General features: G+C 58.8%; 99 protein-coding genes and 1 riboswitch (2 of these 100 cut by a window edge). Of the genes, 42 read left to right on the forward strand and 57 right to left on the reverse strand.

Annotated elements, in window-relative coordinates; translation table 11 throughout:
- The 9 genes from DI396_RS07115 to trpS form a co-directional block, all read right to left on the reverse strand.
- Nucleotides 1-893, reverse strand: the 5' portion of a protein-coding gene (locus tag DI396_RS07115) for a BMP family lipoprotein (RefSeq protein WP_110795505.1). 97 nt of this gene lie to the left of the window's left edge; the window shows 893 of its 990 coding nt (coding positions 1-893); its start codon is at nt 891-893; its stop codon lies off the left edge, out of view.
- A 184-nt stretch (nt 894-1077) separates the two neighbouring features.
- The gene (rimI, locus tag DI396_RS07120) at nt 1078-1527 is read right to left on the reverse strand and encodes a ribosomal protein S18-alanine N-acetyltransferase (RefSeq protein WP_110795506.1); all 450 of its coding nucleotides are present in this window, start codon (nt 1525-1527) and stop codon (nt 1078-1080) included.
- Nucleotides 1524-2123: a tRNA (adenosine(37)-N6)-threonylcarbamoyltransferase complex dimerization subunit type 1 TsaB gene (gene tsaB / locus DI396_RS07125; RefSeq protein ID WP_110795507.1), complete on the reverse strand. Its 600-nt coding sequence runs from the start codon at nt 2121-2123 to the stop codon at nt 1524-1526. Before tsaB ends, rimI begins: the two co-directional genes overlap by 4 nt.
- Before the next feature lie 12 nt (nt 2124-2135).
- Nucleotides 2136-2699 (reverse strand): NifU family protein, encoded by a 564-nt coding sequence (locus DI396_RS07130; RefSeq protein ID WP_110795508.1) that lies wholly within the window; start codon nt 2697-2699, stop codon nt 2136-2138.
- Between the two features lie 254 nt (nt 2700-2953).
- Entirely contained in the window at nt 2954-3409 is a 456-nt protein-coding gene (locus DI396_RS07135; RefSeq protein WP_110795509.1) for a universal stress protein, read from the reverse strand.
- A gap of 163 nt (nt 3410-3572) precedes the next feature.
- On the reverse strand, nt 3573-4439 hold the full coding sequence (locus DI396_RS07140; protein WP_110795510.1) for a branched-chain amino acid aminotransferase: 867 nt from the start codon (nt 4437-4439) through the stop codon (nt 3573-3575).
- Nucleotides 4440-4502: 63 nt separating this feature from the next.
- Entirely contained in the window at nt 4503-5003 is a 501-nt protein-coding gene (locus DI396_RS07145; protein ID WP_110795511.1) for a VOC family protein, read from the reverse strand.
- Between the two features lie 159 nt (nt 5004-5162).
- A complete protein-coding gene (locus tag DI396_RS07150) occupies nt 5163-5813 on the reverse strand; it encodes a hypothetical protein (RefSeq protein WP_110795512.1) in 651 nt (216 codons plus the stop codon).
- 319 nt (nt 5814-6132) lie between these two features.
- Complete coding sequence (trpS, locus tag DI396_RS07155; RefSeq protein ID WP_110795513.1) at nt 6133-7185, reverse strand: tryptophan--tRNA ligase; 1053 nt, start codon at nt 7183-7185, stop codon at nt 6133-6135.
- Between the two features lie 96 nt (nt 7186-7281).
- On the opposite strand from trpS, the gene DI396_RS07160 reads away from it, so the two are divergent.
- Nucleotides 7282-7977 carry a rhomboid family intramembrane serine protease gene (locus tag DI396_RS07160; RefSeq protein ID WP_110795514.1) on the forward strand — a complete coding sequence of 232 codons (696 nt, stop codon included), beginning with the start codon at nt 7282-7284 and terminating at the stop codon, nt 7975-7977.
- Nucleotides 7978-8029: 52 nt separating this feature from the next.
- Here the strand turns inward: DI396_RS07160 and murJ are convergent, their stop codons facing one another.
- From murJ to DI396_RS07175, 3 genes are all read right to left on the reverse strand, one after another.
- Entirely contained in the window at nt 8030-9577 is a 1548-nt protein-coding gene (murJ, locus tag DI396_RS07165; protein ID WP_110795515.1) for a murein biosynthesis integral membrane protein MurJ, read from the reverse strand.
- A 304-nt stretch (nt 9578-9881) separates the two neighbouring features.
- Entirely contained in the window at nt 9882-12644 is a 2763-nt protein-coding gene (locus tag DI396_RS07170) for a [protein-PII] uridylyltransferase (RefSeq protein WP_110795516.1), read from the reverse strand.
- A gap of 327 nt (nt 12645-12971) precedes the next feature.
- Nucleotides 12972-14180, reverse strand: coding sequence for a penicillin-binding protein activator (locus DI396_RS07175; protein ID WP_110795517.1), 1209 nt, complete (start codon nt 14178-14180; stop codon nt 12972-12974).
- 89 nt (nt 14181-14269) lie between these two features.
- Between DI396_RS07175 and rsmI the strand changes: the two genes are divergently transcribed.
- The 3 genes from rsmI to gshB are packed head-to-tail and all read left to right on the forward strand — an operon-like array spanning nt 14270 to nt 16589.
- A complete protein-coding gene (gene rsmI, locus DI396_RS07180; protein WP_110795518.1) occupies nt 14270-15154 on the forward strand; it encodes a 16S rRNA (cytidine(1402)-2'-O)-methyltransferase in 885 nt (294 codons plus the stop codon).
- A 9-nt stretch (nt 15155-15163) separates the two neighbouring features.
- Entirely contained in the window at nt 15164-15595 is a 432-nt protein-coding gene (locus tag DI396_RS07185; RefSeq protein WP_110795519.1) for a YraN family protein, read from the forward strand.
- A gap of 58 nt (nt 15596-15653) precedes the next feature.
- Nucleotides 15654-16589 carry a glutathione synthase gene (gshB, locus tag DI396_RS07190; protein WP_110795520.1) on the forward strand — a complete coding sequence of 312 codons (936 nt, stop codon included), beginning with the start codon at nt 15654-15656 and terminating at the stop codon, nt 16587-16589.
- A gap of 27 nt (nt 16590-16616) precedes the next feature.
- Here the strand turns inward: gshB and DI396_RS07195 are convergent, their stop codons facing one another.
- The 4 genes from DI396_RS07195 to cobU all read right to left on the reverse strand — a co-directional run bounded on the left by DI396_RS07195 (nt 16617) and on the right by cobU (nt 20084).
- Nucleotides 16617-18134 carry a YifB family Mg chelatase-like AAA ATPase gene (locus tag DI396_RS07195; protein WP_110795777.1) on the reverse strand — a complete coding sequence of 506 codons (1518 nt, stop codon included), beginning with the start codon at nt 18132-18134 and terminating at the stop codon, nt 16617-16619.
- Nucleotides 18135-18218: 84 nt separating this feature from the next.
- Complete coding sequence (locus DI396_RS07200) at nt 18219-18902, reverse strand: glutathione S-transferase (protein ID WP_110795521.1); 684 nt, start codon at nt 18900-18902, stop codon at nt 18219-18221.
- A gap of 85 nt (nt 18903-18987) precedes the next feature.
- A complete protein-coding gene (locus DI396_RS07205; protein ID WP_110795522.1) occupies nt 18988-19569 on the reverse strand; it encodes a histidine phosphatase family protein in 582 nt (193 codons plus the stop codon).
- On the reverse strand, nt 19566-20084 hold the full coding sequence (cobU, locus tag DI396_RS07210) for a bifunctional adenosylcobinamide kinase/adenosylcobinamide-phosphate guanylyltransferase (RefSeq protein WP_110795523.1): 519 nt from the start codon (nt 20082-20084) through the stop codon (nt 19566-19568). Before cobU ends, DI396_RS07205 begins: the two co-directional genes overlap by 4 nt.
- A gap of 138 nt (nt 20085-20222) precedes the next feature.
- On the opposite strand from cobU, the gene DI396_RS07215 reads away from it, so the two are divergent.
- The 5 genes from DI396_RS07215 to DI396_RS07235 all read left to right on the forward strand — a co-directional run bounded on the left by DI396_RS07215 (nt 20223) and on the right by DI396_RS07235 (nt 26036).
- Nucleotides 20223-21101: an RNA polymerase factor sigma-32 gene (locus tag DI396_RS07215; protein WP_110795524.1), complete on the forward strand. Its 879-nt coding sequence runs from the start codon at nt 20223-20225 to the stop codon at nt 21099-21101.
- A gap of 128 nt (nt 21102-21229) precedes the next feature.
- Nucleotides 21230-22426 (forward strand): bifunctional phosphopantothenoylcysteine decarboxylase/phosphopantothenate--cysteine ligase CoaBC, encoded by a 1197-nt coding sequence (coaBC, locus tag DI396_RS07220; RefSeq protein WP_110795525.1) that lies wholly within the window; start codon nt 21230-21232, stop codon nt 22424-22426.
- Nucleotides 22427-22491: 65 nt separating this feature from the next.
- Nucleotides 22492-22947, forward strand: coding sequence for a dUTP diphosphatase (dut, locus tag DI396_RS07225; protein WP_110795526.1), 456 nt, complete (start codon nt 22492-22494; stop codon nt 22945-22947).
- Between the two features lie 3 nt (nt 22948-22950).
- Nucleotides 22951-24003, forward strand: coding sequence for a HesA/MoeB/ThiF family protein (locus tag DI396_RS07230; RefSeq protein ID WP_110795527.1), 1053 nt, complete (start codon nt 22951-22953; stop codon nt 24001-24003).
- Nucleotides 24004-24038: 35 nt separating this feature from the next.
- On the forward strand, nt 24039-26036 hold the full coding sequence (locus DI396_RS07235) for a M3 family metallopeptidase (protein ID WP_110795528.1): 1998 nt from the start codon (nt 24039-24041) through the stop codon (nt 26034-26036).
- Between the two features lie 49 nt (nt 26037-26085).
- Here the strand turns inward: DI396_RS07235 and DI396_RS07240 are convergent, their stop codons facing one another.
- The 5 genes from DI396_RS07240 to DI396_RS07260 all read right to left on the reverse strand — a co-directional run bounded on the left by DI396_RS07240 (nt 26086) and on the right by DI396_RS07260 (nt 32554).
- On the reverse strand, nt 26086-27582 hold the full coding sequence (locus tag DI396_RS07240) for a phosphomannomutase/phosphoglucomutase (RefSeq protein ID WP_110795529.1): 1497 nt from the start codon (nt 27580-27582) through the stop codon (nt 26086-26088).
- A 58-nt stretch (nt 27583-27640) separates the two neighbouring features.
- Entirely contained in the window at nt 27641-28474 is an 834-nt protein-coding gene (gene kdsA / locus DI396_RS07245; RefSeq protein ID WP_110795530.1) for a 3-deoxy-8-phosphooctulonate synthase, read from the reverse strand.
- 1 nt (nt 28475) lies between these two features.
- Nucleotides 28476-30410 (reverse strand): KpsE/RkpR family capsule polysaccharide export protein, encoded by a 1935-nt coding sequence (locus DI396_RS07250; RefSeq protein WP_110795531.1) that lies wholly within the window; start codon nt 30408-30410, stop codon nt 28476-28478.
- Nucleotides 30388-31047, reverse strand: coding sequence for an ABC transporter ATP-binding protein (locus tag DI396_RS07255; protein WP_110795532.1), 660 nt, complete (start codon nt 31045-31047; stop codon nt 30388-30390). The genes DI396_RS07250 and DI396_RS07255 overlap by 23 nt, the downstream gene beginning before the upstream one ends.
- Before the next feature lie 259 nt (nt 31048-31306).
- Nucleotides 31307-32554, reverse strand: a complete 1248-nt coding sequence (locus tag DI396_RS07260; protein WP_110795533.1) for a Na+/H+ antiporter NhaA — start codon at nt 32552-32554, stop codon at nt 31307-31309.
- Nucleotides 32555-32808: 254 nt separating this feature from the next.
- Here DI396_RS07260 and DI396_RS07265 point away from each other — a divergent pair, with 254 nt between their 5' ends.
- Together DI396_RS07265 and DI396_RS07270 are read left to right on the forward strand one after the other, a co-directional pair.
- Entirely contained in the window at nt 32809-33450 is a 642-nt protein-coding gene (locus DI396_RS07265) for a uracil-DNA glycosylase family protein (RefSeq protein WP_110795534.1), read from the forward strand.
- Nucleotides 33443-34246 (forward strand): SseB family protein, encoded by an 804-nt coding sequence (locus DI396_RS07270; protein WP_110795535.1) that lies wholly within the window; start codon nt 33443-33445, stop codon nt 34244-34246. Before DI396_RS07265 ends, DI396_RS07270 begins: the two co-directional genes overlap by 8 nt.
- Here DI396_RS07270 and DI396_RS07275 read toward each other — a convergent pair.
- Genes DI396_RS07275 through DI396_RS07300 form a run of 6 tightly spaced genes read right to left on the reverse strand, consistent with a single transcriptional unit; the run spans nt 34243 to nt 40808 of the window.
- Nucleotides 34243-35175, reverse strand: coding sequence for a 2-hydroxyacid dehydrogenase (locus tag DI396_RS07275; RefSeq protein ID WP_110795536.1), 933 nt, complete (start codon nt 35173-35175; stop codon nt 34243-34245). The genes DI396_RS07270 and DI396_RS07275 overlap by 4 nt on opposite strands.
- A 21-nt stretch (nt 35176-35196) precedes the next feature.
- Complete coding sequence (gene rodA, locus DI396_RS07280; RefSeq protein ID WP_110795537.1) at nt 35197-36336, reverse strand: rod shape-determining protein RodA; 1140 nt, start codon at nt 36334-36336, stop codon at nt 35197-35199.
- Nucleotides 36333-38276, reverse strand: coding sequence for a penicillin-binding protein 2 (gene mrdA, locus DI396_RS07285; RefSeq protein WP_110795538.1), 1944 nt, complete (start codon nt 38274-38276; stop codon nt 36333-36335). The genes rodA and mrdA overlap by 4 nt, the downstream gene beginning before the upstream one ends.
- Nucleotides 38273-38812 (reverse strand): rod shape-determining protein MreD, encoded by a 540-nt coding sequence (locus tag DI396_RS07290; RefSeq protein WP_204362812.1) that lies wholly within the window; start codon nt 38810-38812, stop codon nt 38273-38275. Before DI396_RS07290 ends, mrdA begins: the two co-directional genes overlap by 4 nt.
- The gene (gene mreC, locus DI396_RS07295) at nt 38805-39704 is read right to left on the reverse strand and encodes a rod shape-determining protein MreC (RefSeq protein WP_110795540.1); all 900 of its coding nucleotides are present in this window, start codon (nt 39702-39704) and stop codon (nt 38805-38807) included. The genes DI396_RS07290 and mreC overlap by 8 nt, the downstream gene beginning before the upstream one ends.
- Nucleotides 39705-39761: 57 nt before the next feature.
- Complete coding sequence (locus DI396_RS07300) at nt 39762-40808, reverse strand: rod shape-determining protein (protein ID WP_110795541.1); 1047 nt, start codon at nt 40806-40808, stop codon at nt 39762-39764.
- 216 nt (nt 40809-41024) lie between these two features.
- Here DI396_RS07300 and DI396_RS07305 point away from each other — a divergent pair, with 216 nt between their 5' ends.
- Nucleotides 41025-41813 carry a 23S rRNA (adenine(2030)-N(6))-methyltransferase RlmJ gene (locus DI396_RS07305; protein WP_110795542.1) on the forward strand — a complete coding sequence of 263 codons (789 nt, stop codon included), beginning with the start codon at nt 41025-41027 and terminating at the stop codon, nt 41811-41813.
- A 155-nt stretch (nt 41814-41968) separates the two neighbouring features.
- Here the strand turns inward: DI396_RS07305 and DI396_RS07310 are convergent, their stop codons facing one another.
- Nucleotides 41969-43543 (reverse strand): 2-isopropylmalate synthase, encoded by a 1575-nt coding sequence (locus DI396_RS07310; protein WP_110795543.1) that lies wholly within the window; start codon nt 43541-43543, stop codon nt 41969-41971.
- A gap of 381 nt (nt 43544-43924) precedes the next feature.
- On the reverse strand, nt 43925-45436 hold the full coding sequence (locus tag DI396_RS07320; RefSeq protein ID WP_110795545.1) for an MORN repeat-containing protein: 1512 nt from the start codon (nt 45434-45436) through the stop codon (nt 43925-43927).
- A gap of 225 nt (nt 45437-45661) precedes the next feature.
- Here DI396_RS07320 and DI396_RS07330 point away from each other — a divergent pair, with 225 nt between their 5' ends.
- On the forward strand, nt 45662-47323 hold the full coding sequence (locus DI396_RS07330) for an NAD+ synthase (protein ID WP_110795547.1): 1662 nt from the start codon (nt 45662-45664) through the stop codon (nt 47321-47323).
- Nucleotides 47324-47411: 88 nt separating this feature from the next.
- Here the strand turns inward: DI396_RS07330 and DI396_RS07335 are convergent, their stop codons facing one another.
- Entirely contained in the window at nt 47412-48335 is a 924-nt protein-coding gene (locus tag DI396_RS07335; RefSeq protein ID WP_110795778.1) for an MBL fold metallo-hydrolase, read from the reverse strand.
- Between the two features lie 256 nt (nt 48336-48591).
- Here DI396_RS07335 and gltX point away from each other — a divergent pair, with 256 nt between their 5' ends.
- Nucleotides 48592-49917 (forward strand): glutamate--tRNA ligase, encoded by a 1326-nt coding sequence (gene gltX, locus DI396_RS07340; protein WP_110795548.1) that lies wholly within the window; start codon nt 48592-48594, stop codon nt 49915-49917.
- Nucleotides 49918-49962: 45 nt separating this feature from the next.
- On the opposite strand, the gene DI396_RS07345 is transcribed toward gltX, so the two are convergent.
- Nucleotides 49963-51282 carry a DUF2254 domain-containing protein gene (locus tag DI396_RS07345; RefSeq protein ID WP_110795549.1) on the reverse strand — a complete coding sequence of 440 codons (1320 nt, stop codon included), beginning with the start codon at nt 51280-51282 and terminating at the stop codon, nt 49963-49965.
- Between the two features lie 277 nt (nt 51283-51559).
- On the opposite strand from DI396_RS07345, the gene DI396_RS07350 reads away from it, so the two are divergent.
- The 4 genes from DI396_RS07350 to gcvP all read left to right on the forward strand — a co-directional run bounded on the left by DI396_RS07350 (nt 51560) and on the right by gcvP (nt 57044).
- The gene (locus DI396_RS07350) at nt 51560-52021 is read left to right on the forward strand and encodes an RrF2 family transcriptional regulator (RefSeq protein WP_110795550.1); all 462 of its coding nucleotides are present in this window, start codon (nt 51560-51562) and stop codon (nt 52019-52021) included.
- A gap of 178 nt (nt 52022-52199) precedes the next feature.
- Nucleotides 52200-52284: riboswitch (glycine riboswitch) on the forward strand.
- A gap of 170 nt (nt 52285-52454) precedes the next feature.
- On the forward strand, nt 52455-53582 hold the full coding sequence (gcvT, locus tag DI396_RS07355) for a glycine cleavage system aminomethyltransferase GcvT (RefSeq protein ID WP_110795779.1): 1128 nt from the start codon (nt 52455-52457) through the stop codon (nt 53580-53582).
- Nucleotides 53583-53634: 52 nt separating this feature from the next.
- Nucleotides 53635-53994 carry a glycine cleavage system protein GcvH gene (gcvH, locus tag DI396_RS07360; protein ID WP_110795551.1) on the forward strand — a complete coding sequence of 120 codons (360 nt, stop codon included), beginning with the start codon at nt 53635-53637 and terminating at the stop codon, nt 53992-53994.
- A gap of 197 nt (nt 53995-54191) precedes the next feature.
- Nucleotides 54192-57044, forward strand: a complete 2853-nt coding sequence (gene gcvP, locus DI396_RS07365; RefSeq protein WP_110795552.1) for an aminomethyl-transferring glycine dehydrogenase — start codon at nt 54192-54194, stop codon at nt 57042-57044.
- Nucleotides 57045-57064: 20 nt separating this feature from the next.
- On the opposite strand, the gene DI396_RS07370 is transcribed toward gcvP, so the two are convergent.
- Nucleotides 57065-59617: an ABC transporter permease gene (locus tag DI396_RS07370; protein WP_110795553.1), complete on the reverse strand. Its 2553-nt coding sequence runs from the start codon at nt 59615-59617 to the stop codon at nt 57065-57067.
- Nucleotides 59614-60354, reverse strand: coding sequence for an ABC transporter ATP-binding protein (locus DI396_RS07375; protein WP_110795554.1), 741 nt, complete (start codon nt 60352-60354; stop codon nt 59614-59616). The genes DI396_RS07370 and DI396_RS07375 overlap by 4 nt, the downstream gene beginning before the upstream one ends.
- Before the next feature lie 40 nt (nt 60355-60394).
- Between DI396_RS07375 and DI396_RS07380 the strand changes: the two genes are divergently transcribed.
- A complete protein-coding gene (locus tag DI396_RS07380) occupies nt 60395-61075 on the forward strand; it encodes an arylesterase (RefSeq protein ID WP_110795780.1) in 681 nt (226 codons plus the stop codon).
- Between the two features lie 55 nt (nt 61076-61130).
- Here the strand turns inward: DI396_RS07380 and DI396_RS07385 are convergent, their stop codons facing one another.
- Nucleotides 61131-61337 carry a cold-shock protein gene (locus DI396_RS07385; RefSeq protein WP_110795555.1) on the reverse strand — a complete coding sequence of 69 codons (207 nt, stop codon included), beginning with the start codon at nt 61335-61337 and terminating at the stop codon, nt 61131-61133.
- 272 nt (nt 61338-61609) lie between these two features.
- Here DI396_RS07385 and trxC point away from each other — a divergent pair, with 272 nt between their 5' ends.
- On the forward strand, nt 61610-62041 hold the full coding sequence (gene trxC / locus DI396_RS07390; RefSeq protein ID WP_110795781.1) for a thioredoxin TrxC: 432 nt from the start codon (nt 61610-61612) through the stop codon (nt 62039-62041).
- 10 nt (nt 62042-62051) lie between these two features.
- Here the strand turns inward: trxC and DI396_RS07395 are convergent, their stop codons facing one another.
- The 4 genes from DI396_RS07395 to DI396_RS07410 form a co-directional block, all read right to left on the reverse strand.
- Nucleotides 62052-62273 carry a hypothetical protein gene (locus DI396_RS07395; protein ID WP_110795556.1) on the reverse strand — a complete coding sequence of 74 codons (222 nt, stop codon included), beginning with the start codon at nt 62271-62273 and terminating at the stop codon, nt 62052-62054.
- A 176-nt stretch (nt 62274-62449) separates the two neighbouring features.
- A complete protein-coding gene (locus DI396_RS07400) occupies nt 62450-62647 on the reverse strand; it encodes a hypothetical protein (RefSeq protein ID WP_110795557.1) in 198 nt (65 codons plus the stop codon).
- 304 nt (nt 62648-62951) lie between these two features.
- Nucleotides 62952-64607 (reverse strand): energy-dependent translational throttle protein EttA, encoded by a 1656-nt coding sequence (gene ettA, locus DI396_RS07405; protein WP_110795558.1) that lies wholly within the window; start codon nt 64605-64607, stop codon nt 62952-62954.
- A 284-nt stretch (nt 64608-64891) separates the two neighbouring features.
- Nucleotides 64892-66673, reverse strand: a complete 1782-nt coding sequence (locus tag DI396_RS07410; protein WP_110795559.1) for a putative bifunctional diguanylate cyclase/phosphodiesterase — start codon at nt 66671-66673, stop codon at nt 64892-64894.
- Nucleotides 66674-66883: 210 nt separating this feature from the next.
- Between DI396_RS07410 and DI396_RS07415 the strand changes: the two genes are divergently transcribed.
- Nucleotides 66884-67558, forward strand: a complete 675-nt coding sequence (locus DI396_RS07415; protein ID WP_110795560.1) for a nicotinate-nucleotide adenylyltransferase — start codon at nt 66884-66886, stop codon at nt 67556-67558.
- On the opposite strand, the gene DI396_RS07420 is transcribed toward DI396_RS07415, so the two are convergent.
- Nucleotides 67555-68397: a DMT family transporter gene (locus DI396_RS07420; RefSeq protein ID WP_110795561.1), complete on the reverse strand. Its 843-nt coding sequence runs from the start codon at nt 68395-68397 to the stop codon at nt 67555-67557. The two genes, DI396_RS07415 and DI396_RS07420, sit on opposite strands and share 4 nt — an antisense overlap.
- 184 nt (nt 68398-68581) lie before the next feature.
- On the opposite strand from DI396_RS07420, the gene dacB reads away from it, so the two are divergent.
- A complete protein-coding gene (gene dacB / locus DI396_RS07425) occupies nt 68582-70114 on the forward strand; it encodes a D-alanyl-D-alanine carboxypeptidase/D-alanyl-D-alanine endopeptidase (RefSeq protein ID WP_110795562.1) in 1533 nt (510 codons plus the stop codon).
- A gap of 94 nt (nt 70115-70208) precedes the next feature.
- Here dacB and DI396_RS07430 read toward each other — a convergent pair whose 3' ends face one another.
- Both DI396_RS07430 and DI396_RS07435 read right to left on the reverse strand, forming a co-directional pair.
- Nucleotides 70209-70394, reverse strand: a complete 186-nt coding sequence (locus DI396_RS07430; protein ID WP_110795563.1) for a PLDc N-terminal domain-containing protein — start codon at nt 70392-70394, stop codon at nt 70209-70211.
- Nucleotides 70395-70518: 124 nt separating this feature from the next.
- Nucleotides 70519-70944, reverse strand: coding sequence for a tellurite resistance TerB family protein (locus tag DI396_RS07435; protein WP_110795564.1), 426 nt, complete (start codon nt 70942-70944; stop codon nt 70519-70521).
- 121 nt (nt 70945-71065) lie between these two features.
- On the opposite strand from DI396_RS07435, the gene DI396_RS07440 reads away from it, so the two are divergent.
- Together DI396_RS07440 and DI396_RS07445 are read left to right on the forward strand one after the other, a co-directional pair.
- Nucleotides 71066-72709 carry a lysine--tRNA ligase gene (locus DI396_RS07440; RefSeq protein WP_110795782.1) on the forward strand — a complete coding sequence of 548 codons (1644 nt, stop codon included), beginning with the start codon at nt 71066-71068 and terminating at the stop codon, nt 72707-72709.
- Nucleotides 72710-73386: 677 nt separating this feature from the next.
- On the forward strand, nt 73387-75684 hold the full coding sequence (locus DI396_RS07445; RefSeq protein WP_110795783.1) for a glycosyl hydrolase family 28-related protein: 2298 nt from the start codon (nt 73387-73389) through the stop codon (nt 75682-75684).
- Nucleotides 75685-75740: 56 nt separating this feature from the next.
- On the opposite strand, the gene DI396_RS07450 is transcribed toward DI396_RS07445, so the two are convergent.
- Both DI396_RS07450 and DI396_RS07455 read right to left on the reverse strand, forming a co-directional pair.
- On the reverse strand, nt 75741-76391 hold the full coding sequence (locus tag DI396_RS07450) for a hypothetical protein (RefSeq protein WP_110795565.1): 651 nt from the start codon (nt 76389-76391) through the stop codon (nt 75741-75743).
- A gap of 48 nt (nt 76392-76439) precedes the next feature.
- Nucleotides 76440-77237, reverse strand: coding sequence for a response regulator transcription factor (locus DI396_RS07455; protein ID WP_110795566.1), 798 nt, complete (start codon nt 77235-77237; stop codon nt 76440-76442).
- Nucleotides 77238-77650: 413 nt separating this feature from the next.
- Between DI396_RS07455 and DI396_RS07460 the strand changes: the two genes are divergently transcribed.
- Complete coding sequence (locus DI396_RS07460; protein WP_162617176.1) at nt 77651-78496, forward strand: DUF3800 domain-containing protein; 846 nt, start codon at nt 77651-77653, stop codon at nt 78494-78496.
- Here DI396_RS07460 and uvrB read toward each other — a convergent pair.
- Nucleotides 78493-80691, reverse strand: a complete 2199-nt coding sequence (gene uvrB, locus DI396_RS07465) for an excinuclease ABC subunit UvrB (protein ID WP_110795568.1) — start codon at nt 80689-80691, stop codon at nt 78493-78495. The genes DI396_RS07460 and uvrB overlap by 4 nt on opposite strands.
- A 191-nt stretch (nt 80692-80882) precedes the next feature.
- Here uvrB and DI396_RS07470 point away from each other — a divergent pair, with 191 nt between their 5' ends.
- Both DI396_RS07470 and DI396_RS07475 read left to right on the forward strand, forming a co-directional pair.
- On the forward strand, nt 80883-81194 hold the full coding sequence (locus DI396_RS07470; protein ID WP_110795569.1) for an ETC complex I subunit: 312 nt from the start codon (nt 80883-80885) through the stop codon (nt 81192-81194).
- 208 nt (nt 81195-81402) lie between these two features.
- Nucleotides 81403-82329: an MYG1 family protein gene (locus DI396_RS07475; RefSeq protein WP_110795570.1), complete on the forward strand. Its 927-nt coding sequence runs from the start codon at nt 81403-81405 to the stop codon at nt 82327-82329.
- A gap of 391 nt (nt 82330-82720) precedes the next feature.
- Here DI396_RS07475 and DI396_RS07480 read toward each other — a convergent pair whose 3' ends face one another.
- The 5 genes from DI396_RS07480 to DI396_RS07500 all read right to left on the reverse strand — a co-directional run bounded on the left by DI396_RS07480 (nt 82721) and on the right by DI396_RS07500 (nt 87987).
- On the reverse strand, nt 82721-82999 hold the full coding sequence (locus DI396_RS07480; protein WP_110795571.1) for a GNAT family N-acetyltransferase: 279 nt from the start codon (nt 82997-82999) through the stop codon (nt 82721-82723).
- A gap of 30 nt (nt 83000-83029) precedes the next feature.
- Complete coding sequence (locus tag DI396_RS07485; protein ID WP_110795572.1) at nt 83030-84640, reverse strand: FAD-dependent oxidoreductase; 1611 nt, start codon at nt 84638-84640, stop codon at nt 83030-83032.
- 189 nt (nt 84641-84829) lie between these two features.
- On the reverse strand, nt 84830-85741 hold the full coding sequence (locus DI396_RS07490) for a 2OG-Fe(II) oxygenase family protein (protein ID WP_110795573.1): 912 nt from the start codon (nt 85739-85741) through the stop codon (nt 84830-84832).
- 220 nt (nt 85742-85961) lie between these two features.
- Nucleotides 85962-86948 carry a zinc-dependent alcohol dehydrogenase family protein gene (locus DI396_RS07495; RefSeq protein ID WP_110795574.1) on the reverse strand — a complete coding sequence of 329 codons (987 nt, stop codon included), beginning with the start codon at nt 86946-86948 and terminating at the stop codon, nt 85962-85964.
- A 193-nt stretch (nt 86949-87141) separates the two neighbouring features.
- Entirely contained in the window at nt 87142-87987 is an 846-nt protein-coding gene (locus DI396_RS07500) for an enoyl-CoA hydratase/isomerase family protein (RefSeq protein WP_110795575.1), read from the reverse strand.
- A gap of 395 nt (nt 87988-88382) precedes the next feature.
- Between DI396_RS07500 and DI396_RS07505 the strand changes: the two genes are divergently transcribed.
- The 6 genes from DI396_RS07505 to DI396_RS07530 all read left to right on the forward strand — a co-directional run bounded on the left by DI396_RS07505 (nt 88383) and on the right by DI396_RS07530 (nt 92438).
- Nucleotides 88383-89372, forward strand: a complete 990-nt coding sequence (locus DI396_RS07505; protein ID WP_235851779.1) for a thiamine pyrophosphate-dependent dehydrogenase E1 component subunit alpha — start codon at nt 88383-88385, stop codon at nt 89370-89372.
- 15 nt (nt 89373-89387) lie between these two features.
- Nucleotides 89388-90407 carry an alpha-ketoacid dehydrogenase subunit beta gene (locus DI396_RS07510; RefSeq protein ID WP_110795577.1) on the forward strand — a complete coding sequence of 340 codons (1020 nt, stop codon included), beginning with the start codon at nt 89388-89390 and terminating at the stop codon, nt 90405-90407.
- A 75-nt stretch (nt 90408-90482) separates the two neighbouring features.
- Nucleotides 90483-90716 carry a biotin/lipoyl-containing protein gene (locus tag DI396_RS07515; protein ID WP_110795578.1) on the forward strand — a complete coding sequence of 78 codons (234 nt, stop codon included), beginning with the start codon at nt 90483-90485 and terminating at the stop codon, nt 90714-90716.
- Nucleotides 90713-91384 carry a 2-oxo acid dehydrogenase subunit E2 gene (locus DI396_RS07520; RefSeq protein WP_110795579.1) on the forward strand — a complete coding sequence of 224 codons (672 nt, stop codon included), beginning with the start codon at nt 90713-90715 and terminating at the stop codon, nt 91382-91384. The genes DI396_RS07515 and DI396_RS07520 overlap by 4 nt, the downstream gene beginning before the upstream one ends.
- On the forward strand, nt 91381-92079 hold the full coding sequence (locus DI396_RS07525) for a lipoyl protein ligase domain-containing protein (RefSeq protein ID WP_110795580.1): 699 nt from the start codon (nt 91381-91383) through the stop codon (nt 92077-92079). Before DI396_RS07520 ends, DI396_RS07525 begins: the two co-directional genes overlap by 4 nt.
- A gap of 56 nt (nt 92080-92135) precedes the next feature.
- The gene (locus tag DI396_RS07530) at nt 92136-92438 is read left to right on the forward strand and encodes a DUF1330 domain-containing protein (protein WP_110795581.1); all 303 of its coding nucleotides are present in this window, start codon (nt 92136-92138) and stop codon (nt 92436-92438) included.
- Between the two features lie 211 nt (nt 92439-92649).
- Here the strand turns inward: DI396_RS07530 and DI396_RS07535 are convergent, their stop codons facing one another.
- The 3 genes from DI396_RS07535 to DI396_RS07545 all read right to left on the reverse strand — a co-directional run bounded on the left by DI396_RS07535 (nt 92650) and on the right by DI396_RS07545 (nt 96185).
- The gene (locus tag DI396_RS07535; protein WP_162617178.1) at nt 92650-94416 is read right to left on the reverse strand and encodes a sigma-54-dependent Fis family transcriptional regulator; all 1767 of its coding nucleotides are present in this window, start codon (nt 94414-94416) and stop codon (nt 92650-92652) included.
- Nucleotides 94417-94583: 167 nt separating this feature from the next.
- A complete protein-coding gene (locus tag DI396_RS07540; protein WP_110795583.1) occupies nt 94584-95366 on the reverse strand; it encodes an SDR family NAD(P)-dependent oxidoreductase in 783 nt (260 codons plus the stop codon).
- A gap of 42 nt (nt 95367-95408) precedes the next feature.
- Complete coding sequence (locus tag DI396_RS07545) at nt 95409-96185, reverse strand: CmcJ/NvfI family oxidoreductase (protein ID WP_110795584.1); 777 nt, start codon at nt 96183-96185, stop codon at nt 95409-95411.
- Nucleotides 96186-96342: 157 nt separating this feature from the next.
- Here DI396_RS07545 and DI396_RS07550 point away from each other — a divergent pair, with 157 nt between their 5' ends.
- The gene (locus DI396_RS07550) at nt 96343-97248 is read left to right on the forward strand and encodes a LysR family transcriptional regulator (protein WP_110795585.1); all 906 of its coding nucleotides are present in this window, start codon (nt 96343-96345) and stop codon (nt 97246-97248) included.
- Between the two features lie 717 nt (nt 97249-97965).
- Here the strand turns inward: DI396_RS07550 and DI396_RS07555 are convergent.
- The 3 genes from DI396_RS07555 to DI396_RS07565 form a co-directional block, all read right to left on the reverse strand.
- Complete coding sequence (locus DI396_RS07555) at nt 97966-98283, reverse strand: RcnB family protein (RefSeq protein ID WP_110795586.1); 318 nt, start codon at nt 98281-98283, stop codon at nt 97966-97968.
- Between the two features lie 526 nt (nt 98284-98809).
- Entirely contained in the window at nt 98810-101899 is a 3090-nt protein-coding gene (locus DI396_RS07560; RefSeq protein ID WP_110795587.1) for an efflux RND transporter permease subunit, read from the reverse strand.
- Nucleotides 101896-103020, reverse strand: coding sequence for an efflux RND transporter periplasmic adaptor subunit (locus DI396_RS07565; protein ID WP_110795588.1), 1125 nt, complete (start codon nt 103018-103020; stop codon nt 101896-101898). Before DI396_RS07565 ends, DI396_RS07560 begins: the two co-directional genes overlap by 4 nt.
- Before the next feature lie 318 nt (nt 103021-103338).
- Between DI396_RS07565 and DI396_RS07570 the strand changes: the two genes are divergently transcribed.
- Nucleotides 103339-104409 carry an IS1595 family transposase gene (locus DI396_RS07570; RefSeq protein WP_162617179.1) on the forward strand — a complete coding sequence of 357 codons (1071 nt, stop codon included), beginning with the start codon at nt 103339-103341 and terminating at the stop codon, nt 104407-104409.
- Between the two features lie 26 nt (nt 104410-104435).
- On the opposite strand, the gene DI396_RS16920 is transcribed toward DI396_RS07570, so the two are convergent.
- Both DI396_RS16920 and DI396_RS07580 read right to left on the reverse strand, forming a co-directional pair.
- Nucleotides 104436-104804, reverse strand: coding sequence for a nuclear transport factor 2 family protein (locus DI396_RS16920; protein ID WP_110795590.1), 369 nt, complete (start codon nt 104802-104804; stop codon nt 104436-104438).
- A gap of 589 nt (nt 104805-105393) precedes the next feature.
- On the reverse strand, nt 105394-106500 hold the full coding sequence (locus DI396_RS07580; RefSeq protein ID WP_110795591.1) for a CobW family GTP-binding protein: 1107 nt from the start codon (nt 106498-106500) through the stop codon (nt 105394-105396).
- Between the two features lie 76 nt (nt 106501-106576).
- Between DI396_RS07580 and hisI the strand changes: the two genes are divergently transcribed.
- The 7 genes from hisI to phnE (DI396_RS07620) all read left to right on the forward strand — a co-directional run.
- On the forward strand, nt 106577-107050 hold the full coding sequence (hisI, locus tag DI396_RS07585) for a phosphoribosyl-AMP cyclohydrolase (RefSeq protein WP_110795592.1): 474 nt from the start codon (nt 106577-106579) through the stop codon (nt 107048-107050).
- A 659-nt stretch (nt 107051-107709) separates the two neighbouring features.
- Nucleotides 107710-110235, forward strand: coding sequence for a cation:proton antiporter (locus tag DI396_RS07595; protein ID WP_110795594.1), 2526 nt, complete (start codon nt 107710-107712; stop codon nt 110233-110235).
- Between the two features lie 380 nt (nt 110236-110615).
- Entirely contained in the window at nt 110616-111956 is a 1341-nt protein-coding gene (locus DI396_RS07600; RefSeq protein WP_110795595.1) for a dicarboxylate/amino acid:cation symporter, read from the forward strand.
- A gap of 330 nt (nt 111957-112286) precedes the next feature.
- Nucleotides 112287-113096 (forward strand): phosphonate ABC transporter ATP-binding protein, encoded by an 810-nt coding sequence (phnC, locus tag DI396_RS07605; protein WP_110795784.1) that lies wholly within the window; start codon nt 112287-112289, stop codon nt 113094-113096.
- A gap of 69 nt (nt 113097-113165) precedes the next feature.
- Complete coding sequence (phnD, locus tag DI396_RS07610) at nt 113166-114068, forward strand: phosphonate ABC transporter substrate-binding protein (RefSeq protein ID WP_110795596.1); 903 nt, start codon at nt 113166-113168, stop codon at nt 114066-114068.
- Between the two features lie 79 nt (nt 114069-114147).
- On the forward strand, nt 114148-115023 hold the full coding sequence (gene phnE, locus DI396_RS07615) for a phosphonate ABC transporter, permease protein PhnE (RefSeq protein WP_110795597.1): 876 nt from the start codon (nt 114148-114150) through the stop codon (nt 115021-115023).
- Nucleotides 115020-115343, forward strand: partial view of a phosphonate ABC transporter, permease protein PhnE gene (gene phnE, locus DI396_RS07620; RefSeq protein ID WP_110795598.1) — the beginning only. It continues 1014 nt past the right edge of the window; 324 of the gene's 1338 nt are visible here — the first part of the coding sequence; the start codon lies at nt 115020-115022; its stop codon lies beyond the right edge, outside the window. Before phnE (DI396_RS07615) ends, phnE (DI396_RS07620) begins: the two co-directional genes overlap by 4 nt.

Genomic DNA, 115343 nt, shown 5'->3' on the forward strand with positions numbered 1-115343 from the left:
TCGTCGTCGACCAGAGGGGCATTGAATTCATCCAATGCGTAATCGATGCCGCCATTGGCCACGCCCATCACGTAGATGCCGGTTTCGATATCGGTGCCTGCGGTCATCGCATCATAGACGGCGTTGTCCACGCGCTTGAGCATCGAGGTCAGAACCTTACCGGGGTGCATATAGTTTTGGTTGCTGTCGACGCCGATCGACAGAATGCCCTCATCCGCTGCGGTTTGCAGAACACCGACACCGGTGCCACCTGCGGCTGCGTAGACCACATCCGCGCCTTGGCTGATTTGTGCTTTGGTCAATTCCGACCCTTTGACCGGATCATTCCATGCGGCGGGGGTGGTACCGGTCATGTTTTGGATCACGGTGGCATCGGGGTTCACGGCTTTGACGCCCTGCACATAGCCACAGGCGAATTTGCGGATCAAAGGAATGTCCATGCCGCCGATGAACCCTACGGTGCCGGATTTCGACGCTTTGGCCGCCATCATGCCGACAAGATACGATCCTTCGTGTTCATTAAACACCACCGAGCGCACGTTCGGGGCATCGACGACCATATCGATCAGGGTGAATTTCGTGTCGGGATAATCGGGGGCGACTTCGCTCAGCACGTTGCCAAAAGCGAAACCGGTCATGACGATCGGATTGTTGCCATTTTCGGCAAAGCGGCGCAGGGCCTGTTCACGCTGCGCTTCGGATTTCAATTCGATCTCGCGAAAGCTGCCCCCGGTTTCCTCGACCCAACGTTCGGCGCCGGTAAAGGCGGCTTCGTTAAAGGATTTGTCGAATTTGCCACCCAGATCAAAGATCAACGCAGGCTCTGCCAAGGCAGCACCAGCGCAAAGCGCGGTCGCCGCAGCGGCGCTCAGTAAGGATTTCATAAAGGTCATGGAGTCTCTCCCAGTCATAACAGGCCCTCTAAGGGGAAAACGGTTGGCAGGGGAGGGGCGGCCCGGTCGCCATGGCCCATCTTCCCGGCACACGCACAGATTGATGCGATCCTGCGATGATTAGGCCGCAGGCGCGAAAGGGCGTCAACTGGATTCTGGCAGGTTGCCCGTAAGGCAGCGGTATTTAACCCCTGTGTTGGGGGGTCAATTGCCTGCGCATGAGGCAGGCATCGGCAGCCGGCGCGCCTTGCCGGTGGTAATAGGCGCGGCGGCGGGCGGCTTCGGCATACCCGGAGCGCGTGTAAAGCTTTAGAGCGGGGGTGTTGTCCTCGGCCACTTCGAGAAAGGCGTCGGTGGCGGCGCGGGCGCGCGCTTCGGCCTCAAAGGCGGCGAGCGCGGCGCGGCCATACCCATGGCCTTGGTGCTGCGGGGCGCAGGCCAGGGTGAGCAGCTCTGCCTCGCCCGCCACGGCGCGGCCAAGGGCAAAAGCAATCGGGGCCGTTGTGTCGCCAATGATGGCTACAAATACATGTGGCGAGGCAAGCAGCGATGCGAATTCTTCGGCACGCCAGGGACGTTCGTTGACAAAAGCGGCCTTATGCAGCGCCGCGAGGGCAGAGACATCGGTGCTCACGGTAAGATATGGGGCGCCGGATCGCGTGGCGGGGCGGCATCGGCAGCGCGGATATAGAGCGGTGCTGGTGCCGGCCAAGCGCCGCCCGTTGCATGTTTGACCGCCGCCGCACGGGCAATGTTTTCGGCCAATTGTGCCGCAACAGCCGGGAGCGCCAATGGGCCAAGGCCTTCGGCTTCGCTGCGTGGCAGCAGAACTGGCGTGCGGCCGGATTGCGCCACATAAAGTTGATCGCGGGGGGCGGGCACAGCGGGAATTTTGCCTGATGTGTCAGAGGGGTTGGTATCGACGGCGATGGCTTCGAAGGTGCTGATACCGATGGCCGGCGCGTGGGGCAAAGCTAAGGCCAGTCCGCGCGCGGCAGAGACGGAAATGCGGATGCCGGTGAAGTTGCCCGGCCCGATGCCGACGCCGATCGCATCGAGGTCAGCCCAAGTTTTTGCGTGGCGGGCGAGAAGCTCTTCGAGCAGACCCATCAGACGCTCGGCTTGGCCACGGCTCATCTCTTCGGCGCAAGATTCGAGTAGTGTGTCGCCGTCAAGCAAAGCGGCCGCGCAATGCGCGGCCGAGGTGTCAAATCCGAGAATCAAAGTCATATGCCGCGCCGATCAAACAGCGACAGGGCGCACTTCGGTAACCTCGGGGATGTAATGGCGCAGCAGGTTCTCGATGCCCATTTTCAAGGTCAGCGTCGAAGAGGGGCAGCCGGCGCAGGCACCTTGCATATGCAGGTAGACCACGCCGCGTTCAAAACCGTGAAAGGTGATGTCGCCGCCATCTTGCGCCACCGCAGGGCGCACGCGGGTGTCGAGCAGTTCCTTGATCTGGCCAACAATTTCGCCATCTTCTCCGGTGTGTTCGGCATGGCCGGAGGAGGCTTTGGCGTCCGATGCCATGACCGGTTGGCCGGATTGGAAATGCTCCATGATCGCGCCCAAAAGCGCCGGTTTGATATGATCCCAATCGATTGCATCGGCCTTGGTCACAGTAATGAAATCGGTGCCAAAGAACACGCCCGAAACGCCGTCTACGGCAAAAAGCCGTTGCGCCAAAGGCGAGATGCCCGCACCGGAGGCATCGGGGAAATCGGCGGTGCCCATTTCCAAAACGCTCTGTCCGGGCAGGAATTTCAACGTGGCCGGATTTGGCGTGGATTCGGTTTGGATGAACATGGCATGCCCTTTCTGGTTGGCTATAGATATGCGCTCCATGGCCGATACTGTCAAGGTTTAGAATGATTCTAAGTGAGGTGCTTCAGTGCTGTCATCCCGCCATCGCGCCGGTGCAGATTGTAGCGTGGGAAGCGTTGGTGCATGCAAGCATGATTAAGGCATGGACGTAAATTGCGCGTGCCAATCGCATTGACGAAATACGTGGGGTTGTTGGGTTCCGGGCGCTGCCGAGGCCGGGGTGGTATTCAGCGGCGTCAGGTCACCGCTTCAAGTCGTTCCTTGGACATATCGCCGGGCACGATGGTGATCGGGATCGGCAGGGAGCCGGCGCTTTTGGTCATTTGCGTGACCAAGGGGCCGGGCCCTTTGCGCCCCGTGCCGGCACCAAGCACCAGAACACCGATGTCAGGGTCGTCTTGCACTTGGGCGATGATCTGGCCGACCGGTTCGCCTTCGCGGATCACCAATTCGGGATCGATGCCTTGCTTGTCGCGCATCCACTTCGCGAAGACCTCGAAATGCACTTCGATGCGTTCGCGGGCCTCTTCGCGCATCAAATCGGACACGCCGATCCAATGATTGAACTCATCGGGGGCAATCACCGAAAGAATTTCGACCCCGCCGCCGGTCTTGGCGGCGCGCATGGCGGCAAAGCGCATGGCGTTGAGGCATTCGCGGCTGTCGTCGAGTACGACGAGGAATTTACGCATGGGTGGTCTCCTTCGCAGCGGATCATGCCGCAGGCACGCGGGCGGGGCAATGGAGATGATGGATGGTCTGCGCAGGACGGCAAGTTTCGCCGCGCGGGAGCAGTGGCGGCGATACATGCGGGGGGGCAAGGATAAGGGGTTTTTAAGTGCGCTGGCGCGTGGGTCAGCGTGGCTCGCTGGCGGCCCAATCCCAATAGAGCGCGCGGGCGCGGTTGGTGATCGGGCCAATGCGGTAGTGCTTGTCATCAAAGGCAGAGACGGGAGTGACCTTATGCATATTGCCCGACAGGAAGACTTCGTCGGCGGCGCTGAAATCATCAAAGCTCAGGACGGTTTCATGCACGGTGATTCCATCGGCGCGCAGGTTTTTGATATGGCGGGCGCGGGTGATGCCCGCGAGAAAGGTGCCGTTGGCGATCGGGGTGAAGACCTCGCCATCCCGGACCATAAAGACATTGGCGCTGGCGGTTTCGGCAACGTTGCCCATGGCGTCCGCGACCAAGGCATTTCCGAAACCTTTGCGGCGCGCCTCGGCGAGCATGCGGGCGTTGTTCGGATAGAGGCATCCGGCCTTGGCATTGACCACGGCATTTTCCATCACGGGGCGGCGGAAACGGGTGCGGGTCAGGGTCGTGGAGGCGTCTGGCGCGGCCAGCGGGATTTCTTCAAGAGATATGGCAAAGCCTGTGGCATTGGGGCGCGGCACGATGCCCAAATCGTCGCCATCCAACGCCCAATACATCGGGCGGATATAGACCGGCGTGCCAGAGGCGTAGGCGGCGAGGCCTTCGCGGGTGATGTCCAGCATTTCTTCGGTGGTCACGCTGGGCGTGATCATCAGCGCCTCGGCCGAACGGTTCACACGGGCAAGGTGAGCCTCGAGATCGGGAGTAAGCCCGTCCACCATCCGCGCACCATCAAACACCGTGGTGCCCAGCCATGCGCCATGATCGGCGGCATTCATCACCGGTAGGTCGCCTTGGTGCCATTGGCCGTTGAAATAGGTGCGGATGTTGCTGCCAGTGGCCATAGGTCTCTCCTGCTGTCTGCGCGGAGAGTAGGGCGCAGGGCGGGCGGGGTAAAGCCGTGAGGGTTACGGTGTTTCGGGGCGCGCCGCATCGTTCAAAAGCGCCTGCAGGTCCAGCGGCGCGTTCTGCATTTGCAACATGCCGTTGGCTTCGCGGGGCCATGCGGCCTCCTCGCGGTCCCAGTATAACTCAACACCATTGCCGTCCGGGTCGGAGAGGTAAATCGCTTCGGAAACGCCGTGATCTGCAGCGCCGTCCAAGGTGAGCCCCGCATCGAGAATGCGGCGTAAGGCATCGCCCAGCTGCGCGCGGTCGGGATAGAGGAACGCAGTGTGATACAGGCCGGGATAACCGCGCGGGACCGGTCCCGCGCCGGCGCTCTCCCACGTGTTGAGGCCGATGTGGTGGTGATACCCCCCCGCAGACAAAAATGCCGCCTGTGTGCCATAGCGTTGCTGCAACTCGAAGCCGAGAACGCCGGAATAAAAATCGATGGCCCGCTCCAAGTCAGAGACTTTGAGGTGGATATGGCCGATGCGGGCTTGGGGATGGATGGGGGCGGTCATGGTCTGGCTCGTCAGTTGTGGATGTGACAATAGATATGGCGGCTTGAGCGATGGCGCACAATTGGCGATAACGGCAGGGTTTTGGTGCAAAATCACACATGAAGGTGCAGGTTTGTCGAGGGCCCATAAGGCCCCCGACAAGATCTGATCCGCCGGCGGTTAGGCCATTTTGCGGCGGCGGCGCAGGCCGAGAAGCGCGGCCAGACCGGAGATCAAACCCCATGCGGCGGCGGGCAAGGGCACCGCAGGCGCGGCGGTCGCGTAATAGCTGTCCGAACGGATTTCGTCGCCAGCGAAGTATTCCCAGACGAGGAATTGCGATCCGATGGTGGTGGATGTGCGCGCGCCAAAGAACATGTCGGCGGTGCCGCCATCATGTTCGCCGAAAATGCGGAAGGACAGAAGCGTCGGGTCGCCCGAGGTGATGTCTGTATCGGTCCAAAGCATTGCTGAAGAACTGCCCGGACCGTCCAGACTGACGGGGGTGACGGTGTCGCTCCAAACTGCGCTTCCGAGCGTTACAATGTCTAGGACTTCGACGCTTTGGTACCCGAACCAATCATGGGTAACGCCCAGATCGCCAGTGGCAAAGGTTTCGACCCCCGTCGTGTCAACGCGCAAGGATACGGTGAGCGATCCGTCATAGGGCGAGAGGCCAAAAACATCGTCATTGCCATCATCAATGCCGTCGACGGGATTGGTGCCGAAATCGGCAGCGGTCCATGTGCCCGTGATGTCAAGATCGATGATCGCAGCGTTGGCCGAAAGCGGGAGTGTCGCAAGCGCGACTGCACAGAGAAAATGTTTCATTTCTTATTCCTTAAATAAAGTTTTCAAAAATGGTCGGCGGTCGAAAAAGGCCGTTTAAAAATATTGTTTACCGGCCCAAAATACGACCGTGGTGAAAAATTAGCGAAAATTGTAGCCTGTGACAACTGCCGCGCGGCAGGCGGTGGCGCAAGGGCGCCCGCAATGATGGGCGCCGCAGCCGGCCGCCACAGGAGTGGCCCCGAACCGGCGAGAACGGAGGAGGCAACACAGCCGGTAGAGCAAGTTGGCCGATATGGCAGGCGGAGCGGGGAACAGCCCCGCGCTGGCGGGGCTGTTCGGATGTGATGCGCGGCGCGTGTCAGGCTTTGGGGCCGACCATGCCAACGATCTCATAGGTTTGGGCAAGGATCGGCGCGGCGATCTGGCGGGCGCGGGTGGCACCTTTGGTCAGGATGCGGTCGATCTCGTCGGGATGTTGCATCAAGCGGTCCATCTCGGTGCTGATCGGTGCGAGTTTGGAGACAGCCAAGTCGATCAAGGCGGGCTTGAAGTCCGAGAATTGCTTGCCACCGAAATCAGCCAGAACATGGTCGACCTTCATATCGGCGAGACCTGCAAAAATATTCACAAGATTGCGGGCCTCGGGACGATCTTCCAAACCCTGGGCTTCGGACGGCAGGGCATCAGGATCGGTTTTCGCTTTGCGGATTTTTTTGGCGATGGCGTCCGCATCATCGGTCATATTGATGCGACTGGCGGGCGAGGGATCGGATTTCGACATTTTCTTTGATCCGTCACGCAGGCTCATTACCCGCGTTGCCGCGCCCTCGATCACGGGTTCGGTCATCGGAAAGAAATCGACGCCGTAATCGTGATTGAATTTGGCCGCCACGTCGCGGGTCAATTCGATATGTTGCTTTTGATCCTCGCCCACGGGCACATGTGTCGCGTGATAGACAAGAATATCCGCCGCCATCAGGGCAGGATAGGCAAAGAGACCCAAAGAGGCATTCTCGCGGTTTTTGCCGGCCTTGTCCTTGAACTGCGTCATGCGGCTCATCCAGCCCATGCGCGCCACGCAATTGAAAATCCAACCCAATTGCGCGTGTTCGGGCACTTGGCTTTGGTTGAACAGCAGGGATTTGGCCGGATCGAGGCCCGCCGCGATATAACCGGCGGCCAATTCGCGGGTCTGACGGCGCAGGGCGGCAGGGTCTTGCCAGACGGTGATCGCGTGCAGATCGACCATGCAATAAAGCGTCTCGATGCCGGTATCTTGCATATCGACAAAGCGTTTGATCGCGCCGAGATAATTGCCAAGGGTCAAACCGCCGGAGGGCTGAATGCCCGAGAACACGCGGGGGGTGAAGGCTTGTGGGCCGGAGGACTGCGTTTGGACCGCATCCGTCATGATGTTTCTCCATCTGGATTTATAAGGACCCTTGGCTTACCTAGACCCCAACGGCCCGTCAAGCGACGCAAAAAGGCCCCTAGAGGAGAGCAGACCATGCAGCCCAACCGTAGCGGCCCCGATGCCAGCCCCGTGAACCCGTTGCCGCCCTATGTTTGGGCGCTGTTCTTGATCGTTGCGGGGATCGAAGTTGCCTTTTCTGCTGGTGCGGCGGGCCTCGCCGGTGGCCCGGGGGCCGTTGGATGGCGCTTGGAGGCGTTGCAATCTTATGCGTTTTCCGGCGATGTCTTCGACTGGATGCTGGCAAACAACCAATATCCAGCAGAGCATATGATCCGTTTCGTCACCTATGCTTTCGTGCATGGGTCGTTCACACAGGCGGCTTTTGCCAGCGTGATGCTTTTGGCGCTGGGCAAGATGGTGGGCGAAGTATTCGGGGCTTTGCCGACCCTCGCGGTGTTTTTTGGATCGTCCATCGCTGGCGCCGTGGCCTTTGGGCTGTTGACCAATGACCCGGTGTTGATCGGGGCGTTTCCGGCGGTCTATGGCCTGATCGGTGCGTTCACCTATCTGTTGTGGGTCAAATTGGCGGCCACCGGCCAAAACCGAAGCGGTGCCTTTTCCCTGATCGGGATGCTGATGGGGATTCAGCTGGTTTTTAGCGTAATCTTCCCCGGTGGTGGCAAGGATTGGGTTGCCGATTTGGCGGGCTTTGTCGCGGGGTTTGCGATCTCGCTCTTGGTCAACCCGGGAAGCTGGCACCGCATCCGCGCCAAACTGCGCCGCGACTAGGCCTTCCGGCGCAAGGCGACGGGGCCGGTGCGGGCAGGAAAACGCGGCATGCCTATCCTTTGCGCCTGCGCATCGCGCCTTTGACGTCCGACAGGCGCAACGCGCCGATCATATGTGCAACGGCGAAATATCCGGCGATGCCCACCGCGATCAAGGCGATCAAGGCAATGTAGCGCATGCCGCTCATGCTGAGCGCGGGCGCCAGGATATGTTGCGCCCCATAGAGCAAGCCACCCATGATCAGCGCCGCCGCAATGATCCGCCAGATCCGTTTGTGATAGCGCGCATCGAACCGCGCCACCGCGCCAAAATCGCGGCTGCCGAGGATCAGCAATCCGACCATGCCCCACCCGGCGATGGTTGTGGCCCAAGCGCAAGCGATCCATCCAATAAAGGGGCTAAGCCCAAAGGCCACGCCGGCGTTGACGATCACAGAGAGCATCGCATAGCGGAACGGCGATTTGGTATCGCCGCGCGCAAAGAACAACGGTTGCAGCACCTTTTGCATGACAAATGCGGGCAGGCCGAGACCATAAACCGCGACGGCCGTGGCCATGGCGGCGGCGTCGCTGGCCCCGGTTGCGCCACGCTCAAACAGCACCGACACCAAAGGCAGCGGGATCACCACAAGCGCCACGGCGGCAGGGATGGTCAGCGCCAGCGAGATTTCAGCGGCGCGGCTCAAGGCCTCGCGCCCGCCTGCATCATCTCCGGCCTGCAAGCGGCGGGACAGGTCAGGCAGCAACACAATGCCGACCGCAATGCCGACCACGCCGAGCGGCAGTTGATACAAACGGTCCGCCGCATAAAGCCAGCCCACAGCTTTGTCGAAATGCGAGGCAACCTGTTGGCCAACCAAAAGGTTGATTTGCATCACGCCGCCAGCCAATGCGGCGGGCACGGCAACGATGACCAGGTTTTTCATTTGCGGGGTCCAACGGGGCCGTTGCGGGCGCACACGTAGACCTGCCTTGTCGGCGGCGCGCCAGACCAGCCAAAGCTGCGCCGCGCCGGTGAAGGGCACGGCCCAAACCAGCGCGGTGGCGATCGGGCCGTCCAGAAATGCCGCTCCCATCATCGCTGCAATCACCCCGATGTTCAGCAGCACCGGCGCAGCAGCAGCGGCGGCGAAATGCCCCGCCGCATTCAGCACACCGGACAGCAGCGCGGCCAAAGAGATAAAGAAAATATAGGGAAATACCACGCGTCCGAATTCAACGGTCAGATCGAAGCGCTCCGATCCGGCAAACCCCGACGCCGTGGCCCAGACCAGCGCAGGCATGAAAACCAAGGCCAATGCGCAGAGGATCAGCAGGATAAAGGCCAAGCCGCTGAGCGCTTCGCGGCAAAACCCCATGGGGTCGTCATCGGCTTCCAGGCGTTTGGAGAACATCGGAACAAAGGCGGAGTTGAACGCGCCTTCGGCAAAAAAACGGCGGAACATATTGGGCAGACGGAAGGCGGCCACAAAGGCGTCCATCACAGGGCCCGGGCCGATGTAATTGAGCAAGATGATTTCGCGCACGACGCCCAGAATGCGACTGGCAAGGGTCCAGAACCCTACGGTCAGGAAGCCCGACATCAATCGGATGGGTTTCATCGCGGTGCGTCCTTATACCCTTGCCCTGCCATATCGGCTTGGGGCTGCTGCTCTTGGCGCCTCTTACGTTGGACGCTCTCATATGGGGTGGGTATATCAAGCGTCGCACCCGCCGCCTATGACGAATATCTGCTGCGCGGTGCCATGGGCCATGTTCTCGGGGCAAAGGCAGGGGGGCGGGCGCCGAAGGCCGTGGCCGGGGTGCCGCAGACATCGGCAAAGGCAAGGCCGTCGTGCCGGGCGCGGTGGCCCGACATGCCGTGGGGGCGGGGACATCCGGCAGGCCGCATCGGCCGTATAGGGATCAGGCGATCGCCAGTTTCGCGCCCTGTTCGATCGCCTCGCGCAGCTTTTTCTCAAGGAAGGCCCGTTTGCCTTCGGAGTGGTATTTCAATCCGAACATGTCTTTGACGTAGAAGGTATCGACCACCTGCTCGCCGTAGGTCGCAATGCCGGCATTGGCGATATAGACGTTGTTATTGGCCAAGGTGCGGGTCAGGTCATGCAGCAATCCGGGGCGGTCGCGGGTATCGACTTCGATGATCGTGTAAATTTCCGATCCCTCGTTGTCGAAGGTGATCGAGGTCGGCACGTTGAAAGCGCGTTCGCGCTTCTTGATCTTGTCGCGCGATTTCATCGCATCCTTGGCCACCACTTCGCCCAATAGGGTTTTGTGGATCATCTGGCGCAGGCGCGGCAAGCGGTCGCGCTCAAAGGGGTGCCCATCGGCGTCCTGAATCCAGAAAGCCGCCGTGGCATAGCCGTCTTTCGAGGTGTAAGTCCGCGCATCGACGACATTGGCCCCGACCAAGGCCAAAGCGCCGGCGAGGCGGCTGAAGATGCCGGGATGATCGACCAATGCAAACAGGGCGCGGGTGGCGTCGCGGTCTTCGTCAGGGTGCAAATCAATGCGGATTTCGTCATCGCCCATCTGGTCAAGAAGTTCGGCGAAAATCACATGGGCGGTAACATGCAGACCCTGCCAATAGGGCGGATAATGGCGGTTGATCTCGACGCGCATTTTCTTCTCCGGCCAATCGGGCAAACGTGCGCGCAGGTTTCTTTTGGCATCGGCGCCGCGTTGTTCGCGGTTGAGCGCCTCAAGCCCATGCTCGAGCGCAACGCGGGTTTGGTGATAGAGGCCGCGCAAAAGCGACGCCTTCCAATTGTTCCACACGCCGGGTCCGACGCCGCGAATATCGCAGGCGGTCAATACGGTCAGCAGATCCAGCCGTTTGACCGATTGCACCGCCTTGGCAAAATCCCGCACGGTGCGCGGGTCGGCGATGTCGCGTTTTTGCGCCATATCGGACATCAGCAAGTGATAGCGGACCAACCATTCGACCGTCTCGCTGTCTTGTTTGCCAAGACCAAGCCGCGGCGCAACCTTGCGGGCGATTTTCGCGCCCAGAACCGAATGATCTTGTTCGCGCCCCTTGCCGATGTCGTGCAGCAGCATCGCCACATAAAGCACCCTGCGGTTCACGCCCTGTTTCAGGATCGAAGAGGCGACAGGCAGTTCTTCGATCAGCTCGCCGCGCTCGATCTGTGCCAGATTGCGGATCACTTGAATGGTGTGCTCGTCCACGGTGTAGCTGTGATACATGTTAAATTGCATCATGGCGACGATGGGTTCGAATTCGGGTATGAATGCCGCGAGCACGCCCAATTCGTTCATCCGGCGCAAGGAGCGCTCAGGATTGCCGTGTTTGATCATCAGATCGAGGAAAATCCGTTGCGCTTCTTTGTCGTTGCGCATGGCATCGTCGATTAACCCAAGGTTCGCGGTGATCAGACGCATCGCGTCGGGGTGGATCAACATGCCGGTGCGCAGCGCCTCTTCGAAGAGGCGCAGGATGTTGAGTTTATCGGCCAAAAACACATCTGCATCGGCAATGGCAAGCCGGTTATGGATCACCTGATATAGTGCTTTGACCTTGGGGCCACGGCGGAAAATCCGTTCCAGAAGCGGGCCGGATTTGACATGCGCCGCTTCGAGTTTGGTCAGGAAAATGCGGGTCAAATCGCCCACGGCGGTGGCGTGGCGGAAATAATCCTGCATGAAATGTTCCACGGCGCGGCGACCGGTTTTATCGGTATAACCAAGGCGTGCGGCGACTTCGACCTGCGCATCAAAGGTCAATTGGTCGGCGGGGCGATCCGCGATCAAATGCAGATGGCAGCGCACCGCCCAAAGAAATTCCTGCGCGGCGGCAAACTTGGCATATTCGTCTTTACGAAACATGCCCAGATCGATCAATTCTTGTGTGGTTTGAACCTTGTAGAGGTATTTTGCGATCCAGTAGAGAGATTGCAAATCGCGCAGCCCGCCTTTGCCTTCCTTGACGTTCGGTTCCACCACATAGCGTTGCCCGCCCTGTTTTTCGTGGCGGCTGTCGCGTTCTTCTAATTTCGCCTCAATGAACTCGCGTTCGGTGCCGTTGAACAGATCACTCCAGAGCCGTTTGTCCAAGGCCTCGGACAAGGCACGGTCGCCGCCGAGAAACCGGTGTTCGAGCAATGCCGTGCGGATGGTGAAATCCTCGCCGCCCAGTTTGATACAGTCGCGGATCGTGCGACTGGCATGGCCGACCTTAAGGCGCAGATCCCACAGGATATAAAGCATCGACTCGATCACCTGCTCGGCCCATGGGGTGATCTTGGACGGTGTCAAAAACAACAAATCGACATCGGAATGCGGGGCCATTTCGCCGCGTCCGTACCCGCCGACCGCAAGCACAGCGAGGCGGTCGTCGCTTCCGTCGGGTGTCGGATGGAGGCGTGTGATCACCACATCCTGCGCGGTGAGCACCAGACAATCAGTCAGATAGGCATAGGCGCGGGTCACCGGATTGGCATCAAAGGGGCGCTTGGAAAAGGCCAACTCGATCGCCGCATTGCCGCGCTCGCGGGCGGCGACCAGAACGTCTACTGCAATTTTGCGCACCGACTCGGGATTTGCATCGGCGGCAAAGGCGGTCTTTAGCTCTGCCTGCACGGCCGGCCCGTCGAATATCTCGTCTGCGGGGCAGATCAGTGTGTTCGTCGGGGTCGGGATATTTGTCATCGGTCACATTCTTTTTGTTTTGCGCGCCGACTGGGGCATCATAGGACGGCGGCGCGGTGCCTGTGCTGTTGCGCAATCGGTCTTTGTGATGTGTTACCATGCGCGTGCAGGAGGGAAAAGCGCGGCTTTGCCAAAGAGGATGTCGCGGCGGCGTTGTTGCGCCGCATGTGCACAAACGGCGGGCACAGACGAGGAGGCCAGTTCACCGTGGGCGGCGGTGTCTGGTCACCATAGAGAGCCGCGATAGAGGGCGGTGCGCCGAAATGAAAACGCGCGCCCCAAGATATCGGGACGCGCGTCAATCGGTTCGAGATGGCGATGGTCTCCTTAGAAACCGCCGCCTGAAAAGCCGCGCGGGGCCGGGTCAAGGATCACCACTTTTTTGTCGCGGATCGTTGCCACGGCCAAACCGCGTTCGTTGGTGCCATTGGGACGCAGGCGGAACACGCCGCTGACTCCCTGGAAGCCCGCGCTTTGGGTCAATGCGGCGCCGGTTAAGGCGTTGCTTTGACCGGCTTCCACCAAGGCGCCAATGGCGGCAATGCCATCATAGGCCAGCCCGCCGATCGGATGCGGTGCAGACCCGAAGGCCGCAGTGTAGCGCGATTGGAATTGCCGCGCGAGCGCCGGATCGGGCAGGGCAAACCATCCGCCCTGTACGCCGGGAAGATCGGTGGTTTGTGCTGGCACGTCCCAACGGGTCAATCCGATGTATTGAAGCGCAGTGGGCGAGAGCCCCGCTTCGGGCAACATCTGTGACAACAACGGCAGGTCGGCGTTTGAGTTGGCGGTCATGAAAATTGCATCTGCCGCGCCATTGGTGGCGGCGGCTTTGATTTGCGGAATCGCCGCAATCAGACCTTGTTGCGAAAACTCATAATCCACCGAACCGGCGATGGAGCCGCCTGCACGGCTGACCGCTGACGAAATCGCCCGCGCGCCCAATTGCCCGCCGATGTTGTCGGCATGGGTGATAAGGATGCGGCGTTTGCCTTGGCGCACCGCATAATTCGCCAAGCGATCCGCCGTGTTGCTAAAGGTCGGGCCGAGAACAAAGACGTTGCCGCCCGCGATGGTCACATTGTTCGAAAACGACAGGACGTTCACGCCTGCGGGGGCTACGGCAACCCCTGCGGCATTGGCGGCTTCGGCAAACACCGGGCCGAGAATGATTTTTGCGCCATCTGCCACGGCTTGTTTCGCGGCGCTTTGGGCTTGGCCCGCATTTCCAGCCGTGCCATAGACCCGCAGATCAATTTTTACGCCGTTCAGATCGCTGATCGCCAAACGGGCGGCATTCTCAAGGCTTTGCGCCAAAAGATCGTCACTGGTGTTGCCGGATCCGCGCGGCACCAATAGCGCAACAGGCACCGGCGCATCACTGGAAATTGTCGGCCCGCCGGATTGCATCGGAGTCAGCGCGAGCGGCTCGCAGGCCGCAAGGCCAAATGCGGCCACGGCGGAGGCGAGCCACGGAACGACGGGGCGCATCACGCGGCGCAGGCCCTTGCGGGCAGGGGTCAAAACGGCAAACATAGGTAATCTCACTCCCTCGAGATCGGCGGCTCTCCATGAGCCATTATTTCGAGATGATATAATAGAGACACAGAGGGGCGGGTCCAGAGATGAATCAAAATAGCGCAGTTTACGGTGCGAAAAACGGGCCGCTCGCAGGGGGGCTATACCTTGTGGCAACCCCGATCGGGACGGCCCGCGATATTACCTTGCGGGCGCTCGATATCCTTGCCAGCGCGGATGTTCTGGCGGCAGAAGATACACGCAGTATGCGCAAGCTCATGGATATCCATGGGATTGCCGTCGGAGATCGCCCGATGGTGTCCTATCATGACCACAACGGCGGCAAGATCCGCCCGCGATTGCTGCAGTATCTGGCGGAAGGTAAGTCGGTGGCCTATGGCTCCGAGGCGGGCACGCCCTTGGTCGCGGACCCCGGATTTGATCTTGCCCGTGCGGCGCGTGAGGCGGGTCATCTGGTGACCTCTGCGCCGGGCCCCTCGGCGGTGATCACCGCGCTGACGGTCGCGGGATTGCCCACCGACCGGTTTATGTTTGCCGGTTTTTTACCCAATGCCAAAGGGCAGCGAAAATCCGCCCTCGCAGCGCTCAAAGACGTGCCCGCGACATTGGCATTCTACGAATCGCCCAAGCGGATCGCGGCGATGTTGCGCGATGCTGCCGAGGTCATGGGTGCGGATCGCCAAGCGGCCGTGTGCCGCGAGTTGACCAAAAAATTCGAAGAGGTGCTGCGGGGTACGCTGCTCGAATTGGCACAGATCTGCGCCGACAGATCACTCAAAGGCGAGATCGTGGTGTTGATTGATCGTGGCCATTTACCTTCTGTTAACCAGCTTCAAATAGAACAAGAGGTGAACAAAGCGCTCGCGGATATGTCGGTGCGCGATGCCGCCGATATGGTCTCGACCCGCTTTGACCTGCCAAGGCGGCAAGTTTATCAAATCGCGCTGGAGTTGGACAAAAACAAAACGTGAGGAAACTGCATGCGCCGACAGGTCGAGTTTGATTTTTCTGCTGCCGTGCCGGCGTCCTGTGATCCTCTTGCGCAACAGCGCAGCGGCAAGGGAAAAATCGCCTATCTCACCGGGCAGGCGGCAGAAGCGGCGGTTGCACGCCATTACGTCAGGCGGGGATACCGTGTGCTGGAACAACGCTGGCGCTGCGGCAGCGGTGAAGTGGATTTGATTGTCGCGCTGGGCGAGGTTGTTGTTTTCGCCGAAGTCAAAGCTAGCAACACCCATGACCGCGCCGCCGCGCATTTGTCGCGGCGACAATTGCGGCGAATCTTTTGTGCGGCAAGCGAATATGCCGGTCAGTGCCCCAAAGGACAGTTGACCGAGATGCGGATCGACCTTGCCACGGTGAATGGTTTTGGTGAGATCGACACCCGCGAGGGGCTGTTCGCGGATTTCTGATTTGCCCTCCGGATGCAGTTGCGCCATGTAAGTGGCAACACAGCTTGAGAGGCGCGCGATGAAAATAGCATTTCAAATGGACCCGATCGGCCCAATCAACATCAATGCCGATAGCACCTTTCGGATTGCCGAAGAGGCGCAGGCGCGCGGGCATGAATTATTTTATTACACGCCTGATTGCCTCGCCTACGAGGAGGGCCGGATAACCGCGCGCGGTTGGCCGTTGACGGTCCAGCGGGTCGAGGGCGACCATTTTTCCCTCGGCGCCGAGCAGGTTGTTGATCTGGCGGATTTCGATGTGGTCTGGCTGCGTCAGGATCCACCATTCGATATGTTTTATATCACCACAACCCATCTTCTGGACCGGCTGAAGGCCACGACTTTGGTGGTCAATGATCCGTTTTGGGTGCGCAACTATCCCGAAAAATTGTTGGTTCTGGATTTTCCGCAGCTGACGCCGCCGACGACAATTGCGCGCGATCTACAGACCATCCGTGCCTTTAAGGAAAAACACGGGGATATCATTCTCAAGCCTCTGTATGGCAATGGGGGCGCGGGGGTGTTCCGGCTCACTGAAAGCGATCGCAATCTGGCCTCCCTGCATGAGTTGTTCACCGGATTTTCGCGCGAACCGCTGATTGTGCAGAAATTTTTGCCGGCGGTGTCGAAAGGCGACAAGCGGGTGATTTTGGTTGATGGAGAACCGGTTGGCGCGATCAACCGTGTGCCCGCACAAGGCGAGACCCGATCGAATATGCATGTGGGCGGGCGTCCTGAAAAGGTCGGGTTGACCGAACGTGACCTTGAGATTTGCGCGTCGATTGGACCGCTGTTGCGCGAAAAGGGGCAGATCTTTGTCGGTATCGATGTGATCGGCGACTACCTGACCGAGATCAACGTCACCTCGCCTACCGGTATTCAGGAGCTTGAACGGTTTGATGGCACCAATATTGCCGAAAAAATCTGGGTGGCAATCGAGGCCAGACGCGGGTGATCTTTTTCGGGTTTTTGCCCGCGCCGGTCAGAGTTCTTTCATAGAGGCCAGGCGGAAGCTGATCGCTTCGGCGATATGAGGTTTTTGAACCGTCTCGCACTCGGCCAGATCGGCAATGGTGCGCGCCACGCGCAAGATACGGTGGTATCTGCGGGCGCTCATGCCAAACCGATCGGCGGCGCGATTCAGGATATCACGTCCTTCGGCATCCGGTGCTGCGATCTGTTCTAACATTTGCCCTTCCGCATCCGCGTTGAGCCGTGCGGTGGTGTCAGCCTCAAATCGCGTTTCCTGGATCGCGCGGGCTGCGGCAACGCGGGCGGCGATCGCGGCGCTGGTGTCGCCGCTTGCAGGCAGGTCGAGATCCTGAAAGGCGACGGGCGGCACCTCGATGCGCAAATCAAACCGGTCCATCAGCGGCCCTGAAATCCGTCCCATGTAATCATCACCACAGGCCGGAACACGCGAACAGGCGCGGGCAGGGTCAGAAAAATATCCACATTTGCAGGGGTTTGCAGCAGCGGCAAGCAGAAAGCGCGCGGGATAGCGCATATGGGCATTGGCGCGGCTGACGGTGATATGGCCGGTTTCAAGCGGTTGGCGTAGGGTTTCGAGCGCGCTGCGGGGAAACTCGGGAAATTCGTCCATGAACAAAATGCCGTTATGGGCGAGGCTAATTTCCCCCGGCCCGGCCCTCCGTCCACCACCGACCAACGCCGCAGTGGAGGCCGTGTGATGTGGCTGCTGGAATGGGCGCGTGGTGCGAATGCCCCCGTCCGGCAAAACGCCAGCGACCGAATGGATGATCGAGGTTTCCAAGGCCTCAATCGCATTCATGGGCGGCAAAAGTGACGGAAGGCGCGCGGCGAGCATGGATTTTCCCGACCCGGGCGTGCCAACCAAGAGGACGTGGTGGCGCCCTGCTGCGGCAATTTCAAGCGCCCGCTTGGCGCGTTCTTGTCCTTTCACATCTCGTATGTCCGGCGCGGCGTGGGTGGGGGTGGTGATTGCGCGCGGCTCGGCCGGATGGAGTGCGGCACGGCCGTTAAAATGCCGGATGATTGCATTTAGCGTTTCCGGAGCAAGCACCTGCGCATCTCCGACCCATGCAGCTTCGGCGCCGCAGGTGGCAGGGCAGATCAACAGGCGGCTTTGCTCGGCGGCCAAAAGCGCGGCGGGCAACGCACCGCGCACCGCGACGATTCCGCCATCAAGAGAAAGCTCTCCCAAGGCCACGGCCCCCTCGAGGGCATCTTTCGGGATCACCTCAAGGGCGGCAAGAATGGCCAAGGCGATGGGCAGGTCAAAATGGCTCCCTTCTTTGGGCAGGTCGGCGGGCGATAGGTTGATGGTGATCCGTTTGGAGGGCAAGGCGATCCCCAATGCGGCCAATGCGGCGCGGACTCTTTCGCGGGCTTCGGACACGGCTTTGTCGGGCAATCCAACCACGGCAAGGGCGGGTATGCCGGCGCTGAGCGCGCATTGCACTTCGACGCTGCGCGCGTCTACGCCGTCAAAAGCGACCGTATAGGCACGCGAGGACATGGGCACTCCTTGGTAAACCTGCGGCCGCATCGGGGCCGTTTATTATGGTTAACGCGGAAGGCATTACCGAAAGGTTAATCGTATCTACAGGGGTTCTGGCCAGGGCGCGGCGCTTAACCCCTCGCCGTAGGGGAAGGGATCGTAGATGGTTTTCAACCCTGTGGCGCGCCACGTTTTAAACGCCGGATCCGCAAGGTGGCGGGCGACATAGGCCTGCGCAGTCTCCCCCACCGGCAGGCTATAACCGGCGATCCGTGCGGCGACGGGGGCATAGAATACATCGGCGAGGCTGTAGCTGCCAAAAAGCCACGGACCATCGGGGGCGTGGGTGCGGGCCATGTCCCAAAGTTCCTGGATCCGAGCGAGATCTTTGAGGACGGCGGCACCGGGTTCGAAATTTGAATAGCGATGTTCAAGCTGCATCGGGCAGGCATTGCGCAGGGCGGTGAAACCCGCGTGCATTTCGGCGCAAAGCCAACGGGCATGGGCGCGCGCCACCGGATCGGTGGGCCAAAGCCCCGCATCGGGGTGGCGTTCGGCCAGTGTTTCGGCAATGGCGAGGCTGTCGCTGATCACTGTGCCTTCGGGGGTTTTCAACGTGGGCACAAGCCGCGCCGGCGCCAGTGGGGCCATGTCGTCGGCCATCGTGCCATCGTAAAGCCCCACCAGTTGAGCATGATAGGGCAGGCCGAATTTTTCCAACATCAGCCAGCCCCGCAGGGACCAACTAGAGAAGGTTCGATCACCGATGTAGAGGGAATAGGTCATAGGCCGCCTTTTGATCTCGTCATGGATGTTAAAAAGGCTATGCGAGCGATTTTAATCGCGCAAATGATTTTGCGCGGTGAAACGATCACAAATTTTGATTGACCCGCGCCGGATGCCACGGGTGGTCGGCTTCGGCGGTCCAATGCAATTCCGTGACCGAAAGATTGTCTATTTTCTGTGCAAAAGCGTCGCTTGGGGCTTGATTGCGGGCGGTTTGGACCTGGCTCAGGATGGCGCCGAAATGGGCGACAACGATGATATTTTGGGCCGGATGTGCAGCGATGAGGCGTTGGGCGGCCCGGCTGACGCGAGCGTGCATCTGGTTCCAGCTTTCACCATTGGGCGCTTGGATTTCTCCGGGTTGTTCCCAAAACTTGCGGATATGGGCGGGGTCAGAGACCTCGTCAAACCGCTGCAACTCCCAATCCCCGAAGTGAATTTCGCGCAGGTCGGGATCATGCGGCAGGCGGATGCGATTGCCGCCAATGGCGTCGGCGGTGGCCACGGCGCGGTGCAGATCGGAGGAGATCACCAAGGCATCCTCGGGCAAATGTGCATCGACCCGTTTGATCAAATCAATATCCGAAAGATCGGCGGGAATATCGGACCAACCGACCATGGATTTCGCATGTGTCGGTCCGTGGCGGACCCAGAAAAACCGGCTCATGGCGCGCCTTTCAAATAAAGTGGTAAGCCGGCGGCGACCAAAATGACGTGATCACTGATCGCGGCCAAATCGCGGTTGAGCCGCCCTTGGGCCGCAGCGAATTTGCGCGCTGTGGGATCGCCCGCAATACCGCCCAACCCGACCTCATTCGAGACCACCACCACGGGGGATTTTGCGGCGCCAAGCGCGGCCAGAAGGCGCGCGGTTTCTACTTCTATGTCGCGATCCGCCATCATTTGATTGGACAGCCACATGGTCGCGCAATCGAGCAAAACCGCCACACCCGCCGGAAGCGTGTCAAGCGCCGCAGGCGCCTCAAGGGGGGTTTCAATTGTGTGCCATTTTGCGCCCCTCTCTGTGCGGTGGCGCGCGATCTTAGCCTGCATTTCGGTGTCGAGGGCTTCTGCAGTGGCGATGTAACATGGTGTTAAGTTGCTGGATAATATAAGATTTTCGGAAAAGTCGGATTTTCCCGATGATACGCCCCCTAGGACCAAAGTGAGTTTTGGCAACATCTGCTGGCCACCTTTTTATGAACCAAATCGCGCCTCGCGCGTATTGGTTATGACCTCGCAAGCCAGAGCGCGCAACCAATCGCGCCGGTGGGCGCAGGCCGCGACAGGATTGGAAGCTGCAGCGAACGGGGGCCGGATATGGCATTGGACGCACCACAAGATTTTACTTTTACCCGCCGAGCGATGAAGGCGGAGATGTTAGACGCCGAAACGGAATTGGCCCTTGCTTACGCATGGCGCGATGAACGCGACGAGGCGGCCTTACACCGTTTGATCAACGCCTATATGCGCTTGGCGATTTCGATGGCGGGAAAATTCCGGCGCTATGGTGCGCCAATGAATGACCTCATCCAAGAGGCCGGATTGGGGTTGATGAAGGCGGCCGACAAATTTGATCCCGACCGCGGGGTGCGGTTTTCGACCTATGCCGTGTGGTGGATCAAAGCGTCGATTCAGGAATATGTCATGCGCAATTGGTCGATGGTGCGCACCGGTAGCACCTCGTCGCAGAAATCGTTGTTCTTTAACATGCGCCGGGTGCGGGCGCAGATCGAGCGTGAAGCGATGGCGCAGGGCGAGAGTTTGGATGGCTATCAATTGCGCGAAATGATTGCGCATGAAATCGGTGTGCCGCTGCGCGATGTGGAAATGATGGAGGGGCGGTTGTCCGGTTCGGATTTTTCGCTCAACGCGACACAGAGCGCCGATGACGATGGCCGGGAATGGATCGATGCGCTGGAAGATGAGGGCGCGCAGGCCGAGGAAATCGTCAGCCATGACTATGACACGATGGCCTTGCGGGCGTGGTTGACCGAGGCGATGGGCATTCTCAATACCCGTGAGCGGCTGATCGTGCGCGAACGTAAATTGCGTGACGTGCCGCGCACATTGGAAAGCCTCGGGCAGGAACTTGGCCTTTCAAAAGAGCGGGTGCGGCAATTGGAAGTCGCTGCCTTTGCCAAGATGCGCAAAAGTCTCGAGGAGCATGGCAGCGAGGTGATGGCGCTGCTCGACTGACATCGACACCCCGTGCGGCGCAATGTGCGGTGTCGCCCGGGCCTGACGCTCTTGCTCCTTGGCGCGCAACTGCCTAGTGTCGCCGGGGTTGGCGCGCGCGGCGCGCGTATTTGGGGGAGACAGGCCAAATGCTGGCATCCAAACGCATTTTGCTCATTATCGGTGGCGGCATTGCGGCCTATAAGTCGTTGGATCTAATCCGGAGGCTCAAAGGGTTGGGCGCCGAAGTAACGCCGGTCTTGACCCGCGCCGCCGAAGAATTTGTCACCCCGCTTTCGGTGGCGGCCTTGGCAGGTGCGCCGGTGCACCGGGATTTGTTTGATCTGACCACAGAAGCCGAAATGGGCCACATCCAATTGTCGCGCAGCGCCGATTTGATCATCGTTGCGCCAGCAACTGCGGATCTGATGGCGAAGATGGCGCTGGGATCGGCCAATGATCTGGCTTCGACGCTTTTGTTGGCGACGGACACGCCAGTGCTCGTGGCGCCGGCGATGAATGTGCGGATGTGGGAACACGTTGCGACACAGCGCAACATTGCTCAGCTTAAATCCGACGGTATCGGTTTCATCGGACCGGATTCGGGCGAAATGGCGTGCGGTGAATTCGGGCCCGGGCGGATGGCAGAGGTGCCGCAGATCCTGACCGCTGCCGAGGCGCACTTCGAGGCTGGCGTGTTGCGCGGTAAGCGTATTCTCGTGACCTCTGGCCCGACACATGAGCCGATTGATCCGGTGCGCTATATCGCAAATCGTTCATCTGGCGCGCAGGGAACAGCCATTGCCCGCGCCCTGAGATCCCTTGGCGCAGATGTGGTTTTTGTCACCGGCCCTGCTGATGTGCCGCCGCCCGACGGGGTTGAGGTGGTGCGGGTCGAAACCGCCGCGCAGATGCAAGCCGCCGTCGATGCGGCTTTGCCTGCCGATGCTGCGGTGTTTGCGGCGGCTGTGGCGGATTGGCGGGTGGCCTCGGCGTCGGGTTCGAAAATCAAAAAGAAAGACGGTGCTTTGCCGGTGCTCGAGTTTGCGGAAAACGCCGATATCCTCGCCGGCGTGAGCCAGCGAATATCGGGGCGGCCGGGGCTGGTTGTCGGGTTTGCTGCCGAAACCGATGATGTGATCGCCCATGCCACGGCAAAACGCGCGCGCAAGGGCTGTGACTGGATCGTGGCCAATGACGTCAGCCCCGAAACCGGTATCATGGGGGGCTCCGAAAATGCGGTATTCTTGATCTCGGATGCAGGGGTGGAGAGCTGGCCGCGCATGGCGAAAGAGGCGGTGGCCGAGCGACTTGCCGCGCGGATCGCTGCGGCTTTGGTGTCATAGATTTCAGGCTTCCGGCGGAGAGACTTTCAATAAATATAAATGGCGGTGCGTTCGAAGGGGCAGCGATGATCACGATCAAGTTCAAATGGACCGAGGATGCGGACCGGTCATTGGCCTTGCCATGCTATGAAACTGCGCAGGCGGCAGGGGCGGATTTGCGCGCAAATTTTGCCGATAAAACAGGGATATCTATTGCCGCAGGGGCGCGTGCGTTGATCCCGACCGGGCTACATTTGGAAATTCCGGTCGGGTATGAGGTGCAATTGCGGCCGCGATCGGGATTGGCATTGAAACACGGGATCACCCTGCCCAATAGCCCCGGCACCATTGACAGCGATTATCGCGGTACCCTTGGCGTGATTTTACTCAATGCCGGGCAAGAGGCCTTCCATGTCGCGCATGGCGAGCGGATTGCACAAATGGTGGTCGCGCCGGTGTTGCAGGCGCGGTTCGAAACGGTTGAGACATTGAGCGAGACCGCGCGCGGAGCGGGTGGTTTTGGCTCGACGGGGCGCGGTTAGGGCATGGTCACGGTTTTCGCCATGGCGGCAGCGCTTTGGGGCCTCGGAACCTTGATCGGCGCGCCAAAACGGTTGCGTTGGGGGATGATCTTGGTGCTTTGGGCGGCGGTCGTTGTCTTGCATTTGGTGTTGCCCGATGCGGCGCCCTTGCGCGTGGCGACCGGCGGATCGGTTGCGCCATGGCTATTGCTTGGCGGCGCGGCGGGGATAGCGGCGGCCTATGGCCGTTTGGTGCTCTGGCTGCGGACCCGTGCGGCGCATGTCGGTGCGGTGAATGCGGATGATAAACCGTTGTTCGAAGAGAGAGAACTGGAGCGCTACGCGCGCCATATCGTGTTGCGTGAGTTAGGCGGACCGGGGCAGAGGTCATTGAAACACGCGCGGGTGTTGGTGATCGGAGCGGGGGGGCTTGGATCGCCGGCCTTGATGTATTTGGCGGCATCGGGCGTGGGCACCATCGGGGTGATCGACGCGGATGTGGTGGAGAACTCGAACCTGCAACGTCAGGTGATCCATCCCGACGCGCATATCGGCATGCCCAAAGTGTTTTCGGCGCAAAAGGCGATGGAAGCGCAGAACCCTTATGTGACGGCGCGGCCCTATCATCGCCGGTTTGACGAGGGTTTTACCGAGAGTTTGGCCGACTATGATCTGATCCTCGACGGGACCGATAATTTTGAAACCCGTTATACGGCGAACCGGATGGCGGTGTCGGCGGGTATCCCGTTGATTTCAGGCGCATTATCGCAATGGGAAGGGCAATTGTCGGTATTTGATCCGGCGCAAGGCGCGCCCTGCTATCAATGTATTTTTCCGCAAGCCCCTGCCGCAGATCTGGCCCCCAGCTGTGCCGAGGCGGGCGTTGCTGCGCCGCTTCCGGGGGTAATCGGCACGATGATGGCGATGGAAGCCGTCAAGGTGATCACCGGCGCGGGCACGGCGTTGCGCGGCGAGATGTTAATCTACGACGGGCTTTATGGCGAAAGCCGCAAAATTGCCCTCAAGCCGCGTGGTAATTGTCCGGTTTGTAGCGGCATCGCCTCTGGAAACTCGTGAGGCGCGGGCATAGCTTGGGGGCAAAGGAGACCCCCATGACCAACCCGCTGCTCGCCCAATGGACCACCCGTTTCGAGATCGCACCGTTTGATGCGATCAAGGACGATGATTTCGAACCAGCCTTTGCCAAGGCGATTGCCGCGCATGAGGCCGAGATTGCCGCGATTGCTGACAATCCGGACGCGCCGACATTTGCCAATACAATCGGGGCGCTGGAAGCCGCAGGCACGGATTTGGATAAGGTTTTATCGGTGTTTTTCACCGTGGCCGGGGCCGATAGCAATGCCGCCCGCGAGGATTTGCAGCGCAAGTTCTCTCCGGCTCTGGCGGATCATGCGTCGAAGATTTCGTCGAATAAGGCCTTGTTTGCGCGGGTTGAAACGCTTTGGAACGGGCGGAAGGCGCTTGAATTGGGCGCTGAAGAAGAGCGGGTTTTGATGCTTACGCGGCGCAGTTTTGTGCGCTCGGGCGCCGCGCTGGAAGGGGCCGAGGACGCGCGGATGCAGGCGATCAAATCGCGATTGGCCGTTTTGGGCACCGAGTTCACGCAAAACCTTTTGGCGGATGAGCGGGAATGGAAAATGGAGTTGGCCCCGGAAGATATGGAGGGCCTGCCGCAGTTTTTAATTGATGCGGCCACGGCAGGGGGGCGCGAGGCCGGCACAGGGCCGGTGATTACATTGTCGCGCTCTTTGGCCACGCCGTTTTTGGCCAGCTCTCCGCGCCGTGATCTGCGCGAAAAAGTCTGGCGGGCGTTTACGGCGCGCGGCGCGGCAAAAAATCCGCAAATTGCCAAGGAAATCCTCGCGTTGCGCCATGAGCGCGCGCAGCTGCTGGGATATGAGAATTTTGCGCAATATAAGCTTGAGACCGAAATGGCGAAGACGCCGGATGCGGTGCGCGGGTTGCTTTCGGCGGTCTGGGCTCCGGCCAAGGCGCGGGCCGAAGCGGATGCCGAGATGCTGGAGGCGATGCTCCACGCGGACGGGATGAACGGCGATTTGGAACCGTGGGATTGGCATTACTATGCCGAGAAACGGCGCGCGGCAGAGTTCGATTTTGATGAGGCGGCGCTCAAACCCTATTTGCAACTCGACCGGATGATCGAGGCGGCGTTTTCCTGTGCCACGCGGCTGTTCGGGCTCGAATTTGCGCCTTTGGACGTGCCTTTATACCACCCTGATTGCCGCGCGTGGGAGGTGACCCGGAATGGCACGCATGTGGCGGTTTTCATTGGGGACTATTCCGCACGCGGATCGAAACGGTCGGGGGCATGGTGTTCGGCCATGCGCAGTCAGGCCAAGCACCCGAAGGCGCAAAGTCCGGTGGTGATCAACGTGTGCAATTTTGCCAAGGGCGATCCGGCGTTGTTGTCTTATGATGATGCGCGAACCCTGTTTCACGAGTTCGGCCATGCGCTGCACCAGATGCTATCGGATGTGACCTACGAGAGCATTTCAGGCACCTCGGTGGCGCGTGATTTTGTGGAATTGCCGAGCCAGCTTTATGAGCATTGGCTCGAGGTGCCTCAGGTTCTGGCGGAATTTGCGACCCATGCAGAAACCGGCGAGGCGATGCCGCAGCAGATGCTTGATAAACTCTTGGGCGCGGCGAATTTCGGGCAAGGCTTTGCCACGGTGGAATATGTCGCCTCGGCTTTGGTCGACTTGGAATTCCATGACGGGGCGGCCCCCGCCGATCCAATGGCGCGGCAGGCGGAGATTTTGGAAGGTATCGGCATGCCCCGCGCCATCGCCATGCGCCACGCCACGCCGCAGTTCGCGCATGTGTTTTCCGGCGACGGATATTCCAGCGGCTACTACAGCTATATGTGGTCCGAGGTGATGGATGCCGACGCGTTTGCTGCCTTTGAAGAAAAGGGCGATGCCTTCGATCCGGATCTCGCCAAGGCGCTTGAGGAACATATCCTGTCAAAAGGCGGGTCGGCCGATGCAGGCGCGCTTTACGAGGCGTTCCGCGGGCGGCTTCCGGGGGGCGAGGCATTGCTCAAAGGGCGCGGTTTGGCGGCCTAGCGGCACCGCAAGGGAAGGCGCGCCCGTGCCAATGGCACGGGCAACTGTTTTAAAACGTCTGGTCGTAATCGCCGACCGAGGGTTCGGTGCGGATCACGTCGTCGACCTCTTTGAAGATCGCGCGCAATTCCGCGTCGCTGACCGAGCTTTCGCAAACCACGACCAGATTCGGCGTGTTCGACGAGGCGCGCACCAATCCCCATGATCCATTGTCGAGGATCACGCGGGCGCCGTTGACGGTCACCACCTCTTTGATAGGACGGCCAGCGAATGTATCGCCGGCGTCGGCCTTGGCGACCAATTTGGCGACCAAACGGTCCAGCACATCGTATTTCTCAAGATCCGAGCAATAGGGCGACATCGTAGGCGTTGAATAGGTCACCGGCAATGCTTTGCGCAGGTCGGACATTTTCATATCGGGATTGCGGTCCATCAATTTGCAGATCTCGACCGCAACACGCATGCCATCGTCATATCCGCGGCCAACGGGTTCGGCCATAAAGTAGTGACCGGATTTCTCGAACCCCGCCAAAGCGCCCAATTCATGCACGCGGCGTTTCATGTGGCTGTGGCCGGTTTTCCAATAATCTGCCGTCACACCATTGGCGATGAGTTCCGGATCGGAAGCAAAAAGGCCGGTGGATTTCACATCTGCGACAAAGGTCGAGTTGGGATAGATTTTCGACAGATCGCGGGCCATGATGACCCCGACTTTATCGGCGAAAATCTCTTCGCCCTCATCATCCACCACGCCGCAGCGGTCGCCATCGCCATCAAAGCCAAGCGCGAAATCCGCGCCGGACGCTTTGACCGAGGCGCTCATGTCATGGAGCATTTCCATCGCTTCGGGGTTCGGATTGTAATGCGGGAAGGTGTAATCAAGGGTGTTGTGGCTCTCGACGACTTCGACGCCGATGCGTTCAAAAAGTTTCGGGCCATAGGCCGCGGCGGTGCCATTGCCGGTGGCGCAAACGACCTTGAGCTTGCGGCTCATTTTGAAATCACCAACAAGGTCATCCATATAGGCGTCAAAGACCCCGTCGACAAATTCGACCGACCCGCCGGCGCGTTTCACGCCCTTGTCGTTCAACACGATGTCTTTCAATTCATTCATCTCGTCGGGGCCGTGGGTGAGGGGCATGTCAAAGCCCATCTTCACGCCGGTCCAACCGTTGGGATTATGCGAGGCGGTGACCATTGCCACGCCGGGCACACCCAAATGGAACGAGCTGAAATAGGCCATCGGCGTGATGCAGGGGCCGATGTCTTTGACGGTTACGCCTGCCTGAACAAGGCCGAGGATCAGCGCGTTTTTGATGGTCAGAGAATAGTCGCGGTAATCGTTGCCCACGGCCATGACGGGATCGATCCCGCGCAGATGCATTTGCGTGCCGATCCCAAGGCCAAGCGCCGTCATGCCGGGCAGGTTGATTTCTTCGGGGTATTTCCAGCGGGCGTCATATTCACGAAACCCGGTGGGGGTGATCATCGGGTCGCGCAGGAATTCCCAAGTGTTGGGGGTGACGGTAGGCAATGGTTTGGTCACGGGATCAATCTCTCTTTGGTCAGTTCTTGACGAAAATCATAACGTGGAATGGTCGGGATTAAAGCTTGAGCGGGTGCGCTTTGGCCAAACGGTCGAATTCCATCAGCGTTTGCACCAGATCGGGCATTTGATCGAGCGGGATCATGTTCGGACCGTCCGACGGGGCCGTGTCGGGCGCCTCATGGGTTTCGATGAATACGGCGGCGACGCCGATTGCGACGGCGGCGCGGGCCATAACGGGGGCAAATTCGCGTTGCCCGCCCGAAGATCCGCCCATGCCGCCCGGTTGCTGCACCGAATGGGTGGCGTCCATCACCACGGGGTATCCTGTCGCGGCCATTTGCGGCAAGGACCGCATGTCAGCGACAAGCGTATTATAGCCAAACGATGTCCCACGCTCGGTCAACAGGATGCGGGTGTTGCCGGTGCTCTCGACCTTGGCGACGACATTGGCCATGTCCCACGGCGCGAGGAACTGCCCCTTTTTGATGTTGATCACCGCGCCGGTTTTACCAGCGGCGACCAAAAGATCGGTTTGACGGCACAAGAAGGCGGGGATTTGCAAGACATCGCAAACCTCGGCCACAGGGGCGCATTGCGCTTCGTTGTGGATGTCGGTCAGAACCGGCACGTCCAGCTCGGCTTTGACCGCCTCCATCACGCGCAGGCCCTCATCGATGCCAAGGCCGCGTTTGCCGGACACGGATGTGCGGTTGGCTTTGTCAAAGCTGCCTTTGAAAATGAACTGCGCCCCATATCTGGCACAGGCCTCTTTCATTGCGCGCGCGATCATCAAGGCATGATCGAGATTTTCCAATTGGCATGGGCCAGCGATTACAGTCAGCGGGCGGGTTTGGCCTACTGTCAAAGCACCGATTTTTACGTCCGTCATGTTACGAGGATACCTGTTCTCTGAGGATCGAAGAAGTCAGCGAGACCATCAGATAGATGCCCGAAAAGATCAAGAAGGCGAGGACGGTATTCTCAAATCCCTTGGGGTAGCTGGGATCTTCGGGCGGCACCGGGCGCACGGATGTGGTCAGGTAACGCACCTGCCGGTTGGCCTCCAACGCGGTTTGTTTTTCGTTCTGTAGCGCCGATTGCAAGAACAAATCGGCGGTCGCCAGATCGGCCTGTGCCATCTGGATTTGCGCGGCTTTTTCGGCCAGCGAACTTTCGCCGGTGGTGGCGTCGGTCATCTTGCGGCGCAGTTCGTCGAGCAGGGCTTGCAAGCGGCGCACATCGCCGCGCGCGCCCTCGACCTTGGCCGAATTGGGACGGGCATTGTCCAACATCGCAGCCAGTTGCAGCTCTTTTTCCTGCAGCTGGATTTCGACGTTGTTGATCTGTCCGCGCAGGGCGGTGATGATCCCTTCGGGGTCGATGAAGGTGCCTTCTTGCAATTGGACTAGGGCGGCTTGGGCGGCGCGGCGCTCTTCCTTGGCGCGGGTCAGGCTTTCGGCGGCGGTGGCCATACCGTCTTCGCGTTTGCGGCGCGACAGGTCATCGACACGCTCTTCGGCATATCGGATCAGATGTTCGGAAAACGTCGCGGCCACATCCGGTTCGGAGGCGGTGACTTCCATGCGCAGCACACCTTCGGTCGGATCATATCCGATCTTGATGTTCTTTTTGAATATCTTATAGGCATCCTCGATCGACGCATCAGGATCAAGCCGTTGAATCGGATCAATAAATCCCTGTTGGAAATGTCCGCGAAACTGCACATCGCCATCAAGGCGCAACATGGCGTCCTTTGATTGCAAATAAGATTGCACCGCGATGCTGTCTTGCGATGTGGCGAATTGCGTGCCGGACAACAGTCCGCCCAAACCGCCGCCGCCTTGGTTGTCGGCTTGCAAGATCAGAAATTCGGATTTTGCCGAATACATCGGCGTTGCGACGGCAAAGAAATAGTATCCGGCGAGCAGGGTCGGCAGGAACACGAAAGCCGAAAGGCGCGCCAGCAGCAGGGCGGATTTCCGGCGCCGACGTTTGGCGAGATCGCGTTGGATTTGCGCAATTTCCAGAGCACGGCGGTCGGCGGGGCTCATGTCGGCGGTGGGCAGGTTCTGACCGGGGCTCATTGCTTGGGGTAAGTGATTGCGCGCGGGTTGGGTTGCCGGCAAACCGGCCGCGCCTGCAGGGGGCACACCGCCACCATCGTCGCCCATTCCGGGCAGTGGACCCTGCGCGTCGGGATGGCTTCCGTCTTGGGGCACGACCAGTTCAAGCATATTGGCGCGTTGGAAGGGATCTATGCCCTTGGCCCGCAAAAGGCGCACGGCATCAAAATCGGATGTTGGCGCAAGGCCGTTTTTCTGGGCGACACGGCGGGCCATGCGCAATTGCCGTCCGGTCAGACCTTCCTTGCGGATCTCGTCAATGTCCAGGCTGACGTTTTGTTCACGTGCAGAGGCGAGATCGCCCTCACGCGCGGCGCTTGCCTTACCGTCTTGCTCCGCCGCAGGGGCGTTTTGCGCCGCAGCCGCTTGCGCCGCTGTGCCGGATTTTGCGGACGGCTGCGGGGCGGCGGTATTTGCATCATTGGCAATGGGTGCGGTGTTGGAGGCCGCCGGGTTTTGCATGGAGGCTTGGGACGTGGTTTGGGCCGTGTCTTCGGCCGCAGTTTGCGCGCGCGGGTGTCCCATGCCTTGCGGTCGTGGGGGCGCGCTCAAGGGCGTTGCCGGCTCTGCGGAGTGTGCGCCTTCTTGACCGGTTTGCGGTGGCGCGGCGGCGTAGTCCACGGGGTGCGGGGCGCTGTGACCTGTGGTCAGAGGCGCGGCGCGGCGGATGCGGAATTTTCTAGCTTTGGGTTTCGTAGTCATAGAGCTGTTTCGCTTCTTCCAAGCTATCGAACATATAAATTTGACCACCCATCAGAACGGCCGCCGAGCTGGCAAAGCGTTCAAGTGTTTTGGGCTGGTGCGAGACAATCACCACGGTGGTGGTGCGTAGACGTTCCTTGAGAATTTCGCCGGCTTTGCGGTTGAACTCTACATCCGTCGAGGAGGGCATGCCCTCGTCAATCAAGTAGATATCGAAATCCAGAGCGAGCATTAGCGCGAAAGAGAACCGCGCGCGCATGCCTTGGCTGTAGGTGCCGAGCGGTTGGTCGAAATATTCGCCCAAATCGCACATCCAGCGGCAGAAGGCTTCGACATAATCGGGATCCAGCCCGTAGAGGCGGGCAATGTAGCGGCTGTTTTCAAAGGCAGAGTGTTTCGACACAACGCCGCCCATGAACCCCAACGGGAAGGAAATCCGGCAATTGCGGTGCACCTCGCCCTCATCAGGTTTTTCCAAACCGGCCATCATATTGATCAAAGTGGTTTTGCCGGTGCCATTGGGTGCCAGTATCCCGAGCGATTTGCCAAGCTCAACCCTGAAGGACACGCGGTCAAGGATCACCTTGCGCTGCGTGCCCGTCCAAAAGGACTTGCTGACATTTTCGAACTCGAGCATTCACGCGCTCCGGTTTGCTGCTCACCCCCTGAGTTTTAGAAGGGGATTGTTAACTTTGTGTTCGTGAGCTTACGGAACAACATCGCCGCGTTGTCGCGGTCTGTTTGCTGTGCTTTTGCCCCTGTTGCCGACATATTATGCCGGAACAGGAAACAATAAAACATCTCACTGGGGCCAAAATATGGCGATGGGCATGAAAAAACCGGCCCGCGTCGGGGCCGGTTTTGTTGGTTTTTTTCGGTATATAGGGCGACGTGCCTTATATCTGCCGTTTCTCGACGCGGCAGACTAGGCCGGCCACAATCGAAATGCCTGCGGCGGCAAAGCTGAACAGCGCCCCCATTTTCGCGGCATCTTGTACCGGTCCGCCGTCAAAGGCGACCGAAGCAATGAACAGCGAAACGGTGAACCCGATGGCCGCGACACAGCCGATGACAAACAAATCAATGGTCCGCATGCCTTCGGGTAGACCCAGCCGCAGGATGCGCGCGCCGATATAGCCAAAGATCAAGATGCCCAAAGGTTTACCGATGATCAAACCGGCCAGAACCAACCAGGTCGGCTCGCTGATCGCGGAAAATTCGACGCCCGCGTTGACGAGGCCGAAGAAGAACAAAATCACTTCGACGGGGTGTTTGAGCAGATGCTCGACATGGTTCAAAAGGTCGGTGAGATATTGCTCGGCCTCGGAAAAGATCCCGAAGGCGCGATCGGCATGGGGCAAGGTGACGACAATCGGCAACAGCCCGAGCGCCGGGTGAATGCCCGAACGCATGAAGCTATACCAGCTGACACAGGCGGCCAGAGCATAGGGCCAGAACCCCAATTTCTGGCGCACCCATGTGGAATTGGGCCGTGCTTGATTGCCGCGATCCAGATAGCGCGGCAGATAGTTGGCCAAGCCGTAGACCAAAGCCGCAGCCGCAAAGGACAGGCCAAGCCATTCCGGCGCCAATTCGCCCGAGGGATAGAAAATCGCCAGAATGATCAGACCCGCCGCATCATCGGCAATCGCCAAGAGCAGCAAGAAACGCACGGCCGGGTGACCCGCGCCAAAGACGATCCGGCCAACCAGATAGGAAAATGCGATATCTGTCGCTGTCGGGATCGCCCAACCATTCGACACATTGCTATAGGTGTCAGGCCAGATAAACAGCGCCATACCAAGGTAGATGGCAATCGGTCCTATCATGCCGCCGAGCGTTGCGATCAAAGGCGTTGCGGCCTTTTTGCCGCGCAGGGAGCCATTTTTCAGGATGATCGCTTCCCAAACTTCTTTGGCGGCGATGGCAAAGAACAGCGACATCAACAGATCGTTGATGAAATAATGCAAGGTAAGCGTGCGGTGTCCGTCGTGCATATGCCCGATGGGGGCATCATCCCAAATCACGGTTTCGACGAAGTGGTGATAGCTCTCGGCATCGATATTTGCCCAGATCAGCGCCGTGAGGGCGCCGAAGATCAGCAAAAGCGAATAGTTGGTGAGGAAGTTCCAGACGCGATACATTTCAATAGGCCTGTTGTTGTTGTGCGTATAGGGGGAGGTAGGGCATTTGCGCGCGAGGGGCAAGGAAGCGGCGGGAAAAACCGGGGGCTAGAAAGGACATGCATGGGCCGTGCAGGGCGGGCGTTCGGGGGCCGTTCCGGGACCGCGCCGGACCTGCCTTGCATCCACCGGTTTCGGCTCGCGGCGTGATAACATGCGGGCATGGGGGCGGCGCGCCCATTGGACCCACGCGCGGATTACGCTAGATTGGTCACATGACCGACCGTCCCAATGTTTCCGATCCCATCGACAGATCCGCCGGTAAATCCGCCAGCGATCTGCGGGCCCGTGTCGGCGCCTGCCGGATTTGCGCGGCGCGGTTTGCTGCGACCAAAACCGCCCATGTACCGCGTCCGGTGCCGTGGTTCGCGTCTTCCGCACGGCTTTTGATTGCGGGGCAAGCGCCCGGCATGCGGGTGCATCAATCGGGCGTTCCCTTTGATGATCGGTCGGGCGACAGGCTGCGCGATTGGCTCGGGATCGACCGCGCGCGGTTCTACGATCAAAGCCGCATCGCCATCGTGCCGCAAGCCTTTTGCTTCCCCGGTTATTCTGCCAAAGGCGCCGATTTGCCGCCGCCGCCGATCTGCGCGCACACTTGGGCGGCCGAAGTTCGCGCGGCCCTGCCCAATATTGAAATGACGCTTTTGGTGGGCGGTGCGGCGATGCGCAATTATCTGGGCGGTAAACGTCCCGTTACCGAAACTGTTGCCAATTGGCGCGCCTTCGCACCACGCATCTTTCCCTTGCCTCATCCGTCGTGGCGCAATACCGCTTGGCTTAAACGCCACCCGTGGTTCGAGGCCGATCTTTTGCCCGAATTGCGCCAGCAGGCCGAAAAGGTTCTTCATGACTGATCTCACCGCTCCGCTTACCCCGCTTGATATCGCCCATGCCGCAATGGAGGCCGCGCCGGAGGATGACGCCGCGCGGCTCAGGTTCTTTGAGCGGCTGGCCGATAGCGAGATGTTCCTCTTGCTGACCGAGGAGCCGGACGGAGACAATATCACGCCGGACGTCTTTGAACTTTCGGATCATTCCTTTGTGTTGATCTTTGATCGCGAAGAGCGTTTGTCGCAATTCACCACCCGCCCTGCGCCCTATGCGGCATTGTCGGGGCGGATGATCGCGGGGCTTTTGGCCGGGCAAGGTATCGGGCTTGGCGTCAATCTGGAGGTTGCGCCTTCGTCGATTTTGATCCCGCCGGATGCGGTCGATTGGCTGATGCAAACCCTTGATAACGGCCCGCAAGAGGCGGAAGAAAAGATCGCGGAATTCACGGCGCCCAAAGGATTGCCCGAGGCGCTTTTGGGCGCGATCGACGCGAAATTGGCCAGTGCCGTGGGCATGGCGCGCATGGCTTATCTGGTCGGGGTGCGGTTCGAAAGCGGCGCGCAGGGGCATATGCTTGGCTTTGTCGATGCGCTGCCCCATGCCGAGGGCGCATTGGCCAAAGCCGCCGCCGAGGCGTTGACCTTTTCGGGGATCGAAGCGGGGGCGATGGATGTGGCGTTCTTCCGCGCGGTGGATGCGGCGGCGGGCAAATTGGCCAAGGTCGGATTGCGGTTCGATCTGCCGCAGCCCGACGAGAGCCTTGCCACTGCACGCCCCGCGCCCGGCTCGGATCCGAATAAACCGCCGATCTTGCGTTAATAGCCGCGCGCGCGGTCCACAAGATACAGCATCGGCAACCCCGCTTCGCATCGGCGGATGTTTTCGGCCACCACGCTTGCCGCCGTTTCGGGGCGCGTTTCCGACGCGATATGCGGTGTGACGGTGACATTGGGGTGCGCCCAATACGGATGATCTTCGGGCAGGGGTTCGATGCGGAAGACATCCAACGTAGCCTGTCCGATCTGACCGGTTTCCAGCGCGGCGAGAAGCGCGTCATCGTCGATGAGGGGGCCGCGCCCGGGATTGATCACCACCGACCCGCGCGCCATAGAAGCGAGGGTTTCAGCATTGATGATGTTTTCGGTCTCGTCGGTTTTCGGCAGCAACAGCACGGTGATTTCCGCGCCTTCAAGGGCCTGCGTCAACCCGTCTGCACCGTGGTGGCAGGCAACTCCCTCAATGCTCTTGGGCGACCGGCTCCATCCATGGAGGTCAAAGCCAAGTGCGACAAGCGCCGAGGCCACGGCTTGCCCCAATGCGCCAAGGCCTAGAACCGTGACCTTGCGGTGCCATGCAAGCGGCGGCACCTGCGGAGCCCAATTGGCACCGGTGTTCTTGATTTGCGCATCCATGCCAAGATGATGGCGCAGCACATGGCCAACGCACCATTCCACCATGCCTTGCGTCAAACCGGGATCGACCAAGCGCGCCGCTGGCACGGTCAAGGTCGGGTTGCCCGCCAGATGCTCGACTCCGGCCGAGAGGGTCTGCACCGCTTTGAGGCGGGAAAACGGCCTGTAATCGGTTGGCGCGCCCTTTGCTCCGACAAGCAGATAGTCGGCCTGCGCGGGATCAATGTCGGGGCTGACCAGCGCATCCAACCCCGCTGCGGTCATCGCGGTTTGCAATGGCGCGGCGTAGCTGTCCCAAAGGGCGGGGCGACCGGCGAAAAGAACCTGAACTGTCATCTGTAACCTTTTGCGCTGGGCTTAACGGGGGCGATGGACATGGGCGCTTTGGATTAAGCCAAAGCCGACCATCAGCACCAGCATCGCCGAACCGCCATAGCTGACCAAGGGCAGCGGAACGCCCACGACGGGGGCAAGCCCCATGACCATCGACATATTCACCGCGAAGAAAAAGAAAAACGTCGAGGCGAGGCCAAAGGTCATCAAGGATGAAAACCGGTCCTTGTTTGACATCGCCGAGACAAAGCAAAACACGAGGATCAACGCATAAAGCCCCAGTAAGGTCACCCCACCGATAAATCCGAATTCCTCTGCCAGCGTGGTGAAAATAAAATCGGTATGTTTCTCGGGCAGGAAGTTGAGCCGGCTTTGCGTGCCTTGCATGAATCCGCGTCCCGTCCATCCACCGGAGCCCAATGCAATTTTGGATTGGGTGATGTGATACCCCGCACCCAGAGGATCCGAGGATGGATCAAGAAACGTGTCTATTCGCTTGTATTGATAGTCTTTTAACAGTTGCCAGCCGGTGCCGCGCGACTTGAACACGGCGGTGACGAGGCCCACTCCGGTGGCGATCACGGCCGCGAAATAGGACCAATGCACGCCGGCAATAAACATCACCACACCGCCGGAAGCGATCAGCAAAAGCGCAGTGCCGAGATCGGGTTGTTTGAGCACCAAAACCGTCGGCACAAGGATGATCAGAACCGGCACAAAGACCCAAACCGGATGCGAAACACGTTTTGCGGGCAGCCAGTCATAATAGGAGGCGAGCAGCATCACGAGGGTGATTTTCATCAATTCGGAGGGCTGCAATCGCATGAAACCCAGATCGATCCACCGTTGGGCCCCCATGCCGACAGTGCCGAAAAGCTCCACCGCGACGAGCAGAACCAGCGCGATCAAATAGGCCACCCCTGCAGTGTTGCGCCAGAACCACGCAGGCACCATGCCGATGATGAACATCAATACCAACCCAAGGCCAAAGCGCTTCATTTGCGCCGCCGACCATGGATCGAACCCGCCACCTGCGACGGAATAGAGCATTAGAAAACCGGTGCTTGCCACCGCGATGAGCAAGAGGGTCAAAGGCCAATTGAAGTATAGGAACTTACGCAATCCCGTCGGCGCGGATTTGACCGAATACTCAAGATAACTCATGCGCGGCCATTCCCGTCACGGTCCGATGCGGGGCGGGCTTGGCGCAGACGCTTTTGCTGTGCTGCGATGCGGGCGCGATCCTTGGCCGGATAGGCCGAAAGGGGCGGATCTTCGCCATAGAGCGCTTGCAGCGTGATGTCGCGGGCGATGGGTGCGGCTGTCGTTGATCCGCCGCCGCCATGTTCGACCACGACCGCCACGGCGACCTTGGGATTGTCGTAGGGCGCGAAATCCACGAACAGGGCGTGGTCGCGCCGCTCCCAGGGTAAATCACGGTTGGAGCGCACGCCGGCGCGGCGTTCGGCGGCGGTAATATTGCGCACTTGGCTGGTGCCTGTTTTGCCGGCCATTTGCATGCCTGCGGCGGTGATACGGCTGCCATAGGCAGTGCCGCGACGGTTGTTGGAAACGTCGAACATTGCCTTGCGCACATGGCGCAGGTGGTTCTCGTTCAATCCCAGACTCTCACCCGCCCCCGACGGTTGCTCCACCCCGTCGATGGATTTCACCAAACGCGGAACCAACGCCCGCCCCGTGGCGATGCGCGCGCTCATCACCGCCAATTGCAAGGGCGAGGCAAGCACGAAGCCCTGCCCGATCGAGGCATTGACGCTATCGCCGATCACCCAGTCCTTGCCAAAGCTTTTTTGTTTCCACGCCTTTGTAGGGGCGCGTCCGGTGGCGACGGCGCTCATGGGGATATCGAATTTTTGCCCAATCCCAAGCCGCATCGCCATGGCCGAGATTTTTTCGATTCCGACCTCCAGCGCGAGGTTGTAATAATAGACATCACAGCTTTCGCGCAGGGAAGAAGCAAGGTTTACATGACCATGCCCGGCACGTTTCCAGCAATGGAACCTGTGCCCTGCGACCTCCGTATACCCGCCGCAATAATGGGTATCGAGCGGGGTAATGATACCGGCCTCAAGCCCGGCCAGAGCCGCCACCATTTTGAAGGTCGAGCCGGGGGGGTAAAGCCCCTGCACCGATTTGGTCGCGAGCGGGCGGAATTGGTTTTCGGTCAAGGCGCGATAATCGGTCGTCGAAATGCCGCGGACAAACAGGTTCGGATCAAAGCTGGGCGCGGAGGCGATGGCCAAAAGATCACCGCTTTCGCAATCGATCACGACGGCGGCTGCGCTTTCCTGGCCAAGCCGCGCCTGAACGTAGTTTTGCAACATGTGATCGACAGTGATCTGGAAATCCTGACCGGCGCGGCCCTCTTCGCGGTCCAGTTCGCGCATCTCGCGGCCGGCGGCATTGACCTCGACCTGTTTGATGCCAGCCTTGCCGCGCAGGTCTTCTTCGTGTTTTGCCTCGAGACCGATTTTGCCGATCTGGAACCGCGGGGTGAGCAGCAATTGATCGGGGTTGTCGATCTTGGAGAGGTCATAATCGCTGACCGGGCCGACATAGCCGACCACATGGGCCAAATCGCTGCCCAAGGGATAATGCCGTGACAGGCCCACTTCGGGGGTCACACCGGGCAGGGCGGGGGCATTGACCGCAACGCGCGACATGGCTTCGCGCGATACCCGATCCGCCACGGTGACTTGGGTGTCGCCGCGCAGAGTGTTCAACTCATCCAAGGCGCGGGCCATCTCGTCAGGGTCCAGTTCGATCAACTTCATCAACCGCCCGATCACGGCTTCGACGTCTCCTGCGTCTTCGCGGACCATAGTGATGCGGTAAGACGGGGCGTTTTCGGCCACGATCCGGCCATTGCGGTCGAAAATCTGCCCGCGCGATGGGGGGATCAGGCTGACCTTGATGCGGTTTTCTTCGGCCAGCAGGCGGAATTTATCAGCCTCTTCTACCTGAAGGTGCCGCATCCGCAGCGCCAGAAGGCCCATGAAACCAGCCTGAGCCCCGCCCAGAATCAACCCGCGCCGCGTCATCTTGCGCGTGGTTTCAAGACTATCTCGGGGGCTGCGCTTCATAGGCGTTGTCCTAACGCGTTTACCTCGGCGAGCGAAGGCCGCCGCACGCGGAATAGCGTGATCGTGATTAAAACCGCGATCGGGTAGCAGGCCAGCGTCATGATCAATTGGATCAAACTCAGGCCGAGCGGCGCTTGGTCCACCAAGAGCATGGCCAAAATGATGCGGTAAGACAGAGCGAGTATGATCAAACCCGATGTCACGGTGATCCATTCCACAATAAAGCTTTGATCGCGCAAGGATATGGCCCGTGCCCGTAGTCCTTCGGTGATCAGAACCATCAGCGCCGCCCATAATCCGGGCGGGCGTTGGTACAGAAAATCCGCCAGCAATGCGATGCTTGCGACCGCCAGAACCGGCACATATTCCGGCCTGCGCAGCACCCAGGCACAGGTGAATGCGGCCAGTAAATCCGGACCTGCCCATGCGCGCGGTAGGGTTTCAAGCGGCATAAGATTGAAAAATATCAAAAAGATACACAGCGCCAGATACATGGCGCGCATCGACCATAGCCGCCATAGAGGATGCTCACCCATCGGCGGGGCCCTCTGGTGTGGCGGGCACCGGGGGGCCGCTGGTGACGGCGCCGCCGGGGTCGGTGATCCTTTCGGCACCATGGTTGCGCAGCACACGCAGGAATTCGAGCCGGCCATAATCGGCAGCCAGCCGCACGCGCAGCCGCCCGCCCGGATCTTTGGCGACCTGCCCGATCAACAAACCGGCCGGAAACACCCCGCCATCGCCGGATGTCACCACGCGGTCGCCGGGGCGCACAAGGTCCGCGTCTTCTAAAAATGTCAAAGGCGGGGCCGCCGTGTTGTCGCCGCCGATTAACCCGTGTTGTCCCGAGGGTTGGATTGTCACCGGTACGCGGCTGGAGGTGTCGGTCAAGAGGATCACCCGCGCGGTGCTTTCCCCGACGCCAGAAATCCGCCCGACAAGGCCCAATCCATCCATCGCCGCCCATCCGTCGATGATCCCGTCGCGCGCGCCCACGTTGAGCAGCACCGATTGCCGGAACGGCGAGCCGCTGTCGGCCATAACAACGCCGGTGACATAGGTCAATTGTGGATCAAGCCGCACGTTGTTCAAATCAAGCAGCCGCGCGTTTTCCTGTTCCAATTGCAAAGCGGCATCTTTCCACGCCTTCATCTGTTGTAACTCGCGGCGCAATTCGCCGTTTTGTTCGACGATACGTTGATAGCTTTGAAAATTACGCAACAGATTCACGGTGCCGTTGACCGGTGCCATCGCCCATTCAAAGCTTGGCATTACCCGATCGACGACCTGTGCACGAAATCGTTCCACGCGCGGACTGTCGATCCGCCAGACGAGAAAAATCGCCATGAGGAATAACAAGAGCAGCCCGACAAGCATGCGCTTGAGCGGGCCGGTATATTCTTCGCCTTGGCTGCGATCCCGTGCCATGGGGCATGGACCTCTTGTGGTTACATGTTTGCGTGGCTGCCCCTCAGGGTGGGCGGCTTAACTGTCGTAGTCAATCGCGTGGCGCAGCTGCTTCTCGAACTCAAGCGCCTTGCCGGTGCCGAGCGCCACACAGTTCAGGCTCTCGTTGGCGATGGAAACGGCCAATCCGGTTTGCTCGCGCAGAGCCAGGTCAAGATCGCCAAGCAAGGCGCCGCCACCGGTCAGCATCACGCCGCGATCAACAATGTCTGCGGCCAGATCGGGCGGTGTCGCCTCAAGCGCGGTCATCACGGCTTCGCATATCTGTTGCACGGGTTCGGCCAGAGCTTCGGCGATCTGCGCTTGGGTGACTTCGGTTTCCTTGGGCACACCATTGAGCAGGTCACGACCGCGAATTTGCATCGATGTGCCGCGTCCGTCGTCGGGCATGCGCGCCGTGCCGATAGAGGTCTTGATCCGCTCGGCGGTGGATTCGCCCACAAGCAGATTTTGCTGACGGCGTAGATAGTTGATGATTGCCTCATCCATACGGTCGCCGCCGACGCGCACCGAACGCGCATAGACGATATCGCCTAAGGACAGAACCGCAACCTCTGTGGTGCCGCCGCCAATATCCACAACCATATTGCCGGTGGGGTCGGTGATCGGCATGCCGGCGCCAATCGCTGCGGCGATGGGTTCGGCGATTAATCCGGCGCGTCGCGCGCCCGCCGAAAGAACCGATTGCCGGATCGCACGTTTCTCGACCGGCGTCGCACCATGGGGGACACAGACGATGATTTTGGGTTTGGAAAAGGTCGAGCGTTTGTGCACCTTGCGGATGAAATGTTTGATCATCTCTTCGGCGGTGTCAAAATCGGCGATGACCCCGTCGCGCATCGGGCGGATGGCCTCGATCGAACCGGGCGTGCGGCCCAGCATCAATTTCGCATCCTCGCCGACGGCCAAAACCTTTTTCACGCCGTCTTTGACGTGATAGGCGACGACCGAGGGTTCGGCCAAAACCACGCCTTTACCTTTGACGTAGACCAACGTGTTGGCGGTGCCGAGGTCAATCGCCATATCGGCAGAGAACAGACTGGGCAGTTTATTGAACATCGACATGCGCGGCGGCCTCGTAGGAGCATAGAAAACGGCCTGCGACTCGTCACCGGTGCAGGCCGTTGTCTTTATAGGGCGATGGTTCGCTTTGTGAAAGGGCCGTTAATGGGCGCGGCGGCGGGGTTTCGCCGGTATCCGGGGCGTCTTCCTGCGCAGCGATGATTGCCAAAAACGCCGCGAACCGCCATATATATTGATAAATGAGGAGCGAGGCGCAAGATGCTGTCATACCAACATATTTATCATGCTGGCAATCTGGCCGATGTGCAAAAACATGCGCTGTTGTGCTCTGCGCTTGGCTATATGACGCGGAAAGACAAGCCGCTGAGCTATATCGAAACCCACGCGGGGCGCGGGCTTTATGATTTATCCTCTGACGAGGCCTTGAAAACCGGCGAGGCGGCAGCGGGAATCGCGATGGTGCGTGACAAGGGCTGGTTCACGGCAGAGCACCCTTATACGCGGGCGTTGGCGCGGGTGGCGCAGGTGCATGGCGAGGATGCCTATGCCGGATCGCCGGTTTTGGCTGCCGAGACGTTGCGCGATCAAGACAGCTTACATTTCGCGGAGCTGCACCCGCAGGAGTATGCGGCGCTGGAATATGTCATGTCGCCCTATGGGGCGAAATGCAGCAAGGCCGATGGATTGGCGCATGCGATGGCAATCTGCCCGCCGATGCCGCGACGCGGGATGATTTTGATTGATCCGAGTTATGAAATTAAATCGGAATATCAAACGCTTCCGTCATTCATTGGCAAGCTGCACCGCAAATGGAATGTCGGTGTGATTGCGCTTTGGTATCCAATCCTGACCAGCGGTGCGCATCAAGAGATGCTGGCGGTGCTCGAGGGCATGGATTTGCCAAATGTGCTGCGCCACGAAGTGCGCTTCCCTCCGGCGCGGCAGGGGCATGGGATGATCGGATCGGGCATGTTCATTGTCAACGCGCCTTACGGGCTCGATGTCGAAGCGGCTCGGTTGAGTGAGATGTTCTCGACGCTCTCCTGAGTAAATGTTCGAAATTGTAAATTCAATTTGGAAATTCTGTGGGTAATATCAATTTTGAAGTTGAGAAGACGGGGTTGGCGATGCGACATGTCCGCCGCCCAAAGCAATAAAGTCCGGCGCGGGGCCGGACTTTATCTTAGTCATCGTGCCGGGTTTCAGGACGGATCGGTGTAGGACACTTCGCGGCGATCCTCGCCCGGCGCGGATTTTTCACGCCGCACCAACAAGCGGTTGAGCGCATGCACATAGGCGCGCACCGATGCGACAACCGTATCGGTATCGGCGGATTGCCCCGTCACGATGCGCCCGTCCTCTTCCATCCGCACAGAAACCGTTGCCTGCGCATCGGTGCCTTCGGTGACGGCGTGCACTTGGTAAAGTTGCAGGCGCGCGCCGTGCGGGAAAAGCGCCTTGACCGCGTTGAAGGCCGCGTCCACGGGGCCGTCGCCGGTGGCTTCGGTCGAGGCTTCGGCACCGTCAATCATCAAGGTGAGTTCGGCGGTTTGTGGCCCCTCGGTGCCGCATACGACGCGCAGGCGTTTGACCTGAATACGGTCGTTTTCGGGGTCGTCACCGGCCCGCATGAGCGCAACGAGGTCGTCATCATAGACCTCTTTCTTGCGGTCGGCGAGTTCCTTGAACCGCACAAACACGTCTTTGAGTTGGTTGTCGGCGAGATCAAAACCGAGGTCGCCCATTTTGGCCCGCAAAGCCGCGCGTCCCGAGTGTTTGCCAAGCGGCAAGGAGGTACCGGCAAGGCCAACATCCTGCGGGCGCATGATCTCGAAGGTTTCGGCGTTTTTCAACATGCCGTCCTGATGGATACCGCTTTCATGGGCAAAGGCGTTCTTGCCGACGACGGCTTTATTGAACTGCACAGCAAAGCCCGAAACGGTGGCGACACGGCGTGAGATATTCATGATCTTTGTCGTGTCGATGTCGGTTCGGTAGGGCATGATATCGTTGCGCACCTTGAGCGCCATGACCACCTCTTCGAGGGCGGTGTTGCCCGCGCGTTCGCCAAGGCCATTGATGGTGCATTCGACCTGCCGCGCCCCTGCGTCGACAGCGGCAAGAGAGTTGGCCGTCGCCATGCCCAAATCATTGTGGCAATGGGTGGAAAAAATGACCTCATCGGCGCCGGGCACGCGGTTCAAAAGCATACGGATCAACGCGGCGCTTTCGCGCGGGGCGGTGTAGCCAACGGTGTCGGGAATGTTGATCGTCGTGGCACCGGCCTTGATGGCGATTTCCACCACGCGGCAGAGGTAATCTTCCTCGGTGCGTGTGGCATCCATCGGCGACCATTGCACATTGTCACACAGGTTGCGCGCGTGGGTCACGGTTTCATGGATCCGTTCGGCCATCTCGTCCATATTGAGGTTCGGAATAGCGCGGTGCAAAGGCGAGGTGCCGATGAACGTATGGATGCGTGGTTGCGCGGCGTGTTTCACGGCCTCCATGCAACGATCAATATCGGCAAAACTGGCGCGGGCAAGGCCGCAAATCACCGAGTTTTTCGAATTCATCGCAATCTCGGAGACAGCTTTGAAATCACCCTCGGAGGCAATGGGGAACCCGGCCTCGATGATGTCGACGCCCATTTCGTCGAGCAATCCTGCGATCTCGAGCTTTTCGGCGTGGGTCATGGTTGCGCCGGGGCTTTGCTCGCCGTCGCGAAGTGTCGTGTCAAAAATTAAGACGCGGTCTTGTTTGGTTGTATCGGTCATTTTGGGATCTCTTTTCTATGTCTGCTAAGCTTTTGGCGCGAAAGGCACATCCTCTGAGCGGTCGCGCCGAAAGGGCACGCTCAGAGGCGGCTTAGCAGCAGACGCAGGGCAATCGCCGCGCGCGGGTGGCGTGCGGTGGCATCGGCGCATGTGCGCGGTGCGGTCATGATATGGCCTGAAATCTTCATACCGCGATTTATACATCGCAGCGGGTAAATGAAAAGCGCGAATTTTGCTGTGGTGGATATTGATGGGAAATTGGCGGCGGTTTTGAGGGTCATACCGGGCTGCGCCCCAGTGCCAGTGCCGCGCGCGACAAGGCGGTCACATATGCGCCGCCCCGATCCGCCGCCGCAGAGATTATGCCGTTGTTAGCCGTCGCTATTCGGCGGGCGGGGCATCATCCGTGGCGGTATCTGTCGGCGTGGTTTCTGTAGGGGCGGTGTCTACAGGGGCAGCGGGGGCAGGGGCCGCCGCCGCATCTGTATCGCTTTCCAATGCGCCGTTGTTCCAATCGCCGCTGGCTTCCTGACCGCTGGCATAGCGCATGGTGCCGCTGCCTTGGCGTTTTCCGGCGCGGAAATGGCCCTCGTAGATGTCGCCATTGGCATATGTGGCAACGCCGGTGCCGCTGATCTCTCCGGCGTCCCATTCACCTTTATAGCTAAAGCCATCTGCCATTTTGATCGTGCCGATACCGTGGCGTTGGCCCCCTGCAAATTCACCCTCGTAAACGGTGCCGTCGGGGTAGGTGGCGCGGCCGCTGCCGTGGCGTTGGCCATTTTCCCATTCGCCTTCATAGCGATAGCCATCGGCATAGGTCATCACGCCTTGGCCGTGGTTTTGCGCGTTGTGGAATTCACCTTCATAGACAAGGCCATTGGGGTATTCGGCGCGGCCGGTGCCCTCAATGATCCCCTCTTTCCAATCGCCCTCATAGGTCGAGCCGTCTGCATAGGTGATTTTGCCGGTCCCATCGGCCAGATCATCGCGGAATTGCCCGACATAAACAGAACCGTCGGGGTAGGTGACTTGGCCTTGGCCTTCGATTCGGCCCGCAACCCAATCGCCAATGTATTGATATCCGTCCGCGCCGGTAAAGGTGCCCTTCCCCTGACGTTTGTCGTCGGCGAACTCACCCTCATATGTGTCGCCATTGGCGTAGATGACGGTGCCGTTGCCTTGGCGGCGGCCTTGGACCAGCGTGCCTTTGTAGACATCGCCATTGGCTTGGGTCAGTGTGCCGCTGCCGTTGATTTGGCCACCCTTCCATTCGCCTTCATAGACAAGCCCGTCAGGGATGGTCAATTTGCCGAGACCTTCGCGCGCGCCATTCGCGATGTCCCCCTCGTAGAGGGTGCCGTCTGGGTAGGTGATCGCGCCGGTGCCCTGTTTGACACCCTCAATCCAATCGCCATCATAGATATAGCCGCCGGGGCTTTGCATTTTGCCTTTGCCATGGTGCATGGCGTTGAGAAAGCCGCCTTCGTAACGCACGCCATTGGCATAGACCGCGATGCCGGTGCCCATGATCTTGCCGTCTTCCCATGTTCCCTCATAGGTGCCACCATCGGAAAAGACGATTTTGCCGGTGCCTTCGGGTTTGCCCTTGGCAAATTCACCGACGTAAACCGACCCGTTGGGAAACCGCGCCGTGCCTTGGCCGCGAATTTCGCCCATCTCCCAATCACCGGCGTATTCATAGCCATTGGGCAGGCGGTAGGTGCCGGTGCCATGTTGCAGCCCGTTCTTGAACGTGCCCTCATAGACCCCGCCATCATCATATTGTTTGGTTTGCACCTCACCGTCTTGGGCCATGACCGGCGCGGTGACAAGGCTGGCTCCTGCGGCAGTCAGAATGCAAAAGGACAATGTTTTCAGAGCGGTGTTCATGGAATCTCCAGACGAGAATGGCGGCTGTTAAACCTGTTTGAAATCTAACGCCCTCGCGGTGGCGGGGCAACTGGTTAACGCGCGGCGCGGGGGCGATGGGCGGTGGATCACTGATCGGGCCTCCGGTTTGCGGCGATGCCAGCGCGGGGCGCGGGGGCAATTGCGCTTTTCCTCGCGCGTCGATCTGATACATCAGGGACAAGACACCTTGATAGGATTGACCCCATGGCCGACCGCTTTCGCCTGACCCTTGCACAGCTGAACCCCACGGTGGGCGATCTTTCCGGCAATGCCGCAAAAGCGCGCGCCGCATGGGAAGAGGCCAAAACCGCAGGGGCGGATTTGGTGGCGCTGCCAGAGATGTTCATCACCGGATACCAAACTCAGGATTTGGTCATGAAACCGGTTTTTCATCAGGCGGCGATTGCCGAAATCGAAGCCTTGGCAGTGGCCTGCGCGGATGGTCCGGCAATGGGCATTGGCGGTCCGTGGGTCGAGGGGCGCGGGCTTTATAATGCGTATTACATCCTGCACGGCGGCACGGTCACGGCGCGGGTTCTCAAACATCACCTGCCCAATGAGACGGTGTTCGATGAGGAACGTTTGTTCGAACATGGGGATGTGACGGGGCCGTTTGTCGTCAACGGCGTGCGGATCGGCGCACCGATTTGCGAGGATGCGTGGCACGAGGATGTTTGCGAGACCTTGGCCGAGACCGGGGCCGAGATCCTGCTCGTGCCCAATGGTTCGCCTTATTACCGCAACAAATTCGAAACCCGCCTTAATCATATGGTGGCGCGGGTGGTCGAAACCGGTTTGCCGCTTGTCTATCTCAACATGGTTGGCGGCCAAGATGACCAAGTGTTCGACGGCGGCACCTTTGTATTGAACCCGCATGGCAAACCCGTGGTGCAATTGCCGGTGTTTGATGCGGTGATCAGCCATGTGGATTTCGCCCGCACCGAGGATGGTTGGCGCGCCGAAGACGGCGATTTTACCGCCCATCCCGACGCGATGGAGCAAGATTATCGCTGTGTTGTCGAGGCCTTGCGCGATTATATGGGCAAGACCGGGTTCAAAAAGGTGCTGCTTGGCCTGTCCGGCGGCATCGACAGCGCGATCGTTGCGACGATCGCTGCCGATGCGATTGGGCCGGACAATGTGCGTTGCGTGATGTTGCCGTCTGAATATACTTCGCAGGCCTCGCTTGATGATGCCGAAGCCGTGGCCAAGGCTTTGGGCTGCCGCTATGATTATGTGCCGATCAAAGAGGGGCGCGCGGCGATCACCGAGACGTTGGCCCCCTTGTTCGAAGGCACCACACCCGACACCACCGAAGAGAACATTCAATCGCGCCTGCGTGGTCTGCTGCTTATGGCATTGAGCAACAAGTTTGGCGAAATGTTGTTGACCACGGGCAATAAATCCGAAGTCGCGGTCGGGTATGCGACGATTTACGGAGATATGTCAGGCGGTTACAACCCGATCAAAGATCTTTATAAAACCCGCGTTTTTGATATTTGCCGTTGGCGCAACGCGCATCATCGTCCCGAATGGATGATGGCCCCGGCGGGCGAAATGATCCCTGCCAATGTGATCACCAAACCGCCCTCTGCGGAACTGCGGGACGATCAAAAGGACAGCGACAGCTTGCCCGATTATCCGGTTTTGGACGGGATTTTGGATATGCTGGTGGATCGCGAAGCTTCGGTCCAAGACTGCATTGCCGCCGGATACACCCGCGAGGATGTCAAACGGGTCGAGCATTTGCTCTATATTTCGGAATATAAACGTTTCCAATCGGCTCCGGGGCCGCGTTTGTCAAAGCGCAGCTTCTGGCTCGACCGTCGGTATCCAATCGCCAATCGCTGGCGCGACAACGGTTAGGGCGCCTATACACGCCCGCCAGTGCGGTGCAATATTGGTCACATGTGATGCGAGGCCGCCGGTAAAACCACCGGCGGCCTCGTCACGTTTAGCGGTCCATCAACAGTTGGTAGGATGATGGCACGTAATGGAACCCGTCGTTGCGCGTTTCGACATAACCGGTCGCAGGGAAGGGCATGTGATAGCCGACAAAGGGCGTGCCGGTGGTTGCCAGCATGTCCAGAACCCGGCGGCGGGTTGCCGCAGCGGCGGATTTATCCATGTCAAAATGCACTTCCCAATCGGGGTAGGCGAGAGACCATACATAGTGGTTGGCAAAATCCGCCCCGAGCAACATTTGCTGCCCGCCGCTGTCGAGCATGAAGGCCATATGGCCGGGGGTGTGGCCGAATGCCTCCATGCCGGTGATGCCCGAGGCCGGCGCGCCGCCTTCCCCGATGAAGGTCATCTTCTCGGCGAGGGGGCGGACTTTGGCTTCGAACATGTCGTCGCCGGCTTTGGCCCAATGATCGAATTCGACTTGCCCGGCCACATAGGAGGCATTGGCAAAGGTTTCGCCGCCTTCGCCCATCAGCCCGCCAATGTGATCACCGTGCATGTGGGTGATCACGACTTTATCGACCTGCTCTGTGCCGTAGCCGGCGGCCTCCAGGGCATTCACGATGCCGGCGGGGTGGGTGCCGGTGTCGAAGAGGACCAATTCCGATCCGGTGTTGACCAAAGTCGGTGTGAAGAAAAATTGCGCCACATCGGTGGGGATCATCGCGGCTTTTGACGCGGCGGCGAACTCTTCATCCGATGCGTTCAAGCCAAAGATTTTGTGCGGATCCGGCACGGTGTTGGTTCCGGCAAGCAAGGTGGTGACTTCGAAATCTCCGAGCTTGAAGCGGGTATATGGCGCGATGCTGGTTCCCATCATTTCGGCGGCCGCGCTGGCGACGGACGGTTTGAATGCCGCTGCCAAAGGCAGGCTCGCAGCGCCCAAAAGGGCGGCGCGGCGGCTCATGGTCATGGGGTGGGTTGCAGTTGCGGTCTTGGGTTCCGATGTCTCGGTCATGGCAGTCTCCCTGATATCGGGCATTTGATCCGGCATTATGCCGCAGCCCGTTACTTACCTCCCGACAAAATAGGGTGGCAGCATGTGCAATCAAACTGTCTCTTCGGGACTTCACGTAAAGGTGAGCGGGCGCGGCGCTGTTTAAGGCACCCCGCCCCTATCTGGACAAATTCGCCCGCCTGTGACATGGGGCAGACAACAGGAGTTTGTCATGACCACCACCCGTTTCGCCCCGTCGCCCACCGGTTACATCCACGTTGGGAACCTGCGCACTGCGCTCTTTAACTATCTGATTGCACGCAAATCCGGCGGGCAGTTTATTTTGCGCCTTGATGATACCGATCCGGAGCGGTCCAAACAGGAATATGCCGATGGCATCCAAGAGGATTTGGAATGGCTGGGGCTGACATGGGACCGGATTGAAAAGCAATCCGATCGGTTGGAGCGGTATGAACAGGCCGCGCAGGAATTGCGCGACAAGGGCCGGTTTTACGAGTGTTTCGAGACGCCGGTGGAATTGGATCTTAAGCGCAAAAAGCAACTCAACATGGGCAAACCGCCGGTCTATGACCGTGCGGCTCTGACGTTGAGCGATGCGGAAAAGGATGCGCTGCGTGCCGAACGCGGCAACGGCCATTGGCGGTTCAAACTGGATCTGGAACGCATTGAATGGACCGATGGTATCTTGGGCGATCTGTCGATTGATGCGGCGTCTGTCTCCGATCCGGTGCTGATCCGCGGCGACGGGCAATTTCTTTATACGCTTGCAAGTGTTTGTGATGACGTGGATTTCGGCATTACCCATGTTGTGCGCGGATCGGATCATGTCACTAACACCGCCACGCAAATCCAGATCATCAAAGCCTTGGGGGGCACGGTGCCGTCCTTTGCGCATCATTCGCTTTTGACAGGGCCGCAGGGCGAGGCACTGTCCAAACGTCTTGGCACATTGGCCCTACGTGATTTGCGCGCGGCCGGCGTGCATCCGATGGCTTTGCTGTCTCTGATGGCGCGTTTGGGGTCCTCCGATCCGGTTGAGTTGCGCCGCGATATGGCCGAATTGATCGACGGTTTCGAGTTGTCGCATTTCGGATCGGCACCGACCAAGTTTGACGAACAGGACCTCTTTCCGTTGACCGCGAAATACCTCAGCCAACAACCGCTTGAAGCCGTTGCGGGCGAGATCGCCGCACTGGGCGTGCCCGATGATCTGGCACCGCAGTTTTGGGAGGTCACCCGCGCCAATATCACCACGCTGGGGGATCTGGCCGGTTGGTGGAGCCTGTTTCGCGACGGTGCCGATCCGGTGATCGACGACGAAGACAAAGAGTTTGTCGCGCAGGCGATGACGCTCTTGCCCGACGGGCCATATGATGGCGACAGTTGGGGCGCATGGACCAAAGCCGTGAAAGAGGCCACAGGCCGCAAGGGCCGCGGGTTGTTTATGCCGCTGCGCAAAGCATTGACCGGACAGGCGCACGGGCCGGATATGTCGGCGGTTTTGCCATTGTTGCAAGTGATCCGCGCCAAGGAGTAATCCCGGCCCAACCTTTTATGTGGCCATCGCTATGGGGTCGCCGTCCTAACCCCCGTCCGCGTCGTGGGGCTTTTGGTTATGAGACAATGCGCAGACCTCGATAGCGCGGCGGAGCGTGTCGCGATCCGCATCGATCGGCAGGGCGGCATCGGCATAAGCTTGCGCTTTGCGACTTTGGGTTTTGGCGGCATCGGTCAAGGCGTCCAAAGGCGATTTGGACAAGTTTGACAGCGCCTCTTGTAGCCGCAATGCCACTTCGATTTGGCCCGCGCCGTCGCGGGAAACTGCGGCAAATGCACAGTGAAGCAATTCACTGGCCTGCAGTTCGGGCACGAAAATCGTCGGATAGATGATGTCCTGCGGGACGTCCTCTTCGGTGCATTTATGCGCCCAATTCCACAGCAGCCGTTCAGCCCGTCCGATCACATCGATGGCTGTACCCGGGTCATTGATCCCCGGCGAAAGCGCCCGCGAAGCAACCTCGCCGATGACCTTGAGGCCAAAGCTGGCATCCTGTTCAAAGGTGCGCGTGTCACCGATGACAAAACAGGCCCCGACCGCTTCGATTTGCGCGGGTGTCAATCCGGCGACATCGGCAATCGGCATCCCGTCTAGCACAAAGGCGCCGGGGCGCTGACGCAGGTAAACCTGCCCCGCGCGGCCGCTTTCATCCGTAATGCAGGCGTTGAGCCGGGGCAGATCGATGAATTGCAAATGGCCACAGGAACTGGCCAAAAGCGGCACGGCCCCGTCGGGCAAAATCGTGTCGTCAGACAAGGCAGAGGCGCGAAAATTAGGGGTTTTGGCGAATTGAAACAGGCTGGTTTTGGCCGCGTCCTCGACGCTGCGCAGGGTGGCGTCAATGCTGCCGAGCCCGCTGAGGTGTTCGATCCACCGCAGTATCGCAAGGATGACCAAAACCACGACAAACACCGTGACGCCCAAAACGATCACCGTCGCGCCGTCGGCATAGGCGTGGGATTTGAACAGGATGATGGCCGAAAGTGCGTAGACGAATGCACCGATGAAGGTGGCCAAAACCGTTTGCGTGGTGGTATCTTCGAGCAAGAGCCGTTGCGCGCGCGGCGTGGCCTGCGCCGAGGCTGCGCGGTGGGCCGAGACCATCACATTGAGCGAAAATGTCGATACCGCAAGCATCCCCGACGCAAGAATGGTGAGCACCGGCATGACGGTCTCGGGTTTGAACCGCTCGGATACCTTCACGGGAATATAGCCTTCGAGCAACAGCGTCGCGAGCGCGGTCACCAGGGCCAGAACCGCCATGCCCGACACGCGCACCCAAAGGCGGCGCAGCAAGCGGCGTGCGATCAAAAGAGGTTTTGAGAGGAGGTGGCTGTCGAGCAAGGAAAGACCTTTGGTTGGGGGTGTGCGGGCTCACCGGCCTGCGGGTTAACTCCACAGTAGCTCTGTCGCGGCGATTGGCCAGCCTCTTCGGTGCGTTTGAGTGCTTGCTATGCGCGAAGGGGGGCAATGCGATGACATGATTTGCGCCGAGCAGGCAGGCGCCAAACCGTAAAACATGCATCTGGTAGTTATTTTCTTGGGGCAAGCTTGATCCATATCAAGTCTTTTGCGGCGCTTCTTGCCCAAGTTACAGTATGGTAGTGGGGGTGAGGATTTCATGCGTATCACAAAACGAAGCAATATCGCGATCCGGGTTTTGATGTATTGCGGGGCGAATGCCGGGCGTCTGGTGACGAAATCCGAAGTGGCACAGGTCTGCAACACCTCGGAAAATCACCTTGCGCAGGTGATCAATCGGCTGGGACAGCTTCAATATCTTAAAACCCAGCGGGGCCGGTGCGGCGGCATCACCTTGGCCCACCCGATGGACGAGATCAGTATTGGCGCGATCTTCCGTGATCTGGAGCATCACGTGCCGATCGCGGAGTGTTTTGCTGATATTGATAATTCGTGCCCGCTGACCGATGCCTGCCGTTTGAAAGACGCGGTCGCAGCGGCGGCAGAGGCATTTTATGCACATCTTGACGGGGTGACGCTTGACGATCTGGTGTGCGGTAACACGGCACTGATGAAGATTATGGTGCCACTGGAGTGCGGCGGCGCATCGCCGGCCCCTTAAGTTGAGGCGCTGCACTGCGGTTGATTTTGCGGCGGTATTGCAACCGGCCTGAGGGCGCACAAGCTGCGCCGATTGCCCATTCAACCAGCAGATATAGCGGCACGCGGCGGTTTTGCGTCAATATGCGGCGGTTTCAGGCATCGTTTTTCTTGCGTGAGGGCGGTTTCACCTCTAGCACAGATGCAGATCGGGAGAATCGCATCTGCGATGCCGAAGGAGCAACCGCCCCGGAAACTCTCAGGCCCAAGGACCGATCACGACGCAAAACTCTGGAGAGAGGCGCCGCATGCGCCCGCCGAAGGGATAACGATCTCAGGCGCAAGGACAGAGGGGGCATCAGGGCGCGGCGGCCGGATTGATCCGGCCAAAAGCGCGAAATTGATGCCTGCGCGTGCTTTTTCAAAAGGCCGCGGCGGTGAGAAAAGGATGGCCAGTGACCGACCTACTGCACACCCCGCTTGTTGACTTGCACCTGTCGCTTGGTGCCAAAATGGTGCCTTTTGCCGGCTATGAAATGCCGGTGCAATATCCTCTTGGCGTGATGAAGGAACATCTGCATTGCCGCGCGGCGGCGGGGCTTTTTGACGTCAGTCATATGGGGCAGGTGATCCTGCGCGGGACGGATTACGCCCACGTTGCGGGCGCGTTGGAAACGCTCATTCCGGTCGATATTCTGGGCCTTGCGGACGGGCGGCAACGCTATGGATTTTTCTTGAATGATCGTGGCGGGATCGAAGATGATTTGATGTTGGCGCGGCGCGGCGAAGAGGTGTTCATGGTGGTGAATGCGGCTTGCAAGGGCGCGGATATCGCATTGATGCGCAGCGCGCTCGAGCCGCAAGGGGTCACCGTCGAAGAGGTGCAATCGCGGGCCTTGATCGCGTTGCAGGGTCCGCAGGCCGAAGCCGTATTTGCGCAAATCGTGCCCGAAGCCGCCGCGATGACATTCATGGATGTGGCTATCTTCCCCTCGGCTTACGGGCCCCTTTGGGTGTCGCGGTCGGGTTACACCGGCGAGGACGGCTATGAGATTTCCGTCGGCGCGGAAGAAAGCGAAGCCTTCGCGCAGCGATTGTTAGAGGACGCGCGGGTCGAGGCAATCGGCCTTGGCGCGCGCGACAGTTTGCGGCTTGAAGCGGGGCTGTGCCTTTACGGGCATGACATGGACGGCGACGTAACACCGGCATCGGCGGGACTGACTTGGGCGATCCAAAAGGTCCGGCGTGCGGGCGGGGATCGCGCGGGCGGCTTTGCGGGCGCAGATGTTGTTTTGCCGGAGCTGCAAAGCGGCGCTCCGATGCGCCGTGTCGGCCTCTTGCCCGAAGGCCGCGCCCCGATGCGCGAGGGGGTGTTGTTGTTCCTGACCGAGACGGACGCCGATCCGGTTGGCCGCGTGACCTCTGGCGGGTTCGGCCCCTCGGTCGGTGGCCCCGTGGCAATGGGATATCTGCCCGAAAATGCCGCGAAGATTGGCACCGTTGTTTACGGCGAACTGCGCGGCAAACGCATGCCTGTAGCGGTGGCGAAATTGCCCTTCGTTCCTGCGAACTTCAAACGATAACCCGATTTAGATACCTGACACCGCGGCGCGTCCGCATCTTGAGGAGAGAGATATGAAATTCACCGAAGAGCATGAATGGTTGCGCGAGGAAGACGATGTGATCGTGGTTGGAATCACAGAACACGCCAGCACCCAATTGGGCGATGTGGTCTTTGTCGAATTGCCTGATGTCGGGACCACCGTGACAAAAGACGACGAGATCGTAGTGATCGAAAGCGTCAAGGCGGCCTCTGATATCCTTGCGCCGATTGATGGTGAAATTGTCGAGGTCAACGAGGCTTTGGTCGAGGACCCGGGCAAGGTGAACGACGATCCGATGGGGGATGCGTGGTTTGTGAAAATCAAGGCCTCCGACGCATCGCAGATGGACGATTACATGGACGAAGCCGCCTATAATAAAATGGTCGGCTGATCTTTTTGGCGATGCGGCGTATTGCGGCCACTCTTGCGGTCACTTTTGCAACCATGGGGTTCCCCCCGAATGCGGCCTCCGCCCCGAATACGGCCCCGTCACGGAGCCTTTGAACGTCCGGCGGGGGATGCTGCGCCCGCCTGCCGGACGGCTTATCAACATCGTTTGCCACTGCGTTTGAACGCGAGGACACTGCCATGACCTTCACGCCCACCGACTACCTGCCTTATGATTTCGCCAACCGCCGCCATATCGGCCCCAGCCCTGCGGAAATGGCGCAGATGTTGGCGCTGCTTGAGGTGCCGGATCTGGACGCATTGATCGAACAAACCGTACCCGAAGGTATTCGCGCGGCACAGGCATTGGATTTCGGCAAACCGAAGTCGGAAAGTGAATTGCTGTTCCATATGCGCCGCGTGTCGAAGAAGAACAAGGTTCTGACTTCGCTGATCGGGCAGGGGTATTATGGCGCGATCACGCCGCCGGCGATCCAACGCAACATCTTGGAAAATCCGGCATGGTATACGGCCTATACGCCCTATCAGCCGGAGATTTCCCAAGGCCGTTTGGAGGCGCTTTTGAACTTCCAGACGATGATTTCCGATCTCACCGGATTGGAGGTCGCCAATGCCTCGCTGCTGGACGAGGCAACCGCCGCCGCCGAAGCGATGACCATGGCGCAGCGGGTGTCGAAATCCAAAGCTATTGCGTTTTTCATCGATGAAAATTGTCATCCGCAAAACATTGCGGTGATGCAGACACGGGCCAAACCGCTCGGCATCGAGGTCATCATCGGCGCGCCCGAAGATTTGGACGCTGCGGCCGTGTTCGGCGCGATCTTCCAATACCCCGGCACCTTTGGCGAGCTGACTGATTTTACCCCGCAGATGGAGGCCCTGCATGCCGCCAAGGCGCTTGGCATTGTGATCTGTGATCCGCTGGCGCTGACCCTTTTGAAAGAACCTGCGGCGATGGGGGCGGATATTGCCGTTGGATCGGCGCAACGCTTTGGTGTGCCGATGGGATATGGCGGTCCGCATGCGGCGTTTATGGCGACGCGCGATGCCTATAAACGCAACATGCCGGGCCGTATTGTCGGCGTGTCGATCGATGCGCGCGGCAACCGTGCCTACCGGCTGTCGCTGCAAACCCGAGAACAACATATCCGCCGCGAAAAGGCGACCTCGAATGTCTGCACGGCGCAGGCTTTGTTGGCGGTGATGGCGTCGATGTATGCGGTATTTCATGGGCCTGAGGGCCTTAAGGCGATCGCGCAAAGGGTGCATCGTAAGACCGAGCGTCTGGCGCGCGGCCTGACCGAGGCGGGGTTCCAAGTCGTCCCCGAAACCTTCTTTGATACGATCACGGTCGAGGTCGGGCCATTGCAATCGGCGGTGATGAAATCGGCGGTGGACGAGGGGATCAATCTGCGCGCCGTTGGCGAGACGCGTGTCGGCATATCGCTGGATGAACGTGCCCGCCCCGAAACCATCGAGGCCGTCTGGCGCGCCTTTGGCATCACGCGCAAGGATGATGATTTTACCGCGCGCTATCGGTTGCCTGAAAACCTGATCCGCACCTCGGCGTATCTCACCCATCCAATCTTCCATATGAACCGCGCCGAAACCGAGATGATGCGCTATATGCGCCGTTTGGCGGACCGCGATTTGGCATTGGACCGCGCGATGATCCCGCTTGGCTCTTGCACCATGAAGCTCAATTCCGCCGCCGAAATGATGCCGGTGACATGGGATGAATTTGCGCTTTTGCATCCGTTTGTCCCCGATGATCAGGCGGCAGGGTATCTCGAGATGATCCATGATCTTTCGGCGAAACTGTGCGAGATCACCGGATATGATGCATTGTCGATGCAACCAAACTCCGGCGCACAGGGCGAATATGCGGGGCTTTTGACCATTTCTGCCTATCTGGAGGCCAAGGGCGAGGGGCACCGCAATACCTGCCTCATTCCAATGTCGGCGCATGGCACGAACCCCGCATCGGCGCAGATGGTGGGATGGAAAGTCGTGCCGGTGAAAACCGCAGAAAACGGCGATATTGATGTGGTCGATTTCCGCGCCAAGGCCGAGGCGCATAAAGACACGCTCGCCGCCTGCATGATCACCTATCCCTCGACCCATGGGGTGTTCGAGGAAACGGTTCAGCAGGTTTGTGCGATCACCCATGAAAACGGCGGGCAGGTTTACATTGATGGGGCCAATATGAACGCCATGGTTGGTATTTCGCGGCCCGGTGATTTGGGCGGCGATGTCAGCCATTTGAACCTGCACAAGACCTTCTGCATTCCTCACGGCGGCGGCGGTCCCGGCATGGGACCGATTGGCGTGAAATCGCATCTGGAGGCCTATTTGCCGTCGCATCCGGCGCGTGGAAATGGCGCAGCGGGGCCGGTATCGGCGGCGCCTTTTGGCTCTCCTTCGATCCTGCCAATTTCTTGGGCTTATTGTTTGATGATGGGTGGCGAAGGGTTGGCGCAAGCGACCCGCGTGGCGATCCTGAATGCGAATTATATCGCGGCCCGTTTGCAGGGGGCATATGAGGTGCTGTATCGCGGCGGCAAAGGCCGCGTCGCGCATGAATGCATCATCGACACGCGCCCGTTTGAAGACAGCGCAGGCGTGACCGTTGAGGACATCGCCAAGCGTTTGATCGATTGCGGATTTCACGCCCCGACCATGAGTTGGCCGGTGGCTGGCACGTTGATGATCGAGCCGACCGAAAGCGAGACCAAGGCCGAGCTGGACCGGTTTTGCGATGCGATGCTGGCGATCCGCGCCGAGATTGCCGATATCGAAGAGGGGCGCTGCGACCGCGCCTCCAACCCGCTCAAACACGCGCCGCATACGGTCGAGGATCTCGTCGGGGCATGGGACCGGCCCTATGGCCGCGAGCAAGGATGCTTCCCCCCCGGGGCCTTCCGCGTCGATAAATATTGGGCGCCGGTCAACCGCGTGGACAATGTTTTTGGCGATCGGAATCTGATTTGCACCTGCCCGCCAATGGAGGATTACGCCGAAGCGGCAGAGTAACACAGCAGCGCGCGCGGGGATTACGCGCGCGCGCGCAACACCCCCGCAGGGCGGGCTTGTAGGGGCGCCCAGGCAAATCCGAGTGCGGCCAGAAGCGTGGCGACAATGCCGCCCGCGATGATGGCAATGGCCGAGGGCCAGATTACCTCGAAGTCGCTTTCCATGATGAAATGCATCACCGCCCATCCGCCGGTCAACCCTGCGGCCAATGCGACGACACCCGCGGCCGCGCCCAACAGACCAGCGCGCAGAGCAAAGCTCCATAGAATACGGGCGCGCGTGGCACCGAGAGTCTTGAGGATCGCCGCCTCGGTCCGCCGGGCGCCGGACCCAGAGGCCGCCGCCCCGATCAGCACCAAAAATCCGGTGACCAAAGTGGCCAAAGCGCCGTAGGAAATCGCCCCTGCAAGACCATTCAAAAGGGTCGAGACCCGTTCAATGGCATCGCGCACGCGGATCGCGGTGATATTGGGATAGGCCTTTGCCAGATCGCGCAAAAGCGGCGCTTCGGCGGTCTCGTCAGCGTAGACGGTTGCGATGAAACTATGCGGTGCGCCCGTAAGCGCCGCCTCGTTCATCGCCATGACAAACCCCATGCCCGCGGTGGAAAAATCCACCTCACGAAAAGAGGTGATCGTCGCTTCGACCTCGCGGCCAAGAATATTCACCGCCATCGTGTCGCCAAGGTGCAGGCCCATTTCTTCGGCCTCCTGCGCAGCAAAGCTGATCTGCGGCGGACCGCTATAATCGTCGGCCCACCATGTGCCTGCGGTGATCTTGGTGCCGTCGGGCATGGACCCCGCATAGGTGATGCCGCGGTCGCCGCGAACGACCCAATGCTCGCCTGCGACCTCTGCGGCGGGGCGGTCATTGATGCGGGTGATGACCCCGCGCAGCATCGGCGCGCTTTGCATCCGGCGCACGCCTTTGTCGCCGTCGACGCGGGCGGTGAACCCGTCCATTTGGTCCTTCTGGATATCGACAAAGAAATAGCTGGGCGCTTCGTCGGGTAAATCGCGGGCAATCGCGCCGCGCAGGTTGCCGTCAATCTGTCCGACGGCGGCCAAAACCGACAGGCCAAGGCCCAAGGAGAGCACGACGGGCACCGCATCCGAGCCGCGTCCGCCAATCGCGGCCAAGGCCCATCGCAGGGCGGGTGCGCGGCGCACCCGTGCGCGCGCATGCCGCGCGGCCCAAGCCATACATGTGGCGCAAAGCGCCAAGAGACAGAGCGCGAAGAGCAATCCACCTGCGGTGATCAGGGTTAATTTCCATGCGCCGCTGAAGAGGGCAGCAAGGCCGATAAGCGCGGCCAGAAGTGCGGCAATCACCGCGATCATCGCGGGGCGGGGCCATTTGTGGGCCGCGCCGAACGCATCGCGAAACAGAGCCGCAGCGCGGATGTCGTCGAGCCGCGACAGCGGCGCGAGGGTGAAGATTAGCGCAGTCAACGCGCCGTAAAGCGCAGCTTCGAACAAGGGCATCGGGTAGAGAGCAAAGGCGGCGGGGATCGGAAGCTGTGCCGTGATGATCGGCGCGAGCAGAAGCGGCACGCCGGCGCCGATCACAAGACCGATAGCAATGCCCAACACAGACAGCGCCGCGATTTGCAGGAAATAGATCATGAAAATCAGCCGTCGCTCCGCGCCCAGCGTGCGCAGCGTGGCAATAACGCCGGTCTTGCCAGAGAGGTAGCTGCTGACGGCGGAGGAGACGCCAATGCCGCCAACCGCAAGTCCCGAGAGGCCGACAAGTACGAGAAAACTGCTGAGGCGTTCAACAAACTGGGCAATCCCCGGCGCGCCGTTGCGCGCATCACGCCAGCGCATTCCGGCACCTGAAAACCGCGCCGTGGCTTCGGTTTTGAGGGTCTCAAGGTCGGTGCCGTCGGGCAGGCGCAGCCGATACTTGGTTGAAAACAACGTCCCCGCTGCCAAAAGGCCGGACCCCTGAAGATCAGGGCGCAAGACCAAGGTGCGCGGGCCAAGGCTGAAACCTGCAGAGGCGCTGTCCGGCTCGCCGGTGAGCGCGGCCATCAGAATAAAGGTGCCTGTGCCCAAGCGAAACGGATCGCCGGGCGCGAGGCCGAGACGGTCCATCAACACCCGTTCCATCACGGCGCCAGGGTGGTCGGCGGTGCCGGCCAAGGCGGTTGCCAAATCCATTGCCGGATCGAGAGACACCTTGCCGGTCAGCGGGTAGGCGTCATCGACGCCTTTGACCTGTGTGAGGGCGCGTTCGACGCTGTCGCCATCCCCGCGCACCGCCATGGACCTGAAATCCACGATTTCAGATGTGGCGGTGGCTGCATCGCGCATCCATCGTTTCTCGATCTCGGTGGCAAAGCGATAGGTGAACTCCATCTGCGCATCACCGCCCAAGAGCACCGCACCGCTTTCGGCCAGACCGGTTTCGATGCTGGCGCGGACGGTGCCAATGGCGGCAATGGCGGCAACGCCAAGTGCGAGGCAGGCAAGAAAGATCCGGAACCCTTTGAGCCCGCCGCGCAATTCCCGCCCTGCCAGACGGGTTGCGAGACGTAAGCGGCCCTTTGGCGCGCGGCGCGCGTTCATGTGTGGGCCTCGCGGGGGGCGGCGGTGTCCGCATCGGTGTCGCGCCCGCGCGCCGCAGCGGTTTCATCAGCTTCAATTTGCCCGCCGCGCAGCCGCAAAATGCGGTCACAGCGTGCTGCCAATTCCGGTGCATGGGTAACCAGAATTAAAGTCGCACCATGGCGGTCGCGTAGGTCAAACAATAGGTCCATGATCGCCGCGCCCGAGGCCTCATCGAGGTTTCCGGTCGGCTCGTCGGCCAAGAGAATCGCGGGGCGCGGGGCCGAGGCGCGGGCCAGCGCCACGCGTTGTTGTTCGCCGCCGGACATTTGCGCGGGGTAGTGGCCAAGGCGGTGGCCAAGGCCAACGGCCTGTAATTCGGCCTCGGCGCGGGCAAATGCATCGGGGGCACCTGCCAACTCCAGTGGGGTTGCGACATTTTCCAGAGCGGTCATCGTCGGGATCAGGTGGAAAGATTGAAACACCACCCCCATATGTTCACGGCGAAGACGGGCAAGGGCGTCCTCGTTCATGGCGGTGAGATCATGGCCAAGGGCGGTTATGCGACCACCGGTGGCGCGCTCCAGCCCCCCCATGAGCATCAGAAGCGAGGATTTGCCCGATCCGGAAGGGCCAACCAGCCCCAAGGTTTCGCCGCGGTGGACATCCAAAGTGATGCCGTGAAGGATATCAACAACACCGGCGTTGCCAGTCAGCGACAGCGCAACGTCATTTAGGGAGAGCACGGGAATGGTCATCGGCAGGGACTTTCACAATGGGCGGCGCGCGGGGCGCAAGATGTCTTCACGATATGGGGGCTTGGGCGCGCGGAGCAAGGCGCGCGGATGGATTGGAGCCACGTTTTGCGTGTTTATGGTGGCCGCCGGGTTAATAGGCACGCGGGCACAGGCCTTGGATGTGTTGGCTTTTGGTGACAGCCTGACCCAAGGCTATGGTTTGGCAGAGCGCGATGGGTTGGTGCCACAGTTGAGCGCATGGCTCGACGCGCATGACGCAGGCGATGTGCGGGTGATCAATGCGGGGGTGTCCGGCGACACCACAGCGGGCGGTAAGGCGCGGATAGATTGGGCCCTGACGCCGGACGTTGATGCGGTGATCGTGGAACTGGGCGCTAATGATTTCCTGCGCGGCATTGATCCGGCGCAATCGCGGGCCAACCTTGATGCGGTGCTGGCGTCGGCGCGTCGGGCAGAGGTTGAAATTTTGCTTGTCGGGATGCGGGTGCCGGCCAATTACGGTGCGGCGTATCAGGCCGAGTTCAACGCGATTTACCCGGAGTTGGCCGAGGCTTATGACACGCTTTATATGCCGGACTTCTTTGAAGGTCTCGCGCAGGACGTGCCGTTGACCTCATATCTACAAGCCGATGGATTACACCCCACGGCGCAGGGTGTGGCCCGCATTGTCGAGGTGTTGGGACCACAGGTGTTGGAGCTTGTGGCGCGGGCGCGCGAGTAGCACAAATGCAAAACGGGCCCGCAAAGAGCCCGTTTCAAAATCGTGTCGTTCAGGTTTAAGCCAAAGCGAGATTGACCGCAGCTTCGCGGCCATCACGGCCGGGCTCGATGTCGAAAGTCACTTTCTGGTTGTCAGAAAGACCGGTCAGACCCGAGCGTTCCACAGCGGAAATGTGCACAAACACATCTTTGCTGCCGCCATCGGGGGCGATAAAGCCGAAGCCTTTGGTGGTGTTAAACCATTTGACGGTGCCAGTAGCCATCGTCGTTTCTCCTTGTCGTCGCTGCCCGCGGAAGTGCGGCAGGTTGGCTCGTCAGTGCAAGATCGAGAACTGACCATAGAGGAGCAGGGTCGATAGTGGTAACGTCGCGGATTCCATATTGGCGGGAAGATTTTATAACGCAAGTGAAATTTCCATGAAGTAATATTGCCGGGGAAATGCGCGGAATTTTGCCGATATTTGCGCCGATACCCCTTTAAATGTTGGGCATATGTAAACATATAATAATAGGAATGTGACTAAGGGGAATGTCGATGTCGGGAACAAAAATCACCTGTTTGAACTGTGGGCAGGTCAACAGGGTGCCCTCAGGGAAGCCCGCCGCCGCAGCCAAGTGTGGCACCTGTGGGGGCCTCCTCGTAGACGGCAAAGTGCATGAGGTGGATTTCACCACCTTGCAAAAAGCGGCACGCAATGACGACCTACCTTTGGTTGTGGATTTTTGGGCCCCTTGGTGCGGTCCGTGCAGGATGATGGCGCCGGAGTTCTCCAAAGCGGCGGCTGTGCATGCAGGAGATGTGCGCTTTGTGAAGTTGAATACACAGGACGAACCCGCCGCAGGACAGCGCTATAATATCCGTGGTATTCCGACGATGGCCGCCTTCGCAGGAGGGAAGGAGAAAGCCCGACAGTCAGGCGCGATGCCGGCGGCAGAGATTTCGCAGTGGGTGAAGGCCAATCTTTAAGCTGGCGGGCTTAATGCCCGGTCGCCGCCTGCGACAACGGCAGGTCGTCTTTGTCCAGAATGTTCCGTGGTGCGCGCAGGGCATATCCGGTGATCATCAGCATCGGAAGCAGCACTGCCGTGCAAAGCCATATCAGCGCCAAACTGTTCCAACTGGCCCCAAAACCAAAGCCCGCAATGGATACGCTTACTGTGCTCAGCACCGCACCGAACAAGATAGAGATAATCGCCATTTCACCGCTCCAATTAACACCCGTTAATGAGCCTATGGGGTAGGAGTTAACGGATCGTAAATCGATGTGGTAAGAAAGGTTAAGATTCTAAATGTTAAAAAACCGACGATTTTCATCGCCGGCTTTCAGGCCGTAGCCAAATTCCATCCTACGTCCGCCAGAGCGGATCCGTTGGATTACTGTGTTGTCGTCGAGGAGTCGGAGTCGGCAATAGCTTGCCCAACGATGACTGTGACCATGGCGCCAGTGATGACGGCACCGATTGATGCGCCGGCACCCAGACCGCCAAAGCCGGTCAGGCCAAGGGATTGGGCATTTGCAGGAGCAGCGGCAGCAAGGCCGGCGGCGAAGGCAAGTGCGATAACTTTTTTCATAGTTGTATCCTTTACTAAAGTGTCGGGGTGACGAAACTCATGCCTGAACCCACAACACATGATGTCCTAAAGGGATGAGATACTAACCTCAGGCATCAGGTCAAACGTTTTATGGGTAGAATTTTGCCTTTTGCGGCTTTTGCCGTATGATTTTGCCGAATTGATGTAAGCTTGCACAGGGCAATGGGGTCTATGCCTCTATTCTGACCGACCTGAAAGACAATAAGAATCGGTTGGGGATGCTGTGACCGACCCAAACGGGGGGCGGTCACAGTCGGGCAATGCAGCTGTCAGGCGCGGGGCGTTAACGTGTAAACTTCTTGTGCTTGAGGCGCTTGGGTTCCAAGGCATCGGCACCAAGGCGGCGCTTTTTGTCCTCTTCATAATCTTCGAAATTGCCTTCGAACCATTCCACATGGGCATCGCCTTCAAAGGCGAGAATATGGGTGCAAATCCGGTCGAGGAAGAAGCGGTCGTGCGAAATGACCACGGCGCAGCCGGCAAAATCAACAAGCGCATCTTCAAGCGCGCGCAATGTTTCGACATCAAGATCGTTGGTCGGTTCATCGAGCAGCAACACGTTGCCGCCCTCGCGCAGCAGTCGCGCCATATGCACGCGGTTGCGTTCACCGCCTGACAAAAGCGAGACTTTCTTTTGCTGGTCGCCGCCCTTGAAGTTAAAGGCCGAGCAATAGGCGCGCGCGTTCACATCCGCATCGCCCAGTTTGATAATATCCAGCCCGTCGGCGATGGCCTCCCAAACATTGGCATTGGGGTCCAGATCGTCGCGGTTTTGATCGACATAGCTGAGCTTGACCGTATCGCCGTATTCGACCGTGCCCTCGTCGGGTTGTTCTTGGCCGGTGAGCATCCGGAACAGCGTGGTTTTACCCGCGCCGTTGGGGCCGATGACGCCGACAATACCGCCGGGCGGCAAGGAAAAATCAAGGTTCTCGACCAAAAGCTTATCGCCCATTGCCTTTTTCAACCCTTTGACCTCGATCACCTTGTTGCCAAGGCGTGGACCATTGGGAATGATGATTTGAGCGCGCGACAGTTTCTCGCGCTCCGACTGGTTGGCCATCTCATTATACGAGTTGATCCGCGCTTTGGATTTGGCCTGACGGGCTTTGGGCGACTGGCGCATCCATTCCAATTCGCGCTCCAGCGTCTTTTGCTTGGACTTGTCTTCGCGCGCTTCTTGCTCCAGCCGTTTGGCTTTTTGTTCCAGCCAGGCGGAATAATTACCTTCGTAGGGGATGCCGCGCCCGCGGTCGAGTTCAAGGATCCATCCGGTAATGTCATCGAGGAAATAGCGGTCGTGGGTGACGACCAGAATCGTGCCCTTGTAATCGATCAAATGTTGTTGCAACCAAGCGATCGTTTCGGCGTCGAGGTGGTTGGTCGGTTCGTCGAGCAACAGCATGTCGGGGGCTTCGAGCAACAGTTTGCACAGCGCCACGCGGCGTTTTTCACCGCCCGAAAGCGTGGTGACGTCAGCGTCATCGGGAGGGCAGCGCAGGGCTTCGAGAGAGATATCGACCTGGCTATCGAGATCCCACAGGTTTTGCGCGTCGATCTCGTCTTGTAATTTGGCCATCTCGTCGGCGGTCTCATCCGAGTAGTTCATCGCCAGATCATTATAGCGGTCGAGAATATCTTTTTTCTCTTTCACGCCCAGCATGACGTTGCCGCGCACGTCCAGGGATGGGTCCAGTTCCGGTTCCTGAGGAAGATAGCCGACCTTGGCGCCTTCGGCGTGCCACGCCTCGCCTTGGAAATCTTTGTCCCATCCGGCCATGATCTTCAAGAGGGTGGATTTACCCGCGCCGTTGACGCCAACCACGCCGATTTTCACCCCCGGAAGGAAGTTCAAATGAATATTTTCAAAACACTTCTTGCCGCCCGGGTAGGTCTTTGAAACCCCGGACATGTGATAGACGTATTGATAGGCCGCCATGAGATCGCTCCTTAGAGAAAAGGGATTTGCAGCGGTCTATCGTGATGTGCGCGTGAGGGCAATTGGTGTTAGGCAGGGAGCGAGAAGTTGTCGAACGGGTCGGGCGCAATTGCGCCTTCCTCCGCGCGATCAAGGGCGCATTTGCTTTCAAAGCCTTACTCTCAAACTCGGTGAAGTTCGGGGCGGGGTTTTGGGCGGTCAATTACAGGTCTGGCCCTCTTTCGTGGAGGCCGAAACCCGTGCGATTTTGTGTTGGAGATACAGAGCAGAGATGCCTGCCGGGCCTAGCGTTTGAGGCGCAGCAGTTGGCTTTCGCGGCGTTCGGGCATTTGCAACCGGTTTCCGGAGGCAATGAAATCGCGCAGCCAGCCTTCGACATCGGCCAAGGGCATGGGCCGTGCGAGGCCGTAGCCTTGGATCACAGGGCAGTTGATCTGATACAGCAGGTCGAGTTGTTCTTGGGTTTCGACGCCCTCAGCAACAACATTGACCCCAAGATCTGCGCAAAGTTCGGTGATCGCGCGGATGATGGTTTTGTTTCGTGGATCCCGGTCGAGGCGCATGATCATCGAACGGTCGAGCTTGATCGTATCGACCTTGAGCTTGGCCATATGGGCCAAGCCTGCGTAACCGGTGCCAAAATCATCCAGAGCCACTTCGATCCCCATATTGGAGAGCTTTTCAACGGCGTTGGAAATATCCATATCCCCGTTTTCCAAAATCGTGGTTTCCAGAATTTCGACGCAGATGCTTTCCACCGGAATATCACGCGACTGGATCGCCCAATCGAGCAGGTTCGGGTAGTTGATATCCCCGAGAATCGAACCGGAGACATTGATCGACATTTTCAGATCGGCGAACCCTGCTCGGCGCAGACTTGCGAGGGCATCGAGCGAATGGTTCATCGAGATGTAGTCGATGTCGGCAAGGATGTTGGCTTGCTCCGCCGCAGATAAAAAGGCGCCGGGCACCAGAATGCCGCGGGTCGGGTGCTTCCAGCGGATGAGCGCCTCAAACCCGATCACTTCGCCGCTGCGCAAATTCAATTGCGGTTGCAGGTAAACCACGAATTGATCTTCGAGCAGCGCGACCCGCAGGTCTGCGATTTGCTGTTGATGTAATACTAGGGTGCGGCCCAGTTCCTCAGTGTAAAGCAAAACCGGTTCGGTGCCGATCGCCTTGGCGCGGTAAAGCGCTTGCTCGGCTTGTTGTATCAACATATCGCCATCGACATCGGGGCTGGACATGCTGGCACCGATTTTAACCGAAACATGGACCGGATGATCCTCCCATACCAAAGGCTCATTGAATTTCCCCGCAAGCGTTTTCGCGGCGATCATCAAAGCTTCGGGCGCGGGCACATTCAGCAGCACCAGGACAAATTCATCGCCGCCGATGCGGCATGCAAGGTTGCCGCCTTTTGCGATGCCGCGCAATTGGGTTGCGATTTGCCGGAGCACCGCATCGCCGGCCTCATGACCAAGCGTGTCGTTGATCTGTTTAAAGTTATGCAGGTCGATTTGCAGTAATCCAACCGAGCCACGTTGCATCAAGGCGCTGATGATGTCGGAATTTAGAAATTCAAGCAGCCGCTTGCGGTTGGACAGGCCGGTGAGATCGTCATGATTGGCACTGTATTCGATTTGTGTTTTGGCATCTCGCAGGGCGAGTTCGGTGCTGACCTGCGTACTGACATCACGGCAGGACACAACGACCATTGGCTCGCTGCCGGTTTCCTCGGCGCCGATCATGCCAAAGCTGAGTTGGTTCCAAAACCGCGTCCCGTCCGCACGCAGGTTTTCGATCATTTCATAGCTATCGAATATGGGGCTATCAGGGGTGTATCGAAAAGCGGCGATGGTTTCTGCATCGGGACGTTGATCTTCGGGCACCGCGAATTCCAACGGATTGCGTCCGATCAATTCATCGGCGCGATAACCGAACATCGCTTCATACGCGGGGTTCACCGCGAGGATTTTACCTTCGAGGTTTTGCAAGACCATGCCGTCACGCGCGTGGGCAATCATCATTGAATAGGGGCCGGTGACATTGCTATTGGCGCCCACAGATGTTTCTACGGTAGGTATTTGGGCGTCGTTATTTGACAAGGTATTACCCGTTGTTCCTGTTGCATTCACCCGCCCTTGATGCCGAAAGATCCTTAATAACTTATGGCAATCTGATGTCGCGCCTGTTTAAAATTCGATATATTGAGTTGCTGGAACAGCTTATGGGCTTTGCCGCTCTTGGCGTGGCGCAAATACATGAGGGCCCATATGGCGCAGGACAAGACGAGAACGGAAGATGAGACCGGTTTGCGGGTGCGCAGTTTGCGCGCGCTTTTGCCGCGCGCCGCACCGGGGCAGGTGATCGGGCTTTTGGGTGGTTCCTTTGATCCGGCGCATGAGGGGCATGCCCATATCACCCGTGAGGCGCTGCGCCGGTTCGACCTGGATCAAGTTTGGTGGTTGGTCAGCCCGGGCAATCCGTTAAAGCAAACAGGTCCCGCACCATTGTCCAAAAGGATGCAACGGGCGCGTCAAGTGATGCAGCATCCGCGTGTTGCGGTTACGGATATCGAATGTGCCATTGGCACGCGCTATACCGCGCAAACCTTGCAGACCTTGCAAGCGGTGCGGCCTGATTTGCGGTTTGTCTGGTTGATGGGGGCGGATAATCTGGCGCAGGTTGATCAATGGCAGGATTGGCGCTGGATTTTCGATCATGTTCCCATCGGGGTGCTGGCACGGCCCGGGGATCGGGCCGCCGCGCGTGGCTCTGTCGCGGCCAAAACCTACCAGTTTGCCCGTTTAAGGGGACGAGAAAGCCGGTTGCTGGCGCAATCTGTCGCTCCGGCGTGGTGTTTCGTCAATGTCGCGATGAAGGACGTCTCGTCGACCGAAATCCGCGCAGCGGGCGGTTGGGCCAATGGGGCCTCTGCCACGGATTAGCCGCGTGCCCTACGGTTCCCCAAAGAGGCGGACCACAGTCCGGCAACAAGCACCAATCCCAATCCGGCAAAGCTCCACCCGTCAGGAATATCGCCAAAAACCGCATAGCCAAGGACTGTGGCGCTGACCAATTGAAAATAGATCAAGGGGGCAAGACGGGTGGCGGGGGCCATGCTGTAGGCGGTAAGCAACAGCAGATTGCCGATCATCGAGCCAAGGGCGCTGATCAGAATTGGCGGGATAATTTGCAGTTCGGGCGCGGGCAGGTGGAGCCATGCGACGGGGGCGGTCAACATGGCCCCGATCACCAATTGCGAGGTTAAAAGGTCGCGCGCGGGCGCCAGCGTCGACAGCCATCGTGCTGTGGTCAGATAGAGCCCATAGCTTATACCGGCAAGCGCCGCCCATCCCATGCCCACGTTCATGTCAGGACCGGGACGCACCACGATCAACACGCCGATAAAGCCTGCGGCAATCAACAGGCTTTGCATCCGCGAGACGGGTTCGCGCAAAAGCCACGCCGAGAAGACGTAGCTAAGCAGCGGGCCGATGAAGAACGCTGCAAAGACATTCGCAAAGGGCGCGGTGCTGAGCGCAATCAAAATAGCGTTGATTCCGACCACCAATGGCAAGGCGCGTAGCCAAACCCGCCAGTTGCTCAAGAGCCGCAAGCCTTGCGTGCCAAATATCACAATCGCCACGATGGCCCCGATCGCAAACCGCGAGCCGGCAACAAAATAGGAGGAGACCCCCATGTGCGCGCTTAATACTTTACCGGCGCTGTCCCCGAGCGGAATCAACGTCATGGCTGTGAGGATGAGGAAAACTGCGGCGCGCATGGGGTCTTGTTAGCAATATTTTCATGGCGCACAAGTTGATTGGGGATTGGTTGTCGGGACAGCCCTATGTGCGGATAAGTTGAGCGTGCAGTAACCGAGGGCTGGGCTATGATTTTTCAGGCCTGCGACAGCAGGCCGGGCAGCACGCTTGTCACGATGATGGGTTTATCGGTAGGAATGAGGCATGAACGACGGGACACAGAGACGAGCATCACGGCGTGCATTTTTGCGCGGCGGCTCGGCGTTGTTTGCCAGTGCGGCCACATTTACGGCGATGGGCAGCGGCGCGCTCTGGGCCGGCGCGCCGGCCGTGTCCCTGCACCCCAAAGCCCGTCCGCATGATTTCCACAAACGCCTTGTTGGCGGCGCTGAGGAACTGATCAATGCATCCGGCTTGCGGGGGCGGGTGGCCTATGCGGTGGCGCATGTAGACAGCGGATTATTATTGGAAAGCCGCGATTCCGCCGTGGGTCTGCCGCCTGCGAGCGTGATGAAAACGATTACCGCGCTCTATGCGCTCGAGGCTTTGGGAGAGGCCTATCGGTTCAAAACCCGGCTTGCGGCAACGGGACCGATTTCGGGCGGCGTGCTGCAAGGTGATCTGGTGTTGCTTGGCGGCGGCGATCCAACGCTCGACACTGATGCACTGGCCGATCTGGTGACGCAATTAAAGGCCGCTGGTGTGACGCGGATCACGGGGCGACTTCACGTTTTTGGTGGTGCATTGCCCTATCAACGTGAAATCGACAAAGGCCAACCGGATCATGTCGGGTATAATCCCGCGATCAGCGGTCTGGCATTAAATTATAATCGCGTGCATTTCGAATGGCGACGCGATGGCAATTCTTATGGCGTGGCGATGGATGCGCGCTCGAAAACACAGCGTCCTGCGGTGACCATGGCGCGGGTGCGTGTGGTCAATCGCGCCGCGCCTCTCTTTACCTATAAGGATGGCGGCGGGCGGGATGACTGGACCGTGGCCAGCGCGGCGCTGGGCACGAGGGGATCGCGTTGGCTTCCGGTGCGCAAACCCGAAATTTACGCAGGCGAGGTGTTGCGGGCGCTGGCGCATGCAAAAGGTGTCACATTGCCTGCGCCGGCGGTGACGAAATCTCTTCCCAAAGGCACGGTGATCGCTCAGGTACAAAGCGCCGAGCTGCGGGTGATATTGCGAGATATGTTGAAATATTCCAATAACCTGACCGCAGAGATGTGCGGGTTGGCCGCGACGGTCGCACGCGATGGGCGCGCGGTATCGATTTCCGCCTCTGCCAATGCGATGGCGCGCTGGGCCGAGGGGGCGTTGGGGATGCCGCGGGCAAAATTGGTCGATCATTCGGGATTGGGTGCGGCATCGCGGGTGCAGGCGGGAGATCTGGTGCGGGCGTTGAACGCAGCGCGCAAAACCACGGTCCTGTCAACGATATTGAAACCCGTCGCGATGCGTCACAACAACGGCAAGGTGAACAGCGCCCATCCGGTCAAAGTGCGTGCCAAAACCGGAACTCTCAATTTTGTTTCGGCTTTGGCCGGCTATATGACCGGACCGGATGGCACCGAATTGGCCTTTGTTATTTTCACGGCTGATGAGGATGCGCGGGCACGCATTGCGCGCAAAGACCGCGAACGCCCGCAAGGTGGCGGCGCATGGAACAAGCGATCAAAGCGGTTGCAGCAAAAATTGATCGAACGCTGGGGCACGCTTTACGGCAGTTAGCTGCGGGGCAAACACGTGCGAAAGGGCGCAGGTGATGCGCCCTTTCTCGATTGTTTTGTTATGCTGCGGGGGCCGTCGCCGCGTGCGGGATGGGTTAAACCGCTGCACGGCCGCCACGTGGACCGGCCACCAGCCAAGCGATGAAGCCCAGAACTGGCAGAAGCAGGATTGCGAGAGTCCAGACGATTTTGGCTGCGCCAGAGGCGCCAGAGGTCAAAACAGCATAGATCGCATAGAGGTCGGCGATCAAAACGAGAAGTCCAATAAGACCATATTCCATGGTGAATGCCCTTTGTATTGTTTTGCTCTTTGTCGAGAGCGTTCTGACCAAACAACGTGCCGGGCGCACAGAAAGTTCCACTATTTTTTAGGTGGCGTCCCACGTGGGACGGGATCAGCCCGCGCTATCCGGCCAAATGTCGCGCTCGTGCGCCGCGTTCAATCGCTGCGGCATGGAGCCGGTCGAGATCAAGTTCGTAGCGAATTTCTTCGAGCAGGCGCAGTTCGGTTTCTTGCAACGTGCCATCGGCGGCGGCCACATCACAGGCCAAAGCATAAGCCGTTTCAAACAGATGTGTCGGCAGGTTGTCACGGATCAGGCCAAACAGCGCATCAAGCCCTTCTTCCTCGCCAAACAGATCGAAGACGGTTTGCGCCATGACATTCATCCGGTCGAGATCGTAATTGGCGAAAATCGGCAGGTTATTCACCGCACCTTCTATTTTGACCAATTCCGCCGTGCGGATATTCTCGTCAGAGGCGGAAACCGCGATCATGATAGCGACGAGGCAATCTTGTGGGGTGAGGGAATGGGGGATCTGTTCGGTCACGGGGATATCCTTATGAAACAGCTCTGTTGCAGTGCAGAATATTGACTGCGCCGCCGCGCCGCAATAGGGAGTGGCGGTCTGCCGCGCATTGGGTGCGGCGCGATCCCATCCGGAGTTTGATATGTCTGATCTGCGCGACGCCGCCCTTACCTCGAAAGCTTGGCCCTTCGAAGAGGCGCGCCGCCTGCTCAAACGGTATGAAAAACAGCCGCCCGAGAAGGGATATGTTTTATTTGAAACTGGATATGGCCCCTCGGGGTTGCCGCATATCGGCACCTTTGGCGAAGTGGCGCGGACGACGATGATCCGCCGTGCCTTTGAGGAAATTTCCGACATCCCGACGCGGCTTATCTGTTTTTCCGACGATCTGGACGGAATGCGAAAAGTGCCCGAAAATGTGCCCAACCCCGAGGCGTTGGCCGAGCATTTGCAAAAACCGCTGACCTCGGTGCCCGATCCTTTTGGTGAATTTGACAGTTTTGGCGGGCATAATAACGCCATGCTGCGCCGGTTCCTCGATACCTTTGGGTTCGACTATGAGTTTTATTCGGCCACGGAATTTTATGGTTCGGGGCAGTTTGACGAGGTGCTGCGCCGCGCCGTAGATAAATATGATGAGATCATGGCGGTGATGCTTAAATCCCTGCGTGAAGAGCGCCGCCAGACCTATTCGATCTTCCTGCCGATCCATCCCGAAACCGGCCGCGTGATGTATGTGCCGATGAAATCGGTGAACCGCGATGATTACACCATCAGTTTTGATGATGAGGATGGCCGCGAATGGACGCTGCCGGTCACCGGCGGCAATGTGAAATTGCAATGGAAGCCGGATTTTGGCGCGCGCTGGGCGGCATTGGGCGTCGATTTCGAAATGTATGGCAAGGATCACAGCACCAATACGCCGATTTATGACAACATTTGCCGCATTCTTGGCCAACGCCCGCCAGAGCATTTCACCTATGAACTGTTCCTTGACGAGAATGGCGAGAAAATCTCGAAATCCAAAGGGAACGGGTTGTCGATTGATGAATGGTTGACCTATGCCAGCGCCGAAAGCCTGTCTTATTTCATGTATCAAAAGCCCAAAACCGCCAAGCGGATGTATTTTGACGTGATCCCCAAGGCGATGGACGAGTATCATCAACAATTGCGGGCCTATGCGGGCCAAGATGCCAAAGCGCGGGTAAATAACCCGGTTTGGCATATTCACGGCGGCGATGTGCCGCAAAGCCAAATGGTTGTGCCATACTCGATGCTCTTGAACCTCGCCTCGGTGGCCGGTGCCGAGCAGAAAGACCAGCTTTGGGGTTATATCCAACGCTACGCTCCCGAAGCCAGCGCCGAAACCCATGCGGATCTGGATGCAGCGGCGGGTTATGCGGTGCGCTACTACAATGATTTTGTGAAACCTTCCAAGGTTTTCCGCGCCCCAACGGATCAAGAGCGGGCTGCGCTGGCGGACCTTGCTACCGCGTTTCAGGATGCAGATGCGGCTTTGGATCAGATCGCACGCAAGAACGCCGCAATGGGCAATGACGATCCACTCCCGGAAGCGGATTTTACCGATGGCGACTTCTTGCAGTCGGTGGTGTTTGCGGTGGGCAAGAACCACGGGTTCGAGAACTTGCGTGATTGGTTCAAGGCACTCTACGAGGTGCTGCTTGGCGCCTCCCAAGGCCCGCGTTTTGGCAGCTTTGCCGCGCTCTATGGCGCGCCCGAGACCGTGCAGTTGATCAAAGACGGACTGGATGGAAAGCTCGGCTGAGCCAAAGGTTTTTGATTTTGGGGCTTAGGGGCCGTAGTTCGGCCATCCAAGGATAGCACATCCCTTAGGGTGCACTGTCCCGCGCCGCGCACGGCGGGTTGTATGGTCTGTTGGATTTGCCCGACTGCGCTGTGGCAACTTGGCGCCGTGCTCAGAAGCGCAGCGGCACGTCGCGATGTCGCCCCGTGCAAGATCAAGGCCGTGTGAGCGGGCTGTATGAGGGCGGCGTCCACCTGTGCCAGCCCCGATTGCAGCCCTCTTCTGTTGTGCCGGAGTATTGCGGGCACATGGGGTGGGACGGTGATCCATGCCACTGATCCGCAGAAAAAGCGGGGCCTGATGCAGGGCGAGCACGGCGCCCTGATCGTGTAAGCGGAAGTTTGTATCGGTGCGTGTATCATCTGATCGCGCCCAACTCTGCGCGACCCGTTACTCATGCAGATATCCATCCTATGCTTGATATGGCCTCATAAATACATTGTTTTCAAGGCATTGCTTTAAGTGCCCGAGGGTGCGCGAAGGCACCGTCACGGTGGTCTGAGGCTTCGTTAACTTGGCGTTGATACCTCTTTGCACATCGGGTCAGCCCCGGTTTGGCGAGACATGTGACAATCGAGCATTGGCCGCAGGGCCCCGCGTTTGGCGCGGGGGCTGCGCCCATGTGGAAAGGGACTTGGATGAACAAGGCGATTACGGATGGGGTGGTGTTTATGCCGCCCGAATTTTCGGTGGGACTCGACGTTTGGTCGAGCGGCAATGGCACCCCCGGTTCGGATACTTATGACAACGCGGCCAATGCGGCTTTTGTGCCAGCAGATCAGGATTTCGGCGGCTGTCTTGAGGTTCAAACCATCTCCAGCACAACCAAGCTGCGTTATATGGGCGAAACGCCGATGTTGCCGGGATGTTATCTGCGGGTGACGGCGCGGGTCAAAGTGGTCAGCGGCGCGTTGCCCGATGTGCGCATCGCCGGTTGGGCCGGTGGGGCGGGTGGTAGCCATGTCGGCGGCCTGCTTGAGACCGGTCCGGCAACGACGCTGGATAGCTACGGCAAGGTTTTTGAAGTCTCTGCAATTATCGGATCGGGGCAGCGCACCGGTGTTGATATGGTTTGGGGCAGCGTGCCGCTTTACGGGCATTTCGGTTTGGACCTTGTCGGGAACGTCGGATCAATCGTGCGGATCGACGATATCGTTATCGAAGATGTCACCTCGGTGTTCCTGCGTGATATGATGAATTGGGTCGATGTGCGCGATTTCGGCGCGGTTGGTGATGGAACGACCGATGACCAGCCCGCGTTCGAGGCCGCCGATGATGCTGCGAACGGGCGGCGTGTGCTGGTGCCGGCGGGCACTTACTACCTTGCCGATAGCATGACCTTCGAGAACCATGTTGAGTTCGAAGGCACGATCACTATGCCGGACGACAAGATTTTCTCGACCACCAAAGATTACAGCATCTCGACATATATCGATGCGTTTGGCAGCGAGGAATTGGCGTTTAAAAAGGCGTTCCAGGCTTTGATAAACAACTCGGGACATGAATCGCTTGATCTGGACGGGCGGCGCCTATCGTTTTCCGCGCCGATCGATATGCAAGCGGCGGTCGCCAACAAAAACTCCTATGCGCAGCGCCGTCATATTCACAACGGCCAGTTGATTGCCGAAGGGACGACGAATTGGGAGACGGATGTTTACACCTCTCAGGCCAGCTATAATCGTTCCGATCCGAAACGGCTGACGAATGTGGTGAATGTGGCCAATATTCCGGTCGGATCATTGATCGAGGGCAATGGCGTCGGGCGCGAAGTCTATGTGCGCTCTAAAAATGTGGCGGCGCAAGAGATCGAGCTTTCGGCTCCCTTCTTTGATGCGGATGGCACCCAGACGTTTACCTTCAAGCGGTTCAAATACATCCTTGATTTCAGCGGTTTCGACTATCTCGATAAGTTGACGATCTCGAATGTCGAGTTTCAATGCTCGGGTGTTGCGAGCGCGGTGCTCTTGTCGCCTGCAGGTTTGATTTATCACTTCCGGGACTGCTTCTTCACGAAGCCATTGGATCGTGGCATCACCAGTCACGGCGAGGGGTGTCAGGGGATGCTCATCGACCGCTGTCAATGGCTGTCAAATGAAAGCGGCAAGCTTAGCCAAGAACGCCAATCGATCGGGTTTAACACCAACGGCAATGATGTGAAAATCCGCAATAACCGCGCCGTGCATATGCGCCATTTTGGTGTGATCGGGGGGTCCAGTTCGGTGATCACTGGCAACCATTGGTTCCAAGGGGACAGCGCACCGGCAGGCACGCGGATGGCGGGGATTGTTTTGACGCGGACCAATTGCCGCGCCACGATCACCGGCAACTATGTCGATAACAGTTTTATCGAATGGGCCAATGAACATGACCCCGACCCCGACTATAATTCCGAATATAGTTTCTCGGGATTGAATATTTCGGGCAACACCTTCCTTGCGGGCTATGTCGCCAGCTGGTTCGGCTTTATCGTGATCAAACCGCATGGCCCCGGCCATTATATCAACGGGTTGAATGTGACCGGCAATGTGTTCCGTATTTTGGGCGGTACTAAGATTGACCAGATCGAGCGTGTTGATACGACCTATGCCGATCTTAGCTATGATCAATTGTCGAATGTGACCTTCGCCGGCAATATGTTCAACGCGATCAAGAACCCGACATTCAATCCGCTCACCCTCCGGCATGAGGAAAATACCCTTAGCCAGACATGGGTGGTTGATTGCGCGCCGCTTTTGCCATTCCACGGTTGGGCAAAACTGGTCGAAGGATTGACCTTCGAGGGCAAGATCGCGACCAACAACAACACCTCGCACCATGAGGTGCCCTATGTGAAGATCAAGCAGGGGGCTAACAGCGATCAACTGAATCTTGTCTGGTCGCGTGACGTGACCGGCACCGTGGTGCTCAAGGTCCGAATGGACAACCCTCTCGATTGATCATGAGAGATAGCAATCTCGGGCGTCCCATTGGGGCGCCCGTTTTGTTATGGCGGTCAGAAATCCCGCCACATGCCGACCTTGAACCCATAGTTATTGTCCCCGACAAGCCCGACGGCCAGCCCGACCTCGATGTTGGTTTGCTCGCCGGTCTTGAATACGAAGGACGGGGCAAACCGGGCGAAGGGCGGGTCGAGGGCCGAAATGCCGGTTTGCAATTGCAAAATGGTTTTCATTGTCGGGTGATAGGAAAGGCCAAAGGTGATGTCGCTTTTGAGGTCGACCCGCCCGGTGGTAAGTGTGTATTCCATCACGGTATCGACGGCGACCCATCCCGAACCTTTGTCGGTGCTGAAGCCTTTGCCATACGAAAGACCAGGGCGGATGGCGGGTTCACCGGCCAGATATCCAAATCCCAGATCAACGCCAAACTTATGGCCATTGTTCGTGCTTAACAGCGGATGGCTGGCAAAGAGGATCGTCTTGTTTTTGCCCGACACGCCGCGGCCTGTATCGAGGCCGAGGGTGATTTTATCGGTGACACCATATTCAAGATACAGGGCGGTATATGTGTTGACGGGCGGCAGGAAATCCCGGTCGGTCAATTGGAAGCTGACGGAGGCAAATCCGTTGCCCTGTCCGCGCGGCCAAGCGCCCGCAAAAAGCGGGTTCGCGAGAAGCGCAAACAAAACGACCAACCGGAGCATACCGCCTCCTTTATGCGTTAAGGTTAGTTAAAACTGGTAAACGGGATCTTAATATATGTGGGGTGGGGCGATATCCTGCGCAGAAGAGCTGTGGCGATGGGTGGTTTCGCCTTGGCGGCACGCGCGGTTATCCGCGCCTTTTTCACTGTAGGAACAGGCGTCCATTGATGTGGCCTCTTGTGGCGCGATCCGGAACCCGCGCGCAACGCGTGTGGGGAACACCTCCTCTGTTGCGCCCAATGCGGCCATTTTCGAGCGGATGCGACCGAGATGCACATCAATCATGTTGGTGTCTGGTTTTTCTTCCCATGCGCCGAGTTGCGACGTGATCGTTTCGCGGGCGCTCAAGCTGCCGCCGCGCAGGGTTAGCATTTCAATCACTTCATATTCAAAGCGGGTCAACTGCATGGGGCTGCCGTTGATTTGGACCGATTGGGTGGTCAGGTTGACCTCCATATGGCCGGTTCGCACGATAGGGGTGCTGAACCCGGCGCTGCGGCGCACATAGGCTCGCAGCTGTGCGGCGATCACGGCGGGATCGGTATCATGACGGATGAGAGTGCTTGCGCCGAGATCCATCATCATGCGCTGCGTCTCGATGTCCGCCTGTGCGGCCGTGGCGCAGATTGGTGTATGTGGCAAGATTGCGCGGAGGCTGTGCAAAATCTCTTTGCCGCGCATGTCCGGTAGGTCAAGATCAAACAAAACAGCATCCTGCATACCGTTGCGAGCGATCTCGATCAGCTCTGCTCCATCATTGGCAATTGAGACGTAAAACCCGGCGGACCGCAGGTCATGGGCGATGGTGCAGGTGGCCCAATTGGTGTCTGAAATGAGAATACGCATGTTTGTGCTCTTATCCGTTGTCCCGACAAGGGATGGGCGCGCAGGGATGCGTCGGAGGAAACCCGCATCTTGCGGCCCATACCGTGTCAATCATGAGAAGATCGTCAAAGCAGCGGACCGGAGAGAGACGGCAGGCGTGTCTTTACGTCTGTCATCCATTGTAGGGGATGCGCGTCCGGCGGTCACTTATACGAAAGGGTAGAAACCCCTTGTTTGTAGGGGGTTGGTTAACTGGTTAACCGGATTTGATGCGGAGGTGGGTCTTTAAACGGTGGCGTCCGGATCATGTTTGAGGGCGCATCTTCGCCCACAAGCACGGTGCGCCTGACCCTGGGTGGGTGCGCAGCGCCCTCCCGTGGGGAGGGTCGGGCGCTGTCCAAATCACAGATTTGGGCATGGGGTTAACGTGGAACATGTGGCAGCTTCAAAGGGATAAAATAGTAGTAGGTGTCACATTGAATTACACATTGTTTGTCGATGAGAGTGGGCAATCTGGGATTACCAAAATTAGAGATGAGATGCGTGGTGGTGCCTCCCCGTATATGACGATGGCTGGCGTGTTGATCCCAAACAGTAAACTGGTCGAGTATCGATTGGACTTGCAACGTTTGGTCGACGAGTTTGGCAAGAAGGACTTGCATTGTTCTAAACTCAACCATGTCCAGATTGTCAGGTTCGCAAAAGTGTTAGCGAGCTGCAGGGTCAAAATTTTCGCCGTTATCTCAAGAAAAGAGACCCTAGGGGAATACCGCGAGGAGATTGGGAAAAACGATAAAATGTATTACAATAAGTGTGCCCAATATCTACTTGAACGAGTTGGGCGATTTATGGCCACGCATGATCTCAAGGAAGAGCATTTGGAGGTCATTTTTGAGGATGGCGGTTTTGATTATGGTAAGCTTCGAGCCCTGATCTCAAAGTGCAGGCGGACCCTTCGGAATGCTGGTACTGAATATTTGAGGTACGTAAACCCTTATTCCATCCAAGCCAAAGCAAAGGGCGAGGAACCGTTGCTACAATTTGCTGATCTTGTTGCACATGGATTTTTCAAATGTGTGGATGACGGTCCATCTAGCTTTGGTGTGTTTGAAACACGCTACGTCGCAGAAATTAAGGATAAGATCTTTGCGGACCCAAAGAGTGGTGATCCTCTCAAATGGGGAATCTTTCCTATCCACAGTTGGTGTGACTTGAAGTTGAACGAGGAAGTGCTTGGTTTCTTTAAGGGTTTACGGGTAGAAAAAGCCAATACATCCTAACGCTTCGCGCGCCTCGGCTTGCCACCCCGTTGCCCGCCGCGTCCGCCGGTGGAGCGCCCGCGTTTGGCGGCGGATTGTTCGACGGCGGCTTCGACCGCCGATTGCCGTGCCAGCGGGTCGTCGGAGACCACCAAATCGACCGCCTCCAACCGTTTGACCTCGTCGCGCAGGCGGGCGGCCTCTTCAAATTCGAGGTTCTCGGCGGCTTTGCGCATATCTTGGCGCAGCCCGTCGAGATGCGCCTCCAGATTGGCGCCATGCATCGGTTTATCGATGGTGGCGGTGACGCGGTTCATATCCACATCGCCTTTGTAAAGGCCCGCCAGAATGTCCTCGACGTTCTTTTTCACCGTTGCCGGGGTGATGCCGTGCTCCTCGTTATAAGCGATTTGCTTGGCGCGGCGGCGGTCGGTTTCGCCCATGGCGCGTTCCATCGATCCGGTGATGCGGTCGGCATACATGATCACGCGGCCTTCGGCGTTACGCGCGGCGCGGCCAATGGTTTGGATCAATGAGGTTTCAGAGCGCAAAAAGCCCTCTTTGTCCGCGTCCAGAATGGCCACCAAACCGCATTCGGGAATGTCCAACCCCTCGCGCAACAGGTTAATCCCGATCAGCACATCAAACGCCCCGAGCCGCAAATCGCGCAGGATTTCGATGCGTTCAATCGTGTCGATATCCGAGTGCATATAGCGCACGCGAATCCCCTGTTCATGCAGATATTCGGTCAGGTCTTCGGACATGCGTTTGGTCAACGTGGTGACCAAAACGCGCATGTCTTGGGCCGCAACCTTGCGGATTTCATCCAGTAAATCATCCACTTGGGTGTTCACCGGACGAATTTCGATCATTGGATCCAAAAGCCCGGTGGGACGGATCACCTGTTCGGCAAAAACGCCGCCGGATTGTTCCAACTCCCATTTCGATGGGGTGGCCGAGACGAAAACCGACTGCGGGCGCATCGCGTCCCATTCCTCGAACTTCAGCGGGCGGTTGTCCATGCAGGACGGCAAGCGGAACCCGTGTTCGGCCAAAACCGATTTGCGCCGAAAGTCACCTTTGTACATGGCGCCGATTTGCGGCACCGAGACGTGGGATTCATCGGCAAAAACGATGGCATTGTCGGGAATGAATTCGAACAGGGTGGGGGGCGGCTCGCCGGGTGCACGGCCGGTCAGATAGCGCGAATAATTCTCGATGCCGTTGCAGACCCCCGTAGCTTCGAGCATCTCTAGATCAAAAGTGCACCGCTGCTCCAACCGCTGCGCTTCCAACAATTTGCCCTCGTTCACCAATTGGTCGAGCCTCTGGCGCAGCTCTTTCTTGATACCGATGATGGCCTGATTCATCGTCGGTTTTGGCGTGACGTAATGCGAATTGGCGTAGACGCGGATTTGATCGAAACTGCCGGTTTTCTCACCGGTGAGCGGGTCGAATTCGGTGATGCTTTCCAATTCCTCGCCAAAAAACGACAATTTCCATGCGCGGTCCTCAAGGTGGGCGGGAAAGATCTCCAAACTGTCGCCGCGCACACGAAAGGACCCGCGGGTGAAGGCGGCGTCATTGCGGCGGTATTGCTGCGCAACCAGATCGGCCATGACCGCGCGTTGATCGTAACTTTGCCCAACCTTGAGATCCTGGGTCATTGCACCATAGGTTTCGACCGAACCGATGCCGTAAATGCACGACACCGAGGCGATGATGATCACATCGTCACGCTCCAGCAGCGCCCGCGTCGCCGAATGGCGCATGCGGTCGATTTGTTCGTTGATCTGGCTCTCTTTTTCGATGAACGTATCGGAGCGCGCCACATAGGCTTCGGGTTGATAATAGTCGTAATAGGAGACGAAATATTCCACCGCGTTGTCGGGGAAGAAGCCTTTGAATTCGCCATATAGCTGCGCCGCGAGGGTTTTATTCGGGGCAAGGATGATCGCGGGGCGTTGGGTGCCCTCGATGACTTTGGCCATGGTAAAGGTTTTGCCGGTGCCCGTCGCGCCCAGCAGAACCTGATCATGCTCGCCCTCTTTCAACCCGCCGGACAGTTCCGCAATCGCCGTGGGTTGGTCCCCTGCCGGTTCAAACTCCGTATGCAAAACGAACGCTTTCCCACCCTCCAATTTCGGGCGGTTCTTCACATCCGGTGCAGCGGCGTGCATCATCGGCGGCAGGTTGTCGTTATGGGCGTAGGACATCGGATTTCCCTTTTTCAGACCTCTTAACATGATCTGTCTTTGTTCTCATACAACCCCCTTGTGGGCGCTTGGCAACCCTTTGGCACGATGGATTGGCGGGAAAGCGCAAGATTGCGGACATATCCCGGCATTTCGCACCTTGCCGAGCGGGGCGGCATTTGGGATAACCACAGCGCATAAGGAGAGTTGCCATGCCTGCGCGTATTTACAAGCCTGCCAAATCAGCCATGTCCTCGGGCACGGCCAAAACCAAACATTGGGTGTTGGAGCATATGCCTGCTTCGGCGCGCGAGGTCGATCCTTTGATGGGGTGGACGTCATCCACAGACACGCAAGCGCAGGTGAAGTTGAAATTCGACAGTAAAGAAGAGGCCGTCGAATATGCGCTTGAGCATGGGATCGAAGCGACGGTGATCGAACCGAAGGTGCGCAAACCCAATGTGCGCCCCGGTGGATATGGTGAGAATTTCGCCACGAACCGCCGCAGCGTTTGGACGCACTAAGCCTGTGTAAATCGGGACAAGGTTGTCGCGAAATCGGGGTGAAGATCCCGCGAAGATGATCTGATGCCTATATGCCGTGGTTCGCCTTGGTTGCGCCGCATGATAAGGATTGCCCCGGAATCCCGCGCATCCCCACATTCGCATCGACCTGACGGGCGGCCTCATTGGTCGCCCAAATTACTTTAAATCCGGCTGGAGCCTGCATCTGATGACCATCACCCACCTTGTCACCCATTCCGGTGGCTTCCATGCCGACGAGCTTTTGTCCTCGGTCATCCTGACACGGCTGTTTCCGGAGGCCGAGCTGGTCCGAACGCGGGACAAGACGTGGATCACACCTACCGAGAACAGGATTATTTATGACGTTGGCGGCGATTTTGATGCCGCCGCGCAGATATTTGATCACCACCAGCGGCCCAATCCGCTGCGCGAAGATGGCCAGCCCTATAGCTCGTTCGGTCTGATCTGGGCGCAATATGGCCGCGACTATTTACGTGCGATGGATGTGCCCGAGAAAGATGTCGAGGCGATTCATGCCTCCTTCGATCGCGGTTTCGTTCTACCGGTTGATCTGGTCGATAATGGTGCCGTGAACACCTCCGAGGCGGGGCCGCTGTTTTCGGGCATGACACTGCCGGTCCTGCTCGAAAGCCTGAAGACCGTGTTTGATGATCGCGAAGAAGGTGCCGATGATCGCGCTTTTATGGCCGCCCTGCCGGTGGCGCGCGCATTCGTCGAGGCGCAGATCAAGCGCAAAGCCGCAAAGTTTCGGGCCGAGGCCATGGTGATGACGGCCATAGAGGCCGCTGGCGAAGGCCGGGTTCTGGAGCTGCCGATGGGCATGCCGTTTCGTGCGGGCGTCGAAAAGGCAGGCGCCGATCATTTGTTGTTCGTCATCCACCCGCGTGGCGATGACTGGGCGCTGACCACGATCCGCGTCGGCGATGACACGTTCGATAACCGCGCTGATTTACCAGCCGCATGGGCAGGGCTGACCGATGCGGCGCTTGAAGCCGCCAGCGGTGTGGCAGGCGCGAAATTCTGCCACAACGGCCGCTTCATCGCCGTGGCCGCATCGCGTGAGGCAGTCCTGAAAATGGCAGAGATTGCAGTGACCGAAGCCTTGGCTGAGTAAGCCGCAGGGGTGGCACCTGCAGCCGGCTCGAAGTGACTATTCAGAAACTGAGCTTGGCTGGCCTTGTGCTGCGGAGTGGGCGGATTGCGGACCTTCGCTGCGTACGTAAACTAAATTGGACAACTTGAAAAAGGAGACGTTCAGTGCGGCGGTCCAGTTTCTCGATGTACCAAAGCCGTCAGTTGAATTTTGTCCGTTCCAATTGGAATTTGCCTGAAAGTAAACGGTGCGAATAGGGTTTTGAACACAGAGTGATCAACCGACAGAAACGTGTTAAAGGGCTGAAAAAACAGTCGTAGTCGAGGGGGCTTGGCTGTTTTATCTACGTCAGTTTCTCCATGGCAAGGCAGGCGTCTGCCAAAGGTTTCAGGTTTCTCTACGCTATAGAAACCTAATTTAGCATGTCAGCCCATTCGGGGTGTTTACGAAACTGAGAAGCGGCGAACGGGCATAGTGGCACGATCTTTTTGCCTTGTGAGCGCATGTCAGTGACAATGTGTTCCATCAGCACCTCTCCGTACCCGAGGCCACGCAGGGCGTCGTCCACTTCGGTGTGGTCGGTGATGACGATCTTTTCCCCAGCTTTGGAGAACGTCGACACGGCCTCGCCGTCCTTGGTGCGGATGATATAGCGCCCGCTTGTCCAGCCGTCTTCAAAATCTACTTGCATGAGGAACTCCGTCAAATTCTGGTCTGAGATTTATCGGTTCAAATGACTCCAGACCGCACTCATCACAACCGACCCTTCGCCCACCGATGACGCCACGCGCTTGACCGAGCCGGACCGCACGTCGCCCACTGCAAAAATGCCGTGGGTCGATGTTTCGAATGGCGACCGGCCACCGTTTTCGGTTCCGGTCAGAACGAAGCCCTTGTCATCCAGCGCAGCATGTCCGGCCAGCCAATCAGTATTGGGCGCAGCCCCCGCCATGATGAAAACCGCGCGGCTGTCATAGCGATGTTGCGTGCCGTCGGCTTTGTTGTTCACCGTCACGGCGGATAGCCTGTCGTCGCCATGCAATTCGGCAATTTCGCTTTGGTAGTGGATCGTGATCCTTGGGTCGGCCTCAAGGCGCGACGACAGATAATCCGACATAGACGCGGCAAGGCTGCCGGAGCGCACCAGCAGATGCACGTGCGCCGCCGCGCGGCTGAGGAACATGGCCGCTTGCCCCGCCGAATTACCGCCGCCCACAATGATGGCCTCGGAGTTGCGACAGAACCTCGCTTCCATCTCTGTGGCGGCATAGTAGACGCCTGCGCCCTCGAATTCTTCCAATCGCGGGATCGGCAGTTTGCGATATTGCACCCCCGTTGCCACGACGATGGAGCGCGCACACAAGACGCGCCCGTTCGAACAAGTCGCATAAAAGCGGTCATCGCGACAGGCCAATGCCTCGATCCGCAATGGCATGGCAAAGCGGGTGCCGAACTTCATCGCTTGAACCTCGCCGCGCCACACAAGGTCACCACCAGAAATGCCCGTTGGAAACTCCATGTGGTTTTCGATCCGGCTGGAGGTGCCAGCCTGCCCACCGATGGCAAGATCTTCGGCGACGATTGCGGTCATCCCTTCAGCACCGGCATAGACCCCCGCAGCCACGCCCGCGGGCCCGCCCCCGACAATCAGGACATCGACCACTTCGTCGTTCGGGATCACCAGCTCAAGCCCCAGGGTCCGTGCGAGTTTTTCCGGGGTCGGACCGTCGATCACCTTACCGCCGAAAATCACCGCAGGGCCACAGCCTTGCAAATCACAGCTTGTGCGTTCCGCGTCAGCTTCGGCGCTTTCAAGATCAATCATTTGCGCCGCGATCCGGTTGCGCTGTGCAAAGATGGCGATCTTCTGATTGCTCTTGTCGACATCCGCGCCGATCAATTTGAGCTCGGTTTGTCCATGCTCGACGTTCCCGCGGCGTCTGGCGGCAAAGACAGTCAGAATAATATCGCTCATCTCGGGGATGCGGGACATCAGTTTAATCAGATCGGTATTCGTAACGACGATCACCGTGGAGTCTTTGCACGCTCGCATCTGGATCATTGACACCGCACCGGACAGCGTCCCGATTTCACCGGTAAACTGCGATGCTCCCATCGTGGCCGCGATTGTCCGGTCCTGCGTAATCGGATGCACAACCTCTGTCTCCCCGCTTTCAATATAAAGCAGTTCCTCCAGCGGATCACCGGGTCGAATGATCGTGTCGCCTGCGCCATAAGTCCGCATCGTTCCAACCTCTCGTAGCGCTTCGACATGGTCCGCCTGCAGGGGCGTCCGCTGCATCTGACTAAGATCGTTGGCAAAGCTTTCCATGCTCGGCGTCCTTTTTAGCTGTTCGTTGATTGCTCCTGTCGCGTCGCATCTCTGTTGATGAGGATAGACGCAAGATGCACAGACGCTCAATGCATCTTATATTACAGGTGTGCCGCAAGTTATTCCCCTCGCACATTCGGGCGACCTGAACCGCCCGAATGTGTCGCTATCTTAAGGGACAACCCGGCCTTAGAACGGCGCGAAGTTGTCAAATTCTTCCGTTGGTACCGACCACCTGTCTTTGGCCGAGATTTGCGGCGTCGGGATGCCGTCATGCGGGATTTGTCCGTGTTGACCATACAGCCACAAAACAAAGTTATAACGTTCGCCTTCAGTGATCGGCTCGGACGCATGGGGGACGCTGCCGTGGTGGATCAGGGCGGTACCGGGCTCAAACGTCAGTTTTTCAACGCGGCGTGAAACCGGATCAATGAAGCTGACGGCAGAGCCGGAATAACCTTCGCCTGGCAGGTTCAGGTTGATATTCAATGTAACCGCAGAGGCATCAGAATGGGGGCGCAAGGATGTATCCTTGCTGGCCTGCCACCGGATAGAGAATCCGAATGTCTGTGTGTCGTAGCCCACAACGTCAGGAAACAGCAGACGAGACACGGGCCGCATGTAGGCGTCCATCATCTCGCGGTAGAAGCCTTGAAACCCGGGCGCGGCAAGATACCCTTCGGAGCGAGGGTCAAGCATAGCACCACCGCGGTTCAACACGATCCCGTAAGGGGGGCGCAATGGGATGTCCGCATCGGCAACGCCATCAAGGTATTCACGCAGGGCGGCCAGGCGTTCAACATCAAAAAATTGGGCGCGATAGACGCCGGGGAATACTTCTTCCCAAAGGTTCTTAACCGCACCTTCGGCTGTCGGGTCCGCCCAAGCCTGTTCCACGGCCGCGCGCAGTTTCGGATCGAAAATGGAGCTGTCCAGCTGGGGCAGCTTGGCCTCATTTTCCGCCTGCCATTCCGCCCAGGCGCTTTCGAACAGATCGCGGTTCTGGTTCCAGAAATGTTGGACAGAGATATCACGGTTAAGCATTTCTTCCCGGGTTGGGCGGGCAACGGCACGGGCTTGGTTAAGTGAGGTAAGGGACATTGGATGGCATCCTTAGTATGTTGGAGCAACTTTGCTGCACAACACTTATTGATATGCATCCGCGTGATAAATGGCCGTATTTAGTAATCAAAATTCGGTTAATGTATATAATTGACGGTTTGGGTTGGGGCGCAATTTTTCTTTGAAGTCCTATCCCGGAAAACGAATGGCGCAGCGAACCGAAGCCCGCCGCGCAATGCCGAACGCGCCTTGTGGAGCGTTATACGTCTACGATCACCTTGCCGATTGCCTTGCCGCTGGCAAGTCGGTCATAGGCTGCACCGACTTCTTCAAGGACAAACCGAGGCTCATCCACCACCGGTTTCAGTGCGCCGCTATCTACCAGCTTTGCCAGTTCGGCCAGGATCGTACCGTGATCTGCACGGTCTTTGTCGTGCAGCATCGGGATCAGCATGAATACGACATGCAGTGAGGCACCCTTCAGGTGGGCGGGGGACAGGTCAAGCTCCGCCAGCGCGAGGGTGGTGGCCACGTGGCCGTTCAGGGCGACCGCGTTGAATGAGTTCGTCAGGTTGCCAGCGCCGACTGTATCCAGCACCGCATCAAAACCTGTGCCGCCTGTGTGTTTGGCGACATAATCCTCGACGGTTTCCGCCTTGAAATCGATCGGTTCGGCACCAAGGTCGCGCACAACGGAGAGGCGTTCATCGCCGCTGTCGGTGGCATAAACCTCCGCCCCCAGTGACCGGGCCAGTTGCACGCCGATGTGCCCAACGCCGCCGGAACCGCCATGGACAAGCACCTTCTGGCCTTTGCCAACGCCAGCGCGCTTGAGCCCCTCATAGGCGGTGATCCCGACCAGCGGGATCGCGGCCGCTTCGCGCATGGACAGGGACTGCGGCTTTTTCGCGATCAGCCTTGCATCCGCGGGCATGTATTCGGCCAGAGCGCCCTGAAGATCCGCCAGACCACCGGCACAGCCATATACTTCGTCGCCTACGGCGAACCCGCTCACACCCTCGCCGACCTCTTCGATCGTGCCGGCGAAATCCATGCCCAGAACAGCGGGGGCGGCGGGGGCAAAACCAAGGTCCGTGCCCATGTTGCGGATCATCGTGTCGATTGTGTTGATGCTAGTTGCCTGCACGCGGACAATAACCTGACCGGCGCTCGCGGTTGGTTTGGGCAGCTCGGTCAATGCAAAGGGGGAGTCGGGTCCGTATTCGGAGAGGGCCATGGTTTTCATCGGATTTTCCTTTCGATGTGTTTGTTGCCACTGAGCTAACACGTGTTGTTTTGCGGGGTAATTGGTAGAAATCGGAGTTCAGTTTTCGGATTTTGAGGGTAATGGCGCAATCCACGCGAGGAGGGCGGCCAAACAGAAAGAACCGCGCCATGAAAACCGGCGCGGTTCCTGAGTGGTGGCCTCGCAGAGGAATTTAAGTGATGTCTTGAACCTTCATGACCAGTTCGCCCCAGTTGCGCTGGTTCTCGATGTCATGTTCCAGGCCTTGGTCATCCGCAATTTGGAACCGTTTGACCGCAGGCGTTTTGCTGGTTGCCTGATAGAGCCAGTAGGCCTCCGCTTTCAGGGCCTCATCGATGGGCTTGTCGATGGATTCGTAAACCATCTGTTTGCAGGCATTGATCGACTCGGCTGGGAATTGGGAGATGCGTTGGGCCAATGCGTCAACATATGGGCCGATCTCGTCGGGCTCGAGCGCCTTGTTTATTGTGCCGAACCGTTCCGCATCATCTGCGTCGTAATCATTCGCGCTTAAGATGATTTCCAGTGCTTTGCCCAGACCAGTCTGTCGGGCCATACGCGATGCGCCGCCACCACAGGGCAGAATGCCCATGCCGACTTCCATTTGCATGAATTTGAATTTTCCGCGTGCGGCGAACCGCATGTCGAGCGCCAGAGCCAGTTCATGGCCGCCGCCGCGCGCAAAGCCTTCGAGTTTGGCGATCGTCGCTTGGGGGGCTTTGCTGATCCGTTCGCAGATGGCTTGGAGGTCCAGCAGCTGCGCGTCCTCGCGTGACACGGCCTGTGTCGACATGTCTTTCAGCAGTTCGGTATCGTAGTGCGCGACCCAGATTTCTGGGTGTGCAGATTGGAAGACGACAACCTTTGTATCCCGGTCTCGTTCAAGCCGCATGGCAAGGCTGTTAAGGTCGGCGAGCATCTCTTGCCCCTGAACGTTGGCTGATCCGAAATCGAAGGTCACGGTTAGGATCGCGCCGTTCTGGTTTGCAGTAAAGGTCTGGAAGTTTTCGTATTTCATTGTTTCTCTCCGCTGTTATGCCCTGTTTTGCACAAGGCTTGAGTTGTGAACCGAGGAAGTCGATTTCCTCATGCCCTAGACCTTGAGTTAACTTCGTATCCAAATAAAGATACTAAAGATTGGTTCAGTATTCGGATTTTGTATATAAATGAGTGTGGCGCTATTGATTCCCCTCGGACGACGGGCATTGCCTGCGGGGCGCAAACCGCACCGCCACTTGCCGAACTTGCGTCACGCTCTGGCTCAATGTGTCTCAAACTGTCTCACGGTGAGACAGTTTGCGCGATCAAGCCCCGCGTGGGCGTCAGCACCGTTGTTTTGCGGCCTAACAGGATCAATCCTAACCATAGCGTTAATGCGGCAGGGAGATGCCGTGCACATGGGAGGAGGAATTCATGTCACCAACACGTGAAGAACAACACTGGATGTATCGCAATATGGTCACGAGCCGTCGGTTCGAAGAGGCCATTGCGAAGATCTATTTCGAGGGGAAATCACCGGCGTTCAACATGGCCAATGGGCCGATCCCGGGTGAAATGCACCTGTCCGACGGGCAGGAGCCAGTGGCGGTGGGGGTTTGTGCGCACCTGACTCCCGAGGATGTGGTCACAGCCACCCACCGTCCACACCATCAGGCTATCGCCAAGGGCGTTGATCTGGATAAAATGGCCGCCGAGATTTTCGGTAAGAAAACCGGTCTATCTGGCGGTCGCGGCGGGCATATGCATCTGTTTGATGATGATGTGAACTTTGCCTGTTCCGGCATTATCGCGCAGGGCATGGGGCCTGCGGTGGGGGCCGCGTTATCGCGCAAGATGCAGGGTAAGCCGGGTGTTGCCGTTGCCTTCGTCGGTGAAGGTGCGGTGAATCAGGGCGGCTGGCACGAGGCGATGAACCTCGCAGCCGTTTGGAATCTACCCTTTATCTGCGTGGTCGAGGATAACGGCTGGGGCATTTCTGTCGCCAAGAAAACCGCCAGCAGCATCGCAAGTCATGCAGACCGCGCGGCGGCCTACGGCATTCCCGGCAAACGGATCGAGGGCAACGACCCCTACGCCATCTTTGAAGCAGCGGGCGAGGCGATTGCACGGGCGCGCGCGGGTGAAGGTCCATCGCTGCTGGAATGTGAAACCTACCGTTTAGCGGGTCACTTTATGGGGGACGCCGAGGCCTACCGCCCTAAAGGCGAAAAAGACGCGCTATTTGAGAAGGATCCGATCCCCAAAATGCGTGAAAGATTGCTTGCCGATGGTGCCGCCAGCGAGGCGGAACTGGACACGATCGAGGAAGAATCTGCCGCACGCGTTGACGCAGCGATCAAATTCGCCCGCGAAAGCGATGATGCAGCACCTGAAGACGCGCTGACGCGTGTGTTCGCAGCATAATTGGGAGGAAAAGACATGACCAAATCGAACGAAAGAAAATTGACCATCGCCCGGGCTATGGCCGAAGCCACCGCACAGGAAATGCGCATCGACCCCTCCGTCTTTGTGATGGGCGAGGACATCGGCCCCTTGGGCGGCGTCTATGGCAACACCCGCGGATTGATCGAGGAATTCGGGGCGGAACGCATCCGTGACACACCGATTTCGGAAACCGCCTTTATCGGTGCCGCCGTCGGTGCGGCGCAGGATGGCATGCGCCCAGTGGTCGAGCTGATGTTCGTCGACTTCTTTGGCGTCTGCTTTGATGCGATCTACAATCTGATGGCCAAGAATATCTATTTCTCCGGCGGCAACGTGAAAGTGCCGATGGTGTTGATGACCTCAACCGGTGGCGGCTATTCCGACGGTGGCCAGCATTCGCAATGTCTGTACGGCACCTTTGCCCACTTGCCGGGGATGAAAGTTGTGGCCCCGTCCAATGCCTATGACGCCAAGGGGTTGATGACGGCCGCCATGCGCGACGACAGTCCGGTGGTTTACATGTACCACAAGGGCCTGCAGGGCATGGGCTGGCTTGGCACCGAGGCGGGCGCGACTGTGCATGTCCCAGAAGAACCCTACACGCTGGAAATCGGCAAGGCCAAGGTCGTTCGCGAAGGCAAGGATGTATCGATCGTCAGTTGTGGCATGGGCGTTCATAATGCGCTCAAGGCGGCCAAAACGTTGGAAGCGCAGGGCGTCAGTGCCGAGGTTGTCGATCTTGTCAGCCTTGTGCCGTTGGACCGTGACACCATCCGCGCCAGCGTCGCCAAAACCGGCAGGCTGATTGTCGTGGACGAGGACTACATGAGCTATGGTCTGTCCGGCGAAATCATCGCATCCGTGACCGAGCATGATATCTCGGTTCTCAAGGCCGCGCCGAAACGCGTTGCCTTCCCTGATGTGCCGATCCCATTCGCGAGGGTGATGGAGCAATTCTGCCTGCCCAACCCTGACAAGATCGTCGCCGCCTGGGACGAGATGCAAGCGGCCTGAGCCAACACATACCCACCACTCACAGACCAACGGGGGCGCCTGAAGCGCGTCCCCGAACAGGAAAGGACACTCCAAATGGCAACAGATATCGTCATCCCATCCGACCTCTGGGAAGAGGACGAAGAAACAGTGATCACCGGCTGGCTTGCCAATGATGGCGCAACCGTCGAAGAAGGCGCGCTGGTGGTCGAGATCATGACCGCCAAGGTGCAATACGAGATCAACGCACCGGCCTCTGGCATCCTGCGGATCAAGGAAGAGGCGGATACCGTTGTGCCCAAGGGGGCCGTCATCGGGTCGGTCGAATGACCAAGGTCGTCCCCCTCAAAGGCGTGCGCGGCATGATCGCGGATGCCATGACCAAAAGCCTTGCGACAGCCGCGCAGCTGACCCACCACGGCAGCGCCGATGCGACAGCCCTGAAGGCGGAGAAAGTCCGTTTGGGCGAGGCAGGCACCAAGGTCTCGGTTGAGGACCTTTTGATGCTGGCCGTGGTACGCGCCCTGAAAAAGAACCCCGACGCAAATGGCCGGGTCGAAGGACGCGAGGTGCATTTGCCTGATGCGGTCGATCTGTCGGTTGCCATTGCCTTGCCCGGTAATCTTTTGGTCGCACCTGCCATGTTTGGCGCTGATGAGATGGATGTGACCGAATTGCGTGCGGCGCGGCAGGATTTGGCCGCGCGGGCCAAGGTGAACAAGCTGACCGTGACGGAAATGACGGGCGGCACATTCACCGTCTCGAACCTTGGCCTGACGCGGGTGGAACATTTCACGCCGATTATCAATGCGGGGCAAATCTGTATCCTTGGTATCGGGCGTCTGACGGATCGCGCAGCGCGGGGCGCGGATGGCGGAATTGAGTTGCGCCCTCATGTAGGCCTGTCGTTGACCTTTGATCACCGCGCGCTTGATGGTGCACCGGCGGGTGATCTGCTGACCTCGATCTGTGAAGAGATCGAAGGGATGGCGGTGTGAGCGCAGCCCTTACATATGTGGAGGGCGTGGCCGAGGGGCTTGCCCTTGAGGCCGCGGCGTTCAGGGCGCAGGGCGCTTTCACCTGTCTCTGGAGCCCGCGTCGCCGCGCGCTTGTTTGTCCGGCGAGCCTCCGGCGCAGGCCCGGATTTGACGTGGCGAAACGCGATTCAGCCACGCGCGGCTGGCCGTTGCATCTGCGCCCCACGGGCGGCGGTGCGGTGCCCCAAGGACCGGGGGTTTTGAACCTCGCGCTGGCGTTTACGGCTGATCGGACATTCACCATCGAGGACGGATACCGCCTGATTACACAGATCATTCAGGATGCAATCCCTGCCGGTTGGACCACGGGTGCGACCCCGAACAGCTTTTGCGACGGCGCATGGAACCTGTCCCTGAACCGCCGCAAAGTCGTTGGCACGGCACAGCGCATACGCCCAGTTGGCAATGGACAGCGCCGCATTCTGGCCCATGCGCTGATTTTGGTGGAGGGCGATCTGGCCGCCGGGGCAGCAGCCGTCGATGCATTTCACCGTGACCTTTCCCTTGGCCCAATCGATGAGAATGTTCACACGACGTTGGACAGGGCCATCCCGTCGCTGCGTGATCCGATGAACACATTGGCCGCTTCACTCAATGAAATAGCACAGCGCGACATCCTGCGCGCAACACAGCATTTCGGTCGCCGAGCGGCCTGAACCCAGGCCCGTGTGAACGACAAGGGCAATCGATACCAAAGAGGAGGATCCAACCCATGACAGCCTATTCAGTACTGGCCGTAACACCCACCGACGACAGCTGGATCCCCGGCTATATCGAGCCGGTCGGCGAGATCATCGCCAAACATGGCGGCAAGTATATTGCGCGCACAACCAGCCACGAACAGGTCGAGGGCGAAGACCAGCCCGCAGCCCTGCGCGTGATCCTTGAATGGCCAAACACGCAAGCGGCTCATGATTTCGTAAACGACCCCGACTATGCGCCCTATCTTGAAGCCCGCCACAAGGGATCGACCAGCGTGCATTTCATTATCGACGGCAAGGATGATCTTGCCTGACCACCACCAATAGCGGCGGTGTCCTTGCTGACGCCGCTGCCGACGACTGTCTTTAAGGAGCCCAAGAATGACCAGAAAGACCTATAATGTGATCGTGATCCACATTCCGTCATACTCGGCATCCGAGGCTTAGCGAAATGAAGCACAAACGTTTTTTTGGCCGCTTATGAAAAGGCGAGCCACATTTAGGACAAGGCAGGCCGGCCAAAGTTCAGGTCGGCCTCCGGATTTCGTATAGCTTTAGTTTCCGGTTGATTGTCGCTCGCCCCATGCCAAGCATCCGAGCGGCTTCGCTGACATTCCACCGGCTGTTGCTGAGCGCATCAAGAATCATGCTGCGCTCGTCATAGACAGGCACCAGATTGGCAGGTGCGGTAGCGCAGGCCGGCGCGAGTATGGCAGTGGACAGAGGGGCAGCTATCGCGGATTGTTGCAAATCAAGCAGGTTGATCCGGTTGTCCTGTGCCGTGGCCAATGCGTTTTGAAGCGCGCCGCGCATTTCGCGGACATTGCCATGGAACGGCAGGCGACAAAGCGCATCTTTGGCCTCGGCACTGAAGGTGACGTTACGACCAGTCAGCTGCGCGCACAGGGCCTGTGCCAGAACCTCGGGATGTTCACGCATGCGGAGGGGAGGTAGGAAAACCTTTGAGCCTGTTAGAAGATAAAATAGGTCGTCTCTGAAATGGCCCGCGTTGACGGCGTCTATCAAAGGTTTGCGGCTGGTGGAAACCACACGCAGGCGGCTGTCCTGGCCAAGGTCATCCGTTTGGTGGCGGTGTTCTTCCTGTTCATTCAGGAAACGTCGCAGCTCTGCCTGCGAAGCGCGCGGCAACTCGTCCACATTGTCAAACACCAAGGTTGTGCGAACGGCGTTGCCATAGGACATTCTTGAAACGACGCGGGCTTGCTCAATGACCCTGCGCAAATGGTCTGTGTCGGCGTCACAGTCGCCAAGCGTCGCACAATCCAGATCAAAAACCGGTGCGTCAGGGGCATCGGTTTGCAGCAATGCGGCCGCAAGCGCGGATTTCCCGGTTCCGGTTTCGCCTTCGAGGTGCAACATGGCTGTGTTTTCCAACATCGCTTGCGCGCGGCGACAGGCGGCAGCCATGCTGTGACTTCCGGTCGCCAATTGCTGTAGCGATGGTGGCAAGCGCCGTTTGCGCGCAGGGCCGGACGACAGCGGCTTGGACACCCGTTGGGGCGCGGCGGTCTTTGGCAAAGCAACCGTCAGGTTTACGTTGGCCCCATGATTGCCTGGTATGGAAAGCACCCTTTCAGGCACATTCACCAGCCGATTGCTATCGACGCTAAAGATTGCCTCGAACGCCTGACCTTTCAGCGATGCCGCGTTTGCGCCGTCAAGGCAGATGGAAACCGTCGAAGTGGCACCGATAATCATCCCTGCCTCATTCACCGCGACCAGAGCATCATCTGACAGGACGTGATCGCGCCCCCCGCGCGAGACGGTGACAAGCATCGCGTCGTTAAATTCCTTTTCAAACAGGTTGCGCTGAATGCGATGCGCGGTCTTTGCCAATAGCTGCTGGCCGAACAGATAATCTGCGCGATTACCCCGATCGACAGAGACAAGATTGATTGCACCAATCATCCCCCCGTTGGCATCCAGTATCGGAACGCCGGTACAGGCGAACTGCCTCAGCGTCGAAAAGTAATGATCCGCACCACGCACGGTGACTGCGCTCCCCGTCCGTAAGGCCATGGATACACCGTTTGTACCGGCCAGGCGTTCGTCCCAACATGACCCAAGGGCGATGCCATTCCAGCCGTCAGAGCCACTCGTCGCCCCGCTATGCTCAATCCGAACAGAGACGCCATCGGCGTCGGTAACAACCAGACAATGACCGATTTCGCCCGCGACCGAAGCGAGATGTTGAAAGAAACCTTGCCTGCCGCCGGTGCTCTCGACGATCTGTTCAAGTCGAGGGGCCACTTCGGAGGATTGGAGGCGCATGATAGGCCGCCCGGTATCGTGCCGCAGGTTATACTGCCGCGCACACCGATCCCAGGATGCGGCAATCGCATCCGTTTGATTTGAGGTAATGAAACCTCCCATCACGTCTCCTCCCGACTCTTATCTTTATGCGCAATCCCCTTGATCGGCAAACGTTTTAAGACGCCTCAAGCGCCAGCCAACTCACTAATAGCCGCCATCAGTTGCGCAACATGTGCGCGGTCGGCGGCTGCGGGATGGGGCCGTGCGATGCGTCCTGCATCGTTGTCGTAATATTGCCCAGAGGCGTTGGCGAATTCATCGGACACTGCCGCACGGCGCAGGATGTCAGCCCCGATCCGCAGGTCATTGCCCGCCATTCCATAGGATTCCTTGACCATTTTTGTGGCAAGAAGAGACCCCGGGTTGACCGAGACAAACATCGGCCCGTCGGGGTGTTCGCGCGCCAATTCCTGCGACCAGATTGTCAACGCCAGCTTGCTTTGCGCATAGGCCTCGTTGTGGCCAAGTTGTTGCTCACCGCGCATGGCCTTGATGTTGACGGGGGCTTGCGCGGCTGACGAAAGGCTTACGACGCGACCGTCTTTGGGGACGATTGGCAGCAGGCCAACGGTCAAAGCCCAAGGTGCGATTGTGTTGACCATGAAACGCACATCCAGCCCGCTGTCCGTGTGTGTGTTGGGAACCTTCAGAACCCCGGCATTGTTGATCAACACATCCAGGGTGTCATGTTTGGCACGGACATCTGCCACCAAGGCGTTAACATCCTCCAGCAGCGAAAGGTCAGCGCGGAAGGTTTCCGGATTGCCCCCGACCTCGCGTGCCGCGGCTTCCAACTTGTCCGCGCTGCGCCCGTGCAACAGGACGTTGTGGCCCTCAGCAGTCAGCGTCTTGGCTGTCAAAAGGCCGATCCCGTCCGTCGCGCCGGTGATAAGAATTGTCTTGGTCATGTGAATGTCTCCTCGGTTGTGCAAGGCGCGGGTTGGCGCTCTTTAATAGCGAACCAACGTACGGCTCTCGATGCTTTGGCGGGGCGTCGTGACTGTCGGGTCTTCGACCAGATCAATCGCACTGTGGCCAACGCAGGGGCGGCCGGAATTGTCGTAGATGTTGAAAAACGCGACCTCGTCAGGCGTCATCCGTGAGCGGTAAACCCATTCATGCCCAGCGTCTTTTGCCAACCCCATCACCTGCCCCTTGCGATCGGGGTAGATCAAGTCAATCACGATCCAATCTGCGTCTCTGACCGTCGACGGCCGAATAAAGCCAAGAGGTGCAGAATTGATCGGGTTCGCGATCGGGCGCCAGACGTTGATAAAGGCATAATGACCCTGCGCCCATTCATCGGCCTTCTCAGGGCCAAGAATATCCACAAGACGCCTTTCCGCACCCTCGCGGCTATAATCGCTGTGGACGTGGCGGGCCGGGCGGCGCTTGGCCTGCGGATCATCGATGCGTACTGTATGGTCAAAGGTGATCACCTCTTTTGCGCCAACTTCCTGTTTCAATAGATCGGCCAGTTCGGCATCATATCGGCTCTGCCAATTGTCGCCTTTGAAATTCGATATACCCGTCTGCGTGCTGGCAAAAGCAAAGCCATCCTCTGCAAAATCCGTGGCGGCCTCGCAGTTCCGTTGATCCTTCAATGCGATTTTGGCAGCGAAAAACTCCGGCTCGATGAGGTTGCCAGCAATGCCATCCACATCAATTTCGAACGCCTGCCGAAACGGCTTGTGGACGTGATAATTTACGGTTCCGGTCTGTGTCATCAGAGACTCCTTTCCATCATGATCGGGCCAGTCTGCTCGGCGGATTACCGCAAAAGCCTTGAGTTGATGTCATCCTTAGGATGCGAATTTATACCTTGTGTTTCGCGCAATAAACTGCCGATAATGGAGTTCACTTTCTTGATTTTGGGTATAATTGATGGAAACTGATCACCTTCGTCTGTTTGTAATGGCGGCAGAGCGGCTAAATATCAGTGCTGCGGGTCGTGAACTTGGCCTTGCCCCTGCCGTGGCAAGCGCGCGCCTTGCCAAATTGGAAACCGAGCTTGGGGTGGAGCTGCTACGGCGCACCACCCGCAAGGTTTCATTGTCACTGGAAGGGGCGGATTTTTTGCCCTATGCTCGGGAAATTCTTGCGCAATCAGAGGCCGCACAGGCGGCGTTGGGCGGCAAGGATGTCGGCGCCCAAGGCACCTTGCGCTTTGCCGCGCCCAGCAGTTTCGCACAGTTGCACATCATGCCGCTCTTGCCCGAATTCCAAACCCTTTTCCCCGATTTGACGCTGGACCTGCGCCTTTCGGATACCAGTTTTGATGCCATCGAAGGCAGTTTTGATCTGGCTCTCAGAAGTGCCCCACTGGCGGACAGCAGTTTGAAGGGTCGGAAGCTGTCGGATGACACCCGTGTTCTGTGTGCATCGCCAAGCTATCTGGAAACCCACGGTACTCCCACGCACCCGTCCGACTTGTCAAACCAGCGTTTCATTGCGTGGTCCAACCTTGAACCACGTGAATTGCTTAGCACCGAGGGTGAAATTGCAAAGCTTGATCCCCAAACCATGACATGCCGGACAATCGTCGATGACGGCGACGCGCAACGCGAGGCGACGGTATCAGGCATCGGAGTTTCAATCAGCTCGCTGTGGAATATCGAACACGAAATCGCGGCAGGACGTTTGGTTCATATACTTCCGGATTGGTCCTTGAACGAGCGCACACTCCTATGGCTTGTCTATCCCCGTTCCAATGTTTTGACTCCCAAAACCAGGATATTCATTGATTTCCTGATCAAACGGTTGGGAAACCGATCTGCCTGGTCGATATGATACCGAGGCCCTTTGAGGCATGGTTACAATTCACTAATCAGAAGGCATTTCGGTGAACTCGCGCTTCCTGAGTGTGGGGTATTGACAGCACGGTTCAGAGGCAAAACTTCCTATACGTCACCTTGAAATAGAATGCGTACTTACCCGGCATGGGACAAATATCATGTGGCGATGCGGTGCGATCTGAAAGCGCAAACTTGGTTCTCAGTTAACTATTGCATTTCGGAAGTAACACCATTGCGCTGGTCAAACCTCTCGAGGCCTCTTCACGGTCTCTCCGACGAATTGACTGGCTCAGACCCAGAGTTTGCCGCTGCGGCTCATTCGAACCTGATGGTTCTTACGAATTGAGCGAATGTCTCCTTTGAGTGGCCGCATCGCAGCATCGGGAGTGCGTGCTGAGAGACCGGTATGGGCCGGTAGCGGCGATCGTTTCCGAACGGGTGGATATCCTAAGCCAAAGCGATATCAGTTGCGCCTGTTCAGAGAGCTTGTTCGCCCGTTCGGACAGATGCGCCTCATCGGCCTGATGCTTTTCTGCATGGAGGCGATAAACACGGCGCATGATTTTGCAAAAGGCGCAAAAAGGGGACGTCGGGCCATCTGCGCGCGGTTGCTTCCGGCCTAAGCGCCCGGCGCGTCCGTCTTCGCCTGTTTCGGCCCAAGTGGGCGCGCGGGAGCGGGCGTCATCAACCTGACCCACGCTTTAGGCACCTCTCAGTTGATCAGTGCCTTCACCAAAAGCGTTGCAGCTGCCGCAAGGTAAATGCTGTCTCCATTCACGACATAGACTTCGTTGCGGCCGGGGCGCGGAAGGCCACGTGCGCGCCAATTGTTGACTACGACCACCTCCTGTTTGCGGAACCGGTGCCCGACGGCATGCCGGTGCTGCTGTTTGACCACCTTCACTTTGGCGCCGTGATGCTGGGCGCTGTGCTTTACGACTGTTCTGTCCGCCATGGCGGTGATCGGCATGACAGCTGTGGCGGTCGCCAAAACAAAAATTGCTGCGCATCGTTTCATTCGGTTCTGCATAGGATCCTCCTCATTTGCACTTCTTATTTTACGTTGGTGCTGCAGGTTTCCGTCGCTGAAACATCTAGGCGATGTGTGATCATCCGCGTTTGGGTGGGCGATCTTGGACGTCAGAAGGCTGTAATATTGACGCGGGCAAACGTCGCCCGCCGTGGGGCGGCGGCGCTCAATGGGGATTGCAGGGTATCTCTTGGATCGAAATCAAGCCGGAGAGGGCGGGGGGCATTGCCTGCCGTGCGGGGGGGCAGGCTGTCGTTCTGGAGGTGCTATGAGCGTGCTTTACCGTCTCGGTGACGCCAGACATTTTGCGAGCCGGCGCACCGGATTTCACGCTCCAGGATTTCAAAGAGCTTGCGGCCCGCCGGATGGGTTTCTCTCGATCCGCCCAAGAAGGCACCAGGACGGAAAGAGCCATGCGCGACCCTTCGCAGATGCCATGGGCCAGACCAACGGCGGCTGGTCTTGATCCGGGTCGCCGTGACCTTCTCCAAAGCCACCTTGGCTTCGGCTCCTGCATGATACGGCGCTATGGGCGCGCAGTCGCCTCGACTTCGGACCGGAGTCTTCGCGCCGCACTCCCCGGTGCGCTGCCCCAGATGGTGATCCAGCGGTAGAAGATCGGCGTCAGGAAGAGGGTGAACACCGTGGCAAAACCCAAGCCACCAACGATCACCCAGCCTACGGCGATGCGGGCTTCGGCACCCGCGCCGGAGGTCAGGATCAGGGGCAGGCCACCAAAGACCGTTGAGACCATCGTCATCATCACCGGCCGGATCCTCAGGCGCAGCGCGCCTCGGATGGCGCTGTCGATGTCCTCACCCGCTTCGCGCAGCTGGTTTGCAAACTCGACGATTAGGATGCCGTTTTTGGCCATGACCCCGATCAGCATGACAAGACCGATCTGGCTGTAGTAGTTCAACGATCCGCCGGTGATCGAGATTGCCAGTAGCGCGGCGGCAAGGCCGAAGGGCACCGTCATCATGATGACAACCGCGCTGGCAAAGCTTTCGAATTGGGCCGCGAGGACCAATAGCACGACGATCAAAGCCACGCCGAACACCATGTAGATGCCGCCTTGGGAATCGTCCAGCGTTGCGGCCTCTCCGGTGAAGGTAATGCCCATGCCGTCAGGGAGAACCTCTTCGGAAATCGTAAGCAACCGGTCCATTGCGGTCGACAGGTCCACACCCTCGCCTAGGTTCGCCTGCATGGACACGGACAAGGCGCCGCCCAAACGTTCGATCTGCGCATCACTCACCACCATGTCCAGAGACGCGACGGTAGAAAGCGGGATATAGGCGCCGCTGTCGAGGCGGATAGACATGGATGCAATGTCGGAGGGATCGTCAATTGGTGGCCCGCCGGGGACCACATTCACGTCTGTCTCTACATCGTCGGAAAAGACGCTGACGGCCACATCGCCTTGGACCATGGCGCTCACGAGCGCGGTAATATCGGCGGTTTTAAGCCCCATGTCGCCTGCGGCGCTGTCGTCTACCGTCACTTCCAATTGTGCATTGACGCTGTTGTTCGACAGTTGCGGGTTCAAGAAGGTTTGATCTTGCGACATTGCGGCGGCAAGCGTGTCGGCCGCTTCGGTCATATCGGCGAGGTTCGTGCCGGTTACCGCGAAGCTCAGCCCGCCGCCCGCGCCGCGAATGTTGAGGCTGTTGGTGGAGCGGGCGCTGACCTGAACACCGGGCACTGCGCTCAGTTGGCCGCTGATCTTTGCAATTAATTCTTGCTGGGTGAAGTCGCGCTCGGCCCAATCCGGCAAGCGCACCACGATAAAGGCACTGGTGCCGCCACCGACTCCGATGAGGCTCTGCACCGTTTCGATCTGTCCGCTCTCTTGGTAAGGGGCGAGGATGTCTTCGACCAGCAAGACTTGCGTGTCGAGATAATCAATCGTGGTGTCCGAGGCACCGCGCGCCTGCACGAGGAAAAAGCCACGGTCTTCTTCGGGCGTGACCGTGGAGGGCAGCGTCATCGCGGCCCCCATGGCGATGATGGCGAAACCAATGGCGACGGACAGAACCAGCAAAGGCGTGCGGATGGCGAAATCCATCACCCGGTCAAAGGCGCGGGACAGGGCGCCGGGTTCTGATGGTGCCGCATTGGCCTGCGTCTTGCCGGGGTCCAGAAGGGCCGACAGGACCGGCGCGAGGGTCAGCGCGGTGATCGAAGACAGGGTGACCGCGAAGGCCAGCACAAATCCGAATTCCGAAAAGACCCCGCCCGCCTGACCGGGCAGGAAGGAAATCGGGATAAAGACCGCAGCGAGCGTCGCGGTGGTGGAAATGACGGCGAAGAAAACCTCGTTGGTGCCCGATGCGGCGGCAGCGAAGGCTCCCATGCCTGACTTGCGCTTGCGCACGATGTTTTCGACCACAACGATGGCGTCATCCACCACCATTCCGGTTGCCAGAACCAGTGCGAGCAAGCTGATCGTATTGACGGAAAACCCCGTGAGCCAGATCGCGGCAAGCGTGCCGATCAAGGCCACCGGGATCGTGACCGCAGGGATCAACGTCGCCCGCGGGGAGCGCAAGAACAAAAAGATCACCGCCACGACGATGCCGGTGGCCATAAGGATGGATTTGACGACCTCCGTGATGGATCCCTCGATAAAAACTCCGTCATCGGAGGTGACCAGCAGCTGCACACCGTCGGGCAATTGATCGCGCAACTCCTCCACGGCGATTGCAACGTCGCGCGAAATCTCCAAAGTGTTGCCAACCGATTGTCGGGTAATGTCGAGGCCAATGGCCGTTTCTCCGTTCACACGGGTGTAGACGTTCGCCTCTTCAGGGATCAGTTGGACCAAAGCGATATCGGCCACTTGGGTCGTGTCGTTGATCGGCAGTTGGTTGATCGCCGCGACAGTGACATCCGCGTTGCCGACCCGCAGCGAGAGGGTCTGCGATTCGCTTGAAAGCGCGCCAAGGGCGGTGTCGTCGCGCAGCTGCGTAAGCGCGGTCGACACGTCAAAGATGGTCAGTCCACGGCTTAAGAGGGACGGCATGTTCACCGTCACCCGGAATTCGTTGGCACGGTCGCCGCGCACCGTCACTTCGGCGATGCCGTCGATCAAGGAGAGGCGTTCGTAAACCGTGTTTTCAGCAAGGTGGGTCAGCGTGTCGAGGCTGGCATTCCCCAATAGCGCAAGACGAATGATCGCGTCAGCGTTGCTGTCACTCTTACTGACGCTGGGGTCATCGATATCGTCAGGCAAAGACCGCAGGGTGCCCGACACGATCTCGCGTGCCTCATTGGCGGCCACGTCAACATCCGTGCCATCAGAGAGGTCGATGGTGATACGGCTCGATCCGGTGCTGGAGGTTGATTCAATAAAGGACATGCCCTCAAGCGCGCTCAGCGCATCTTCGAGGACCTGGGTGACTTCGGTGTCTACCGTGCTCGCCACCGCGCCGTCATAGGTGGTCCGGACGGAAATCACGGGGTTGTCCACATCAGGCATTTCGCGGATATCGACGCTGGTGAGCGCCGCAAGACCGGCGATAATGATCAGCAGGTTCAGCACGATCCCAAAAATGGGCCGCGCAACAAAAACATCGGCGAAACCGGCTTTATGTGCCCTTTTTTCGAAACTCATGCGCCCGGACCTCTGCGTGCGCCGGCGGCGGTGACCTGCGCGCCTTCACGCAGCTTGGATGCGCCTTCGGCGACGATCTGCGCGCCAAGGGGGGCATCTGTCTCAACCCAAACCTGATCTCCCTCGCGGTAGCGGATGGTCACGGGAAAACGGCGGGCTTTGCCGTCCTCGGCGGCCCAAATGCCTGCACCGGTGCGATCCCAGGTGATTGCTGTTGCAGGCACGACAGGCAGCGGATCGGTGTCTTCGGTCATGCGGATGGCAAAGGTCATGCCCGCAAGCAACACGCCTTCTGGGTTTTCGATTTCCGCCTGCACGGTGGCGCTGCGGGTCACGCTGTCCAGCCGACTGTCGAAAGCGGTGATTTCACCTTCAAAAACCCGCCCCGCATAGGTCGGAGTCGAGACGAGAACCCGCTTGCCTTCCGCCAAAAGACCGATGGAGCGTTCGGGCACTTCAAATGTGGCGAGCAGGCTGCTGGTGTCATCAATCGTCACGATGGCATCCCCGCTCGACAGGCGGTCCCCGACGCTGACGTCGCTGAGCCCCAATTGACCGGAAATCGGGGCCACGATGGTGCGATCGTCGAGTGCGACCTCGGCCAGCCCCACATTGGCTTCGGCCAACCGCAACGCTACGCGCGCCTCCGAAAGCGCCACGTCCGTCACGACGGAACTGCCATTGCTGCGCAGGCCCTCATAGCGGGTGACCGTGGCTTGGGCCTGATCTCGGTTGGCCTCAGCGATCTCAAGCGCCAGCCGTTCGGTGCGATCATCCAGACGCAAAAGAACGTCGCCCTTTTCCACTCTTTGATTGGCCCGCAGCGCGGTTTCAATCACCTCGCCCGCATCGGTCGCGGTGACTTCGGTGCGGTGCAAGGAGACAGCGCTGCCAATGGTTCGCAGAACAAGCGTGTATGCGCGCGCTTCCAGCGGGGTGAGAACAACTGTCGTCGCCCGGCCTTGCCCCCGCCGCCCGTCTTGCGCGCTTTGGGGGGCAGCGGCTGTTTCGGTGGCGCGGCCGCCCCAGAGCTGTGTAACTTGCTCGGGAACACCGAACCCCACGCCATAAGCGCCCGCGATGATGGTGAGGGACAGGATAGTGAAAATGAATTTTTTCAATGTCTTTTGGCTCCTAAGGGGCGCTGTCTATGCGAAGATGTGACCGCAGTTGCTGCGCATTTGGCGACCGCGCCGGAACGCTGCCGTGCCGAATAAGGACGTGGCAGGCGGTGGCTGAAACCAGTCAGGGGCGTCGCGAAGCGTTTTGTCATCAAGAGGGTCCCTGCGGTGTATATGCTTCTTGTGATACGGTCATGGAAACGCATTCCGTCGCACAAGTTTGGTTTTATTATAGGGGGTGTCCGCAAACCGTGTTGGTTCACTTCGTTTTAATCTGAAAGGGCCTATATTACCTCGCTTTTCCAGCGGAGGATGCCCTTGCTACACTACGACTTTCGCCGTTTTCTCGATGCCCTCGACGACTTGAACCCGGCCCAGATCGAGGACGCCCAAACAAAAATCCGTGATCTCCGGCGAAAGACGGAGGCGATTTCGGAGATCGAAGCACGGACAAACCAAGGACACAAGTGTCCGTTTTGCGGCGGCGAGCGACGCCAGAAGTGGGGCCGCACAAGGACCAAGGTTCAGCGTTACCGATGCACTGACTGCCAGAAGACCTATTCGGGCCGGACAGGGAGCGCCATTGGCCGCATCCATCGTCCTGACCTGTTAATGGTCGTGCTGAGAGATATGCTGGGCTCATCTACGCCGCAGTCGGTTCGCAAGCTCGCGAGGCAGCTCGGGTTCAACAAATACACGGTCTGGCGCTGGCGTATGTTGGTTTTCTTGATCATCGGTAACAGCACCTCATCGGCGAGCTTCTCCGGGATTATCGAGGCAGATGAGACCTACCAGCGGGAGTCTCGAAAGGGATCGCGCGAGTGGGTCCGTCACTTCGCTGACCCACTGAACATCCCAAACCCGCCGCGTCCGCGATGGGAGGACTTCACGACGCAGGGGTTGAAGATGATGCGCGGGCTGTCGAGGTGGCAGCTCCCCATTCTCACCGTCACCGACCGTGGCGGTTCTCTTCTCTTCCAGCGGCTACCGAACCGTAAGAGCGCAACGGTGGAGCGCGCGATGAGACCTTTGGTTCCGGGCGATGCCGTGCTCTGCTCGGACGGAGGGAACGGTTATAAGAACCTCGCGGCTGCGCGCGGTCTCGAACACTTCGTGGTCGGCAGCAAGCCAGGCACACGTGTGGCCTCAGGCTGTTATCACATCCAGAACGTCAACTCGCTCCACGCCCGCCCGCTACGGAACCTTCATCAAGCCGTTCTGCGGTCCGGCCACCAAGAACTTGGCCAGCTATATTCGATGGCTGGAGGTGCGGCTGATAAAGATGCGGCCAGCGGATGTGATCAAGGCGTCATAAAGCCGGGGCTGTTAAACGGGATGCTGCCTGCGTCGAAGCGTGGCGACCGTGCAGATCCCATCTGTCGATTATAGTGTCGCCGATTAGGAGCCGTCGTTTTTCAGCACGCTGTTCCTTGATGGAAACGAAGCTGCCAACGATCCTTTATCTGGGTCCACAGCGATGAACGGCGTCCTATTTCAAGGTTGTCACCATACCGAACTTCGCTCGTATAAGTCGCGAGAGCCACACCCGGGGCTATCAGGTCTACGGAGTAGCCAGGTAGAGGAAGCGTAGCATCAATGACCGCGCCTCCATCAGGCTGGAACAACAGCTCGGACCTTTCGTAGCAACGACCGGAGCGGCCCACTTCGGAGAAATCCGGAGCAAATGTGCGATCCATAAGAGCGGGGTCATACCGCGTTTCCACTCGCCATAGAGATTCCTCAAGATTCTTGAGCAAACTGCGGTCTTTTGACGATAACTCCATAGATTCCTACTTCCGGTTTCAGGTTTTGTCTGCGGCGAGGCCGTCAGGCCAAGCGGGCATTCGCGGCTACACAGAATGTATCTGGTTCTTCGGCGCGTAGCCAACCAACACGATTTGCGGACACCCCCTTATTATAAGGCAACAGGGAATTGCTATTCACCAGTGTGAGATCGGTGACACATAGCGCGGGCCGAGCACGACTGTTGAAGCCTGACGCAAAAGCAGGCGCCTTTACCACCGAAACCCGCAGAAACCGCTATGAGCCTGAGGCTTTTGCGCTGTATAGGCGCAGTTTCACCTTCGCGCGTATCCTTTGAGCACGGATTTCCGGCCCGTTTGAAGGGACAGACAATCGCCGCGTGCCTGAGACAAAAAACGTTTGCGCATTGTGGCGGTGGGTGATGCCTCTGTATCTAACGTTCGGAGCAAATCCATCATGTTGGATGTGTTGCATTGCAACATGCCGCAAATATTTTACATCGCCGGCGCGCGGAGCGTGCCACGTGGAAAGCCCGGTGCGCCGCTGCTATTTATCGGCACTGGCCTTGGCCGGGCGGCGCAAACCTCGCGTTGTGATGGCCTGACGGGATTATGGGGTGGGTAGGCTATGCTCGATCAAGCCGCCGGCACCCTCACCCGGTTTCGAGCGCATGCGCAACATGGCAAGGCTCTCCTCCAGATCGGATTTCGGTATGTCACGCGCGATTACGACCACGCGGCTTGTGTGATTGCCTTCCGGCCAGTTTTCCAGCGGCACGGGCGGCTCGAAAATGTGCTGCACCCCATGGAACACAAAGGGCCGCGGAACATCCTCGATATGCACAATCCCCTTCATCCGCAGGATGTCAGGCCCCCGAAGGGCAATCAGTGTATCCAGCCAGAAGTCAAAAACCTGAGACGGGATCGGGTCATCCAGCGTGATCGAGGCTGTGGCAATTCGGTCGTCAGACGCATGATGCGAGGGGCCGGCGAGTTCGACCAGTGGATCTTTCTTCGGTAGGGTCATTCCGGAAAGACCAGCGAGCGGATCGGGTGCCGGAGCCGCCAGCCAGTTCAGGGCATGATCTGGTGCCATGGTGCGGCGCAATGCGCCAAGTCCGAACAGCATACCGGAGGGCACCGCACCTTTATCGGCTGTAATTCGCTGTGTGCCGGGGCTCAGCTGATCAAGCCGCGCAGTCAACGCTTTGATCGTCGCGGTATCCGCCAAATCGCATTTTGTCAGAACAATTCGATCGGCCATTGCGACCTGGGTTTGTGCTTCTTCGTGGCGCAAGAGCGTCGCAGAGCCCAGAACCGCGTCGACAGCGGTTACAATTCCGTCGAGTGCGTAGTTTGGCGCCAACACCGGATCAACCAGCAGTGTGTGATGGATCGGACCCGGATCGGCCAAGCCCGTTGCTTCGATCACAACACGGTCAAAGGAGAGTTCTTTTCGTGCGCGCCGTGCGAGAAGGGAAATAAGTGTCTTTGATAGGTCGCCCCGGATTGTGCAGCATATACATCCGGCAGACATCAAAACAACATCTTCTGCGGCTTCCTCAATCAGATCATGGTCGAGCCCTGCTTCGCCAAACTCGTTCACCACCACCGCCACACGTCCTGCGGAGGGATCATGCAGCAGGCGGTTCAAAAGGGTTGTCTTTCCCGCACCAAGAAAGCCGGTCAGAAGGGTGACGGGGATCGGATCGATCATGCGGTGGCTCCGGGGTTGCAGATTTCCGTTGATCGTGATTGTTATAGTATAACAAGACAAACAACAAGGCCTGCCAATGCCAAGAATAGAGTTCCACGCCCGCCGCACAATCGAACAGGTCGAAGAGGGCACGCAGCTTGCGCCCCGGTTCGGAGAGGATGGCCTGATCCCCTGTGTCACGACCGACGCTTCCACCGGTCATGTCCTGATGTTGGGCTGGATGGATGCGGATGCCTTGCGCCTGACATTGGAGACGCGCGAGGCGCATTACTTCAGCCGGTCACGACAAGCGCTCTGGCGTAAGGGGGCGACATCGGGCCTTGTGCAGCGCGTAATCGATGCGTGGATTGATGATGATCAAGATGCGCTCTGGCTCAGGGTCGAGGTCGCAGGTTCGGGCGCGTCGTGCCATGTGGGCTATAGGTCCTGCTTTTATCGCGCAGTCCCAACGGGCGCAGAAGCTGGTCGCGCGTTGAGGTTCACTGAATCCGAATTGGTTTTTGACCCGGTGACTGTCTACGGCGATGCGCCGAATCCAACGCAGTTATGAGCTTGGCCTTCGATTTCCGGCAAAAAACCACTGTGCTTTGGCATGTCCAACGGGTCAAACGCATGGTGCGCGAAATGGGAGGGTTTGGGCCGCACATGCTTGTTTCGGTCACGGAAATAAACTGCGATGATCCGGCTTGCCCTGGACCCGCGACGCAGATCACAGTCCTAGGCCTCGATGTCCTCCGCCGCGTGTTCGTGATCCATCGCCCTGTCGCAGAAGTGACGGCTGCCGATTTAGGGATATTGAGACATTGAAGGGCTGATTTGCCCGCCCCGAAATTGACCTCACTTTGAAAACGGGCCTCACTGTAATGTGGAATGTGTTCGGCTTTCGAAGAGGCAAGCACATGCGGCAGAAGCGTTTTAGCCAAGCCTTGAGTATCGGGAGGTGAACTAAGGACATGACGCTGAGATGCAGACAGCGAAGCTGTGCCGCAGGCATCCGGCCAGACCCGCCAATCATATCTATGGGTGCGGGCGGCGCCGTGCCACGCCCGACGCCGGGTATAATTTACGGCGTGTCCGGCATGTGCGGGGGGCGGTGCCGGAACGATACGATTTTGCCCGCCACAAAGAGTTGAAGGCAAAGGCAAACAAAACGGCACCTCTCTGGTCGCTTTGGCTTTCTCTCCGCCAGATCTCTGCTACTTTTCGCCCATGAATATTATGCTCATCACTGCCGTTATCGCATCGCTCTTTCTTGTTATCGGTGCGGCCGAACCTTTGGCGGCTCGGTTACGGCTTCCCTACAGCGTTATTTTGGCTCTTGTGGGAATGCTCATTGGCGCGGGCGCCATTTTCTTTCTGCGCACAGACCTGACAGATGCATTGAATCCGATTGCAGAAGCGATTCTGGGATTGCCGATCCGGTCAAATGTATTCCTCTACGTCTTCCTGCCAACGCTGCTTTTTCAGGCAACGTTGGGAATGAACCTGAGGCGCATGCTTGACGATTGGGTTCCTATTTTGGTGCTTGCCGTCGTGGCGGTGGTCGTTGCGACATTGGGGGTTGGTTATTCCCTGGCTTGGGCGAGCACATTGCCGCTTGCGGCGTGCTTTTTGATCGGCGCGATTGTGTCCACGACGGATCCTTCTGCGGTGGTGTCGATTTTCCGGTCGATCTCTGCGCCGCGCAGGCTGGCGCGTATCATCGAAGGGGAAAGCCTTTTGAACGATGCTGCCGCGATCGCACTCTTTGGCCTGTTCATGGGGTTTGTGATGTTGGGGGTGTCCGATCCGACCTTGACCGATGCCTTGCGGCAATTTCCGTTGCTGATCGCGGGGGGGGCCATTGCCGGGTGGTTCGCGGCGCGGGCTTCGGTCTGGATCATGTCAAATTTTGTCCACCATGAGCGGGCGCAGATTTCCGTGTCCGTGGCGCTCCCATATCTTGTCTATATCGGCGCCGAACAACTCATCGGGGCTTCGGGTGTGATTGCTGTTGTCACGGCAGGGCTGACGATGAACCTCTCCGGGCCTCGCCGTTTGTCGCCGCAAACCTGGGCGAACCTTGGTGAGGTATGGGACCTGTTGGCGCATTGGGCGGGGGCGTTGATCTTTATTCTGGCGGCTCTTCTTATCCCAAGGCTGTTGGAAGAGGTGCGCTCCGAGGATGTCATTCTGGTTGGTGTGGTTATTGTCGCGGCGGTGACGGCACGGGCGGTCATCCTGTTTGGATTGCTGCCGCTGCTGACTGCGCTGCGGCTTTCTCCGGTGGTTGAACGTCCTTACCGCACGGCCATTCTTTGGGGGGGGCTTCGCGGGGCCGTGACCCTTGCGCTTGCTCTGGCGGTGACCGAAAGCACGCGCGTGCCGATTGAGGTGAAACGTGTGGTCGGGATCCTGGCCACGGGGTTCACGCTCTTTACCCTATTGGTACAAGGCACGACATTGAGGGCGGTTATCCGGTGGCTCGGGCTCGACCGGCTGTCGCCGATCGACGAGGCGCTGTCGCGGCAGGTTGTCGCCGTGGCGCTGCAAACCGTGCGGGAAGATGTTGAGCGGACCACCGAGAACTATGAGCTGACGCGGGAAATTGTTCGATCCGAGGCGAAGCATTTTGCGGAACGTTTGGACAGTGCTGTTCAAGCGACAGAAGATGGCGGCGATATTTTGGACCGTGATCGGATCACCTTGGGCTTGATCGCTTTGGCGGGGCACGAACGCGATACCGTGCTCGACAGGATGCGAGAGCGGACAATTTCACAGCGCATGGCAGAACAGGTTCTGTCGGATGCGGATCGTTTGATCGAAGGGGCGAGGTCCGGCGGACGGAACGGATATCAACGGGCGGCGCGGCAAAGCGTGGCCTATGGTCAGGGGTTCAAGATTGGCGTGGCGTTGCAGCGCCGGTTGCATTTGTCCGCCCCGCTGGCGCGAATGACCGCCGACCGGTTCGAATTGTTGCTTTCGCAAAGGCTGATCCTACGTGATCTAGATGCCTTTATCGACAGACGCATCCGGCGTCTTCACGGGCGGCGGGTGGCGGATCTGCTGCACGATTTGTTGGCGCGCCGGGTAGAGGCGGTGGAGACGGCTCTGGAAGGGTTGCGTTTGCAATATCCCGGCTATGCAGAAAAGCTTGAACGCCGCTTCATCCGGCGTACTGCGCTGCGTCTCGAGGAACGTGAATACACCAATATGCGCGAAGACGGGTTGATCGGAGCAGAGGTGTACACGTCTATCATGCAAAGGCTCAACATGCAGCGCGCCGCAAGCGAGAAACGTCCGTCGCTCGACATCGCCATTCAGCGGTTGGAGTTGATCCAGCGCTTTCCATTGTTTGTCGGGATGGACGATGCCGCGCTCAAGCAGCTGGGGCGTGCGCTCAAGACGGTCTATGTCAATTCCGGCGAGCTGATCGTTGGTAAAGACGATCCCGCGCAAAGCGTGTATTTCATTGCATCCGGCGCGGTCGAGTTGGAAAGTGCCGGCCAAACATGGCGGCGTGGCGGCGGCGAGATGTTCGGCCAAATGGCGATTCTGACGAAAAAAGCTGTCCGTGCACAGGTGCGGGCGATTGCGCCCTCCACGTTGTTGGTGCTCGATGCCGAACGGTTCCGGCGGCTGCTTGCCCGCAGACCCGCGATACAGCAAGCCATCCGGGCAAGCGCAAAGGAGCGCAACATAGATCCCGAGGCCCTCATTGCAGATGAACAACAGCCCTCTAAGCAATCGGAATAATGCGGCGCGTGGCCCGATGAATGCTTTGGCGTGCCTCGCGGTCGGGTAGAGGCCGCATCGCGGCTCAACAAACATTGGGCGGCCCCGCATGCTGCCATTGACGAGGCGCCAACACCGCCTTGAAGTTCCATCCACTTCACGTGTATCAGCTCGTGCTGTCCCTGCGCCGCCCTACTGGCGCTATTGCTTGCCAGCCAAAGAGCATCCGGCGCAAACGAATGGCGCGCCAGCCCCCTCAAGGCACCGGATGGGCGGCAGGGGATGTCGGCACCCGATGGACGGCACGGGGCGCGCAAAACAGAGTGCGGCCTGTGCTGTGACCGCAGGCGCAAAGAAGATGTTGGCGCCGCTCCAACACTTGATCATGAGAAGGCCCCGCCATGGCAAGCAATACACAAGATAGCACGATGCGTATTTCACAACAGCGTTTCAAATTGCGGGTTTGGATGACCTCCCGGCTATGGGCGCAGGTTATTCTTGGCATGGTTCTCGGATTTGGTCTCGGCTTGTTGCTGAGCGAGCCTGCGGGCTTTGTCCCTGCGGACACCGCCGAGATGGTCGGGCATTGGTTGGCATTGCCAGGGCGGATATTTCTGGCCTTGATCGCGATGGTTCTGGTGCCGTTGATTTTTTCTTCGATTGTCGAAGGGCTTTCCGGGGCTGGGTCCGGCGAAGAATTGCGGTCGGTCGGTTTGCGGCTTGCGGCGTTCATTCTTGCAACCACGACAGTGGCCTCGGTCATCGGTGCGGCGCTTGCCCAATGGTTGCAGCCCGGCGTGGGGCTTGCCGGTTTTTCGCAAGCACCCTCTGCGCCAAGCGTGCCGTCGCAGATCGGTGATACAGCCGATTTGCCCGTGCCGGGCGATCAGGCATCGGTGCCCGATATGATTGTCGAGATTTTGCCCACAAACCCCACCGCCTCAATCGTCCAAGGCGACATGCTGGCAGTTGTTGTTTTGGCCTTGTTGGTTGGCATTTCGGTCACACAGGTTCAGCCCGAACGCGCGCGGCCTTTTCTGGCCTTGATGGAAGCGCTGTTGTCGATCTCGATGAATATTGTGAAATGGGCCATGTTTCTGGCGCCTTTCGCGGTGTTCGGTTTGATGGCGCAACTGGTGATGCGTATGGGATTTGAAACCATGATCGGCATTTCAGGATATGTCGGGACTGTGTTGCTTGGGCTTGTGATCCTGTTGGTTCTCTACCTTCTGATCGCGCTCGTTTTTGCGCGGATCACGCCGCTGCGGTTGATGAAAGCGGCAGGCAGCAATCTGATATTGGCGTTTTCGACATCAAGCTCGTCGGCCGTGATGCCGGTGACGATCCAATCGGCGCGCGAGCTTGGTGTGCCTGAAAATATCGCCAATCTGGTTGTGCCGCTGGGGGCAACAATGAACATGGCCGGAACCGCCCTCTATCAGGCGGTGGCCATTTTGTTCCTCGCGCAGCTCTCGGGTGTGGAATTGACCACGGTTCAGATCGCTGTGGTGGTTGGGACGCTTGTGGCCTCCAGTATCGGCGCACCCGGCACACCGGGGGTCAGCATCGCCATTCTGGTCAGCGTCGCCACAAACATGGGCATCCCTGCCGAGGGTATGGTGATCATTCTCGGCGTGGACCGCTTGCTGGACATGTGCCGGACGGCGGTCAACGTCACGGGTGACCTTGTGGCTGCGGTCTTGTTGCGCTCGGTCGGGCGTGACCCCGCGCAGTCCTCCTGAGGTCGCTTTGTGGTGGCGTGATCCCGGCGCCGGATCGCTGGTGCCATTCTCTTTGCGCGTCCGAAATCGCAGGGTCATCGGTCAGCCCGCAGGGTAAATTTTCAGGCGAAAAAGTCGGCCGGTCCTGCGTTTGGCAGCCCACCGTGTGACAGCCCGGCGTTTGGAAGTCCGCCCTGTGACAGTTGGGCGATTGAACTGGCGGGTGTCTATGCGGCGCCTCTAATGCCGCTTTCTCTGTATCCGGCTACAGCGTCACAAAAGTTTTGCAGTTCCGTCACATCCCGTTGATAGATCTGCCGTTATGTCCCCCGCAACACCAAGGGGGACATGATGCTCGAATTGAAGAGCCTGACAAAGTGCTTCGGCGCGAATATGGCCGTGGACAACGTGAGCTTTCACATTGATCGCCCGATGATGATCGGCATCATTGGCGCGTCGGGGGCGGGTAAATCCACCCTGTTGCGGATGATGAACCGCCTGACCCCTGCCACCAGCGGTGCGGTACGGTTCGAGGGGCAGGATGTTCTTGCTCTGCGCGGGGCCGGGATGCGCAAATGGCAATCCGAATGCGCGATGATCTTTCAGCAGTTCAACCTCGTACCGCGCATGGATGTGGTGTCGAACGTCTTGCACGGCACGCTCAATCGCCGCTCGACGGTCGCCTCCCTATTCAATCTATATCCGCAATCGGACATTCACCGCGCGATTGATATCCTCGACCGGCTTGGCATCGCGGGGCATGCATCGAAACGGGCCGAGGCTTTGTCCGGTGGACAACAGCAACGTGTCGCCATTGCTCGCGGGTTGATGCAGGATCCCAAGATTATCCTCGCGGATGAACCGATTGCCTCGCTTGATCCGATGAATGCCCAGGTCGTGATGGAAGCGCTGCGCCGTATCCACGACGAAGACGGGCGCACCGTGATTGCAAACCTGCATACGCTCGACACAGCGCGCCGGTATTGCGACCGTGTGATCGGGATGCGCGCGGGCCGCGTCGTGTTTGACGGCAGCCCCGAACAGCTGACCACCGGTGCGGCGCGTGACATATATGGTGCTGACGCCGGATTTTCCGAATCCGCAACCAGCACCAGCATCGACGCATTGGAACGCCCGGACAGGGCACCGATCCCCGCTTAACGCCCTTTCAATTCAGCACTCGGGGCGCAGGAAATGCTCCGGGTTTCACACCAACCGGAGAGACCGACCATGAAAAAGCTGATTGCTGCCGTATTGGCAACCACCGCCCTGACCACCCCCGCCTTTGCGCAAGAGATCAATGAATTCCGTATCGGGATCCTTGGTGGCGAAAACGCTCAAGATCGCTTGAACAGCAACGAATGCCTGCGCGAGAAAACCGCTGACCTGCTTGGCGTTGAAACCAAAATCTTCGCGCCCGCCGATTACAACGGTGTGATCCAGGGGCTGCTTGGCGGAACCATCGATATGGCATGGTTGGGCGCATCGGGGTATGCCAAGGTTTTCTTGTCGGACCCCGAAGCGGTTGATCCCGTTCTCGTCAAGGTCAACAATGATGGGGGCTATGGCTATTATTCGGTCGGGTTCGCCCGCAAAGACAGCGGCATCACCTCGCTTGATGACATGCAGGGCAAGACCTTTGGCTTTGGCGATCCCAACTCCACATCGGGTTTCCTGATCCCTTCGATCGAGATCCCGCAAGCCACCGGCGCTTCCATGACTTCGGGTGACTATTTCGGTGAGGTCAAATTCTCGGGCGGCCATGAGCAAACCATCGTGGGCGTCAACAATGGCGATTTCGATGCGGGCGTGACATGGGCCGATGGTCTTGGCGATTGGGAAGATGGTTACAGTTCCGGCGCGTTGCGCAAAGCTGTGGATGCCGGTTTGATCGATATGAACGAATTGGTCGAGATCTGGAAATCCAAACCGATCCCCGAAGGCCCTATCGTCTTGCGCAAGGCGCTGCCCGAGGACGTGAAATTGAAAATGACCGCCTTGATGGCGTCGCTCAAATCCATGGATGCCGATTGTGCCTATGGGGTTTTGCAAGGGGATGCCAAAGGCTTTATGCCGATCACCCATGAGGCCTACGAAGTGATCATCGAAGCGCGCAAGTTGAAGTCCAACTAAACCGGCTTTCCTCCCCAAGCGGGCCTCGCATTGTGCGGGGCCCGTCGTTTTACTGGCTGATGTATAGGCTGATCCCGACATGACCGATCTAACCCGCAACGTGGATGATATCCGCGCTGAGTATCTCGCGCTGACACGGCGCAAACGCAGCTATGACACCATTATTCTTGTGTTGTTCATCGCGATCATGGTCGCGGGGTTCCACACCGCCGATGACCGCAATGCAGGCGGATTTTGGAGCGGTTTGCACCGGTTGCTGGATTTTCCGGCCGAAGTCATCGGCGAGGCGTCACAAAAGCTGGCCGAATTTCCGGCCCATTTCATGCATTTTCTTCCGGCGTTGAGCGAGACGTTGAACATCGCAGGGGCCGCGACGCTTTTGGGTGCGATCATCGGCATCGTCCTGTCGCTTTTGGCGACGCGGGGCTTGGCGCTTTGGCCGCGCGCGATTCCTGTTGTGCGGCGGATCATGGATATCATGCGCGCCATCCCCGAGATCGTTATCGCGCTGATCCTGATCTTTGTGCTGGGTGGCGGGCCGGTGCCCGCGATGGTCGCTATTGCGTTTCACACCTCAGGTGCGCTGGGCAAACTGTTTTCCGAAGTCAATGAAAACGCCGCGCTTGGCCCTGTCGAGGGGTTGCAATCCACCGGCGCCACATGGGTGCAACGCATGGCGCTGGGCGTCTTCCCGCAGGTCGCGCCCAATTACCTCAGCTATGCGCTCTTGCGGTTCGAGATCAACATCCGTGCTTCTGCGATCCTCGGGTTCGTCGGGGCAGGGGGCATCGGGTATGAATTGAAAAACGCCATGTCCTGGGGCACCGGCAAATATGACGAGGCCGGCGCAATCTTTGTCTTGCTCTTCGTCACCATCGTGATCGTCGATCAAGCCTCCTCGGCGCTGCGTGACCGGCTCACCCATGGCAACCGCAAACTGGAGGCCACGCTATGAGCACCGCCGCGACCAATATCGATATGCTGCACGGTCAGGCCGCGCGCGTCATCTCCCGCAAACGGATGATCGGCTTTGCCCTGCCTGCGGCAATCGTGGCCTATTTCATCTATATCTTCTTTGCGTTTGATATCGCGGGCCTAAGCGAGCGGGCCAGTCTCGACAATGCCCGCACCTTGGTGGCGGACAGTTATAGCTATAAAACCCACGTCACCCGCAGCACTCGCGACGGAGGCATTTCCGTCGCCATTGAGGGCGAACGCAAAGGCGAATACTCCGAAGGCACCGCCCCCGAGTGGGTCACATTGGGCACCGATGGA

The sequence above is a fragment of the Litorivita pollutaquae genome (assembly GCF_003205515.1).
Taxonomy (GTDB): domain Bacteria; phylum Pseudomonadota; class Alphaproteobacteria; order Rhodobacterales; family Rhodobacteraceae; genus Litorivita; species Litorivita pollutaquae.

Excerpts from the sequence above, each read along its gene's own strand:
- DI396_RS07440 (WP_110795782.1), top strand. The coding sequence starts at position 71,066 with ATGTCTGATCTGCGCGACGCCGCCCTTACCTCGAAAGCTTGGCCCTTC.
- DI396_RS07260 (WP_110795533.1), bottom strand. The coding sequence starts at position 32,554 with ATGTATCGCGTCTGGAACTTCCTCACCAACTATTCGCTTTTGCTGATC.
- DI396_RS07385 (WP_110795555.1), bottom strand. The coding sequence starts at position 61,337 with ATGGCTACTGGCACCGTCAAATGGTTTAACACCACCAAAGGCTTCGGC.
- DI396_RS07370 (WP_110795553.1), bottom strand. The coding sequence starts at position 59,617 with ATGAACGCGCGCCGCGCGCCAAAGGGCCGCTTACGTCTCGCAACCCGT.
- DI396_RS07145 (WP_110795511.1), bottom strand. The coding sequence starts at position 5,003 with ATGACCGCCCCCATCCATCCCCAAGCCCGCATCGGCCATATCCACCTC.
- DI396_RS07250 (WP_110795531.1), bottom strand. The coding sequence starts at position 30,410 with ATGACTACGAAACCCAAAGCTAGAAAATTCCGCATCCGCCGCGCCGCG.
- DI396_RS07500 (WP_110795575.1), bottom strand. The coding sequence starts at position 87,987 with ATGAAATACGAAAACTTCCAGACCTTTACTGCAAACCAGAACGGCGCG.
- DI396_RS07200 (WP_110795521.1), bottom strand. The coding sequence starts at position 18,902 with ATGACCTATTCCCTCTACATCGGTGATCGAACCTTCTCTAGTTGGTCC.
- DI396_RS07290 (WP_204362812.1), bottom strand. The coding sequence starts at position 38,812 with ATGGGTGAGCATCCTCTATGGCGGCTATGGTCGATGCGCGCCATGTAT.
- coaBC (WP_110795525.1), top strand. The coding sequence starts at position 21,230 with ATGCTGGCATCCAAACGCATTTTGCTCATTATCGGTGGCGGCATTGCG.
- DI396_RS07445 (WP_110795783.1), top strand. The coding sequence starts at position 73,387 with ATGAACAAGGCGATTACGGATGGGGTGGTGTTTATGCCGCCCGAATTT.
- DI396_RS07595 (WP_110795594.1), top strand. The coding sequence starts at position 107,710 with ATGAATATTATGCTCATCACTGCCGTTATCGCATCGCTCTTTCTTGTT.
- DI396_RS07475 (WP_110795570.1), top strand. The coding sequence starts at position 81,403 with ATGACCATCACCCACCTTGTCACCCATTCCGGTGGCTTCCATGCCGAC.
- rodA (WP_110795537.1), bottom strand. The coding sequence starts at position 36,336 with ATGAGTTATCTTGAGTATTCGGTCAAATCCGCGCCGACGGGATTGCGT.
- rsmI (WP_110795518.1), top strand. The coding sequence starts at position 14,270 with ATGAATCAAAATAGCGCAGTTTACGGTGCGAAAAACGGGCCGCTCGCA.
- DI396_RS07185 (WP_110795519.1), top strand. The coding sequence starts at position 15,164 with ATGCGCCGACAGGTCGAGTTTGATTTTTCTGCTGCCGTGCCGGCGTCC.
- mrdA (WP_110795538.1), bottom strand. The coding sequence starts at position 38,276 with ATGAAGCGCAGCCCCCGAGATAGTCTTGAAACCACGCGCAAGATGACG.
- gcvH (WP_110795551.1), top strand. The coding sequence starts at position 53,635 with ATGAAATTCACCGAAGAGCATGAATGGTTGCGCGAGGAAGACGATGTG.
- DI396_RS07485 (WP_110795572.1), bottom strand. The coding sequence starts at position 84,640 with ATGGAAAGCTTTGCCAACGATCTTAGTCAGATGCAGCGGACGCCCCTG.
- DI396_RS07215 (WP_110795524.1), top strand. The coding sequence starts at position 20,223 with ATGGCATTGGACGCACCACAAGATTTTACTTTTACCCGCCGAGCGATG.
- DI396_RS07455 (WP_110795566.1), bottom strand. The coding sequence starts at position 77,237 with ATGCGTATTCTCATTTCAGACACCAATTGGGCCACCTGCACCATCGCC.
- dut (WP_110795526.1), top strand. The coding sequence starts at position 22,492 with ATGATCACGATCAAGTTCAAATGGACCGAGGATGCGGACCGGTCATTG.
- DI396_RS07400 (WP_110795557.1), bottom strand. The coding sequence starts at position 62,647 with ATGAAAAAAGTTATCGCACTTGCCTTCGCCGCCGGCCTTGCTGCCGCT.
- DI396_RS07545 (WP_110795584.1), bottom strand. The coding sequence starts at position 96,185 with ATGACACAGACCGGAACCGTAAATTATCACGTCCACAAGCCGTTTCGG.
- murJ (WP_110795515.1), bottom strand. The coding sequence starts at position 9,577 with ATGAAACCCATCCGATTGATGTCGGGCTTCCTGACCGTAGGGTTCTGG.
- DI396_RS07305 (WP_110795542.1), top strand. The coding sequence starts at position 41,025 with ATGCTGTCATACCAACATATTTATCATGCTGGCAATCTGGCCGATGTG.
- DI396_RS07555 (WP_110795586.1), bottom strand. The coding sequence starts at position 98,283 with ATGCAGAACCGAATGAAACGATGCGCAGCAATTTTTGTTTTGGCGACC.
- DI396_RS07375 (WP_110795554.1), bottom strand. The coding sequence starts at position 60,354 with ATGACCATTCCCGTGCTCTCCCTAAATGACGTTGCGCTGTCGCTGACT.
- DI396_RS07230 (WP_110795527.1), top strand. The coding sequence starts at position 22,951 with ATGGTCACGGTTTTCGCCATGGCGGCAGCGCTTTGGGGCCTCGGAACC.
- DI396_RS07540 (WP_110795583.1), bottom strand. The coding sequence starts at position 95,366 with ATGACCAAGACAATTCTTATCACCGGCGCGACGGACGGGATCGGCCTT.
- DI396_RS07175 (WP_110795517.1), bottom strand. The coding sequence starts at position 14,180 with ATGTTTGCCGTTTTGACCCCTGCCCGCAAGGGCCTGCGCCGCGTGATG.
- DI396_RS07235 (WP_110795528.1), top strand. The coding sequence starts at position 24,039 with ATGACCAACCCGCTGCTCGCCCAATGGACCACCCGTTTCGAGATCGCA.
- DI396_RS07490 (WP_110795573.1), bottom strand. The coding sequence starts at position 85,741 with ATGTCCCTTACCTCACTTAACCAAGCCCGTGCCGTTGCCCGCCCAACC.
- DI396_RS07275 (WP_110795536.1), bottom strand. The coding sequence starts at position 35,175 with ATGACAGTTCAGGTTCTTTTCGCCGGTCGCCCCGCCCTTTGGGACAGC.
- DI396_RS07135 (WP_110795509.1), bottom strand. The coding sequence starts at position 3,409 with ATGCGTAAATTCCTCGTCGTACTCGACGACAGCCGCGAATGCCTCAAC.
- DI396_RS07195 (WP_110795777.1), bottom strand. The coding sequence starts at position 18,134 with ATGTCCTCGCGTGCCTATACGGTCGCTTTTGACGGCGTAGACGCGCGC.
- DI396_RS07310 (WP_110795543.1), bottom strand. The coding sequence starts at position 43,543 with ATGACCGATACAACCAAACAAGACCGCGTCTTAATTTTTGACACGACA.
- DI396_RS07550 (WP_110795585.1), top strand. The coding sequence starts at position 96,343 with ATGGAAACTGATCACCTTCGTCTGTTTGTAATGGCGGCAGAGCGGCTA.
- DI396_RS07415 (WP_110795560.1), top strand. The coding sequence starts at position 66,884 with ATGGCGCAGGACAAGACGAGAACGGAAGATGAGACCGGTTTGCGGGTG.
- DI396_RS07530 (WP_110795581.1), top strand. The coding sequence starts at position 92,136 with ATGACAGCCTATTCAGTACTGGCCGTAACACCCACCGACGACAGCTGG.
- DI396_RS07350 (WP_110795550.1), top strand. The coding sequence starts at position 51,560 with ATGCGTATCACAAAACGAAGCAATATCGCGATCCGGGTTTTGATGTAT.
- DI396_RS07320 (WP_110795545.1), bottom strand. The coding sequence starts at position 45,436 with ATGAACACCGCTCTGAAAACATTGTCCTTTTGCATTCTGACTGCCGCA.
- DI396_RS07205 (WP_110795522.1), bottom strand. The coding sequence starts at position 19,569 with ATGAGCCGGTTTTTCTGGGTCCGCCACGGACCGACACATGCGAAATCC.
- DI396_RS07510 (WP_110795577.1), top strand. The coding sequence starts at position 89,388 with ATGACCAAATCGAACGAAAGAAAATTGACCATCGCCCGGGCTATGGCC.
- kdsA (WP_110795530.1), bottom strand. The coding sequence starts at position 28,474 with ATGACGGACGTAAAAATCGGTGCTTTGACAGTAGGCCAAACCCGCCCG.
- DI396_RS07495 (WP_110795574.1), bottom strand. The coding sequence starts at position 86,948 with ATGAAAACCATGGCCCTCTCCGAATACGGACCCGACTCCCCCTTTGCA.
- trxC (WP_110795781.1), top strand. The coding sequence starts at position 61,610 with ATGTCGGGAACAAAAATCACCTGTTTGAACTGTGGGCAGGTCAACAGG.
- DI396_RS07450 (WP_110795565.1), bottom strand. The coding sequence starts at position 76,391 with ATGCTCCGGTTGGTCGTTTTGTTTGCGCTTCTCGCGAACCCGCTTTTT.
- hisI (WP_110795592.1), top strand. The coding sequence starts at position 106,577 with ATGCCAAGAATAGAGTTCCACGCCCGCCGCACAATCGAACAGGTCGAA.
- DI396_RS07380 (WP_110795780.1), top strand. The coding sequence starts at position 60,395 with ATGTCTTCACGATATGGGGGCTTGGGCGCGCGGAGCAAGGCGCGCGGA.
- DI396_RS07300 (WP_110795541.1), bottom strand. The coding sequence starts at position 40,808 with ATGTCGATGTTCAATAAACTGCCCAGTCTGTTCTCTGCCGATATGGCG.
- DI396_RS07170 (WP_110795516.1), bottom strand. The coding sequence starts at position 12,644 with ATGACAAATATCCCGACCCCGACGAACACACTGATCTGCCCCGCAGAC.
- tsaB (WP_110795507.1), bottom strand. The coding sequence starts at position 2,123 with ATGACTTTGATTCTCGGATTTGACACCTCGGCCGCGCATTGCGCGGCC.
- DI396_RS07505 (WP_235851779.1), top strand. The coding sequence starts at position 88,383 with ATGTCACCAACACGTGAAGAACAACACTGGATGTATCGCAATATGGTC.
- DI396_RS07580 (WP_110795591.1), bottom strand. The coding sequence starts at position 106,500 with ATGATCGATCCGATCCCCGTCACCCTTCTGACCGGCTTTCTTGGTGCG.
- DI396_RS07150 (WP_110795512.1), bottom strand. The coding sequence starts at position 5,813 with ATGAAACATTTTCTCTGTGCAGTCGCGCTTGCGACACTCCCGCTTTCG.
- DI396_RS07430 (WP_110795563.1), bottom strand. The coding sequence starts at position 70,394 with ATGGAATATGGTCTTATTGGACTTCTCGTTTTGATCGCCGACCTCTAT.
- gshB (WP_110795520.1), top strand. The coding sequence starts at position 15,654 with ATGAAAATAGCATTTCAAATGGACCCGATCGGCCCAATCAACATCAAT.
- DI396_RS07255 (WP_110795532.1), bottom strand. The coding sequence starts at position 31,047 with ATGCTCGAGTTCGAAAATGTCAGCAAGTCCTTTTGGACGGGCACGCAG.
- phnD (WP_110795596.1), top strand. The coding sequence starts at position 113,166 with ATGAAAAAGCTGATTGCTGCCGTATTGGCAACCACCGCCCTGACCACC.
- DI396_RS07160 (WP_110795514.1), top strand. The coding sequence starts at position 7,282 with ATGCAGCCCAACCGTAGCGGCCCCGATGCCAGCCCCGTGAACCCGTTG.
- DI396_RS07560 (WP_110795587.1), bottom strand. The coding sequence starts at position 101,899 with ATGAGTTTCGAAAAAAGGGCACATAAAGCCGGTTTCGCCGATGTTTTT.
- dacB (WP_110795562.1), top strand. The coding sequence starts at position 68,582 with ATGAACGACGGGACACAGAGACGAGCATCACGGCGTGCATTTTTGCGC.
- DI396_RS07395 (WP_110795556.1), bottom strand. The coding sequence starts at position 62,273 with ATGGCGATTATCTCTATCTTGTTCGGTGCGGTGCTGAGCACAGTAAGC.
- gcvP (WP_110795552.1), top strand. The coding sequence starts at position 54,192 with ATGACCTTCACGCCCACCGACTACCTGCCTTATGATTTCGCCAACCGC.
- phnE (WP_110795597.1), top strand. The coding sequence starts at position 114,148 with ATGACCGATCTAACCCGCAACGTGGATGATATCCGCGCTGAGTATCTC.
- DI396_RS07600 (WP_110795595.1), top strand. The coding sequence starts at position 110,616 with ATGGCAAGCAATACACAAGATAGCACGATGCGTATTTCACAACAGCGT.
- DI396_RS07130 (WP_110795508.1), bottom strand. The coding sequence starts at position 2,699 with ATGTTCATCCAAACCGAATCCACGCCAAATCCGGCCACGTTGAAATTC.
- cobU (WP_110795523.1), bottom strand. The coding sequence starts at position 20,084 with ATGTTGCCAAAACTCACTTTGGTCCTAGGGGGCGTATCATCGGGAAAA.
- phnC (WP_110795784.1), top strand. The coding sequence starts at position 112,287 with ATGCTCGAATTGAAGAGCCTGACAAAGTGCTTCGGCGCGAATATGGCC.
- DI396_RS07335 (WP_110795778.1), bottom strand. The coding sequence starts at position 48,335 with ATGACCATGAGCCGCCGCGCCGCCCTTTTGGGCGCTGCGAGCCTGCCT.
- DI396_RS07535 (WP_162617178.1), bottom strand. The coding sequence starts at position 94,416 with ATGCGCCTCCAATCCTCCGAAGTGGCCCCTCGACTTGAACAGATCGTC.
- DI396_RS07140 (WP_110795510.1), bottom strand. The coding sequence starts at position 4,439 with ATGGCCACTGGCAGCAACATCCGCACCTATTTCAACGGCCAATGGCAC.
- DI396_RS07420 (WP_110795561.1), bottom strand. The coding sequence starts at position 68,397 with ATGCGCGCCGCAGTTTTCCTCATCCTCACAGCCATGACGTTGATTCCG.
- gltX (WP_110795548.1), top strand. The coding sequence starts at position 48,592 with ATGACCACCACCCGTTTCGCCCCGTCGCCCACCGGTTACATCCACGTT.
- DI396_RS07515 (WP_110795578.1), top strand. The coding sequence starts at position 90,483 with ATGGCAACAGATATCGTCATCCCATCCGACCTCTGGGAAGAGGACGAA.
- DI396_RS07470 (WP_110795569.1), top strand. The coding sequence starts at position 80,883 with ATGCCTGCGCGTATTTACAAGCCTGCCAAATCAGCCATGTCCTCGGGC.
- DI396_RS07520 (WP_110795579.1), top strand. The coding sequence starts at position 90,713 with ATGACCAAGGTCGTCCCCCTCAAAGGCGTGCGCGGCATGATCGCGGAT.
- DI396_RS07480 (WP_110795571.1), bottom strand. The coding sequence starts at position 82,999 with ATGCAAGTAGATTTTGAAGACGGCTGGACAAGCGGGCGCTATATCATC.
- uvrB (WP_110795568.1), bottom strand. The coding sequence starts at position 80,691 with ATGTCCTACGCCCATAACGACAACCTGCCGCCGATGATGCACGCCGCT.
- DI396_RS16920 (WP_110795590.1), bottom strand. The coding sequence starts at position 104,804 with ATGGAGTTATCGTCAAAAGACCGCAGTTTGCTCAAGAATCTTGAGGAA.
- DI396_RS07270 (WP_110795535.1), top strand. The coding sequence starts at position 33,443 with ATGACTGATCTCACCGCTCCGCTTACCCCGCTTGATATCGCCCATGCC.
- DI396_RS07265 (WP_110795534.1), top strand. The coding sequence starts at position 32,809 with ATGACCGACCGTCCCAATGTTTCCGATCCCATCGACAGATCCGCCGGT.
- DI396_RS07330 (WP_110795547.1), top strand. The coding sequence starts at position 45,662 with ATGGCCGACCGCTTTCGCCTGACCCTTGCACAGCTGAACCCCACGGTG.
- trpS (WP_110795513.1), bottom strand. The coding sequence starts at position 7,185 with ATGACGGATGCGGTCCAAACGCAGTCCTCCGGCCCACAAGCCTTCACC.
- mreC (WP_110795540.1), bottom strand. The coding sequence starts at position 39,704 with ATGGCACGGGATCGCAGCCAAGGCGAAGAATATACCGGCCCGCTCAAG.
- ettA (WP_110795558.1), bottom strand. The coding sequence starts at position 64,607 with ATGGCGGCCTATCAATACGTCTATCACATGTCCGGGGTTTCAAAGACC.
- DI396_RS07460 (WP_162617176.1), top strand. The coding sequence starts at position 77,651 with ATGTGGCAGCTTCAAAGGGATAAAATAGTAGTAGGTGTCACATTGAAT.